At 44.4% G+C, this 115343-nt stretch carries 76 protein-coding genes and 6 pseudogenes (2 of these 82 cut by a window edge); 75 read left to right on the forward strand and 7 right to left on the reverse strand.

The genetic code is table 11. The features are described from left to right. The 26 genes and pseudogenes from MKZ16_RS07045 to sigK (MKZ16_RS07170) form a co-directional block, all read left to right on the forward strand. Positions 1-417: the end of a glycoside hydrolase family 66 protein gene (locus MKZ16_RS07045; protein ID WP_052414504.1), read on the forward strand. 1368 nt of this gene lie to the left of the window's left edge; only the last 417 of its 1785 coding nucleotides appear in the window; its start codon lies beyond the left edge, outside the window; its stop codon occupies positions 415-417. Between the two features lie 48 nt (positions 418-465). After that, positions 466-2052: an ABC transporter substrate-binding protein gene (locus tag MKZ16_RS07050; protein ID WP_042125234.1), complete on the forward strand. Its 1587-nt coding sequence runs from the start codon at positions 466-468 to the stop codon at positions 2050-2052. A gap of 97 nt (positions 2053-2149) precedes the next feature. Next, a complete protein-coding gene (locus MKZ16_RS07055; RefSeq protein ID WP_052414505.1) occupies positions 2150-5149 on the forward strand; it encodes an extracellular solute-binding protein in 3000 nt (999 codons plus the stop codon). After that, complete coding sequence (locus tag MKZ16_RS07060) at positions 5139-6083, forward strand: sugar ABC transporter permease (RefSeq protein WP_042125235.1); 945 nt, start codon at positions 5139-5141, stop codon at positions 6081-6083. The genes MKZ16_RS07055 and MKZ16_RS07060 overlap by 11 nt, the downstream gene beginning before the upstream one ends. A 39-nt stretch (positions 6084-6122) precedes the next feature. Then, positions 6123-6983 carry a carbohydrate ABC transporter permease gene (locus MKZ16_RS07065; protein ID WP_042125239.1) on the forward strand — a complete coding sequence of 287 codons (861 nt, stop codon included), beginning with the start codon at positions 6123-6125 and terminating at the stop codon, positions 6981-6983. Between the two features lies 1 nt (position 6984). Further along, positions 6985-9021: a YIP1 family protein gene (locus MKZ16_RS07070; RefSeq protein WP_042125241.1), complete on the forward strand. Its 2037-nt coding sequence runs from the start codon at positions 6985-6987 to the stop codon at positions 9019-9021. Next, positions 9015-11297, forward strand: a complete 2283-nt coding sequence (locus MKZ16_RS07075) for a DUF5696 domain-containing protein (protein ID WP_076107176.1) — start codon at positions 9015-9017, stop codon at positions 11295-11297. Before MKZ16_RS07070 ends, MKZ16_RS07075 begins: the two co-directional genes overlap by 7 nt. Next, complete coding sequence (locus MKZ16_RS07080; protein ID WP_042125245.1) at positions 11294-12163, forward strand: sugar ABC transporter permease; 870 nt, start codon at positions 11294-11296, stop codon at positions 12161-12163. Before MKZ16_RS07075 ends, MKZ16_RS07080 begins: the two co-directional genes overlap by 4 nt. Next, entirely contained in the window at positions 12160-13152 is a 993-nt protein-coding gene (locus tag MKZ16_RS07085) for a carbohydrate ABC transporter permease (RefSeq protein ID WP_081388059.1), read from the forward strand. The genes MKZ16_RS07080 and MKZ16_RS07085 overlap by 4 nt, the downstream gene beginning before the upstream one ends. An 89-nt stretch (positions 13153-13241) precedes the next feature. Continuing rightward, positions 13242-14990, forward strand: a complete 1749-nt coding sequence (locus MKZ16_RS07090) for a sensor histidine kinase (protein WP_076107174.1) — start codon at positions 13242-13244, stop codon at positions 14988-14990. 6 nt (positions 14991-14996) lie between these two features. Next, positions 14997-16619, forward strand: a complete 1623-nt coding sequence (locus MKZ16_RS07095; RefSeq protein WP_076107173.1) for a helix-turn-helix domain-containing protein — start codon at positions 14997-14999, stop codon at positions 16617-16619. 75 nt (positions 16620-16694) lie between these two features. Continuing rightward, entirely contained in the window at positions 16695-17657 is a 963-nt protein-coding gene (locus tag MKZ16_RS07100) for an ABC transporter permease subunit (protein ID WP_081382504.1), read from the forward strand. A gap of 12 nt (positions 17658-17669) precedes the next feature. Further along, the gene (locus MKZ16_RS07105; protein ID WP_042125254.1) at positions 17670-18548 is read left to right on the forward strand and encodes a carbohydrate ABC transporter permease; all 879 of its coding nucleotides are present in this window, start codon (positions 17670-17672) and stop codon (positions 18546-18548) included. An 80-nt stretch (positions 18549-18628) separates the two neighbouring features. Next, positions 18629-20203, forward strand: a complete 1575-nt coding sequence (locus MKZ16_RS07110) for an ABC transporter substrate-binding protein (RefSeq protein ID WP_042125256.1) — start codon at positions 18629-18631, stop codon at positions 20201-20203. Between the two features lie 122 nt (positions 20204-20325). After that, positions 20326-22041: a glycoside hydrolase family 66 protein gene (locus tag MKZ16_RS07115; RefSeq protein WP_081388058.1), complete on the forward strand. Its 1716-nt coding sequence runs from the start codon at positions 20326-20328 to the stop codon at positions 22039-22041. Positions 22042-22052: 11 nt separating this feature from the next. Then, on the forward strand, positions 22053-23684 hold the full coding sequence (locus MKZ16_RS07120) for an alpha-glucosidase (RefSeq protein ID WP_076107171.1): 1632 nt from the start codon (positions 22053-22055) through the stop codon (positions 23682-23684). A 125-nt stretch (positions 23685-23809) separates the two neighbouring features. Beyond that, entirely contained in the window at positions 23810-24859 is a 1050-nt protein-coding gene (locus MKZ16_RS07125) for a Gfo/Idh/MocA family oxidoreductase (protein WP_256715559.1), read from the forward strand. A 15-nt stretch (positions 24860-24874) separates the two neighbouring features. Next, a complete protein-coding gene (locus tag MKZ16_RS07130) occupies positions 24875-25603 on the forward strand; it encodes a ThuA domain-containing protein (protein WP_042125259.1) in 729 nt (242 codons plus the stop codon). A gap of 46 nt (positions 25604-25649) precedes the next feature. Beyond that, on the forward strand, positions 25650-26768 hold the full coding sequence (locus MKZ16_RS07135) for a LacI family DNA-binding transcriptional regulator (protein ID WP_256715553.1): 1119 nt from the start codon (positions 25650-25652) through the stop codon (positions 26766-26768). Between the two features lie 221 nt (positions 26769-26989). Further along, on the forward strand, positions 26990-32110 hold the full coding sequence (locus MKZ16_RS07140) for a glycoside hydrolase family 66 protein (protein WP_076107169.1): 5121 nt from the start codon (positions 26990-26992) through the stop codon (positions 32108-32110). 267 nt (positions 32111-32377) lie between these two features. Then, a complete protein-coding gene (locus tag MKZ16_RS07145; RefSeq protein WP_076107167.1) occupies positions 32378-32860 on the forward strand; it encodes a histidine kinase in 483 nt (160 codons plus the stop codon). Positions 32861-33014: 154 nt separating this feature from the next. Beyond that, on the forward strand, positions 33015-34568 hold the full coding sequence (locus tag MKZ16_RS07150; RefSeq protein ID WP_076107166.1) for a response regulator: 1554 nt from the start codon (positions 33015-33017) through the stop codon (positions 34566-34568). 288 nt (positions 34569-34856) lie between these two features. After that, entirely contained in the window at positions 34857-40865 is a 6009-nt protein-coding gene (locus tag MKZ16_RS07155; protein ID WP_179086362.1) for an S-layer homology domain-containing protein, read from the forward strand. A gap of 280 nt (positions 40866-41145) precedes the next feature. Next, a pseudogene (locus MKZ16_RS07160) lies at positions 41146-41337 on the forward strand (sigma factor-like helix-turn-helix DNA-binding protein); the annotation flags it as partial. Between the two features lie 179 nt (positions 41338-41516). Then, positions 41517-42614, forward strand: a complete 1098-nt coding sequence (locus MKZ16_RS07165) for a serine hydrolase domain-containing protein (RefSeq protein ID WP_076107162.1) — start codon at positions 41517-41519, stop codon at positions 42612-42614. A gap of 18 nt (positions 42615-42632) precedes the next feature. Next, the gene (sigK, locus tag MKZ16_RS07170; protein WP_076107161.1) at positions 42633-43187 is read left to right on the forward strand and encodes an RNA polymerase sporulation sigma factor SigK; all 555 of its coding nucleotides are present in this window, start codon (positions 42633-42635) and stop codon (positions 43185-43187) included. A gap of 1215 nt (positions 43188-44402) precedes the next feature. Here the strand turns inward: sigK (MKZ16_RS07170) and MKZ16_RS07175 are convergent. Further along, complete coding sequence (locus MKZ16_RS07175) at positions 44403-44768, reverse strand: winged helix-turn-helix transcriptional regulator (protein WP_076107158.1); 366 nt, start codon at positions 44766-44768, stop codon at positions 44403-44405. A gap of 130 nt (positions 44769-44898) precedes the next feature. Between MKZ16_RS07175 and MKZ16_RS07180 the strand changes: the two genes are divergently transcribed. The 9 genes from MKZ16_RS07180 (at position 44899) to sigK (MKZ16_RS07220) (ending at position 61873) form a co-directional block, all read left to right on the forward strand. Continuing rightward, entirely contained in the window at positions 44899-45642 is a 744-nt protein-coding gene (locus tag MKZ16_RS07180; RefSeq protein ID WP_076107156.1) for an NAD(P)-binding domain-containing protein, read from the forward strand. A 117-nt stretch (positions 45643-45759) separates the two neighbouring features. Continuing rightward, positions 45760-46728, forward strand: a complete 969-nt coding sequence (locus MKZ16_RS07185) for a LacI family DNA-binding transcriptional regulator (RefSeq protein ID WP_076107154.1) — start codon at positions 45760-45762, stop codon at positions 46726-46728. A 269-nt stretch (positions 46729-46997) separates the two neighbouring features. After that, positions 46998-47915 (forward strand): ABC transporter permease subunit, encoded by a 918-nt coding sequence (locus MKZ16_RS07190; protein WP_143759120.1) that lies wholly within the window; start codon positions 46998-47000, stop codon positions 47913-47915. Positions 47916-47928: 13 nt separating this feature from the next. Then, on the forward strand, positions 47929-48825 hold the full coding sequence (locus MKZ16_RS07195; RefSeq protein ID WP_076107150.1) for a carbohydrate ABC transporter permease: 897 nt from the start codon (positions 47929-47931) through the stop codon (positions 48823-48825). Positions 48826-48932: 107 nt separating this feature from the next. Continuing rightward, entirely contained in the window at positions 48933-50558 is a 1626-nt protein-coding gene (locus MKZ16_RS07200) for an ABC transporter substrate-binding protein (protein WP_076107148.1), read from the forward strand. Between the two features lie 28 nt (positions 50559-50586). Further along, on the forward strand, positions 50587-53043 hold the full coding sequence (locus MKZ16_RS07205; protein ID WP_076107147.1) for a PfkB family carbohydrate kinase: 2457 nt from the start codon (positions 50587-50589) through the stop codon (positions 53041-53043). Positions 53044-53057: 14 nt separating this feature from the next. Then, entirely contained in the window at positions 53058-55337 is a 2280-nt protein-coding gene (locus MKZ16_RS07210; protein ID WP_076107145.1) for a GH32 C-terminal domain-containing protein, read from the forward strand. A 195-nt stretch (positions 55338-55532) separates the two neighbouring features. After that, positions 55533-61208, forward strand: coding sequence for a GH32 C-terminal domain-containing protein (locus MKZ16_RS07215; RefSeq protein ID WP_081393474.1), 5676 nt, complete (start codon positions 55533-55535; stop codon positions 61206-61208). A gap of 134 nt (positions 61209-61342) precedes the next feature. Then, positions 61343-61873, forward strand: coding sequence for an RNA polymerase sporulation sigma factor SigK (sigK, locus tag MKZ16_RS07220; RefSeq protein WP_076107143.1), 531 nt, complete (start codon positions 61343-61345; stop codon positions 61871-61873). Between the two features lie 219 nt (positions 61874-62092). Here the strand turns inward: sigK (MKZ16_RS07220) and MKZ16_RS07225 are convergent, their stop codons facing one another. Then, positions 62093-65251: an amidase family protein gene (locus MKZ16_RS07225; protein WP_081393473.1), complete on the reverse strand. Its 3159-nt coding sequence runs from the start codon at positions 65249-65251 to the stop codon at positions 62093-62095. A gap of 602 nt (positions 65252-65853) precedes the next feature. Here MKZ16_RS07225 and MKZ16_RS07230 point away from each other — a divergent pair. Beyond that, positions 65854-66111: a hypothetical protein gene (locus MKZ16_RS07230; protein ID WP_076287131.1), complete on the forward strand. Its 258-nt coding sequence runs from the start codon at positions 65854-65856 to the stop codon at positions 66109-66111. A gap of 49 nt (positions 66112-66160) precedes the next feature. Beyond that, positions 66161-66673: pseudogene (gene sigK / locus MKZ16_RS07235) on the forward strand (RNA polymerase sporulation sigma factor SigK); the annotation flags it as partial. 392 nt (positions 66674-67065) lie between these two features. Here the strand turns inward: sigK (MKZ16_RS07235) and MKZ16_RS07240 are convergent. Then, positions 67066-68031 (reverse strand): nitronate monooxygenase, encoded by a 966-nt coding sequence (locus MKZ16_RS07240; RefSeq protein WP_076104760.1) that lies wholly within the window; start codon positions 68029-68031, stop codon positions 67066-67068. 308 nt (positions 68032-68339) lie between these two features. On the opposite strand from MKZ16_RS07240, the pseudogene MKZ16_RS07245 reads away from it, so the two are divergent. The 6 genes and pseudogenes from MKZ16_RS07245 to MKZ16_RS07270 form a co-directional block, all read left to right on the forward strand. After that, a pseudogene (locus MKZ16_RS07245) lies at positions 68340-68528 on the forward strand (sigma factor); the annotation flags it as partial. A gap of 204 nt (positions 68529-68732) precedes the next feature. Beyond that, positions 68733-68885: a hypothetical protein gene (locus tag MKZ16_RS07250; RefSeq protein ID WP_179087385.1), complete on the forward strand. Its 153-nt coding sequence runs from the start codon at positions 68733-68735 to the stop codon at positions 68883-68885. 588 nt (positions 68886-69473) lie between these two features. Further along, a pseudogene (locus MKZ16_RS07255) lies at positions 69474-69632 on the forward strand (toxin C-terminal domain-containing protein); the annotation flags it as partial. Next, on the forward strand, positions 69622-70161 hold the full coding sequence (locus MKZ16_RS07260; RefSeq protein ID WP_339815520.1) for a hypothetical protein: 540 nt from the start codon (positions 69622-69624) through the stop codon (positions 70159-70161). The pseudogene MKZ16_RS07255 and the gene MKZ16_RS07260, both read left to right, overlap by 11 nt. 948 nt (positions 70162-71109) lie before the next feature. Further along, positions 71110-71928, forward strand: a complete 819-nt coding sequence (locus tag MKZ16_RS07265) for a DUF5071 domain-containing protein (protein WP_081384105.1) — start codon at positions 71110-71112, stop codon at positions 71926-71928. Positions 71929-72029: 101 nt separating this feature from the next. Continuing rightward, positions 72030-72185, forward strand: a pseudogene (locus MKZ16_RS07270) (sigma factor-like helix-turn-helix DNA-binding protein); the annotation flags it as partial. Between the two features lie 470 nt (positions 72186-72655). Here the strand turns inward: MKZ16_RS07270 and MKZ16_RS07275 are convergent. Continuing rightward, a complete protein-coding gene (locus MKZ16_RS07275) occupies positions 72656-73705 on the reverse strand; it encodes a LacI family DNA-binding transcriptional regulator (RefSeq protein ID WP_036675840.1) in 1050 nt (349 codons plus the stop codon). 200 nt (positions 73706-73905) lie between these two features. On the opposite strand from MKZ16_RS07275, the gene MKZ16_RS07280 reads away from it, so the two are divergent. The 8 genes and pseudogenes from MKZ16_RS07280 to MKZ16_RS07315 all read left to right on the forward strand — a co-directional run bounded on the left by MKZ16_RS07280 (position 73906) and on the right by MKZ16_RS07315 (position 80600). Next, positions 73906-74904, forward strand: coding sequence for an ATP-binding cassette domain-containing protein (locus tag MKZ16_RS07280; protein WP_076104756.1), 999 nt, complete (start codon positions 73906-73908; stop codon positions 74902-74904). Further along, the gene (locus MKZ16_RS07285; protein ID WP_036675839.1) at positions 74904-75566 is read left to right on the forward strand and encodes a methionine ABC transporter permease; all 663 of its coding nucleotides are present in this window, start codon (positions 74904-74906) and stop codon (positions 75564-75566) included. Before MKZ16_RS07280 ends, MKZ16_RS07285 begins: the two co-directional genes overlap by 1 nt. 24 nt (positions 75567-75590) lie before the next feature. After that, a complete protein-coding gene (locus MKZ16_RS07290; protein WP_036675837.1) occupies positions 75591-76445 on the forward strand; it encodes a MetQ/NlpA family ABC transporter substrate-binding protein in 855 nt (284 codons plus the stop codon). An 83-nt stretch (positions 76446-76528) separates the two neighbouring features. After that, entirely contained in the window at positions 76529-76906 is a 378-nt protein-coding gene (locus MKZ16_RS07295; protein WP_036675836.1) for a tautomerase family protein, read from the forward strand. A 20-nt stretch (positions 76907-76926) separates the two neighbouring features. After that, the gene (locus tag MKZ16_RS07300) at positions 76927-77922 is read left to right on the forward strand and encodes an aldo/keto reductase (protein ID WP_076098908.1); all 996 of its coding nucleotides are present in this window, start codon (positions 76927-76929) and stop codon (positions 77920-77922) included. A gap of 21 nt (positions 77923-77943) precedes the next feature. Continuing rightward, entirely contained in the window at positions 77944-79371 is a 1428-nt protein-coding gene (locus tag MKZ16_RS07305) for a Sapep family Mn(2+)-dependent dipeptidase (protein ID WP_036675834.1), read from the forward strand. Between the two features lie 171 nt (positions 79372-79542). After that, positions 79543-79806 (forward strand): annotated as a pseudogene (locus MKZ16_RS07310) (sigma factor); the annotation flags it as partial. Between the two features lie 134 nt (positions 79807-79940). Continuing rightward, positions 79941-80600 carry a hypothetical protein gene (locus MKZ16_RS07315; RefSeq protein ID WP_235219370.1) on the forward strand — a complete coding sequence of 220 codons (660 nt, stop codon included), beginning with the start codon at positions 79941-79943 and terminating at the stop codon, positions 80598-80600. A 55-nt stretch (positions 80601-80655) separates the two neighbouring features. Here MKZ16_RS07315 and MKZ16_RS07320 read toward each other — a convergent pair whose 3' ends face one another. Beyond that, positions 80656-81072, reverse strand: a complete 417-nt coding sequence (locus tag MKZ16_RS07320) for a MerR family transcriptional regulator (RefSeq protein ID WP_036675831.1) — start codon at positions 81070-81072, stop codon at positions 80656-80658. A 120-nt stretch (positions 81073-81192) separates the two neighbouring features. Here MKZ16_RS07320 and MKZ16_RS07325 point away from each other — a divergent pair, with 120 nt between their 5' ends. From MKZ16_RS07325 to MKZ16_RS07350, 6 genes are all read left to right on the forward strand, one after another. Further along, a complete protein-coding gene (locus MKZ16_RS07325; protein ID WP_036675829.1) occupies positions 81193-82242 on the forward strand; it encodes an NAD(P)-dependent alcohol dehydrogenase in 1050 nt (349 codons plus the stop codon). A 567-nt stretch (positions 82243-82809) separates the two neighbouring features. After that, a complete protein-coding gene (locus MKZ16_RS07330) occupies positions 82810-84210 on the forward strand; it encodes a sugar ABC transporter substrate-binding protein (RefSeq protein WP_076098906.1) in 1401 nt (466 codons plus the stop codon). 84 nt (positions 84211-84294) lie between these two features. Further along, positions 84295-85212: a sugar ABC transporter permease gene (locus tag MKZ16_RS07335; protein WP_256715476.1), complete on the forward strand. Its 918-nt coding sequence runs from the start codon at positions 84295-84297 to the stop codon at positions 85210-85212. Further along, positions 85209-86078: a carbohydrate ABC transporter permease gene (locus tag MKZ16_RS07340; protein ID WP_076104755.1), complete on the forward strand. Its 870-nt coding sequence runs from the start codon at positions 85209-85211 to the stop codon at positions 86076-86078. The genes MKZ16_RS07335 and MKZ16_RS07340 overlap by 4 nt, the downstream gene beginning before the upstream one ends. A gap of 280 nt (positions 86079-86358) precedes the next feature. Then, complete coding sequence (locus MKZ16_RS07345; RefSeq protein WP_036675823.1) at positions 86359-87756, forward strand: MATE family efflux transporter; 1398 nt, start codon at positions 86359-86361, stop codon at positions 87754-87756. 322 nt (positions 87757-88078) lie between these two features. Next, positions 88079-88885 (forward strand): ATP-binding protein, encoded by an 807-nt coding sequence (locus MKZ16_RS07350; RefSeq protein WP_178944339.1) that lies wholly within the window; start codon positions 88079-88081, stop codon positions 88883-88885. A 104-nt stretch (positions 88886-88989) separates the two neighbouring features. On the opposite strand, the gene MKZ16_RS07355 is transcribed toward MKZ16_RS07350, so the two are convergent. Then, positions 88990-90027: a LacI family DNA-binding transcriptional regulator gene (locus MKZ16_RS07355; RefSeq protein ID WP_036675820.1), complete on the reverse strand. Its 1038-nt coding sequence runs from the start codon at positions 90025-90027 to the stop codon at positions 88990-88992. A gap of 465 nt (positions 90028-90492) precedes the next feature. Between MKZ16_RS07355 and MKZ16_RS07360 the strand changes: the two genes are divergently transcribed. The 18 genes from MKZ16_RS07360 to MKZ16_RS07445 all read left to right on the forward strand — a co-directional run bounded on the left by MKZ16_RS07360 (position 90493) and on the right by MKZ16_RS07445 (position 113859). Further along, positions 90493-91413, forward strand: a complete 921-nt coding sequence (locus MKZ16_RS07360) for an ABC transporter permease subunit (RefSeq protein WP_051490892.1) — start codon at positions 90493-90495, stop codon at positions 91411-91413. A gap of 17 nt (positions 91414-91430) precedes the next feature. Next, positions 91431-92312: a carbohydrate ABC transporter permease gene (locus MKZ16_RS07365; RefSeq protein ID WP_036675818.1), complete on the forward strand. Its 882-nt coding sequence runs from the start codon at positions 91431-91433 to the stop codon at positions 92310-92312. Positions 92313-92373: 61 nt separating this feature from the next. After that, complete coding sequence (locus MKZ16_RS07370) at positions 92374-93987, forward strand: ABC transporter substrate-binding protein (RefSeq protein ID WP_076104753.1); 1614 nt, start codon at positions 92374-92376, stop codon at positions 93985-93987. 57 nt (positions 93988-94044) lie between these two features. Continuing rightward, a complete protein-coding gene (locus MKZ16_RS07375; protein ID WP_076104752.1) occupies positions 94045-95526 on the forward strand; it encodes a glycoside hydrolase family 32 protein in 1482 nt (493 codons plus the stop codon). Positions 95527-95547: 21 nt separating this feature from the next. Further along, on the forward strand, positions 95548-96441 hold the full coding sequence (locus tag MKZ16_RS07380) for an ROK family protein (RefSeq protein WP_036675814.1): 894 nt from the start codon (positions 95548-95550) through the stop codon (positions 96439-96441). 86 nt (positions 96442-96527) lie between these two features. After that, positions 96528-100331 (forward strand): GH32 C-terminal domain-containing protein, encoded by a 3804-nt coding sequence (locus MKZ16_RS07385; RefSeq protein ID WP_076104751.1) that lies wholly within the window; start codon positions 96528-96530, stop codon positions 100329-100331. A 309-nt stretch (positions 100332-100640) separates the two neighbouring features. After that, on the forward strand, positions 100641-101630 hold the full coding sequence (locus MKZ16_RS07390; protein WP_244886434.1) for a LacI family DNA-binding transcriptional regulator: 990 nt from the start codon (positions 100641-100643) through the stop codon (positions 101628-101630). Between the two features lie 21 nt (positions 101631-101651). Then, entirely contained in the window at positions 101652-102632 is a 981-nt protein-coding gene (locus MKZ16_RS07395; protein ID WP_076104750.1) for a BadF/BadG/BcrA/BcrD ATPase family protein, read from the forward strand. A 43-nt stretch (positions 102633-102675) separates the two neighbouring features. Continuing rightward, on the forward strand, positions 102676-103974 hold the full coding sequence (locus tag MKZ16_RS07400) for a 6-phospho-beta-glucosidase (RefSeq protein ID WP_076104749.1): 1299 nt from the start codon (positions 102676-102678) through the stop codon (positions 103972-103974). 24 nt (positions 103975-103998) lie between these two features. Next, positions 103999-104925 carry an ABC transporter permease subunit gene (locus MKZ16_RS07405; protein WP_076104748.1) on the forward strand — a complete coding sequence of 309 codons (927 nt, stop codon included), beginning with the start codon at positions 103999-104001 and terminating at the stop codon, positions 104923-104925. Between the two features lie 59 nt (positions 104926-104984). Continuing rightward, the gene (locus MKZ16_RS07410) at positions 104985-105875 is read left to right on the forward strand and encodes a carbohydrate ABC transporter permease (protein WP_036675805.1); all 891 of its coding nucleotides are present in this window, start codon (positions 104985-104987) and stop codon (positions 105873-105875) included. Between the two features lie 33 nt (positions 105876-105908). Beyond that, the gene (locus MKZ16_RS07415) at positions 105909-107555 is read left to right on the forward strand and encodes an extracellular solute-binding protein (protein WP_038569391.1); all 1647 of its coding nucleotides are present in this window, start codon (positions 105909-105911) and stop codon (positions 107553-107555) included. 38 nt (positions 107556-107593) lie between these two features. After that, positions 107594-109327: a family 10 glycosylhydrolase gene (locus tag MKZ16_RS07420; RefSeq protein ID WP_076104747.1), complete on the forward strand. Its 1734-nt coding sequence runs from the start codon at positions 107594-107596 to the stop codon at positions 109325-109327. 265 nt (positions 109328-109592) lie between these two features. Then, a complete protein-coding gene (locus MKZ16_RS07425) occupies positions 109593-110876 on the forward strand; it encodes a hypothetical protein (protein WP_076104746.1) in 1284 nt (427 codons plus the stop codon). A 166-nt stretch (positions 110877-111042) separates the two neighbouring features. Further along, the gene (locus tag MKZ16_RS07430; RefSeq protein WP_036675798.1) at positions 111043-111372 is read left to right on the forward strand and encodes a PadR family transcriptional regulator; all 330 of its coding nucleotides are present in this window, start codon (positions 111043-111045) and stop codon (positions 111370-111372) included. A 14-nt stretch (positions 111373-111386) separates the two neighbouring features. Beyond that, positions 111387-112253, forward strand: a complete 867-nt coding sequence (locus tag MKZ16_RS07435) for a pentapeptide repeat-containing protein (RefSeq protein WP_038569394.1) — start codon at positions 111387-111389, stop codon at positions 112251-112253. A 76-nt stretch (positions 112254-112329) separates the two neighbouring features. Then, complete coding sequence (locus tag MKZ16_RS07440; protein WP_339815528.1) at positions 112330-113076, forward strand: ATP-binding cassette domain-containing protein; 747 nt, start codon at positions 112330-112332, stop codon at positions 113074-113076. A gap of 12 nt (positions 113077-113088) precedes the next feature. Continuing rightward, positions 113089-113859: an ABC transporter permease gene (locus MKZ16_RS07445; RefSeq protein ID WP_038569396.1), complete on the forward strand. Its 771-nt coding sequence runs from the start codon at positions 113089-113091 to the stop codon at positions 113857-113859. Positions 113860-113925: 66 nt separating this feature from the next. On the opposite strand, the gene MKZ16_RS07450 is transcribed toward MKZ16_RS07445, so the two are convergent. Beyond that, positions 113926-115343, reverse strand: the 3' portion of a protein-coding gene (locus MKZ16_RS07450; protein ID WP_256715475.1) for an ATP-dependent DNA helicase. The gene runs 514 nt beyond the window's last position; 1418 of the gene's 1932 nt are visible here — the last part of the coding sequence; the start codon falls outside the window, past its right edge; the stop codon is at positions 113926-113928.

Below are 115343 nucleotides of genomic sequence, written 5' to 3' on the forward strand. Positions count from 1 at the left end.
CGTTACTACGACTTCCTCACAGCTTACCAAAACATTTTACGGGACGGCCTGAAGAATTTGGAGCTTAAGGTCTCCGGGTCGGCAGACGTTGAAATTAAACCGCAACCTGAACAAGGGAGAATTTGGTCGTTCACAAAGCACAAGGCTGATACTGATATTATTCATTTCATCAATTTCATCGGTGCGACAACGATGGAGTGGAAGGACAATCAGGCGGAGCAAGCTGAACCGCCCGAGCTTGAAAAGGTAGACGTTGTCTTCCCTGCGAAACGGAAGGTAAGCAAAGTCATGTTTGCTTCCCCTGATTATTATCAGGGCTCCCCAATCATACTGAAATTTGAGCAGAAGGATGGAAACGTATTCCTGCAACTGCCGAAACTAAAATACTGGGATCTAATCACCGTCGAATACGAATGATGGAGCTTAAGCTTCAACGAAATCAATATGCAAATTATGGAGGGTCTTATGAAAAAGAGAATAACTGTTGTTTCTTCAATCATGTTAGTTTTCTCACTTCTGCTATCCGCTTGCTCCGGTAACGCTAACACGAACTCGGCAAATGTAAACAACTCGGAAGTCTATGGTGGAAATAATCAGAATACAGAAGGCCAGGAAGCCGAAACGAACTGGACAGACGAGGATGGAAACGGCGTAGCTGACTGGCAGGAAAAGCAAATTGAACTGGATTATGCCATGCGCTTCTACGGTGAAAATGATGATACGAACCCGATGTTCTTGAACATCCGCAAATTCATGGAGAAGTATCCGAACATCACGGTTGTCCGTGATTCCCAGTTCGCCATTGAGCAGTCAGATACGGATGAACTCGAAATTCTGACGGCGAGAGCGATGGAGGGAACGCTGCCCGATATTTTCTATTCGCCGCTGGCCGCCGAATCCTATGACCGTGAGCTTACGCTAGATTTAACATCCTATCTTGACAAAGACCCGGAGTCCAAATGGATTTCTGAAAATGCGAAAAGTTTTATGACCACGTATGACGGGAAGGGGATTTATGGGATTCCGTTCCAGTCTGTGTCCGAATTCCCTGCAGTAAACCTGAATCTGCTGAAGGAAAATAATATCGCTATACCGCCTTACAACTGGACCTATGCAGATTATGAACATCTGCGTTCGGAGGTCGCCAAACTTACTCCAAATAATCCGGTGTTCCCGGGAGGCATCGGTTTTATCGACCATGGCCCACACTATTTTGACGGTATTCCAAACGGCTGGAAAGGATTTAACTCCGAAACCAAGAGATTTGATTTCGCGAACAGCAAGAAATACGGTATGTGGCTAGACCAGTTCGCAAAGGAAGATAAACAAGGTTTATGGTTCTGGGATTTGCCGGAAGATGTCCGGAAGAAGAAGGTTGGCGAATCTACCAACCCTTGGGCAGACGGTTTGGAAGCGGTCGGAAACTTCTGGCTGTATTCACTGAGTACGGATGTGAATGAAATGATCAAAACCCGGAAAATGGATATCGATATTTACCCGATGCCGACTGCACCTGAGGGGGGCATCACGGATCTGCATGGATATTATGACACATTAAGCTTGTCCAGCGCACTGGATGAAGATCCGGTCAAAGCTGAAGCAGCCTATCAATTGCTTAAATGGCTGACCTACGGTGAAGAGGGGTTGAAATCCCGCTGGGCATTGATCGACGAGTATATGGGTCTTCCCGAAGATGCGCCAATACGGGCGGAGGATCAGCTGATGGACTTCATTCAGGGCTGGCCGGTTACGACCAATCCTGAAGTCTTGAAGAACCACCCCCTGGTTAAGGGCTTCCCGGAAGATAGTGAATTGGCCATCTTTAACTTCCAGGCATTCCAGAATGTCGACTTCCAGCAAATGCTGTCCAATCCGGTGCCTTACCCGAGACAGCTTCCGGGCGTCGTTAAAGCTTATGATACCTTGAACCCGTGGGAAATCAGAAATCAGATCAGAGACAAAGGCAAAAAGTACAGTGATGTCGCAGCGGAATGGGATTCAATGATGAACAAAACGCTTGATGATTACCTGGGCGAGTATAACGCTAAATAAAACAAACACTGCAATACCCATAACTACCGGTTAGGCGGAATCCGATCGGTAGTTATGGTCACTTTAGTAAAACTTGACGATGTAAGGTTGTGATCAAGTGCAAACCAAGGGAAAAATCGGGTATGTAATAGCCGGTTTTGGATTCATTGCAGTGGCTGCCGGAGTACTTGCCGTCAGCTTAACGGATAACGATGCCCGAACCGTGTTGTCGCAAGCCGAATCTCAACGGAGCATAGCGGCTGTCGAGGCCTATATGACCAACAAAAGCGGTGACAGTAACTACTACAATGTTCTCAAACAGTGGACCAAAGACCAGGTTGCTACTCCGATACTGCCTGAGAGCATTCCAATGAAGCTTGTCAAGGGCGGGCAAATCTATAGTTCTTCGCGAAGTGAAGGCTATGGCGGCGATGTCCTTTACGCTGCACCAAAGGATGTTCTGACTTATGAAGTAGAGGTCCAGGACGAGGGTCTGTATGAAATTTGGCTCGACGACTATATTTTAGAGCAGTCTACTTTAAACCCTGAGCTCCAGGTAGAGATCAACGGCAAGAAGCAGTATAACGAAATGAATGAGCTGAAGCTCGCAATAGATTGGAAAACACAGAATACGGAGCACAAGGTTGACCGTTACGGGGACGAACTGACTCCCAAGTCGGTGGTCTCTGCGTCCTGGCGGAATGAAGGACTTTCTGATCCTAACTTCTTTTATACGGAGCCCATGAAATTCCATTTGAACAAAGGCAAAAATCTCATTTCGTTCACGCTGAAGGAGGGATATGTGCTGATCGGGAAGGCGTGGTTGAACAATACGGCCAGTCCCGAGCTTTCTTATAAAGAATATGCGGCGGCACATGGGGCAGAGAAGCCGGTTTCAGAACCTGTTGTGACGATTGAAGCCGAAGATATCGCTGTGAAAAGCAGACAAAGCATTCGGGCCAAATATGTCCGTAATTCGAGCATTACTCCCTATTCATACAAACACCGGCTGTTGAATGTGCTGGATGGTTATTCGTTCGGAGAAAGCGGTGACAAGGTCTCTTATCCGCTTGAGGTTAAGGAAAGCGGCTTCTATCATCTGACCTTCAAGTATTCCCAAGATACCAATAACGGGATGCCGACACACCGGCGTATTGAAATTGACGGAGAAGTTCCCTTCAGTGAACTGAAGTCTTATTCATTTGACTATTCCAGCGGCTGGACGAATGCAACTCTTCAGGATGAACAAGGTGTTCCTTATGAAATATATCTGGAAAAAGGGAAACATATCCTGTCGCTGTCCATTGATAATACTCGGATAAGAGATATTTATCATGAACTGCTCAAAACGGCTGAGATGATTGATTCCACAAGCCAAAGCGTTAACCGCTTGACAGGAGGGCTTATCGATAAAGAGAGGAAATGGAATATACAAAAATATATTCCTGAAATCTCAACCTATCTGGAAGGAATTTCTGCAAAGCTTGAGGAGCAGAAGCTCGCCCTGATCGAAGAGACAGGTAATAGGGATTTACCTGCGCTGTCACAGCTTGAAGTAGCCAAGCAATTGGTGGAGGAATTTATTGGGGATTCGAATGAGCTGCCCCATTACATGGGCAAATTTATGGGCGACCAATCCTCCGCTTACGGACGGATTAAATCGGTCCTGCCTATGCTGGTGTATAATCCGATGCATCTGGACAAGATCTATGTTGGTAACAGCGAGGAATTGCCCAAGGCAGATTCCGGCTTGCTTACAAGCTCTGTCGAGAATATTAAAGCTTTCTTCTATTCCTTTGGCAATCCCCGGTATGCAAAGGCCGGAGAGATAGATGATGACACGGTTGAGATTTGGGTCAATCAGTCCAGATTGTATGTAGAAATTATGCAGCGGATGATCGATGAGGAGTTTACGCCTGCTACTGGAATCAAGATCAATCTGTCCATATTGCCGGACGAAAACAAGATCGTGCTCTCCAATGCGGCTAACAGCACCCCTGATGCAGCGATGGGTGTCAGCTTTGGCAAACCCTTTGAATTGGCCATTCGGGGAATTATTGAGGATTTAAGGGGTTACGACGGTTTTTACAAATTGGCTGAAGAGTTCCATCCTGGAGCGTTTATTCCTTTTATTTACGATGAAGGTGTTTATGCATTTCCGGAAACTCAGGATGTCAAGCTGTTATTCTACCGGAAGGATATCCTAAAATTTCTGGGTGAAGAGCCTCCGCAGACCTGGGAGGATGTAGCGGGCCTTGTCCCAATGCTGCAGAAATATGATATGAACTTCTATACTCCGCTGGGATCAAATAATTCCTTTAAGGGATTCGATACCACGACGCCATTTCTATACCAGTTTGGCGGGCAATTGTACGATGAAACCGGAAGTAAGACCGCCATCAACAAAGAAGGCGCCTACAAGGGTTTTGAATTCATGACAGACCTATTCACGGTCTATAACGTACCGATTACAACCTCAGAATTCTTCCAAAACTTCAGAAACGGGAAGGCACCAGTAGGAATTGGCGATGCTAATACCTACATTCAATTGAAGTATGCTGCACCGGATCTTGCAGGACAATGGGGAGTTCTTCCGATTCCGGGTGTCAGAAATGATGCGGGTGTAATTGAACGCTGGGATCCTACGTACGGCTCCTCCAGCATCATTTTTAAGAACAGTGACAAGAAAAAGTCGGCTTGGGAGTTTATCAGGTGGTGGGAAAGCGCAAATGTGCAAAGTGAGTTCTCTTACAATATCAAATCGACCCTGGGAGAGAAGTTCCTCTATATGACTGCGAATTTGAAGGGCTTTGCCGACAGTGCATGGCCTTCCGATTCGAAGGACGCGATCATGCAGCAGTGGGAATGGATTCAAGCGACCGGGAAGGTCCCGGGCGATTACGTGGTGGAACGTGAGATCAGCAATGCATGGAATGCGGTCGTCTTTAGTAAGCAAAATCCGCGAACGGCTCTGGATAATGCGGTCAAAACCATCAACCGGGAGCTTGAAAGGAAGCTGAAGGAATTTGGGTACATTGCTGACGGGAAATTGGTCAAACCCTATAAGGTTCCGACCATTGATAATGTAGAGAATTGGGTGAGAGAAAATGGAAAGTAGCACCCCGATTAACCGGAAATTGAAGCCTGGCCTGAGCGGAAAAACCGAAAGCCGCTTTAAACGCGTAGCAGATTCTCCTTATCTGTTCATCATGCCTTATGCCATATTGTTTTTGCTGTTGATTGTACTTCCGGTAGTCATTGCCGCGGCGATGTCATTTACGTACTTTAATACAGTTGAATTCCCTAGATTTGTCGGGTTCCGGAATTACATCGACTTGTTTACAGGTGATACGGTGTTTCTCCAGAATGCGGTGCCGAATACGCTGCTGTACGGCATTATCGTAGGGCCCTTCGGATACATGCTGGCTTTTATGCTGGCATGGATGCTGTCCCAGGTGACTCACAGAATGAGAACCCTGTATACCGTTATTATCTATTCTCCTTCCATAACAGGCCCTGTCATGATGGCGGTTGTATGGAAAGTGCTGTTCAGCGGAGATCAGGCCGGCTATCTAAACTACTGGCTGCTGAAGCTGAACATCGTCCAGGAGCCGGTGCAATGGTTGCAGTCTCCGGAGCTGCTGATGCCGATCATGATATTTATCGCGCTTTGGGGAAGCATGGGTGTAGGCTTTCTGGCGATGCTGGCTGGTCTGCTCAATATTGACAGGACAATGTACGAGGCTGCTTATATTGATGGCATCCGCAACCGTTGGCAGGAGATATTCTACATTACGATTCCGTCCATGAAGCCGCAAATGCTGTTCGGTGCAGTGATGGCTATTATTGGCACATTTAATGCAGCGGGCATGGCCGCTACACTTAGCGGAGGGACACCGCCCCCCCAATACGTTGGATGGCTGATCGTTGACCATGCCAACGATTTCGGTTTTGTCCGTTATGAGATGGGCTATGCCTCTGCGGTTACTGTAGCTTTGTTATGCATTGTTATTTTATTCAACAAGGTCAGCTACAAGCTGTTCGGAGAATAAATAAATAGTGTTTATCCTTTCGTTAGTGTGGTGAGAAGAATGGTCAAGTTCAATCCCGATAAACTGCATAAAGACCAGCTGGGCTTTCATATATTTTTGCTTGTGTTGTCCATATTTATGGTCCTTCCGATTGTGTTTATCATTAATAATTCATTCAAACCGTTTACGGAGTTGTTTGCGTATCCGCCTAGGTTTTTCGTAAGCCAGCCGACTTTTGAGAATTTCCGTCTACTGCTTCATTTTTCGGCGGAATCAGGACTTCCGTTATCCAGATACGTATTTAACAGTGTCCTCACGACAACGATTGTTATTCTGTCGACGTTAGCGATTAGTTCCATGGCGGCCTTCGGACTGTCGAAGCTGCATTTCAAAGGCAAGGAAACCTTTAACAAGATTAACACGCTGGCTCTGATGTTTGTGCCGGTCGCTGTAGCGATTCCGCGTTTTCTCATTATTGAGAAAATGGGTGTATTCAATACCTACTTCGCGCACATTATCCCGATGCTGGCGATGCCAATCGGTATTTTCTTGCTCAAGCAATTTATGGATCAGGTTCCGGATGATCTGATTGAAGCCTCCAAAATGGATGGAGGAGGAAACTGGCGAGTATATTGGAGCGTGATGCTGCCGATGGTGAAGCCGGCCCTCGTGACTGTCGCGATATTGACCTTCCAGGCCAGCTGGGGCAATGCTGAGAGCTCTGCCAATTTCATGAACGATGAATCTCTGCGCACACTGCCCTTCTACTTGAACACCTTGGTGGCGCAATCGGGGAACATCGTTGCTGGGGCGGGATTGTCGGCCGTAGCCGGACTAGTCATGTTCCTGCCGAATCTGATACTGTTTATAATTTTACAAAATAAGGTCATGGATTCCATGGCTCATACGGGGATTAAGTGATATGGGAAAGTGGACAATGCAAAGAACGCTGAAATTGGTGACGGTTGCGCTGATCATGGTGTTTCTCAGTACGTCACAGGCTTATGCGGCCTCGGATGCTCCCTACTTCACTTACACCAGTGACAGTGAAGGTTATACGATCCGGACGCAGGACGCCTATACGCCAGTCACGCAGATTGGAGAAATCAACGGGCAAAGACTGGATACGCCCGAGCATGTGTTTGTGGATGAGCAAGACTACGTATATATTACGGACAGCGCATTGAACAAGGTATTTGTTTTGGACGGGAAATTACGCTTCTACAAGGAACTCACAAGTGATAAGTTCTCCGCGGTCCAAAGCACATTTGTAACGAAGGATTCCATCTATGTGGTGGATGCCGGGGCAGGACAGATTTATATCTTTGACAAATCCTCTTTCGCATTCAAAAAGGAAATCAGCAAGCCGGATTCGCCGATTTTTACTGAAGGCTACGATTTTAGCCCGACCCATATCGCGGTTGATTTAAGAGGCAATATTTACGTAAGAAGCGCTGGCTCGGTCAACGGTCTGATCATGTTGAACAGGGATGGAGAATTTATCACTTTCTTTGGAGGGAATCCGTTAAAGGTTCCTTTTCTTGATCAATTGCGGTCCAGTCTTCTGACCAAGACTCAAAAAGACAAACTGGAGAAGGTTCTTCCTGACGTTCCCAGCAATTTAGCGATTGACAAGAAGGGCTTTATTTACACTGTTACATCTTCTGTGGAATCTAACCCGATCAAGAAGTTCAATGTCTCGGGAACGAATTATTATCCAGATGGTATCATCGGGACCTATTCCATGGAAAGTGTATGGGTTGGAGGTCATAACACTGTCTATTCCGTGAGCTCGGATGGCTGGATCTTTGAATATGATGCCAATGGCAATCTGCTCTTTATGTTCGGAGGGAAGGATTTCAACTCCAGCCGCCTCGGGCTTCTGAATCGGCCTGTAAGCATTGCCTCCAATTCGACGGATGAAGTGATCGTAGTCGATCAAGGGATGAAATTGCTCCAAATCTACCGTTCGTCCGAATTCTCAAGTGCGGTACATCAAGCAATGGACGCCTATCAGAACGGGGAGTACGCCAAGAGCCAGAAGCTTTGGGAATATACGTTGAAATACAATTCAACTTTTGACAAGGCGCGAATTGGTCTGGGTGAGGCTTACCTTCGGGATGGAGAGGCTGGTGAGGCCTATGAAGAATTCAAGGATGCCCAGTACAAGGCAGGCGTATCGGAAGCATTCTGGGAAATCCGCCAGTCCTGGCTGCAGAACCATCTGGATGTTATTTTCGCACTGTTACTTAGTTTATTGATTATTGGATATGCCCATAAATTTACGAACCGGAAATATCAATATTGGACCAAGATTAAGGATCGGCTGAAGGTTATCTACAAGGTCAAAGTCATTAGCGATCTGATGTTCATCTTCACCTTTCTGAGGCATCCGCTGGATGGATTCTACCAAATTAAATATCAGAACAGAGTATCCAGAAAATCGGCCACTCTGATCTACATGCTGATATTCGCCGTATTCATTCTGCATCATGATCACACCAGCGGTCTGTTTGTTGAAAAACAAGGGTACTTTCTTCATCAGTTATGGATCATTTTCGGGCTTGCGGTGTTATGGATGGTTTCCAATTATCTCATTTGCTCCATCAGCGATGGGGAAGGTAGATTCAGGGATGTCTATAATGCCACGGCATATGCGCTGAGTCCAATTCTGGTTGTTTTGCCTCCGCTTGTTTTGTTCAGCAACGGCTTGACGCTGGAACAATCGGTCTTCTATCACTTGCCGATTCAGGCCATGATGCTATGGATTGCCTTTCTGATGTTTTTTATGATCAAGGACATTCACAGCTATGAGGTTGGAGAGACGGTTAACGTCGTGTTCAAGAGTACGTTTACGATGCTTATCATCGGATTGTTCCTGTTTGTATTGTACTCGCTGGGCAGTCAATTACTTGATTTCGGGTATGACGTGATTACGGAGGCGAGCAAAAAATGGTAAAGAGATGGTTGAAATACGGAATAGTTCTTCTGATTGCAGCGGCACTCGGTATAAATTATTTAATTGGCGACAGCCAGAAGGTCGAATACGGCATAGCCGCTGCCCAGAATGATTATAAAGATATTATTGTGAACAATGCACAGCAGACTTGCTTCAATAGCGGCGCTGCCGCCGGCAGTGCCGCTCCAATTCCGGCTGCCTTCAGGATGGTGGCCGGCAACGAGAAGCTGGAGCTTTATCTGGAGGAAGAAACGGCAGCCATAGCGGTTAAGGACAAGTGCAACGGCAGCACGTGGTTCTCTTATGATGTCAGTGTGAATACGAAAGGTAACAAGTACAGCAATGAGGTTGCAGCCTATATTAAATCCGGGATTTCCATTGTCACGTATAACAAATTCACCTCCGGCCGAAGAACTATATTGGGAGATAATGCGAAGCTGACTTACCAGTACAGGGACGAGGGCTTTACAGCAACGATAGATTTCACCAAGGCTAAGATCAAGTTTGACCTTGTTGTTGCACTGCAAGAGGGAGATTTAATTATTCATGTCCCGCGCAGAAGTATCGAGGAATATAACCCCAAGCTTGGCAAGCCGGGAAACAACGACATCCGGCTAAGCGAGATTATTCCATATCCGTTTTTTGGCAGTGCTACTCATAAAGAGAACGGTTATATCGTCTTGCCTGATGGGGCCGGGGCTATTGTGAAGCTGAGAGAAATTCCGAAGTATGCGACTGGCTATTCGGCACCTGTCTATGGTCCGGATCCGGGATATGAAGATACTCCGGAGTTCACACCCAGGCGTACCGTTGTGAAGCCGCTTGAACGGATAACGCTGCCGATTTATGGCATTATTCATGAGGAAGGCCGCTCCGGCTTGCTTGTGATTGCCGAGGGCGGTGAGGGGTATACGAATTATAATTATGTATCTCGTGATTTGCAGACGAATTTCTATCAGTCCTATTTTACTTATACCTATCGTACACAGTATGCGCAGGTGCAGAGTCGGACAAATCAGGAACAATCTGTTCTCAGCTTTCAGGAGGAGCCGAATCGGTTTGAGCTGGTGCAGCGCTATGTTTTTCTGGAGGGCGACCAATCGAACTATGTCGGGGTAGCCAAGGGCTTCCGCAGCTTCCTGATCCAGCAAGACGGGCTGCTGAAACAAGATAAGGGGAGGACACACGACCAGGTTCCGATGAAAATTGATTTCGTCAATAATGAATTGGCGATGGGAACACTGGGCGTGGAGAACGTGCCGGCAACAACCTATATACAGGCGCAGGAGCTCGTAAGGAAATTGAAGGAGAAGGGTTACTCAGAGCTGAGTGTTTCATTCAAGATGTTCGTCAAGGATGAGTGGGCTTATCGTTTCACCATGATGAATCAGCTTGGCGGAAGCAAGGCGTTTAAAGAAGCCGTGGATTATTTCTCCGTGAATGATATCAAGTTCAGCCATTATGTGGACTACGCGAGATCCTGGTACGAGAAGACGAAATATACGGCGAGCAAGTTAAACCGCAAGGATATGAGCGTGCTGAATGAAAACAAGGCACAGTATAATTATCTGAATAATCCTAAGTACTATTCCTTCCTCGCTGAACGGGATCTGGAGGCATTCAAGAAATATAAGATCGGCGAACTGGCCCTGGACGGATTCGGGAATAGTCCATTTACTCACTATGATCATGGAACAGTCGGTTATGCGAATGAGGGAATGGCGTACACTGAGAAGACTCTGAAGTATTTGAATGATAATGGAATTAAAACAGGCCTGTATATGCCTGATGCTTATCTGTTCAAATATGCCAGTGATTATTACGACACGTCGATCGTATCCTCCAATCTGATTTTCATTGATGCTACAGTTCCATTGGTGCCGTTAGTCCTGAGCGGTTATATGGATATGTATTCGCCTTACATGAACTTCTCATCCAATGATGCGGAGGCCATTCTTAAGCTGATTGAATTCGGGGTATTCCCTTCGTTTGTACTGACAGGTGAATCGACGTATGAGATCAAACGGACAGGTTCAAGTGATGTCTATGTCTCGCAGCTGAAGACTCTGGAGGACCGTATTGACAATTATTATTCGGTTGTTAGTGAAGCTCTAAATAATGTAATGGGTAGTGAAATGATCAACCATACGATCATTGACGACGGTGTTGTCCTTGTAGAGTACGACAACGGCCGCAAAATAGTGATTAATTACAAGGATACAGAGTATCGCTATCAAGACGTTAGAATTAAATCAAAAGGGTTCGTGATTCTATGAAATTGAGCATAAAAACCAAGCAAGGTTTAATGGGCGTTCTCTTTATAAGTCCCTGGATTCTCGGTTTTCTAGCCTTTGTCGCTTATCCGCTGTACAGAACGATCTATATGAGCTTCTACAAGGTATCCTTCGGATCGAAGTCCGGGTGGAGATACAATTGGGTGGGTATAGAGAACTACAAACGAATCCTGTTAGAGGAGCCAGACTTTGTCGTTGAAGCACAAAATTATTTTATCGGCACATTAGTGTATGTCCCGGTTATTATTGCTCTGTCCATTATTGTGTCGATGCTGCTTAACCAGAAAATAAGGGGAAAGGCAATCTACCGGTTAATGTTCTTCCTGCCAATTATTATTTTGAATGGGAAACTGATTGAGAATATGAGCATATATGGAGGCATGTCCATCACTGCCAATCACTTCATCCTTGAGACGCTGGGGACGATTATTCCATCTAAGGGAGCTTTGCTGCTGATTGTGAATCTGTTTGAGCTGATTCTGCAGTTGATGTGGTATAGTGCAGTGCCAATCCTGATTTTCCTCGCGGCGCTGCAAAAAATCAGCAAGGATATGTACGAAGCGGCATCCATCGACGGGGCATCGCCGTGGACTTCTTTCTGGAAGATTACCTTGCCCACCATTTATCCACTGGTAAGCATATGCGTAATTTATCTGGTGGTTTTCCTGGCAAATTTTGATTTGAATCCGATCAATACCATCATTATGGAGTCCAAATTCGACGGGTCCAGACGTGAAGGCTATGCTTCCGCGCTATCCCTGCTGTATTCCTTAATCCAAATCGCACTCATACTTATCCTATATTTTGCGACCCGCAGCAGAAATTCCAAAGAGGGGGTGGCCAAATGACTCAACAACCGGTCCAAATCAAGCCGTATAAGCAATTGAAGCAGCAAATCGGAAGACACACGCCTCCGCTCAAGAAGTTTCTGTTCGGTATGCAGATCAGCGACGGATTCGTATATAAGGCGGCAACCTATACGATTCTGACTATCTTCGGATTTATATTCCTGTATCCGCTGCTTTATATGTTATCGGCCAGCTTCATGTCAAACGTGGACTTGGTCGACAGCACGGTGAAATGGCTGCCGAGCAGTCTGTATACGTTCAACTATGAAATGACCTGGAAGGCATTGCAGCTGCCCGGCTCATTCCTGACAACGACTATGGTGGCGGGTGCTTCGACAATAAGTGTAATCATTTCTTCCGCTCTAGTGGGCTACGGACTAGCGCGTTTCCAGTTCAAAGGGAAAAATATCGTGTTGCTGCTGCTGTTGTTTACCTATATCGTCCCGAAGACTTTGTTTTTTATTCCGCGGTTTCAGATTTTTATGGAGCTCGGTCTGAAGGGGAATCTGGGTGCGCTTATTATACCGGCATTGACCGGACAGGGAGAGCAGGCGGCTTTGTTTATTTTGATCTTCTTCCAGTTCTTCAAAATGATTCCGAAGGCGTTGGAAGAGGCGGCATTTATCGATGGGGCAGGTGCATTCAGAACGTTCTGGAGAATCGCTATCCCTATGGCGGGGCCGGCCTTTATTATCGTAGGCGTCTATGCCTTCTCGCTCTATTGGAATGAGACCTTTCTGACTTCATTCTATCTGGACGGCAAAATTCGGACGGTTCCGATGCTGCTCGGAGATCTACAGAACACTTACGGCGCTGCGGTCAAAGCCAGTCAAAGCGGAGACTTCAACCAAAATCCGAATTTGAACTTTACGGAGGCGAAGGCCTTTGCGGGAACGTTATTATCCATTATTCCGCTCGTTACCTTATATCTGATTGTTCAAAGATGGTTTGTGGAGAGCATTGACAAGACAGGGATTACCGGGGAGTGACAACAGAAGGAAGAAGGAACAAATCTGTCGGGGTCACAATAGTGGCCCTTTCTTTTTGTTGTGGAACAAACAAACGGAAAGGACGAATTATGAAAAATATGAAAAATTCGCTCGGTGTAAGGCTTATTCAACTGTTTGCTGCTATAACGATTCCGCTTCTTTCCGTTCTTTTTGCAGGGGGATACTATGCCAAGGAAAATGTATTGGCTCAGGTATCCAGATCCTATCAGAATTTGGTCAACTCCAATCTGAAAATGATGGAGAGAAGTCTCGAGGATATAACTATTAATCTGGTAGATATTGTTGATCATGACGAGAATTTCCTTCAATTCAACCGTCCAGGGCTGAAAGATTCCGATTATTATTTTGCCCGTATGGGAATTATGCAAAGAAATCAAGCCTATCAGGCCTATTATCATAGCGTGGATATGTTCTATCTGTACTCCGGCGTCAATGATATGTTGACATTATCCAATGTATTAGGGAACACGGAGGAATATATGGATGAAATCAGAGCCTGGATCACGGGCAAGGTTCACAATGAAGATAAAATGGAACCACTCCGGTACAAATGGACAATAGTTAATATAGCTGGGGATTACTATATAAACCGGACAGTCGGTAATAACCTGAGCAATCCCAGTTATATCGGCGCGCTCATCCGAATCGATTCTATGCGTTCACCGCTGGGCAATCTGAACCTGCAATCAGGCGGTGATGTGCTTATTGTGGATAATGAAGGAAATATCTTAACCAGTTCTTCGAAATCGATGGGCTACGACTTCAAGCTGCCACACGATAAGATGAATCAGAATTCTTCATTTTCTTATATGCATGATGGCCGGAAATGGTTAGTTGTGTCTAGCCAGTCATCCACCCTGGGGATCAATCTATCTGTGGTAATCCCCGATTCCGAGCTACTCCAGGGCTTGAATACATTCCAAATGATTATTAATGTACTGCCCTTCTTTATTTTGATCATTTTACTGGTTTACTTATATTATTTTCGCCGTATAGTCATTCGTCCGATTCTGAATTTGTTGGGCGGCATTCACCGCATCAGAAAAGGGTCTATGGAAGCCCAGCTTCCTTCTTCTAACTTGTTAGAGTTTCAAGCGCTGAATCAGGCCTTCAATACCATGGTTGTAGAAATACAAAATCTGAAAATTGACGTGTATGAGGAACGGCTAAATGCTCAAAAAGCGGAAATGAAGCATTTGCAAATGCAAATTAATCCTCACTTTTTTCTAAATACGCTCAATATCATTTTCCAACTCGCCGATCTGAAACGCTTTGAATTAGTAAAAAAGACAGTACGGCATCTGGTGCAGTATTTCAGATTCATGCTTCAGGTAAAGGATAACAGCATTACTTTGGAACAGGAGCTTGATCATCTCCGCAATTATCTTGAAATTCAAAAGATGCGATACCAGCAGTCTTTTGATTTTCAAATCACAATAGATGAAGACATCATCCTCGCTTCTATACCTTCCTTGATTGTACAACCCTTTGTAGAAAATGCCATGCTTCATGGCATAAGTTTGAAAGCAGAAACATTCTATCTGGAAATTTGTGCAGTCAAGTCAGAAGAGAACACCGATACAATGATTATTGAAATCTCGGATAACGGAAGAGGTAGTACTCAACAAAAACTACAAGAGCTGAATTCACCTGATTATAGGCCAGAAACTGATGACGGCCACATTGGTATCTGGAATGTGAAACAAAGATTGGCTATGCGCTATCAGGGCAAAGCCAACATTCACTTCAGTGAAAATGAGCCGTTCGGATTCCGTGTGCGGCTTAGCCTGCCCATTGAATATATGGAAGGAGAATGATGAGAGATGCGTTTATTGATTGTAGATGATGAACAGTTCGCTGTGGAGGGGCTTCTCTACTGCTGCGAATGGAAAGCGTATGGGATTGAAGAGGTCTTGACGGCGAATAGAGCCGACAAGGCCAGGGAGATTCTGAATGAACACAGAATAGAATTGCTGATTTGCGATATTGAAATGCCGGATGAAGATGGGCTTTCACTGGTTGGCTGGGTTAGGGAATATTCTCCCTGGACGGAATCGATATTTCTGACCTGTCATTCCGAATTTTCCTACGCCAAGAAAGCCGTTAACCTCGGGAGTTTTGATTATTTGCTGAAGCCTGTTGACACAGATGAGCTGTTGACTGTCGTATCAGGTATGATAGCAGCCAACCGTGAGAAGGAAGAGTATGCGTCCTACAACCAAATGTATCATAAGTATCTAAATTTATGGCAAAAAGAAAAGCCGAAGCGTGTGGAACGTTTCTGGCAGGATTTGTTGTCCCGCAGTATCCTGTCTTTTGGGGATTTTGTTGACCGGGAGCTGGCGGAGGCTGGCGTGGGGTTAAATTCTGACGATCTGGTGCTTCCTATTCTGATCAGTATTGAGGAGTGGACTAAACCGCTCAGTCCGCGGGATCAGGAAATCATGGAATATGCCGTGAAGAAAGCGGCGGAGGAATTTTTTACAGAAGAGCATCAAGGGGAGGCCGTCACAGACAAAAACGGGGTTTTGTTCATTCTGCTGTATGCCAAAGGCGCGATGGGAGAACAGGCGACTAGGAAGCTCAGAATTCAGCAGCTCACGGACATAGGTAAACGTTTTATCAAAGCTTGCCGGGAGCTGTTCTACAGCATCGTAACCTGCTATGTCGGCTCATTCAAACCCCTTCAAGAGCTGCCGGGAATGTGCGAAAGCTTAAAAATCATGGAGCGTGACAATATTTCTCGCACACAATCGGTGCTCTTATACATGCCACAGGACCAGATGTTATTATCACCTAATTCGGATGATATCCTGCTCAATGATTTGATCTCTTATATGCTGAATGGCAAGCGTGAGTCCGCTGTGCAGTTTATTCATAATCTGACAGAGAAACTGGAAGCCAATCCTTGCTTTCAGGGAAGAAATCTAGACGCCTTGCATCAGGATACCTTGCAGATTATATATCACTTCTTGCAGGTAAGAGGAATCAATGCGGGAAGCATAGTCCTGTTTACAGACTGGACAACCGCCCGCATACGGGGACTGCTTCAGTACAGGCATTGGGCAGAAGGGATTGTATCGGCGGTCATGGAGGCGGAATTCGAGCGGCAGGAAAAGGGCGGTGTAATTGAGCGGTCCATTCGCTACATCCAGCAGAATATAGAGGAAGAGATCTCCAGGGTCAGCGTCGCTGATTATGTGGGATTGAACCCGGCGTATCTCTCCAGACTGTTCAAAAAAGAGACCGGCCAGAACCTCATTGATTTCCTGATCTCAGTGAAGATGAACCGCACCCGCGAGCTTTTGGATACCACGGATATGTCGGTAAGCGCGATAGCGCAGCAGGTAGGATACAGTAATTTTTCACATTTCACCAAAATGTTCCGCAAGCAGTTCGACGTCAATCCTCAGGAATATCGCAAAGTCACAAAACGATTAGACTGAGGTTATAAAAACGGCAGAGCAGTTGTTGGCATCTCCTTATAATAAAGCCATAACCCAATAAGAAGGTGTGGAACTATGGCTTCGGAAAAAGCAACACTGACACAATCTGGCATCTCGCAGCGCAACTCAAAATGGAAAACCATATGGAAGTACAGAGCCTTGATCGTTCTGGCACTGCCAGGTGTGCTGTTGATGCTGATCAATAATTATCTGCCCATGTTCGGTATTTTCTTGGCTTTCAAGGACTTGAATTATACGGCAGGGATATGGGGAAGCAAATGGATCGGACTGGACAACTTTAAGTTTCTGTTTGCTTCAAACGATGCTTGGCTGATCATTAGGAATACATTGCTGTACAACATTAGCTTTTTGCTTATCAATACGATATTGGCAGTGATGCTGGCCCTTCTCCTCAACGAGGTCAAGAATAAATTTGCCTCTAAATTCTTTCAGAGCACAGTGATCCTGCCTAACTTTATTTCCATGGTCATTGTCGGCTACATCGTTTATGGATTTTTAAATCCGGAACTGGGGTTCATCAATAAATTTATTCTGGAGCCCTTCGGGATAGATCCTAGAAACTGGTATGCGGAAGCGCAGCATTGGCCTTATATTTTGACCATTGTAAACACCTGGAAGGGTGTGGGCTACTCGGCCGTAGTTTACCTCGCAGCCATTGTCGGGATAGACTCTGAATATTATGAAGCAGCCGTCATTGATGGAGCCAGCCGCTGGAAGCAAATGACGAAAATTACGATTCCGCTGATTGCTCCGATCATTATCATCATGACATTGCTGGCGATTGGCCGGATTTTCAACGCCGATTTCGGTCTGTTCTATCAGGCAACCATGGCATCCGGGATGATCAAAGAGACAACTGATGTTATCGATACCTATGTATACAGGGCGTTAATGGTTACCGGCGATACGGGACTCGCCTCCTCGGCAGGGCTGCTGCAGTCTGTTGTTGGTTTTACACTTGTCATTACCGTCAACCTGATTGTCCGTAAATTCAGCAAAGAAAATGCTTTGTTCTAAAAGGAGAAAACCATGGAAAAAAAACGAACTAATCCCTTTATCATTATTTTCCTGTCTTTGTTCAGCCTTGCCTGCTTGATCCCGTTTTGGCTTGTGTTCATGATCTCGGTTGCTGATGAAGACTGGGTAACTGTTAATGGATACAGCTTCTGGCCCGGCAAATTCAGTCTTGTCGCTTATCAGTATTTGTTTGAAGATGCCGAAAAAATATTGCGGGCTTATGGCGTTTCTGCCTCGGTAACGTTGATTGGTGTTGTCATCAGTTTGTTTGTGACTTCGGCAATGGCCTATGCGCTGTCGCGGAAAGAGTTTCCGCTCAGGGGGGCGCTGAGCTTCTACATCCTGATTACGATGTTGTTCTCGGGAGGCTTGCTGCCCTGGTATCTTATCTACACCCGGTTTTTGCATGTTCAGGATACGTTGATGGCCCTTATTATTCCGGGTTTGATCGGCGGCTTCAACGTTATCATCATGCGGACATTCTTCACGAACAGTATACCGCCTTCACTGATTGATTCTTCCCAGATAGATGGTGCAGGTGAATTCCGGACATACTTCAGCATTATTCTGCCGCTGTCCTTGCCTGTAATGGCTACAATTGGACTATTCACCACCGTATCCTACTGGAACGACTGGTTTACAAGCCTGGTCTTCATCCAGAATGAGAAACTGTTCTCTCTGCAATATCTATTGACCAAAACCTTAATGAACGCTTCGTTCCTGCAGACGATTGCGAATAAGGCTTATAGTTCCACCGCACAGGTCACAACACCGCTGGAATCCATTCGGATGGCGATGGCGATGATTGCAATCGGACCGTTGGTGCTGGTATTCCCTTTCCTGCAGAAGTATTTCGTAAAAGGTCTTACCGTAGGCGCTGTGAAAGGCTGATCCCAGCATAATGCTGGATTAGTATATGCAAGTAAAGGATTTAAAGAAAAACAGAAGTATTCCAGGGAGGTCTACTATTTATGAAGTGGTTGAAAAAGAGTTCTGTTGTACTGACATCGTTGGTGCTGACTTCAGTTGTGGCAACCGGCTGTGGCGGAAATAATGCTGCGAATTCTCCGGCGGGCACAGCTCAGCCGGAGGGGACGGCCAGCTCCGAATTGAAGCCTTACGAAGTCGTAATGGTATTCCCCGATGCGCCTCAGAATGACAATCAGCTGGTACAGGATGCAATGAATGATTATCTGAAAAAAACATATCCGGAAATGAACATGACGGTCAAATTGAATCCCATCGACTGGGGCGCATGGAGCGATAAAACAAACCTGATGATGGCCTCCGGAGATAAAATGGATCTGCTGTTTACAGCGGATTGGCTCGGATTCCAGCAACAGGTGACAAAGGGCGGCTTGCTGCCGCTTGATGATTTGCTCGCCAAATACGGCCCGGATATCGAAGCTGTTGAGAAGGATTATCATGATCCAGCTAAACGCGGCGGCAAGCTGTACGGTATCCATACCCACCAAGAGCTGGGCGGCACACAAGGGGTTTATTTGAACAAAGAGTTGGTGGACAAATACAACTTTGATCTCAGTGTCTTGAAGTCCGGAAAGGTCGAAGATCTGGAACCGATGCTGCAGACAATCAAGGAGAACGAACCGGGGATTACGCCTTTGGTAGCGCCAAGCTTCCCGCTTGAAGCTTACTATTCATCTACGAATCTAGATTCCATTGCAAGCATTGCGGTTATTAACACCGTGGGAACAGCAAAAGATGACTATACTGTAATCAACTCGTTCACTACTCCACGTTATATGGAGCTTGCCAAGCTGACCAACAAATGGTACAAGGCGGGGTATATTAACAAGGACGCACTGACACCAGGTCTGGATGCCTGGAAAAAAATTCAAGCAGGTAAAGGATTTGCATTTGTTACTGACATGGATATTATCGCTGATATGGAGATTGGCAAAGCTGCCGTTTCACCGAATGGTTCGATTAAAGCGGGCCGCGAGATGCTGCAGATTCCGCTCAATATTGACCGTCTGCAGACCGGAAAAATGACGGCAACCATGTATGCGATTTCAAAAAGCTCTGAAGATCCGGAACGCGCCATGATGCTGCTTAATCTTTTCTATAAGGACAAGGAGCTTCTGACCCTTTTCAACTTTGGTATTGAAGGAACACATTATGTGCTTAAAGACGGACAAATTGCGCTGCCGGAAGGCAAAACTACAGAAAATGTCGGCTACTACCATGATATTATGTGGCAAGTGGGCAATCAAATGCTTAACTATACACGTGTAGGCGAAGACCCGAATAAATACCAGAACTATGAGAAATTCAACGAACAGATTACCGCAAACCCTTCGCGGATTTTTGGATTTATCTTTGATCCGGAGCCGGTCAAAAATGAACTAATCTCGATCGACAACGCAAATAAAACCTTTGTTGACGGGTTGAAGTCCGGCCAACTCGATCCGGAAGAAGCTCTTCCTAAGATGCTGGAAAAACAAAAAGCAGCGGGATCAGACAAAGTAATTGCGGAAGCGCAAAAGCAGTTGGATGCTTGGCTGGCTGAAAACGGCAAGAAATAAGCAGAGTGTGATCAATAATTTCATTTGTTAAACGGATCTGACGGACAAAAGGGGCATAATGCGTTAGTTATGCCCCTTTTGATTGTAATGGATCATACAGCGAAGAGGAGTGGAGTATTCATATGGAATATTCGATGCTGACTTATATAGATATGTATCCCGATCAAGCCCAGTACAAATCCGGCCAAGCAGGCAGTATTATAGTCGAGCTGGAGACCCAAGAGGATAGGGTTCTGGAACTGGTTGTTGAGTTCTACAAATTAGAAAAGCAGGTTGCTGAAGAAACATTTGAGATCAGCCTGGAAAAAGGATTGAGACAAATTGCGCGCATTCCCCTGTTCACTGAAGATACCGAGTGGGCTGGGTACGGGGTCAAGGCTACAGTTTTTTACGATAAATTTGCAGTGTCAACAGCTTATACTTCGTACGATATTGCCGATCATTGGAGTCGGGCGCCTCGGTATGGATTCTTAAGCGATTTTCGCAAGGAAGAATCCGAAGAATTACGTGACGTCGAAAGTATGAACAAATTCCATTTGAATGTTATACAGTTCTATGATTGGATGTACCGACATGATGATCTTGTACCGCATCAAGATGAATTTCTCGATCCGATGGGTCGAATGATGTCCTATAAAGTTGTTCGTGAAAAATTGGCAGCCTTGCACGATAAAGGGATGGCGGCCTTGGCCTATGGGGCTGTATACGCGAGCCTTAAGGACTTTTTACAAGCACGGCCGGAATGGGGGCTTTATAATCGCCAAGGTGAGCCGTTTCAATTAATAGACTTATTTTATATTATGGACATCACACCAGGGTCCCCTTGGACTGATCATATTGTTGAACAATTCCGTCAAGCAGTAAAGGTAGGATTTGATGGAATTCATATGGATCAATACGGTTTTCCAAAGAAAGGGATACGTAGGGTCGAAGGAAGGGAAGAATTGGTTGATCTGGCGGAATGTTATCCGGCGCTTATTGATCGAACCAGCGCGGCAGTGAAGGAAATAAAAGCAGAGGCTGGGGTCATATTCAATAATGTGGGTAATTACCCCATTAGCAAAACGGCATCTTCAGATCAGGAAGCACTTTATATTGAAGTATGGCCGCCAATAGTCCGATTGCGTGAGCTTAAAGGACTTATCGATAATGCAAGATCATTGGATAAAGACAAGCCGATTATCCTCTCCGCTTATCTTCCCTCTTTTTACCCGAAAGCTGGACATGACAAGGAATGGGCTGAGAACGGGGCGCTACTAACGATGGCATCTATATTTGCTAGTGGTGGATATCATCTCTTATTAGGTGAGGATAATGGAATGCTGACGATGCCTTACTATCCCGATTATGCAGTGATGCGGCCTGAATTTGTCGTTGAGGTGAGACGCTACTATGATTTCATAGTGCGGTTTGGTACTTTGATACACAATACGCAATTGGAAGATGTGTCTTACACCTATACAGCAGGGGTTAATACCGAAATCACCTTCGAAGGCAGAGTGCCATTTGCACCGAATGGAGATATTGGCTCCGTGTGGACCATCATTAAACGGATGCAAGGTTATCACATCTTACAGCTAATTAACCTTGTTGGCCTTGAGGATGATTATTGGGAGCATGGTAAGAAAAAGCGTCCTGAAACTCAAGATGGAGTTGTCTGCACATTGCTGATTGAACAGCCGATTGAGTGCATCTTCACAGCCAGCCCTGATGATCATAACCAAGAAGTATGTTTTTTGGATTATGAAATTGTACCTCATGGACAAGGGCTAGCTGCCAGATTTACTCTACCGTCTCTGGAGGTTTGGTCCATGGTTGTAGTGAAATTAAGCGAATAGGAGTGCGTGATATGAATAATACAAGATGGTGGCAGACAGCTGTTATATATCAGATTTATCCTAGAAGTTTTCAAGACACGAACGGGGATGGAATCGGCGATCTCAGGGGAATTATCAACAGACTTGACTATCTCAAGCAACTCGGCATAACTGCAATATGGCTTAGTCCTGTATACAAATCACCCAATGACGATAACGGCTATGATATCAGCGACTACCAGGATATTATGACCGAATTCGGAACCATGGAGGATATGGATGATTTAATCGAAAGAGCCAAGCTACATAACATTCGAATTATTATGGATTTGGTTGTTAATCACACCTCCGATGAGCATCCCTGGTTCGTTGAAGCAAGTAAGGGAAAGGACAATCCCTATAGAGATTATTATATCTGGCGGGATCCTGTAGATGGCGGCGTTCCCAATTCCCTGCGTTCGACATTTAGCGGATCAGCTTGGGAATTCGACGAAGCGAGCGGTCAATATTATTTGCACTTGTTCAGCCGCAGACAGCCTGATTTGAACTGGGAGAACAGTAAAGTCCGGCAAGAGGTATGGGACATGATGAATTTCTGGCTGGATAAAGGCGTTGGCGGATTCCGCATGGATGTGATTGATCTGGTCGGGAAAATACCGGATCAGGAAATTACAGGAAATGGTCCGAAGCTTCATGAATATCTACAAGAAATGAACCGGGAGACATTCGGAAAGCATGATGTTCTGACTGTAGGAGAGACTTGGGGAGCGACTCCAGAAGTGGCGAAGCTATACTCCAATCCGGACCGTAAAGAGCTGTCGATGGTATTCCAATTTGAACATATTGGTCTGGATCAGCAGGATTGGGGAGAAAAGTGGGATCTAAAGCCCTTAGCTGTAAGCGAATTAAAACGGGTACTGGCGAAATGGCAAACTGAATTGGGAAACGAGGGCTGGAACAGTCTGTTCTGGAACAATCATGATTTGCCGAGAATTGTGTCCCGTTGGGGAGACGACAAGCAATATCGAGTAGAGAGCGCAAAGATGTTCGCGATTCTTCTACATTTGATGAAGGGTACACCTTACATTTATCAAGGTGAAGAGCTCGGGATGACCAATTATCCGATTCAGGATATCAGCGAAGCGCAAGATATTGAGACTATTAATATGTACCATGAACGGATTGCCCAAGGGTACAGCAAAGAAGATATTATTAATTCCATTAATGTGAAGGGAAGAGATAATGGCCGAACCCCGATTCAGTGGGATTGTAGTCCTAACGGAGGATTTACAACAGGAGAGCCATGGTTACATGTGAATCCGAATTATACGGAAATTAATATGGAAGCAAATCTGAAGAATCCAGATTCAGTTTTTCACTGCTACCGTAAATTGATTGAACTAAGGAAGAATAACCCAATCGTTGTATGGGGTGACTTTGAACTAGTGGCGGGCGTGCCGGATCAAGTATTTATGTATCTCCGCAGGTATGAAGAACAGACCTGGTTAATAGCAGCCAATTTTAGTGGAGAAATAACGAAGCTGGAATTACCAGAGCTGGGGCCGGTCAAAGAAATGATTATTTGCAATTATTCTAGAGATAACGTGGAATTTAAGCAACTACAATTACAGCCTTATGAGGCATTTGCTGTCAAACTCGCGTAGGTTAACTTGCCCGGTTTAGGTTTTTGGTATTGCTGCCTTCATAATTAAATTCTTCTATATATAGAAGAATTTCGTTAATAGCATGAAACAGAGGTGGAAGATTTTTTTTGAGAAAGGATAGGGTGGTGAAATTGGCAAAGCTGAAAATTGGTGTAATTGGTTTAGGTGGAATAGCAGACATGCATATTTCCGGTCTGTTGGCGAATGAAGAGGCGATCCTATGGGCGATTTGTGATTGCAAGGAAGAGGTACTAGCGAGAAGGGGAGAACAATTTAATATCCCGGAAGCACGAAGATATTTGAATTACAAAGAAATGTTATCGGACCCAGAACTTGAAGCAGTGACGATCGCTACGCCGAATTATAACCATTTTGAAATAGCCTGTGAGGCAATCAAGCATCGTAAGCCGTTTGCCCTAGAGAAGCCGGTGACTCTCGATGTACAGGAAGCTGCCGCGTTGCGTGATCTGCTGGCTGAGGCTCATCTACCGCATATGATTTGTTTCAGTTATCGGTACAAATCGGCAGTAAGATATGCGAAATGGTTAATCAGTCAGGGCAAAATAGGAGAGATCAAGCATGTCTACGGTCAGTATTTACAAGGCTGGGGGCTTAACGAGCGGCTTCCGCTAGTCTGGAGATTCAGAAAGAAGCTGTCCGGTTCAGGCGCGCTTGGAGATTTAGGTTCGCATTTGCTCGACCTTCAACGTTTTCTTGTGGGCAATGTAGAACGGGTGATGGCAGATGCCGATACGATTATCAAGGATCGCACCCTACTTGAAGGCGATGGCATGGGCGAGGTGGATGTTGATGATTTCTGTCATGTGCTGGCTCGGCTTGAAGGGGGAGCCTCGTCCACGATGGCCATTTCGAGATTCGCATTCGGGCGGGGAAACTTTCAGCAAGTGGAAATTTTCGGCGATCGGGGAGCGATTCTTTATAACCTGGAAGAAGAGGATGTACTATATGTTAAGTCTTCTGAGGATGGCGGCGAGGTCTTCATAAAAGTAGATATTCCTGAAGAATTTCATGTGGATCAAATGACATCTTTTATTAATCTGGTTAATGGACAGGGCGACGGATGCGACGCCAATATGGAAGACGGATATATAAACCAACATGCCATTGATTCAATTATTGTCTCATTAACTGAACAACGGTGGATTTCAATATAACGGGGAGGGCATATCATGTCTAAAATCAAAATTACAGTATGGAACGAGTACCGCCATGAAAGACACAACGAAGAAGTTAAAGCTATATATCCAGATGGTATTCATATGGCACTTGCCAACTATTTGAACACACAAGAAGATATGGAAGCAAAAACAGCGGTTCTGGATGATCCCGAACACGGATTAACTGATGAGGTGCTAGAACAAACAGATGTATTGTTATGGTGGGGGCATTTAGCCCATGATGAGGTTAGTGACGAAATTGTGGAAAAGGTACGTCAAAAGGTGCTAAATGGCATGGGATTAATCGTTCTCCACTCTGGACATAACTCCAAAATATTCCAATCTTTAATGGGTACCAATACTGGTGCTCTGAAATGGCGTGATGAAGGTGAGAAGGAGCGAATCTGGGTCATTGAGCCGGGACACCCGATTGCCAAGGGCCTTGGAGAGTATATTGAAATTAACAAGGAAGAAATGTATGGTGAACGTTTTGAGATTCCGGCGCCGGATGAGCTTATTTTTATTTCCTGGTTCGAAGGCGGAGAGGTGTTCCGTAGCGGATGCTGCTACAAGCGAGGACAAGGCAATATCTTTTACTTCAGACCAGGGCATGAGACTTTCCCGGTATACCACCAGCCTGAGGTACTTCAAGTCATTAGTAACAGCATTCGTTGGGCGGCAAAAGATGAACTTCCTAAAGTTTCTTACGGACGTGTAGCCCCGTTGGAACTTATTCCTTAAAGCGTGAACAATGGTCACCATATCATGATTATTTTGTGTCAAGACTTTGCTCTCCCTTGATAAGGAGGGCGAGTCGTTTGTTATTGAGATTAAGGGCTCAGAGGATGCAAACGTTTATTTTATAGTTAAATGCATTCGCAAGAAGGAGGAAAGTGTCATTACTCCAACAATTAAAGAAGTGGCTAAGGCAGCCAATGTTTCAGTATGTACAGTATCAAGGGTTATTCATAATCTAGAAGGTTACTCCCATAATACTAAGCTCAATGTACTTCAGGCTGTGGAAGAACTGGGTTATTATCCTAACGGAGTAGCTAGAGGACTCATTAATAAACAAACAAGAACTTTAGGAGTGCTTTTCCCCAGCGTAGCAAGTGATTTTTTTTGTGGTATTCTTCATGGGATTGAAAAGGCTGCCTATGATAAGGATTATATGGTCATTGTTTGCAATACTGGTGAGGATGGCAAAAGAACAAAAAACTGTCTGGAGATGCTCCAGGAAAAACAAGTGGACGGAGTAATATTTACAAGCGAAGTTTTGAAGGATGAATATTATCTTCAATTACGACAGAAGAAAACTCCCTTAGTGCTCGTCAATGCATATTCTTCAAAGTACACCATCCCTTTTGTAAAAGTAGATGATAAACTTGCTGCCTATCAAGCTACTTCCTATTTAATCAATAAAGGGCACTATAATATTGCTATGATTGCTGGAACGCCATCTGATATGATAGCGGGAATTCCTCGTGTGGAAGGTTACCGGCAAGCGCTCGAGGAACAAGGGTTTATATTTAACGAGGCCAGAATAGCTTACGGAGATTTTCATATGGAAAGTGGCCGTGTGGCTATGGAAAAACTATTGAGTGAAGCCCCGCCGTTTACTGCAGTATTTGCAGCTAGTGATGAAATGGCAATTGGAGCCATGGGAAAGGCCTTTGAGAAAGGGTTGAAAATACCAGAGGATCTTTCTATGATTGGCTACGATGATTTGATGGTATCAAAAATTATATCTCCTCCTTTAACGACAGTACATCAATCGTTGGATCAAATGGGGCGATTGGCGGTGGAAAAGTTATTATCTCTGATAGAAAAACCTCTGGAATTACCAAACAGCACTCTCATGAATCATTATATTGTTGAGCGGGAAACAGTGCGTACAATAATTTGATTTTTATATTATTTATTGGGTAAACGTTTACATTCATTTCAGAGACATTCAGACGATGTGACATAAAGTTGTTTTCTAAATATAAATCTCGTCAAAATATAGTTTTTTATACTACGGTTGATCTAATTGCTGACGGAAAGACTCTTGCTTCATAAACAATATAGAAGTAGGACTGGGCAATGTGTCCTATTCTAAATAAATCACAAGATGGAGGAAATATAATGGTGAACAAGAAGAAGCCTTACATTGCATTACTCACACTTATCCTTTCGGCGCAGTTAGCACTCCCTCTGTCTGCGGGTCCGCTGGGACCATCAACGGTGCATGCAGACAATGAGAGTGGGAGCTCATTAAGCAATCAGTCAATTTTGAAAGCGATTACATACCTTGGGGTCAGTAAAGCTCGTTATTCCCCAGGTGAAGAGGCCGAACTTATCCTCAAATTGAAGGATGACGAACAGTGGCAGGGAAAGCTGAACGTTGAGATCTACAACCTGAATACGCTGATCGCCAAAGGGAGTAAACCGATTACCGTCTTGAAAGGACAAGGTGACTTGTCGATTAAATGGAAGACCCCTGATGATGATTTTACCGGTTATCTGGTAAAAGCGTGGGTAAGCGGAGCAGCTGATCATGATTATGTTACGGCGGCTATAGATGTTTCAAGTGACTGGAAGAGATACCCGAGATACGGGTACACAAGTGAATTCAGCAGTGAGACTGCAGCGCAGAGTGATGCCAAACTAAAACAGTTGTCACAAGATTATTATCTTAATGGTTATCAATTTTATGACTGGATGTGGAGACACGATGTGTCCGTTTACTCCAAAACTGATGCAGATGGTAAACCGCTAAAGGACAGTGAAGGAAATTTTGTCGATGAGGAGATCAACGCTGATACTCATTATCTGGATCTGTTAAACCGGGAATTGTATCCGCTTACGATTAAACAGCAGGTAGAGGCTGCCCAGAAATACGGCTCAGCGGCAATGGCTTATGAGATGAACTATGCGGCTCGGGAAAATTATGAAGACTATGGCGTTAGTCCGGAGTGGGGGCTTTATGGCAGTGAAAATATTGATAAAACCAATCCGCAGCAGAGCCAAAACGGTTATCACTTCGATTTCAACGGTAAAGAAACAGCCCTCTATCTTCAGGATCCTGGGAATGTAGAGTGGCAGAATTATATTACCAAACAGTTTGACCGTGCTGTAAATGTCTTTGGATTTGACGGCATCCATCTGGACCAATGGGGAGCCAATGATAATAGTCATCTCTATGATTACAATGGAAATAAACGCTATTATTCCCTGGATTATGACAAGCTGATAAACTCGGTTAAAAAATCACTGGTAGAAAATAATCCGGCAAAAAGTGATGTCACATTCAACATGGTGGGAGGGAATTTAGATTACAGTGCTGTGCCAGATCCGGATACAAAGACAGACTTTGATTACAGCGAAATATGGCATGACCGTAATCAGTACAGTGATCTTCAGAAGGTAGTGGAGGATACACGGGCGAAAAACGGCGGCAAGGCAATGGTAATTGCGGGTTATATGAATATGAAAGAGGCTACAGGTGTGAAAACACGTGGAACGGAAGCCGAGGATGTTCCTGCTGCTGTAAATTATCAATCCCGGATCTCCAAAGTTCAGGACAGCTGGGTAGGGAATTTCGGTCGCAAGGATACGGATGCGGTTACATTTACGGTTAATGCGCCTGCCACCGGTATGTATAAGCTTCTTCTCCATTATGGACAGGGTAACGGCTCAGGTTACCCTGAAGGAAAGCTTACTGTTAACAATGAAATTGCGGCTGCTGCAATTCCATTCAGTGCTAACACCGGTTGGGGGAATCCTTCGGCGACAGCCGAAGTGACGGCAACGCTGAAGGAAGGTAACAATACGGTTAAGCTTACACTGAATACGAACAGTTTGTGGCTTAATCTGCATAGTCTCGAGGTACAAGGACAAGACATTAAGCAATCTTACGATGCAGTGGATGCAAAACTCGATACCGTAAAGGTGGACCAGTACAGCCATGTTTACTATTTTGATACCAAAAATGATTATGTGACATTCCATGTACAGGTTCCTACTGAGGGTAACTACCCGCTCGGATTTAGTTACGCTTCCGATTGGCAGGAAGTCAGCCGTACACTCATGGTCAACAATTTATCCCAAGGCGAAGTTTCTTTCCTTGGACAGGGAGACTGGACAAAGTTTGCCCGCAAGGAGAATATGGCAAGCGTCTATCTGAATGCAGGCGTCAACACGATTACACTGAAGGCTCCCAAAGATGACTTGGGTATTAAGTTACGCTATATGACCCTTAATGGACAGCGATATGAAGCAGCTGAAGCTGAACTGCCGCAGACCAACAGCGTTACTTTCACGGAGAGCAAAACTGACAATTTCGGCCAAAGCGGCCAGACGGTAACATACTCGGTGTATGCCGAACAGCAGCTGAACACGTTGACGGTTATGTACCGTGGAGGCAACAGTCCGGTTATGTCGGTGCTTGTTGATGGAGAGCCTGCTCCGGATGCCCAGAATATAACTTTTGCTAAGACGCCGGGAGAATGGGATGGTCCTATGCAAGCAAAAGAGTTGTTCGTAAACATTCCACCCGGGAAGCACAAGATTACACTGAAGATGGAATCCTCCGGAAAGTATATTAATGTTGGCGGGATTGTCGCCGGTGATTATGAATACAGTACAGGCGACGCAGAAATGAAGAATGGTGTAGTTGCGGTTGTCGGTTATGTCTCGGAGTTCAACAATGAGAATGACCGGATTGTATTCAATGTAAATGCGGTTGAAGCTGGACTGTATACACTCGGTTGGGTCTATCAAAATAATGGAGCAGCAACAGTCAGCCGCAGCGTGTATTCAGGCGATCCTGCAGGAACTTTGGCATCTTTTGCACCAACGTCAGGCAGCCAATGGGGGGAAACAGTCCAAACCGGAATTTCCCTGGTTCAAGGGTGGAATCAGATTGTGATTCAAATGACGGAAGGGACAGACAGCGGTATCAAAGTGGACAAACTGAAAGTAACCGGTGATGGGCCGGAAGCAATAACCAGAATGTACGAAGCGGAATCCACTCAGGAGAAAAATGATTCGGCCTTCTTCCTTTATAAGGATACGGTACTCAACTTCAGCGAGGTAGGGCAGCAGGTTACTTATCCGGTATCCATTCCTCAATCGGGAGAACAAAGCCTGATCTTTACGTACTCCAATGCCGGAGAGTATACAAACCGTTCCCTTTATATTGATGGCGTACGGGCGAAGGACAGCAATGGCAATGATCTTGATGTTGCATTTAACGGCACAGGCAGTCTGGACGATTATTCTGAAGAGGCCTATGTGATTGTACCGTATATGGAAGAAGGCAACCACAAGATCACGCTGAAAATGGAAGAGGATGACACTCCAGGCATGATCCAGCTCCGAGGTGTGACTACAGGCTATTTCAACGAGCCGTCCGTTCGGTTAATGGACGCTGCGCTCTCAGTTATGGGGGCAACTCATATTGAACTCGGGACGGCCGATCATATCGCTGAAGGGCCCAATATGCTTGCCAACGAGTATTATCCGAACCGTAGTAAAAAGATGAATCAGAGCACCAAGACAATAATGAAGGATTATTACAAATTCTTTGCCGCATATGAAAATCTCTTGTATGACAGCCAGGCAGTCAATGATAGAGAGATTGCTGTCAAAGATGCCGCGGGACAGCAGGTCGAGCTGAGCCGAGACGGTTCAGAAAATACGCTATGGTACACCGTTCGATCTGACAATAAGAACGAGCGTTATCAATCCTATGATGTAGTCCATCTGGTGAACCTGCTGAACAATGACTCTAACTGGAGAAACTCAGCCAATGAGCCGGATGTGCAGCACAATTTGCAAGTGACTTTTCCGGTTCGACTATCTGCTCAAGATGCTTCTGGACTCAAGGTTTTTACGGCAACCCCTGATCAAAACGGGGGAACGATGCAGGAATTGGATTACACTTGGGATGGAGATCAGATTGTGTTGAATGTTCCAAGCGTCGAATACTGGACGATGCTTGTGGTGGATTATCAACCGCGGCAGTCAGAGGTTCAGAAGCTGTTCCCAGATACAGGGAACGAACCTTCACCATCTCCAGAACCTTCACCAACGCCAACAAATCCGGCAAAGCCAGGAACTTCTGCAGATGTAGCGCCGGTAGCGACTGCGGTGCAGATGGGTGAAACACGGATGATCACCGAGCAGGAGCTGAAATCCGCTCAAGGAGAAACTGTTAATATTGTGTTGAATGAGCAGGTCAAATCCATACTACTACCGCTAAATGCTGGAGAATTAATTGGCTCACGCAATTTGGTCATCCAAACAGATGGACTCTCAATGATTTGGAATGCAGACAAGCTGAAGGAGATTGCCGCGGCAGATTCTAGCGGTAAGGGGGCTTATCTTGAGCTGAGAATAGGCAATGCGGGGGCTCCGTCTAACGGTGTTTTGAGCCCTTCTCAAGAGTATACTCTGAAAAGCAAGGTGTACACACTCGTGTTAGGAATCAAAGATAAAAACGGAAAAAGCTTAGCGACGCCGGGATTAAGTCTGCAAGCAACTGTGAAACTAGAGGTAACGAATGCTAAGCTTAAGGGGAAGTTGTTGGGGCTCTACATCAAAGAACAGGGAGATGGGCTATACCGTTACGCAGGGGGAGTATTTGATTCTTCTGCCGGCACCCTGCAGGCCCAACTGAACAATCAAGGTGAGTTCGCTGTTTATGAGAGGTTGAAGACATTCTCCGATGTACCTAGTACCCATTGGGCTTACGAAGCAATATCTTCACTGGTGGCCAAACACGTCGTTACTGGCAGGACAGCGAATCATTATTCTCCATCCGTAAGCATTACACGGGCGGAAGTTACAGTTATGCTGGTGCGTGCGCTGGGTCTTCAGACTAGCGGAGACAAGGCTGTATTTGCAGACGTGCCTGACTCCTCGTGGTACGCGGCGGAGTTATCAGCCGCGTACAGCAACGGACTAATTCATGGTCGGACGGCGGAGAAATTCTCACCTGATGCACCTGTCACACGCCAGGAATTAGCGGTCTTGCTTTTACGGGCGTATCAATATGCCGGAGGACAGGCTGCAGGCAATATTACTGCTGAGTATTCTGATGCTTCAGATATTGCTGAATGGGCTCGGCTGGCGGTACGTCTCGCAACTTCATCTGGATTGTTTGTAGGAAATACAGACGGTCAGTTTTCTCCTCTGAACCCAAGCACCCGTGCAGAGATTGCACAAGCAATTGATCGGATACTGAATCTGATAAACCGATAGATTCTATTAATTTAAAGAAGCGGCAGAAATTGTTACCGCTTCTTTTTTACTAGCTGTTCTGTTTAAAGATTCATTTACTTGTGGTCGCTTTTTACTAGCCCTCAGGTCATACGGACAAGGTATGGAGTATCATAGTGCTGCTGACAATTCAGGTCTAGGAGGCCGCTTTGAAGAAAAGATGCTTGAATTGCAGGCACCTTTTCAGAAGATCAGGGATCGCTTACTCGCCGCGATGATAGGTTTGAATTTATTTTTCGGAAAGCGGAGTTGCAAGCGGTTACTCACCAAATCAATCCTCATTTTATGTTTAACACGCTGAATACGATTCGCTGGCTGGTTAAATTTGGAGATGAAAACAAAGCATATGAAGGGATCACAAACTTTAACCGTCTAATGGAAGCGTATATGGGGAAAACGGGTATGATGGTACCGATAAGAGAAGAATTGGACATTATCGCTAAATATACGGATATCTTACAGCTTCGTTATGATCTCATTTTTACCTTGCGTACCGAAGTCGACCCGGAGGCTCTCGAATTTATGATTCCACGAATGTTTTTTCAACTGATTGTGGAAAATGCTATTTTTCATGGTATTGTACCAAGCGGTCAGAACGGAGAAATCAACATCACGATTACAGATTCCCCTGAAAATATCGTTGTACAGATTAGCAATAATGGGATGGGAATAGGTGATGAGCAGTTGGAATGCTATCCCGGCTACAGCATAGACGCGACTTTTCCGAGGTAGGCATCGGTTTGAAGCATGTAGTGGAATGTATCCATCTTTATTTTCTGCCGGGCTCGGAATTGGAGGTATTCAGTAACGCCGGACAAGGTGTAGTCGTCCAGCTAAAGCTAATAAAAATGGCCATTACTAACACATGAAGAGAGGAGAGAGCGTCATGTACAAAGTGATGATCGTGGATGATGAACTGATTATTCGAGCTGGTATGAAGGCAACTATCAATTGGGAGGATGAGCGGCTGCAGTTTGCCGGTGAATATTCCAATGGGGCGGAGGCGCTTCAAGCCTTGGAGGTCGAGCCGGTTGATATTCTTCTTACAGATATCAAGATGCCATTGGTTGACGGATTGGAGCTAACGAGACAAGCGAAACAAAAGTGGCCTGATATCAAGGTGATCCTTATTAGCAGCTATAGTGACTTTGATTATGTTCGGGAAAGCGTGGTGCTAGGGGCGATTGACTATATACTGAAGTCTACCATTGAGTCAGAGGAGCTTGCAGCGCTGCTGGAGCGTGCCATTCAATTGATCGAGAAAGACCGTTTGCTTCATCAGAGCGTATCTCGGTTTCAACAAAACGTTCAAGAGGTAAAGCGCAGAAAATCCGAGCATGATTTTAAGAAGGTACTTTCACAAGACATGGATGAAGACAAGTTTGCGCAATGTTTATCAGAAGCTTATCAAGATAAAGGCTATTCGATGATCGTTTCCTTACTGAACGGGACCAAAGAATTACAGGAAAAGAAAGGGTTTCTTTACTTAAGTATGCTGAAGGTGGAATTGCAGGAACAGTTTTATTTGCATGATAACGATGGATTGTCCATTGTTATCAATGAATCGCAAATCGTGTTTTTGACGCCGCTGACAACAAACATCGTGAATTTAAAAGAGAATCTGGAGACGAGAACGGGCTTACGGCTTACCTTTGGATATGTCACGGAATCGCAACCGAAGAACTGGTTATCAAATTATCATAAGACTTGCAACGTATATGAACGTCACTTCTTTGATGGGAGCGGAGGCCTATATGATTACAGTCATAGCTGTCCCGATGGTTCTCCACAGCTCGAGGATACATATCATCCCGAACTGCTAATGAAGATCAAGGAGTTTGCACCGGATATGACGATCCGTTTAAACAGTTGGTTACAGCAATGGAAGAAAGAAAGCATCCAGGCTGAACATATTAAAAGGGAAGCATGCGATTTATTCTCAGGCCTTGTGGGTAAACATATCGATTTGCACCTTCTACTTGAATATTGTGGGCAGCTTTTGAAGAGTGAGACCTTTCATGAACTATGGACTAATTTGCTTTCAGGTGTTCACGAATGCTGCAGAGCGATTGAAGCGGATGAGCCGTATAAATCGACGAACAGTGTTATTGATAAAGCAATGAAATTCATCCACGAGCATTACACAGAGGACATTACGCTTCAGACTGTAGCAGATCATGTTCACATCAGCCGGAACTACTTCAGTCTTTTATACAAGAAACATACACAGCTGAATTTTATTGATTATTTGATTCAATTGAGAGTGAAGCGGGCAAAAGAGCTTTTAAGAAACAAAACAACGAAAATATACGAGGTAGCAAGTGAATCGGGTTTTAATGATGTGAAATATTTCAGTAAATTATTTAAAAAGATGACCGGCTTGACACCTGCCGAATACCGAGAACAGTGTCAGGGAATCGAGCATAGGGAGGTTGAATAGCTTACGCAAAATTCTGTTGAGCGCTTTGCTCTTGGTCGGCGGCTGTGGACCGAAAATCCATCGAAAACGAAGGAATCAGCCCTATTGGCTGGGTTCCTTTTTTTGTATACAGTGGGAAGTGGATATTTTTATTGTAAAAACGAAATATAAGACACCTTGCGAAAAAAATGTCTTGAATTTTAGAAATGCAAGGAATATAAGACACCTTTTCAGATATGAAAGCGGTTACCGAATATTTCTATCGCTACTATAATGGAAGTTGATAATAGTAGGAAGGGGCAAATGGAAATGCAGAGTAAAGGAAAGAAGAAACATGCTTCGTTGAAGAAACAGTTGCTAATAATGCTATGTTTCTTGCTAGTTATACAGGGCGGCCTTGCAATGGCTGGCGATTGGTTAGGGTCGGTATCGCGGGTTTCTGCGGAGGAGCTGGGTGCACATTCCATGAAAACGCTGAACGTAAACAAGACCAAGTTTACATCGGGTGAATCCGTCGAGTTTACGATAGAGCTGGATGCAAAGGCAAGTACGCAAAGTAAGCTGGAATTGGAAATATGGCACCTTAACGAGAAAGTTGCGAAGGGCAGCTATCCAACGCAGACCTCATACGGAACGCTGAAGGTGAATTGGACTTCGCCGATAACGGGCAATAATCGAGAGTATACAGCCAAAGCGTATTTGGCAGAATCCCCTAAAAGCTATGTCACGGCCACGTTCGAGGTCGCCGGTGATACGGCGCATCAAGTCGAAGTACTTGACGGAAAATGGAGTATGCCGTTGGATGATCTCGCGCCTGATAGCAATGGCCGAGTTTCGATTGAATGGGCGGACGGAGCTGATCAACTGCTGCTGCCGCTAGGAGCCAGTGAAATAAAAGGAGCGAAAGCTTTTGTCATCCGAGGCAGCGGCGTAACCGTGCAAATTCCTGCATCGGTGCTGCGGCAGGTGGCTGATTTGTTGCCGGCAGAGAAAGCGAAAGGTGCGCATATCGCTTTCATTGCAAAGAAGTTGGACTCAAAGGAGAGGGATTCCTTAGCCAACAAGCTGAATGTGCCGGAAGATTCGAAAGCCTCCTTAGCCAGTGAAATCTACGACTTCGCGTTGAAAGCCATAGATACGGACGGCAACGCTAAAACGTCGGAAGCTTTCGCTGCACCAATCGAATTATCATTTCCGTTGGGTTCGGATGCTAATCCTGAACTAGCGGGAATTTACAATTTGACAAATTTCGGCGACTTTGAATATGTCGGTGGTGAATGGAATAACGGTTCTATGATAGCGGCAGTAACGCATTTCAGTCTTTACGCTGCTATGCAATATAGCCAGGCATTCACTGATGTTCCTGGCAATTACTGGGCTGCCAACGCGATTAAGACTGTCAGCGCGAAACATATCATGAACGGTATCGACTATGGCCAGTTCGCTCCAGATGGGCTCGTAACTCGCGCTCAATTCACGGCTATGCTGGTTCGCTACCTGGGGCTTTCGGCAAATGGGAAGAAGGCGAACTTCTCTGACGTAGCGGAGCAAGACTGGTTTGCCGATGTAGTTGAGGCTGCCTTCGAATCCGGCATCGTTACTGGAACATCGGCAAACACATTCGATCCTAATCGGACGATTACCTCAGAAGAGATCATAGCTATGGTTGTTCGGGCTTATGAGTATAAATTCGGTCCTTACTATACCGATGTGAAAGCTGTGTACACGGATGCAGCCCAAATCAGCGATTGGGCCAAGGTATTCATCGACAAAGCATCTGCTCTCGGTTTGCTGCAAGGGATCGGCAGAGAGCAGATTGCGCCTAAACAAGCTAAAAGTAGAGCGGAAAGCGCGCAAATTATGTACAATTTGATCTCAAATCAGCCGCGGACTTACGATCCAATTTATAAAGCTGAGGGCGGGGAATTGAGTAAAGGAGTATGGATCGGCGATAGTGGCCAGGGTTCCGGTGGCCAAGGCTCTGGTGGCCAGGGTTCCAGCGGCGAAGGTTCTGGTGGTCAGGGTTCCGGCAACCAATATTCTGAATATTATGAAGCTGAGGATGGGGCATTGGGTCAAGGCGTCTGGATCGGCGATACGATACAGGCTTCCGGCGGCCGATTTGTCGGTGGTATTGACTCCACTAACGACATGTCCAGATACGTGGAGTTGACGGTCAATGTTCCGGCAGCCGGCCCTTACAACGTTTATCTTTCCTACGCTAACGGCGGAGGCGATGCCAAGCTGATCTTGCTCGTGAACGGCCAAAATTACGGTGTAGATATCCTCACTCCCCACACTGGAGACTGGTCCATGTTTGGCAGAGGATCTGCGGATTTTACGGTTAATCTCCAGCAAGGGAGCAATAAATTAAAGTTTGCCAATAAAGAACAATATACGCAAATCGATTACATCAAATTGTCCGCACCAGGAGCAAAGAACAAGACTTTACGTGTGGCCGGCGGCTATGAGATTGATATGTCCGATCTCCCGAAAGTGCATTTCGGGGAGCATCCGGAATGGGCAGAACTCTTTGATAAAGCTTGGGACACTCATAAAGGGAATATCAGAAAAGCTAGGAGCGCATTAAATCCCACTCCAAATTCGTATTATGTGGATGAAGCTTATAACGATTACATTTATGCCTGGGACACGATGTTCATGACGATGTTTAATAAATACGGTCTGAATCAGTTCCCGACATTAAGTTCGCTGGATAACTTCTACTATCACCAAGTGGACAGCGCAGGTCCTGATGACGGCTTTATTGATCGCGAAGTCAGCGAGGTGACCGGTGAATTCGCGGCATGGAACGCTGCATATGATGACCCGAAATCGCTAAATCCCCCTCTATGGGCGTGGGCGGAATGGGAGCAGTACCTTGTTCATGGAGATGTCGATCGCTTCACGAAAGTGATCAACGGAAAGACGATCTTCGAAAGACTCATTTCCCACTTTAATTTCGTGGAAAGAACGCGGACGATGAGCAACGGTTTATACGGTAAAACGACCGGTCTCGCCAACGGGCTTGATAATACGCCGAATCAGGATCATGGCGACCTGACGCAAACGTATAATGATCTGAGCATTCAACAGGCGCAAGCGGCATATTACATTTCGCTTATATCCAAAGAATTGGGAGACACGAATAAAGAACTGGCGTTTAAAGCGAAATACGAGGAACTGAAGCAAAAAATTAATGACTTGTTATGGTCTGAAGACGGAAAGTTTTATTTTAACCTGGATCAGAACGGAAACTTCACGAATATCGCTACGCCAACGGGATTGTGGGCAATGGCCGCGAATGTAGCTACCCCCGACCGCGCCGATGCGATGATTAGAAATTACGCCTTGAACTCGGAGAAAATGTTCCGTCCGAACGGCTTATCTACGGTAACCTATGATTATGCGAACCCGAATAACCCCAACAGCAAGTTTTGGCCGATGGGCAACTATTGGGAAGGCGCTGTTTGGGCACCTACGTCTTATCAATATATGAAGGGATTGCATAACTACGGTTACAATGAGTTGGCGTTCCAGGAGGGTATCCGTCATCTTAATATGCTGACCGACGTATATGAGGCTGGCAAAACCGATGACAAGATCGGGCAGGCTACCTTCTGGGAGAATTATTCAAGCGAATATACGTTGATGGGGCAACGACAATTTGACCATGAGTATGCCCGCTCCCATTTTGTCGGTTGGACCGGAGATTTGGTGATAGGCAGCATGATTGAAGATGTGATCGGTGTTAGATTGAATGCGCCGGCCAATAAGGTGAATTGGAATATCAACCTTGTTGAAGAACACGGCATCAGCAATCTTTATATGAAGCATCAAGGTGTAGCGAATCGGATTTCCTTGTCCGCCGCCAAGCGCAAAAGCGCTGCTTCATCGGTGCAGATCACAGTCACCGCAACACACGATTTTACACTGAATGTAACTAGCAATGGTGTGGAAAAAACGTTCCAAGTTGAAGCGGGGACCCATGACTACATCATTGCGGGCCAAGATGAGGAAGAAGCTTATCTGGCTGCTGGCGCTCACAAATTTGATTCGGCACACAGCGATCTGAGCAAAGCACAGTTGGATGCTAACGCGGCTGATTATGTGGTGTTCACCTCACAAACAAATGCGCAGATCAAAGACGGTATCCAGAACAGGCTGCAAAAAGGTAATTTGATCTATAATATCAACACCATTGGCTATCGAGCGAATTCTTCTGAAAATCCGATGAGCTTGGCTGACAATCAAGAAGCGACCGCGCTAGGCTTCAACAATGCGAAGAGTATTGTGAAAGCAGGTTACAGCGAGGGAGAGGAAGGCTTTATGCTCATGGTTCCCGCCGATAACGCCTTGAAAACATTGAAGGTGTTGGTGGGGGTAAAGAATGCTAAAGTAACCATTAAAAGCAGCCTGTCCGATGGCTCCAGAAAACGCCAAAGCCAGGTATTGTATGGAAACGATACAGAACAAACCTACTTGGTTGAAATTCCGTACAGAGCTTCCGCTGACGGCAATTATTTGCAGGTCGAAAATGTGATTGAACACGGAAACCTGAACGGTACCATTTCCTTGAAAGGTATTTTCTTGTACGAAGGCGGCAGTGAGATTCCACAACAAATGGATAAGGTCACAGTAAGCTCTAGCGACCGCCAACTTGTCATTGGGGCACAACCAATGGATTCGATCGACAGCTACCGGATTTACTACGGTACAGACCGGGCCGAATTGAATCAGGTCGTTGAAGCAAATAATCTGCCGTACACCATTACGAATTTGGTTAACTACAAAAAATATTACGTAGCGGTTGCAGGCGTAAAGGCAGGAACAGAAGGTACCCGCAGTGATGTGGTCAGCGGGATACCGGAAGAAAGGCCGATGTCGGACAGCGAACGCGCCACCAAGGATATTGAGGCTGCGTGGGACGTCGTGTTGAATGGAAACCAGAGCTTTGATGCCATTACAGGGAACTTGAACTTCGCGGTGCAAGGCAATCTGTATGGCAGCAATCTCATTGTTGAAAGTACTAATTCTGGCAATGTCTACGGAGTAATGTCAGATGGTACCGTAAAGAATCCAATCCAGCCGCACCTCAACGTAGAGGGCACACTGAAGATATCGTCCACTTATAATGGGACAACGGTACAAATGTCGAAGAATATTACAGTTGTGGCGCTGTCGCCGCAGGAAGTAGCTTCTGTTTCTGGTTCAGTCGTAGATTTCACCGGGAATACGCTGGATCTAACGGCTGAAGGTACCAAGGACTGGACGCAATATTATAGTGGAGACGAGAATGTATTCGCTCGGAAGCAAGGCGCGAATTTCATTACCGGCTTCAAGCGATTGAGTGCCGGAGACGGGAACGCAACCGATTCGCCGATCTCTTTCAGTGCTACGGATGCTGGCGGACATGCGCCAGCGAATCAGAATGTCATTACTCACCGTGCTTCCGGGCAGGTAGGGTTTGAATTTAATTTGCCGACAAGCGAGCAAGTGCAGCAAGTTCATGTATACCCGTTGGCCTATGATTCCGTTGTGCAGTTGGACTTCTTGGTCAATGGCAGAGTCCTTTACAGCGATCAAATCTCGCAAGTGAACGGTTCGAAGATCGGTAAATTTACGATCGATTATAAAGCATTGAATTTGACAGACCAAATCAAAGTACGTCTGCGTATGGTCACGGATTATCACACCAATTCCTGGGGAGGCAGCGCTGGTCTTGCGGCTGTAACGTTGCAAGAAGAGGCTAAACCAACGCCTTATGTTGCTGGTACAGTCGCAGATTTTACAGGGAATACGTTGAATCTAACGGCTGAAGGTACCAAGGATTGGACGCAATATTTTAGTGGAGACGAGAATGTCTTCGCTCGGAAGCAAGGCGCAAATTCCATTGCCGGCTTCAAGCGATTGGGTGCCGGAGACGGGAACGCAACTGATTCGCCAATCTCTTTTAACGCAACGGATGCTGACGGAGCTGCGCCAGAGGATCAGCATGTCATTACTTACCGCGGCTCCGAGTCGGCAGGGTTTGAATTTGATTTGCCGACAAGCGAGGAAGTACAGCAAGTACATGTATATCCGTTGGCCTATGACTCCGTTATGAAGTTGGAATTCTTAATCAATGGCAGGGTCCTTTACAGCGATCAACTCTCGCAAGTAAACGGCTCCACGATCGGTAAATTCACGATCAAGTATAAAGCGTTGAATTTGGCAGACCAAATCAAAGTACGCCTAAGTATGGTCACGGATCATCACACCAATTCTTGGGGAGGAAGCATCGGTCTTGCGGCTGTAACGTTGCAAGAAACGAATTAACTGGTGAAGAACATGGTTCCGATTAAGAGTCCTGTGGATGAGAAACTGAACCGTACCTAAATCGCACAAGTGATATTCAATCTATTCCAGAAATGACAAAAGGGGAATGACTGCTGATGAGTCGCAAATGGCTTGTCTGTGGTCACTCCCCTTTTTAGACTTGAATATCATCTTTCGACTAAAGGAAGGTCACAAAAACGGAAGGGAGATCTAAAATAGGGCGGTATACTAAGATGAAACAAATGAATGTGAGGAGATGATAAATCATGAACACATTTCAAAAGAGGTTGTCGTGGGGCGGTTTGGATTGGATACAGGTGGAGACGAGAGGACACAGCGGGAGATTGCGAAGGAACTGGGGATCTCGCGGAGTTATGTTTCGCGGATAGAGAAGAGGGCGCTGATGAAGTTGTATCATGAGTTTTATAAGGCGAAGCGGTTAGGGAATAGGAACTGTCTCTCCAGCGTGTAGTCCAGAAATATCTACCAAATCGCCCTGTAAGCTTATGCTTGCGAGGCGATTTTTTTTACATAATTGGAACGTGAATTCTAGCATAACGTACGGTATATTAAGGTGAGAGTTGATGGGAACTCGATAGCGGATTGCTTATTAAAAGCTGAAATCAATGTATTTATAGGGGGGGGATTCTTTTGTCAAATTATTTTAAATTCGTTGCTATCTTCGGTTTAGTTTTTGTACTGGTTTCCTGTTCAGACAACAGTGTCAACAGCGCCAACAGTATTAATGATACGCTGCCGCAAGCGAATGAAATAGTCCACAAGGATGCCTTTGAAGAAAAGCTTGATCAGTATATGTCCAAGAACTATTCGGGATCTGTGCTTCTCGTCAAAGATAACAAGGTTATAATTTCCAAGGGATACAATATGGCGGACTATAATAATAACCTGCCTAATGGACGAGATACTATCCATCAAATCGGTTCGCTTACTAAAGCATTTACCGCTGCAGCTATCTTACAGCTTCAAGAGGCCGGTAAGCTGAGTGTCGACGACCCCGTAAATACATATATTAAGGATTACCCTAATGATAGAGTCACACTTTACCACTTGTTGACCCACACATCCGGGATCCCCAATTATACCAATTCTCCGGATTTTCTAAAATCAATAAACATTAAAATTAGCGTTGACGATTTAATTGCCAAATTCAAAGACAAGTCACTAGAGTTTGAACCGGGCAGCCGATTTTCTTACAGTAACTCCGGGTATGTGCTGCTAGGTGCTGTGATTGAGCAAGTTAGCGGACAGTCGTATGGCGACTATCTGAATGAGCATATTTTTACACCTCTCGATATGAAAAGATCAGGTTATTTAACAAAAGACAACAACCATACAGATATTGCTGTTGGGTATTCACTTATTACTCCCGACATCTCTGAGATAGCCCGGCCTATCGATATGACCGTCCCTTATTCAGCTGGCGGTATATATTCCTCCGTACAAGATCTTTATAAATGGCTTCTAGGGCTCGAGAACGGGACAATCATCAGTGATGCATCATGGGAAGCGATGCGCAAACCGAATCTGGATGAATACGCTTTGGGATGGGGGATACCCGATCCAATGGGGATGATGTACGCACATAATGGGGCAATCAATGGTTTCTCTTCTGAGATTTGGAGAGATATGTCTCAGGGGACAGCGGTCATTCTGCTCAGCAATGCAGAGGGAATCAACCTTGGGGATATGAGAGATGTGCTGTTACGCATGCTTGATTCGGAGGAATAGGCCTTACAGTTTGATGATATAACGAGGAATAAGCAATTATTTTTGACATCATATCGTGTCCACAACCTCAAAAAATTCGATAATACCGGCGAAGACATGGAGGATTTAATCTCCATCGGCACCATCGGCCTGATTAAAGCTATCGAGAGCTACCGCCCGAACAAAGGCACAAAGCTGGCCACTTTTGCTGCCCGTTGTATTGAAAACGAAATTCTGATGCACCTAAGATCCTTGAAGAAGACTCGTAAAGATGTATCTCTGCACGACCCAATTGGGACAGACAAGGAAGGTAATGAAATTACACTCATTGATATCCTCGGTTCGGAAGCGGATGATGTTATTAAAGAAGTGGATCTGAAGATCGAGAAGAGCAAGATTTACCGCAACCTCGATATACTGGATGATCGGGAAAAAGAAGTTGTTGTGGGGCGGTTTGGATTGGATACAGGTGGGGAAGAGCGGACGCAGCGGGAGATAGCGAAGGAGCTTGGGATCTCGCGGAGTTATGTTTCGCGGATAGAGAAGAGGGCGCTCATGAAGCTGTATCATGAGTTTTATAAGGCGAAGCGGTAAGTTCAAAATAGTGTAATTTAACTTAAATCGGTAGAAGCTTGATGTTTTGAAAGCAACTTTTCTACGGGAAAGTTGCTTTTTCATTATCATATTAGGAAAGTACTTATATAGTACATAAGAACAAGAGGTTTAATAACTTTCTAGCTATTAGAGGAGTGCTACAATGAGATACAAAGAAATTTATGACCTCCATGTTCAACTGTTACATGTATATGAAAATAATGAGATATATCAAGGTCCATATCAGACACAAATAAATTATTACAAGAGACAATTTTATATAGCTGAAGATATTGTTCAACGTATTTTTGTTTTAAATCAGCTATTGAAAATCCAAGAAAAAAGTAGAGAAATAAAGATAAAGTGGTGTTAAGAAGAATATTTTAAATGATGTCTGGATTTACTGTGAGAAAGATGAGGCTACGAAAATTCTAATCAAAAAACATTAAAGAGAAGTTGGGGGGGGCCAATGCTTACAATTTTGCTAAAGAAATAGATTCAATTCATAAAGCCGTTAACAAAAAAATGATCCATCTGAACCTAATCAGATTGTTATAGGTCATTTGAAAAATCGAATAAAGTCAAATCTGAAATAAGCCTTGAATTAAAAGCTTGAATATGAATAAGTAAGTTATCGCCCTTTTCGTATTAGAGAGGGTAGTTAACATGTTAAAAATACTTAGTACACCCAAGTGGCTTTATAAATGCGACAAGCGATGGCTAGATTACTGGTTATGAAATACAACTGCGTATTCCTTAATACAGAGAAATCCCTGTGTGAGGTGAATTATGTTAACTATGTGATCCAATTGTTCTAAATGAGAATTAGTTTGATTAGGATTTATACGCGCTATACTCAAAATATTTATTTGAAAAATAGTGTTTTTTATACAGCTAATAAATGCTTATTCCATCGCGCTTATTATTATTTGGGATTTCATTATACAATCAAATGCTAATGCTGCAAAAATACGAATAGCCTATTCCGCTTACGTGAACTTAGTGGTGAGGTGTTTTCTATGATTTAGCTTTTTCTCGTTTGTTGAACTAACTGGCAGGATAGTTGACTAAGGTATTAGAAAACCAGATTGGAATGCCGACATGTTGGGAAAAATATATACGTAAAAGAGTCGAATTCTTTGCTTATAAGAATTCGACTCTTTTACGTTACATCAGAAATTTTATGGATACAAGGTCTGCAGTTATATAGGCTTATTATTCTATTTTTTCTCCGTATTTCTTCCCTAAATCCCCCATCAAATCAAGGATAGGAATAAATTCCTTCCCTTTTGATGTTAATGAATATTCAACGCGTGGAGGTACCTCTGGAAACACATTACGTTCAATTAAACCGTCAGCTTCTAGCTCTCGTAGTTGTTTTGTAAGTGAACCTTGTGAAATATCCCATAAAAAAGCTTTAATTTCATTGTAACGATATTCTTTTGATTTTAGAAACCAAAGGATGAGACATTTCCAACGACCCGATAGAATACTTTGAGTATAAGAAATTCCATAGACTTCTCTATTTTCTTTAATAAAATCCTTTTCAAATTCATAGCCATCCTTACAAATTCTAGCCATCATATCACCTTTATGTTCTCTATAGTACGAAAAAGTGTACTACAGCAATTTTTATTGCCTACTTCAAAAATTAGAGTATTGAGCTTAGTATATGATCTATATTTTAAAAACACAATCTGGAGGAATAATAATGAGATTTGGAATTATAGGTGCAGGACCAATAGGAACAACGATAGCTAATAAACTATTTATGAATAGACATGACGTCAAAATTGCGGATGCTCGAGGAATTGAACGTTTAGAAGGAAAAGAGATTGCTGGAACACCTGTGAGTGTAGAAGATGTAATTAAAAATATTGATGTTCTGATCGTATCTATCCCTTTTCATGCAATGCCAAGCATTCGTAGTATTGTAGATAAAGCTGGTGAGGAAGTAATTGTTGTAGACACTTCAAATTATTATCCTTTTAGGGACAATAAAGTTGAAGAAATTGAGGCCGGGAAGGTTGAAAGTGTGTGGGTTGCAAATCAATTAGGTAGACCTATTATCAAAGCTTTCAATAATCAATTAGCTTATACTCTTGAGAATAAAGGAACCCTCGAAGGTACTAGTGATCGCATTGCCATGGCGGTTGCTGGTAATGATCTATCACAAAAACAAATCATTATGGACGTAGTAAACGAGCTAGGCTTCGACGCAATAGATAGTGGTTCTTTAAGTGATTCGTGGAGACAACAGCCAGGAACTCCTGCATACTGTACAGAACTAACAAAAGAGGAGCTAACAGAAGCTTTGAAAAGGGCAAACAAAGAGAAATCCCCGTTCCTACGGGATAAAGTATTAGGAAATTTCTCAGCTGAATTTACACATGAAGATATTGTGAAGCTAAACAGAGAAACATATAACTCCTATCTGAGGGGGAACTCGAACTAGTCAAGAGCAATATAAACATTGATATCTATATCAAGTTGGAAACGTTTCAAAAAAAGATATTGAAACGTTTCCAACTTGATGCTATTATAATTTTTATAGAGAGTTCGGGGGTGTTAAATGACAAGCATTAAAGATGTAGCTAGCTTAGCCGGTGTTGCTGTAGGAACCGTGTCCAGAGTCATTAACAACTCTGGCGCTGTAAAACCCAAGACACGCAAAAAAGTGGAGGACGCCATACAAGAACTGAATTATTTCCCTAATGAAGTGGCCCGGAATTTCAAGATGCAGAAATCTAAGATGGTAGCACTACTGCTTCCGAGCATCTGGAATCCGTTCTTTTCTGAATTGGCTTATTACATCGAGGATGAATTGGACCAGGAAGGCTTCAAGCTTATGTTATGCAACAGCGGCGGCAAACCTGAAAAGGAGCTGTATTATCTAGAAATGCTCCGGCAGAATAAAGTGGCTGGTATTGTTGGCATAACGTACAACGATATCGAGAATAATGTGAGTAATGACATTCCGATTGTAAGCATCGACAGACACTTTAACAAGAAGATTACCTGTGTGACCTCCGATAATTATGAGGGAGGACGTCTTGCTTTAAGGGAGCTTGTGAAAGCGGGAGCCAAGAAACCAGCTTTTATGGGAAGTGTTACTTCTGTTTTTAGCGAAACCATGAACCGGAGACAAGGATTCATTCATGAAGCGGAAGCTTTGGGTATCGATTATGTGATCTACGAGAAACCAGATCCAATTGTGGATGACAGTGCCTATATTAATGAGTTCCTCAACAAGCATGGCGATGTAGATGGTGTTTTTGCCATTACCGATATGCTGGCAGCCAACTATATAGACAGAGCACGCAAGCAGGGCATTCGTATTCCAGAAGATGTGAGGGTCATCGGTTATGATGGTATTCAGGATAATCCTTATTTTCACCCTATTTTATCAACAATCAGGCAGCCGGTGGAAGAGATGGCACGCATGACAATCAGACTGCTCTATAACAAGATCGAAGGCATACCTTTAGATAAGCAAGTGTATCGTATCCCTGTTATATTCAAGCAAGGTGAAACTACATAATCCTATTTGGATCAAAAACGTCAGCGCATCCTGCATAAGTAATCTACTATCTGATGTTTTTCATTCTAAATTGGAAACGTTTCAAAAAATCAAAATACCCAGATCTTCTAGAATATACAGGAAATATCGGCTCATCCAGTTGATTATTGGCATAGACCTACCAACTGGAGTTTTTCTAGAACTAAAATTGGAAACGTTTCAAAAATGATTACTTTTACACGAAAGGGAGAATAAGAGTGAGTTCAACAACTAGCAGGGCGGATCATTACATGATCAAACCAAAGCGTAAATTATGGAGCAGGCTCAAACGCGACTATCAATTGTACCTGTTTTTACTGCCGATCATTATCCTTTACCTTGTATTTAAGTATTATCCGATGTATGGGGTGCAAATTGCATTTAAGGATTTCTCTCCAAGTCAAGGGATCTGGGGAAGTGAGTGGGTAGGGCTTCAGCACTTCAGAGATTTTTTCGATTCCTATAACTTCTGGAACATTATCACGAATACGCTCTCACTCAGTTTCCTTTCGTTGCTATTTGGCTTCCCGGCTCCAATTATTATCGCAATTATGCTAAATCAAATGCTGGGTAAGACCTACAAGAAATTTGTGCAGACAGTGATTTATGCTCCGCACTTTATATCCACCGTTGTGCTGGTTGGTATGCTGAATGTTTTTTTGTCTCCAAATAGCGGAATTGTGAATCACGTGATCACCTTCTTCGGAGGGGACCCAATTCTATTTATGGCCGATTCAGGCTGGTTCCGCCCTCTGTATATATTGTCGGGAATATGGCAAGAAACAGGATTTGCCACGATTATTTATTTAGCTGCTCTTGCCGGGGTTAATCCCGAACTTCATGAAGCTGCAATTATGGATGGAGCGAGTAAATGGAAGCGTGTATGGTACGTGGATATTCCTAGCATTTTGCCGACGATCGTCATTCTGTTAATTCTCGCACTTGGAAATATAATGAGCATCGGTTTTGAAAAAGCGTTTCTGATGCAGAGTGATCTGAATTATGCTACCTCCAATATCATTCCTACCTATGTGTATGAAATGGGGATTCAGAAGGCCCAATATAGCTTTTCTACGGCAGTCGGTCTGTTCAATTCCCTGATCAATATTATCTTGATTTTCACCGTTAACCGAATCGCTAAAAAAATGACAGAAACCAGTCTGTGGTAAGGAGGAATTTATTTTGAACAAATTAATGAAGCGAAAGAGCAGTGGGGATGCATGGTTTGACATTATCAACTACTTTTTGTTGACCATCATTATGCTGCTTGTATTATACCCGTTGTATTTTGTGCTGGTAGCATCATTCAGTGACCCTAATTATATCTACTCAGGTGAGGTCTGGTTGTTTCCAAAAGGCTTCACTTTGGATGGTTATGAGCGAATATTCAGTGATTCCTCCATATGGATCGGATACGCAAATTCAATACTTTATGCAACAGTGGGAACATTAATTGGCGTAGCTGTGACGGTATTCGCTGCTTATCCGTTAGCCCGTAAGGATCTGGCCGGAAAGTCTGTGATTATGTGGTTTTTGTTGGTCACGATGTTCTTTAGTGGCGGGCTAATTCCAACCTATTTGCTGATTAAGGATCTACATATGCTGAATACGATGTGGGCATTGGTTATTCCAGGAGCTGGTGGTGTATTTAACGTCATCATTGTAAGAACCTTCTTTCAATCCTCCATCCCGGATGAGATGTGGGAAGCGGCTTCAATTGACGGATGTTCCAACACTAGATTCTTCTGGAGCATCGTACTGCCTTTATCAAAATCGATTCTAGCGGTTATGGTGCTGTACCATGTGGTCGGCTTCTGGAACGGATTCTTCGACGCATTGATTTACCTGAATGATGGAACCAAATATCCGCTGCAATTGGTGCTTCGAAATATTCTTGTTCAGAATCAGGTCAGTTCAGGCATGATGATCGATGTGGAATCCTATGCTGCCAAGATGCGTGTTACAGAACTGATTAAATATGGTGTCATCATGGTATCCAGTCTGCCGTTACTGATTTTGTATCCGTTCCTGCAGAAGTACTTTGTTAAAGGCGTGATGATTGGCTCAATTAAGGGATGAGATAGACAGGGTCTTGAAAGGGGGGATGTACAGGATCAGATGATTTATGCAGAAAAGAAATATTTGATTTTTGAATGTGGAACGATATAAGGGGAGGTTATGTATTAGTGAAATCTTTATTCAAAGGTGCTGGAATTGTAATGCTGGCTGGAGCGTTTGCGGTAAGCGGATGTTCTGGAAATGGGAACGGGGCAAATAAAGCGGTTGGTAATCAGAATAAGGAAGCGAAATTCAATCAAACTGGTCTTCCGATTGTTAACAATGAAGTGACTTTAAAAATGGTATCCCCGAAGTCTGCATTGGCACCGGAATACTCGGAGCTAGAAATTTTTAAACGTCTTCAAAAAGACACCAATGTAAAAATTAACTGGACCAATATTCCTGATACCGATTATACAGAAAAGAAAAATTTGCTACTTGCGAGTGGTGATTTGCCGGACGCCTTTTATGCAGCCGGATTCACTGATTACGAGTTAATCAATTATGGTAAGGATGGAACCCTTATTCCCCTAGAGAATTTAATTGAACAATATGCACCTAATTTGAAAGCGCTTCTTGATCGTCGACCTGATATCAAATCCTCGATCACAGCACCGGATGGGCACATCTACGGGCTACCGTCCTTTGAAGAAAATAACCTGGGGACCAATCCCTTCTTCCACGTCATCAATAAAGCTTGGCTAGATAAGCTGGGGCTTAAGGTACCACAAACACTAGATGAATACACGGAAGCTCTGTTGGCCTTTAAAACACAAGATCCGAACGGCAATGGAAAGCAGGATGAAATCCCGTTAAGCTTCATGCACATGCAGTGGTGTATGGATATTGCTGGACTATTCGGGGCTTTTGGCCTTCCAGATAATCTGGAGCACCGGGTCGTCCGTGATGGGAAAGTTATTTTTACCGCGACTCAGCCTGAATATAAAGAAGCTCTAAATTATTTCCATGAAAAATGGTATAAGACGGGTCTGATAGATCCGGAATCTTTCACCCAAGATGCCGCACAATATCTGGCTAAGGGTAAAACAACCGATGAAACGCTAGGATCTTATGTTTGGTGGGAAATCGAAGAAGTTGTCGGAACCGAGCGAGGCAAGGATTATGTTCTTCTGTCTCCGCTCAAAGGACCGGATGGGAATCAAACCATCGGACGTGCCAATGGCGGTGGCCCAGGACGCGGATCTTTTGTAATCACCAAAGCGAACAGCAATCCGGAAATAACCATGCGCTGGATCGATCAGCAGTTTGAACCTTATATGGCTGCTCAAATCCACTGGGGTCCGCTGGATATCGTGTACAAGAAGGACGAAAACGGGAAACTGGTAAATCTACCTCTTCCTGATGGAGCCTCTGCAGGTGAATTCCGCCAAAAAGTTGCTCCGGGATCGGGCGCACCTGGTGTCATTACTTTTGATGAATTCGGAAAAATTGTAGATATGGAGCCTCGGGCCCAGCAGCGCGCTAAAGATTTGGAGCAATATTACAATCCATATATGGAAAAGGAAAACTATCCGAGTATCTTCTTTGAACCGGAGGAATTGGATAGAATCAATAAAATTGAGCCCGAACTGCTTAAGTATGTAAATACCCAAAGAGGAAGATTCATTGTTGATGGCGGCGCAGATGCAGAGTGGGACAAGTATCTGAAGACACTGGACAAAATGGGTCTGAAAGAACTGATGGAAATTTATCAAACCGGTCTGGATCGATATAACGAAAATCTAAAAAAATAAATAAATAGATGATAGGTGGAGAGAAACTGTGCTTGATGTTATCGCCATAGGAGAACTATTGATAGACTTTACTCCGGCAGGGCGTTCAGCTGGGGGGAATGAGCAGTTTGAATGCAATCCGGGAGGAGCTCCCGCTAACGTAGCCGCTGCACTATCCCGATTAGGATCCCGAACAGCATTGATAAGTAAGGTCGGTGAGGATCAATTCGGTTCCATACTGCACCGAACACTGCTAAGCAGTGGTGTTGATATATCTGAAGTATCTTTCACAAATGAAGCGAATACAACACTGGCTTTTGTCCATCTGGATGACCAGGGAGATAGAACGTTCAGCTTCTTCCGAAAGCCGGGAGCAGATACCTTCCTGCACTCGAAGGATATCCCGCTGAGCCGGATTGAAACCTGCAAGACTCTGCATTTTGGCTCATTGTCCATGACCCATGAACCATCCCGTACCGCAACAAGGACAGCAGTTCTCAAAGCCAAAGAGGCAGGAGTTTTGCTCTCGTTCGATCCGAATATCCGGTTTGCATTATGGGAGAGTAAAGAGGAAGCCAGGCAAAATATTTATTGGGGCATGAATTATGCCGATATCCTGAAAATTTCGGAAGAAGAGCTTTCTTTTATAACTGGTACCAGCGACGTTGAAAAAGGCACGCTGGAGCTCCAGCAACAATTTGAAGTCGCGTTAATTGTCGTGACTTTAGCGGAAAAGGGCTGCTATTACCGTGTAGCTGATCATGATGGATATGTACCGGGGTTTAAGGTCAAAACCATCGACACGACAGGTGCCGGCGACGCTTTTCTAGGATGTCTGTTATATAAGATCCTGGAAAACAGAAGTTCTTTGCATGATCTAACCAGCCAGCAAATGAGCAACATGCTGACCTTTGCCAATGCCGGTGGAGCGTTAGTTACAACACGGAAAGGGGCTCTTGGGTCTATGCCAACAATAGAAGAGATTAACCAGATCATTGAGTCTGAGTCCAATACACAGTTTAATGCCGATCGTTTCAGACCGGGGTTTCATTTCTCACCTCCCACGAGCTGGGCGAATGATCCGAACGGATTAGTCTATTATGAGGGAAGCTATCATCTTTTCTATCAATATCATCCTTACAGTAATAAATGGGGTCCGATGCATTGGGGCCATGCTATAAGTGAAGACCTGATTCACTGGCAGCATGCGCCGATTGCATTGTTCCCAGATGAGCATGGGGCAATATTCTCCGGCTGCTGTGTAGTTGACTGGAATAATAGCAGTGGTTTATTCAAAGATTCCCATGGACTCGTCGCAATCTTTACGCATGCGGATATCCATCCGGAGACGGGGCAACCGCGCCAGCGTCAGAGCCTGGCTTACAGCAGTGATAAAGGCCAAACCTGGCAAAAGTATAACGGGAATCCGGTGCTCGCCGAGAATGATTTGATAGACTTCCGGGATCCGAAGGTTTTCTGGCATGCCCAAAGTAAGCGGTGGATTATGGCTATTGTCGCGGGAGACCATGTACGTTTCTATGCATCCGACAATTTGCGTGAATGGTCACTGACTGGTAAATTCGGCAGAGAAGAAGGCTCACATGACGGCGTTTGGGAATGTCCAGATTTGTTTCAGCTACCGGTGGATGACACCGGGCGATCCAAATGGGTTCTTATCATCAGCATCGGTGATAATCCCAATTGTCCAGAAGGCTCGCGTACGCAATATTTCATAGGAGAGTTCGATGGAAAGACGTTCATTAATGACAATCCGTCCGATCATATCCTGTGGCTGGATTATGGTAGAGACAACTATGCGGGAGTTACCTGGTCAGATATTCCTGAACAGGATGGACGTCGCGTAATCATTGGATGGATGAGTAACTGGAAGTATGCAAATGAGACGCCTACCGGTTCCTGGAGGGGGGCTATGACCCTCCCCCGCACCTTGTCCCTGACCAGCAAGGACGGAAGTGTCGTGCTTACCCAGATGCCTGTCCGGGAAATAGAGCAGCTGCGTAAAGAATCAATGGTTTGGAATGGAATCACCGTTACTCCTGCATCCCCTTTCCTGCAGAAAATGAATGAGGATCTGCTGGAAATTGAAGCAGATATCGATATCCGGTTCGGTGAAGAGGTTCATATAGTGCTGAAATCCTCTGGGTTGAGTGAGCTTGTTATCGGATATGATCCTGTTCAGCAATGGCTGTTCATCGACCGTTCGAAATCAGGTGTGACTGATTTCCATCCTACATTCGAAAACAAGCATGGTGCAAGATTAGTCTCGAATGGCGGGAAGATCAAGCTACAAATCTGGCTGGATCGCAATGCGGTTGAAGTGTATGCAGATCATGGCTTGGTTACATTGACAGATCAAATCTTCCCTGATGCTCCAATGGATAGAGTTGAAGTAAGTACTCCATCTGGGCAAGTTGTATTGGATTCGCTGCAGATCCATACGCTTAAATCCATTCATATACCGGATGCTGTCTCAGAACAGAAATAAGGGAGGAATGCTGCATGCGTCTCATAAACAGCGAACAAGGACTGATGATGCACTGGGCCTTTGATGAAGGCACCGGAGCAAGTGCTCTGGAGAGTGTATCCAAGATCCGTGATGATATTGAGTCCGTATTTAATCAAGCGGAATTTACCAAACGGATGGGTCCGCAGTGGAGAGAGGGCGTAATGGGAAGCGGACTTCTGTTCGATGGTTACTCTACTTCTATTACCCATTCTTTTAAAGAAGAAGACACAAACTGTGATCAAAAATTCTTGTCAGCACTAAGTATTGGGGTATGGGTGGCACCGCGTTCCTATGACTTAGGTCATGAAGGTAAGCTGACTGCTATTGTAAACCGTCACAATATGGACCGCAAGCAGGGTTATCTGCTAGGTATGTTCCGGCACGGCTCTTGGTCCTTCCAGATTGGGCTAGAAGGAGGAACCTGGCAGGAGCTTTGGTCTCCTGAAGGCTATGAATTGCCCAAGAATGAATGGTCATACGTGAACGCTGTATTTGATGGAACCCAAGGGAAAATTAAACTGTTTCTCAACGGCACTGAAATCGCCTCGACTGACGTGCCGAGCGGTTCCCGTCTCGCTGAGGCAGCAGAGACGGATCTACTCATTGGCAAGAATAATCACAGTAGCTTGCTGATCGAAGTGTTCAGCCTTCAGATGTTCAGTGGGATTATTGATGATTTGAAGATTTATAACCGGGCCTTAAGTGCTGAGGAAGTAGCCGCTTCTTATCAGCATGTGCTAGATTCTACGCACGGAGGCGTCAAGCCACAACTGCATGTTGACGAAATCAAGCTGGACCGGACACCTCTGCTGAGAGATCGACACAGACCGCAGTACCATGTTACTCCACCCGCACATTGGATGAATGAACCTCATGCGCCGATCTATTTTGAGGGCCAGTATCATCTGTTCTACCAGCATAACCCGTTAGGACCATTCTTTTATCATATTCATTGGGGCCATTGGGTGAGTGAGGATTTGGTCCATTGGCGTGATCTTCCCGTAGCCCTGGCACCTGAAAAAGATCAGCTGGCACCGGACGGAATCTGGTCGGGAAGCGCTACTTATGATGCAGACGGATTGCCTGTCTTATTCTTTACAGCGGGAAATGACTGTGCTTCACCAAATCAGAGTGTTGCTCTTGCCCGGAGCACTTATTCTCAGGATAAAGACCCGGATCTGATTCAGTGGGTCAAACATCCGGAGCCGCTCATTGTACAGAAGAAGGGCATGGGTGCATTCGGAGATTTTCGTGATCCTTTTGTCTGGAAGGAAGGTGACAGCTGGTTTGCACTGGTCGGGTCGGGGATCGAAGGTGAAGGTGGAGCAGCGCTAGGGTTTGCGTCACCCGATATGCTGAACTGGACGTATAAAGGGCCATTCTTTCAAGCGGATATTCAAAAGTTCCCTTATCTTGGACCTATTTGGGAGCTTCCTGTGCTTCTCCCTCTGGGAACAGACAAAGCGGGCCAACATAAACATATCCTATTGGTCAGTCCAGTAGGAAAGGGAGCAGATGTCGAGGTATTCTATTGGATTGGGCAGCTCGATAAACTCAATCTTTCATTTATTCCAGATCAAGAGGAGCCGGAACTGATTGACGTAGGTGATTTCCATTTTACCGGCCCGAGTGGAATGGTGGATCCGAAGACTGGACGAAAGATCATATTTACCATAGCTCAAGGCGACCGGACGGCTGAACTCGAATATCAATCGGGTTGGGCTCATAATGGTGGTTTGCCTCTAAGTGTCTATCTGAGGGAAGACGGACGACTGGGAATTGAGCCGATTCAGGAACTTCAGTCCCTGCGAGGTACGAAACTGCTGTCGATTCGGGATAAGTCTTTGGCTGAAGCTAATCTATCACTAAGTGATATCCAAGGGGACATGCTTGAGATTCAAGTGGAGCTAGAACCCTGCAATGCTACACAACTAGGAATCAAAGTTCGGTGTACACCGGATAGAGAAGAAGAAACACTTCTGTATTATGATTTTAATGAAGCCAATCTCTTAGTAGACCGTACGAAAACGACACTGCACCCTGGTGAAAAGTGTAGCGGAATTCAAGGTGGTAAGCTGGAGCTGCAAGGAGAGAATCTGAAGCTACACATCTATTTAGACCGCTCCATGGTCGAGGCCTATGCCAACGGGTTGAAAAGCCTGACGACCCGGGTGTATCCAAGCCGTAAGGATGCTTTGGGGTTAGAGATATGGGGAGATGGAGAACCCTTTGTCAAAAATTTAGAAATATGGGAGATGCAATCCATATGGTAACAGAAGCGCCTTGGCGCTTCTTGTCATTTGGCTCAAAGAATGAATGATTAATAAGATTTGCAATCCTCTGACTGAAAGCGCTTTAATTAATTCCTCTCCCTTCATCATCATTGACTATTCATCCTTGCACAAGGGAACATCGCGAAAATAGGTATCGAAGCGGCATGAATAAAAAATTATGAAGGAGGTTTTTGAATGAGAGAAGTTAAAGACAGAAAACCTTGGATATACAGGTTGCTGATAGGGGTTATGGCACTTCAGCTTGTTGCTCCTAGTATCTCGGCTGCAGCTGAGCCAGGTCCTACTGTGGTAGAAGAAACTATTTCAAAAGCAAACATAGAATCGTCCGTTACGGATGCAGTCTATCAAATTCAGAACCCGGGATTTGAAAATGGGGATATGTCAGGCTGGACAGTTGTCAGAGGTCAAGCGTTTGGTGAGAACAGCGTATCGGACGAGACCACCTGGTGGGCAGAACAAATCCCATATAATCAAGAAGGCGGTTATCATCTAAATGGTTGGAAGTATGACGAGGCTACTACAGGAGTGCTCCGGTCCAGCACTTTTGAGCTGGGCGGCAGCGGCTGGATAAGTTTTAAGCTTGGCGGCGCAAAAAATCCTGACAAAGTGTATATAAATATCGTGGAAGCGGATACAGGTCAAGTGATTGCTAGATATGGCAATAAAGTATTTGCAGACGTAGGTTTTCCGAATCCCGCTCAGGGTATGCGGCTTGCCAATATGGAGCAGTACAAGGCGAATCTATCCAATTATTTAGGTAAGAAGCTGTATGTGGAGATCGTAGATAATGCGACCTCGGACTGGGGATTGATTTTTGCAGATGCTTTCTTTATGTATCATGAATCCGAACCTGCCCAAGGCATCAATGCCACCGATATCAAACCGGATTTCCACCGATATCAAATCGAGAATCCAAGCTTTGAAACTGGGGATCTGAACGGGTGGACCGTTGTGGATGGCGAGGCGTTTGGGCCAGACAGCATATCAGATGAAAGTACCTGGTGGGCGGAACAAATTCCGTATAACCAGGAAGGCGCTTACCATCTAAATGGCTGGAAATACAACGAAGCGGCGACAGGAGTGCTTCGTTCCAGCACATTTGAGTTAGGAGGAACCGGCTGGATAACCTTTAGGCTAGGCGGAGGCAAGCATACAGATCAGGCATTTATCAGCATCAGTGATGCGGATACGGGAAACTTGATTGCCAGATATGGAAACAGCGAATTTAACGATTCTGGTTTCCCTGATCCTGCACAGGGCTTGAGACTCGCGAATATGGAGCAGTATAAAGCCGACCTGTCCAAGTATATCGGTAAGAGGCTATATATAGAGGTCGTCGATCATGCGCTATCGGATTGGGGGGTGATTTTTGCGGACGCCTTCAACACCTTCAATGAAATTGTACCAGAAGAGGGTATTATGGCCGATAACATTATCCCAACCGAAATTGCGAATCGCGGCTTTGAGACCGGAAACTTTGAGGGGTGGACGGTTGAGGGAGATGCTTTTCAAGTGACCGATGAAGGTGGTTCTGGTAAAGAAGGCAGCTTCTATGCCAAGTCTAGCAAGGAAGGGGAGGGCTCATTAACTTCCAGTGCCTTCACACTTCAAGGGAATGGGACGATAACTTTCACCGTTATAGATATCGTTCATCCGGAGGATGCCTATGTCGCGCTATATGATGCTACCACCAACGCCCAACTTGCAAAAACTGGGGCTGTCGGTTCCAATAAGATTATTTCTTGGGAAATGCAAAAATATTATAATAAGGGGCTTTATATCAAGGTTGTCGATCAATCTGATCAGGCAAGTATCTCCGTTGATGCTTTTCAAGCCAACGGTACGGGTAACATTTTTGTTATGAAATTCAATGAAGGTGTCGGAAAGAAAGCGCTTGAAGAAATGCAAAATCTTCAACATGATGTGAATTATGTGTTTAACAATGCAAGATATATGTCTTCCAAGGATCCGAGATGGACTCAGCGCGGTGTAAAAGGTGGTGCACTTCTGTTTGATGGATACTCAAATTATATTGAAGTCAATCCAAAGGATACGATTCCAGTAAGCGATGCGCTAACGATCGAAGCTTGGGTTGCTCCTCGCAGCTATGAATGGGGAGACGGCAATAAGCTGTCTGCAATTGTGAATCAGTCTGATCAGGATAAGGCTGAAGGCTTCTCCCTTGGGATGTACCGGCACGGCACGTGGTCCATGCAGGTAGGGATTGGTGGCCAGTGGATTCAGGTATGGGTTAATGATCATCCGCTCGAGAAATACAAATGGAATTATATAGCTGCTACCTTCGACAAGAAGGTTGGACAGATTAAATTGTACCTAAACGGTGAAGAAGTAGCTTCTCAGGCAACCCCCCTCAATGTTCCAATCACATCATCTACAGCGAGTCTGGTTATCGGAAAAAATAATAAACCAGTAGAGCTGGCAGGTCTGTTTTCTTACAATATGTTCAGTGGACTTATTGATGAAGTTAAACTGCAGAATAAAGCACTCACAGGACAAGAAATCCTTACTGAATATGAGAGTGTAAAGACGCTTCACGGTGGCACAGTTCCGTTAATTCCGAATGAGGATATTGATGAGGACCCTAGTGTGTTTGAGGGTGATCAGCACCGTCCGCAATATCATGCAATGCCTCCGCAAAACTGGATGAATGAGGCTCACGCACCGATTTATTATAACGGTCAATATCATTTATTTTATCAGCATAATCCGCAAGGCCCATACTGGCATCAAATTCATTGGGGACATTGGGTGAGTGATGATATGGTGCATTGGGAAAATGTGAGACCTGCGCTTGCGCCAGAAGCGGGTATCCTTGATCCGGATGGTGCTTGGTCAGGCAGTGCAGCATATGATCGTAACGGAAACCCTGTTCTTTTCTATACCGCCGGTAACGATTCTTTGTCGCCGAATCAAAGAACGGGGCTGGCAACTCCAGCTGATTTGTCAGACCCTAACTTGGAAAAGTGGGAGAAATATCCTGAACCTGTAACTGAGCAGAACGGAAACGGTATTCATAACGAGTTCAGGGACCCGTTTGTTTGGTATGACAAAGAAACGGACAAATGGTATCAGCTTGTAACATCCGGTCTTAAAGACTTTAGCAGTGGTACAGCTTTGGTATATGTATCTGACGATATGTACAACTGGGAGTATAAAGGACCTTTATACGTAAGTGACAGAAGCTTATACCCGGAATTAGGCACGGTATGGGAACTGCCGGTACTCCTACCGTTAGGCAAGGATAGCTTGGGCAAACAAAAGTATATCTTCATGATCAATCCACATGAAAAGCCAGAGCAAGTACCGCCGACAAACGATGTACAAAGAGATGTTGAAGTCTTTTACTGGATTGGAACCTGGGACCGGGATAACTATAAATTTATACCTGATCAGAACGCACCTTCCAAAATTGATGTAGGTGACGGCTACTTAACTGCAGAGAGCGGTATGGTCACCCCCGACGGAAGAACGGTTGTTTATTCCATGGTGCAGAATGTAAGAACGCCTCAAGCTGAATATCAAGCTGGATGGGCTCATAATCTGGCTCTGCCGATATCCCTAAGCCTGGATGATCATGATGAATTACGCATTGAGCCGATTCAAGAATTGCAGAGTTTACGAGGCGCTAAATTGGTTGATTTTGCAGACAAAAATTTGCAGACTGCCAATCAATTGATCCAGAATGTCAAAGGTGACATGCTGGAGATTGTGATGGAAATTAATCCTGGTGAAGCCCAGAAATTCGGTCTTAAGGTGCGACGCTCCGATGACGGCCAGGAGGAAACACTGATTTACTATGATAAGACGGACGGGACCTTCAATGTGGACCGGACTAAGAGCAGCATTGATCCGGATGTTCGCGTGGATGGCATCCAAGGCGGATATGTGGATCTGGACGGAGAGAACCTGAAGCTGCATATCTTCCTGGACCGTTCAGTGGTCGAAGCCTTTGCTAATAACAAGAAAAAACTGACCACACGTGTCTACGTAGGAAGATACGATTCCTTGGGGTTGCAGGTCTGGGCCGACAACAATATTACGGTCAAGTCGATGGAAGTATGGAATATGAATGCCTTGACGGGTGAACTGGCTGCTCCGGTCGATGTACCTGACAATTGGGATAACTCCGTGTATACCGATATTACGGAACTGACTAACCATGACTTTGCCACAGGCGATTTAACAGGCTGGACTGCAGAAGGAGACGCTTTCCAGGATGTTCATGTGACCGATGCCCAATTTTTCTGGGAAACGATCTACTTCAATCCGTCGCATAAAATTCCAGGCGGCTATCATTTGTGGGGCTTCAACGAGCAAGCTGGCGGTGAAAGCTTAACTGGAACGCTGAAATCGCAGAATTTTATTCTTGGCGGGAATGGAAAGATCAACTTCTTAGTCAGCGGAGGGCGTGATATCGATAAACTGTATGTTGCGCTGGTCCGGGCATCAGACGGAAAAGAACTATTTAAAGAAACTGCAACTAATTATGAAGAGTATCAACGGAAGATCTGGGATGCATCACAGTATATTGGTCAGGAGCTTTATATCAAGGTGGTTGACCAATCTACAGGCGGCTTCGGACATATTAATGTTGATGATTTTAATGTGCCGGTTAAGATGCAGAATCCGACGAATCCGACGAATCCGACGAATCCGACGAATCCAACGAATCCAACGAATCCAACGAATCCAACGAATCCAACGAATCCAATCGATCCTCCAAGTCAACCTGTGATTCCTGCAAGCAAACCGGATAGTCAGCGCAGCTTGTCATTCGAGTTGGCAAAGGGAGAATGGAAGGTGCTCTTTCCGGTAACCTTGGCAGCAAATGACGGCAAGAATGCTCTTAAGGTTAAAAACGCAGATGTGGAAATTGAAGTTTCCGCAGAGATTTTAAAGGAATTACAGGCACTAGTTACAGCCAAAGAGCTTGAACAGGCGAAAATTTCTTATGAAATGAAAGCTTTATCTTCAGAGCAAAGCAAAGAACTGCTCGAACGAGCTGGACGCAAGAATCACGCAAACATTTCTTTAACCGGAGAGATCTACGGTTTTAAATTATCTATTGTTAAGGCCGATGGAACGGTGTTTACGCTTGAAAAATTGTCAAAGCCTGTCACCATTAAGATGAAAGCAAAGAAGAATTCTCGCCAGGATCTGACGAGTATTTATTACATCACTGATGACGACAGACTAGAATTTTTGGGTGGAATCTTCTCAGGCGATCAATGGACGGCGAATGTGAGCCACTTCAGTAATTTTGCCGTTCTTACTTACGACAAATCGTTTGAAGATGTTAATGCCTCTTACTGGGCCAGTGATGTAATTAAAAGGATGGCTGCGAAGCAAATTGTTTTAGGTGTAAGTGAGACTTTATTTGCACCGAAGCAAAATGTGAGTAGAGCTGAATTCTCTACCTTGATCACTCGTGCACTCGGAATAAAAGCATCGGGTACAGCTACATTCAAGGATGTGAAATCCACGAAATGGTACGCTTCTTCCATCGCTGCTGCATATGAAGCAGGAATTGTTACCGGAAGAAGTATAGATACTTTTGCGCCAGAGGAAACCATAAGCCGTGAAGAAATGGCGGCAATGATTTACAAAGCGTATCTGTTTCATACAGGACAGAATGTTGCAATTAACCGCTTGAGTAATTTTAAGGATGCCGATACGATCAGCGTCTGGGCTGCAAATGCAGTCGCTGCCGTACAGGAGCTTGGCCTAATCAACGGACGTGGGAACCAATTATTCATGCCGCATGAAAATGTAAACCGTGCAGAAAGTGCTCAGGTCATCTCGCTATTCCTTGATATAGTAAATAAATAACTACTAAAGAAAAGCCGGGGAAGCAAAGTGATGTCAGCCTTCGCCATGACTCCGGCTTTCTTTGATGTAATATGAATTAATATTTTTATTTTTCTCAATCGCCTAAGAAGTTGCCGTCACAACTCTTTAGCTAAATGACATCATATCGTGTCCATAACGTCAAAAAATTCGATAACACCGGAGAAGACATGGAGGATCTGATCTCCATCGGCACCATCGGCCTGATTAAAGCTATTGAGAGTTATCGTCCGAACAAAGGGACAAAGCTAGCCACATTTGCAGCACGTTGTATTGAAAACGAAATTCTGATGCACCTGCGTTCGCTCAAGAAAACACGTAAAGACGTATCCCTGCATGATCCAATTGGGACGGACAAAGAAGGTAATGAAATTACTCTCATCGATATCCTTGGTTCGGAAGCGGATGATGTTATTAAAGAAGTGGATTTGAAGATCGAGAAGAGTAAGATTTATCGTAATCTTGATATTCTGGATGACCGGGAAAAAGAAGTTGTGGTTGGGCGGTTTGGATTGGATACAGGCGGGGAAGAGAGGACGCAGCGGGAGATTGCTAAGGAGCTTGGCATTTCGCGGAGTTATGTTTCGAGGATAGAAAAAAGGGCGCTCATGAAGTTGTATCATGAGTTTTATAAGGCTAAGCGGTAAGACTGATGACAATTACACAGTAATAATCTATTAATAATAAAACTTAAAAAACGACTTGTCTACGGATGAGTCGTTTTTTGTGTGGATAGGGTTCGCCCTACTTATGATACGGTTCATCGCACCATCTGTAACGGCAAGTTATAGGGCCATCCCTTTCGGGATGGCCCTTCCTGTAAACATGGTTACTCAAGTACTCTGTCATTTATAATTGAACTTATTTTAATTATTAGTTTCTAGTAATCTGGATACAATAGTTGCAAACTCAGCTCTAGTAATATCTTTTTCAGGCTTAAATGTACTGTCTGCGTACCCTGTAATAATATTATTGGATGCGAGTGCGTCGATGGAATCATAATACCATGCATTTCTTGTAACATCTTTGAATGATGTGTTTCCAGTACCAGTTAGCTTAAAGGCTCGAGTGATTAGTGCCGCTAATTCACTACGGCTAATCTTCTCATCTGGACGGAAGCTTCCGTCGCTATATCCGTTCATCAAGCCTGATCCGGCTGCTGCACCGATAAACTTATTCGCCCAATGAGTTGAAGCTACATCTGTAAAGTTACTTTCATGTCCTTCAAGTCCCATGTGCGTTGCAATTACCTTGATGGCTTCCGCACGAGTCAAACCTGAATTTGGGCGGAATGTTCCATCGGAATATCCCGTCAATAATCCCTTAGCAATTAGTGCGTCAATGCTTGTTTTTGCCCAATGATTCATTGTATCTACAAAACTAACAACTTTCGGCTTATCTGCTGGTGTTATTGTTTCTGCAGGTGACGGTGTTTCTATAGGCGTTGTTATTGCTGGAGGTGTCACTGTACCTCCTCCAGTATTTGGATGGGTTGGTCCATTATCTGTGTTTGGATCAGGATTAGTAGAGTTTGAAACGTATTGAAGTGCTGGAGCAAATGTTGTAAGTAGTCTAGCTTGACTTTGTTGCTCAAGAGCGTAGCTCATGCCTAAAACTTTTGCATCGTCCCATGCTCTACCAACCAGTTGCATAGAGATAGAATATCCGCTGTCATTCGTTCCTACAGGAACAACTACCGTAGGTAGACCCATAGTAGAGGTTAATACGCCTGTGTTACGGTCTGAACTTAATTGAGAAGCTGCTGCGTCATTGTTATATACGTCGCTAATAAAACCTGCATAAACAACAGCATCAACACCATTCGCGTCCATCCAGCCTTTGATAACTTCCTTATAGTTAGTTCTATACTTAATGTAATCTTGTACAGCCTGTTCAGTCATACGAGTTGGGGTACTATATCCTCTTTGATTATAGATAAGCACTTTATCTGAAGCTAGTACACTTGCTCCATCAATATAAGGGAAGTCCTTATGAAGCTCAATATAACGTGCCCAACCTTCAGTAGATCCATTAATACCTGAAGGACGACTAGGGCCTGATGGTACAGCTGACATTTCAACCATTGTCGCCCCCGCTGCTTGAAGCTCTGAGAACTTATCCATCACTGCCTGTCCAGTATCATCATCAGCATATGCAGATACAAAGGATGCAGGAATATATCCAATTTTCTTTCCTTTCAATGCATTAGCATCCAGAGATTCCTTCCAATCCACTGGACGCTTATGATCTGCATCAGCAGTGACTGTGAAAATATCCTGTGGGTCCGTACCCGTTGTAGCATTCAATATAATAGCTAGGTCAGTTACTGTTTTAGCAATGGGACCTGCATAATCTTGTCCCCAAGTGAGTGGCAGTACACCTGTAGTACTTGCCATACCGTCTGTACCCCGGAAGCTTTTTAAGCTAGCGCCTGTAGTTGGTGCATAGAGAGATACCCCTGTTTGCGATCCCATTGCTGCTGCTGCAAAATCAGCTGCAACAGATACTGCAGACCCGCCGCTTGAGCCAAAAGATGTTTTCGATGGATAGAGTGCATTCCATGTTTGCTGCCAGCCGCTTTCACTAAAGCTTCCGCTGTTAGCAAACTCAGAAGTGTTTACTTTACCAATAATTACAGCTCCAGCTTCCCGCAGTTTTTTCACTTGGAATGCATCAGAATCAGGCTGCCAGCCTTCAAGAGCTTTACTGCCACCGGTAGTAGGCATATCCTTTGTATCATAAATATCTTTTATCGCAATTGGAATACCCAATAAATCACCTTTTACACCTTGTGCACGGGCATCGTCAGCAGCTTTTGCTTGGTTAAGCGCAGTTTCAGATACATGCAGGAATGCATGGAATCCCAATTGTCCCTCATCGTATACCTTGATTCTATCTAAATAGGCTTGAGTAATTTGTACAGAAGTAGTTTTGCCATTAATCATATCCTGCTGCATTTCTGCAATGGATTTATTCTTAACATCATACGGCGATGAAGTTACTAATTCTTTAGGTGCAGGAGCATTTGGAATAACCAGATGATCTCCAGTATCAAGTCCCTCTATAGCAGATATATCCCAGTTGCTAATTGAACGAATTTGTGCGTTTGTTAATCCGGTTACGTCTAGCAGACTATTAAGTCCATCTAGACTAGCAACCAGATTTTTTAATCCTTCTTCACCAGCTTCTCCAACTTGTACATAATTTACTAGGGACTTCGACTCACCCGGCCTAATATTTAATGTGTTAATGAACCCATAGAAATTCGCTTCATTTCCATGCTCAGCTAAGGGTATTGTGAATGGATCCTGTTGCTGATTACCTAGACCGGTTAATCCATTATCAAACGGCTTTGGAGATCCCACTGCAACGCCTAGCGGCTTATTGTTTTTGGCGCTACTATCTACAACAATCCATGAATCATCTGTAGTTACCTTTAGATCGCCTGAATAGGTTGCCTTAACTACTGAAGCATTTGTTGTTGTACCATATCCTAAAGAGCCACCGAATGATACATCAACTTTTATTGCCACATCATTTTTATTAGTGAAAGTATCAAAGAATCTCGTTCGATTATGAATAGTATCCACATACACCTCACGTGTTACAGTTACATTTCCTAGATTTACAGATTGAGCCGAAGTAAACTTATTAACGCCGTCATATTTCAAGTCAAACCCACGCATCATTTGACCATTCATCAGTGGAGCTGAAGGCGAGGACACTTTAACAAAGATATTGCCGAAACCTTGTACTTGTGTAGCACCAACTGTACGTAAACTTCCTGTGTCTAAGCTAGGAGCAAAAACATCGTGAATCTCCCATACTGTACCACTTTCTGAAGTAACTCTAGTTAAAGCGTCAGCTGTTTGGAAAGGAATTACACTCGTAGCAATAACAGATAACACAATTGAAGTAGCTATAAATTGCTTTTTACTCCAATTTTCTTTTGCTGGTGAAAATTCAGATCGGGTGGAACCAGAATGCTCTCTTTTAGTTTCACGTAGACGTTTGAACTTATTCATGTGCGTAATCTCCTTTTCCTGTATGTATTTTATTATTTAATGTTAGGAAATATAACACTAGTATTTGTTTCAGTCAATGAATATTATGAATTTAATATATTTTGAGTTTGAAAAAAAGGGAAAAACGGCTCTTTTAATTATTTCGTGTAACATATATGTAAACTATTTCGTTAAATAAATTACAATTTATGATAGGTTTGAAGAATCTATAGGATATTGAGTATCATCATCCGGCTGCATCACCAAAAACCTTGAATTTCACTTATCTCTATGTGAATTTGATGAAATCAAAAAGAAAAGGAATAGCTAAAAATTAACGGAGAATATTATGTTTTTCATTTCATGAAAGTGGAAGATTGAAGATTCTATATCGGAGCATGGCATAAGGCAGAATCACTGATGATTCCAGATGCATAGCCGCAAGATCACTAATGGGCATCCTGAAAAGAGTAAAGTATCTGCTGGGAAAGAAGCCATAAGAATAGCCAGGTAGTGTATCTGGAATAAGTGAGATTTCATTGTGGAAACCCTTTAGCGGGTGGTAACGTTATAAGGCAGATGAGGATGCAAAGGAACAAGGCTTTGAAATTATTGTGTTTTATATGGGACTAGCAGATGTTCGGCTAAATATTGAATGTATTGCTCTACGTGTGAAAAACGGTGGCTATCATATTGAAACCGAGGATATTGTTAGACGCAATTTAACAAGTATGAATATTCTGATATCTCACTTAGAGTTGATTGATCAAGTAAAGCGTTATTTAAATGGATTACCAGGATGTACACAAGAAATCAATCGGAAACTACAAATTAAATATAATATGCAAAAGGAAACCAATTCGAATCAGAATCGATCGTAATTGGTTTATTTTTTTGACCTCACATCGTTGTCCATAACCTTAAGAAATCGATAATACTGTGGAAGACATGGAGGATTTGATCTCCATCGGCACTATCTGTCAAATTAAAGCTATTGAGAGCTATCGTCCAAACAAAGGAAGCAAACTAGCCACATTTGCAGCACGTTGTATTGAAAACGAAATTCTGATGCACCTGCGTTCGCTCAAGAAAACACGTAAAGACGTATCCCTGCATGATCCAATTGGGACGGACAAAGAAGGTAATGAAATTACACTTATCGATATCCTTGGCTCCGAAGCTGATGATGTCATTAAAGAAGTCGATCTGAAGATCGAAAAGAGTAAGATATATCGTAACCTTGATATTCTGGATGACCGGGAAAAAGAAGTTGTGGTTGGGCGGTTTGGATTGGATACAGGTGGGGAAGAGCGGGCGCAGCGGGAGATTGCCAAAGAGCTGGGGATCTCGCGGAGTTATGTTTCGAGGATAGAGAAGAGGGCGCTCATGAAGCTTTATCATGAGTTTTATAGGCTAAGCGGTAAACTCATAATCACAAGGTAGTATCCGTTAACCGGCATACATAGAAAGCTTCAAGGACCATATTAGAATTTTTTAGAGAAGATATAGTTCAGCGAATTTTTGTATTAAACCAACTCATAAAAATACATGAGAAAGGGAGAGGGCGAATTGTTAAGTGGTGCTTTGAAGAGTACATATATCCAGTCATCTTTTGCGATTATCCTGGGTATTGGGCATATTGCATTTTGGCTGTGAAGATATTTAGCTGTTGTTGCAATTAAAAAGAAAGGTACGGAAATCTTTAGTTAAATACAACACAAAAGCTTATTAAATATAACTAAATTTGAGTATCAAGCGAAATGAAAAACCACTTATGCTCGGAAATCCCAAGCTTGCTTAAGTGGTTAATCGTGCTTTTGAATCTTATAACAACCTTAAGTTGTCGGGTTCAGTGCCCCTTGATACTCATCCATTAAATTGTCGATAATCTGCTGTACGGACAAAATCTCTTTAATCTCATGAACTCTGGACCCAGCAAAAACCAATCCGTTCTTAACATCTCCTCTAAGGGAAGTGAGCAGGGATTCCATTGTACAGAAGCGATGTGAACAAACCTTTAGACAATTATAGCATTTGACTATCTTTAATTTGGCATCATTACTGATCCGGTCCGTAAATTCATTCCGAATCGCTCTACCTTCTAGACCCACAGTAGACTTGATTAGGACAGTATCTCCTTGCTGAGCATCTACGTACTTTTGCTTGAAGGCTAAGGGAGCATCACACTCAAGGCTAGCCACAAAACGGGTACCCATTTGAACACCAGATGCGCCGATCCGAAGGGCTTTTGCGATATCATCCCCTGTTAGAATTCCACCCGCAGCAATAACAGGAATCGAAACGGCCTCTAAGACTTCAGGAAGGATATCAAACATGGATCTGTCTGTACCTAAATGGCCTCCAGCTTCGAACCCTTCCACAACGACTGCGGAGGCACCAAGTCTTTCGGAAATTCGGGCTAATTTGGCGGATGAAACAATAGTTACGACAGGAGTACCATATTCTTTACCCCAAGCATAAATATCTCTAGAAATTCCGGCTCCGGAAATAATAAAGTCAACCTTTTCCTCCAAAGCAATCTTCATTTTTTCGGCAAAGTCCTTCACTGCGAATAGTACATTCACACCGATGTAGCCATTCCCTTTAGAGAGTTCTCTTGTTTTGCGAATATGTATTCTCAGCTCATCAGGAGTGATCCCTGTACCAGAGATGGTGCCGATCCCGCCTGCATTGGCTACAGCAGCGGCTAGTCCACTTAAGGATATGCCTACACCCATTCCACCTTGAATAACAGGAACTCTCGATTTAATATGTCCGAATTGGATTGTTGGAAGTTTCAATTACACACCTCTTTTGCAAGTTGTTGACATTATTAATACTCCTCTAGAGTAATAAGATATATCGTAACACAGCTAATTCTTTCCCGGATGTGACTGTAAACATGTTCAAACTATGTTAAATATCATGTCTTTCAACTGTTTTCTTTAAGTTGTTGATATCAAGTGAAAATTTAAGAAAACGAAGTGACTATTAAAAAAAGGACAATGAATAACAAAAAAGAGCCATCCATCCGGTAAAACCTTCATACTTCTATCAACGCTTTTCTATCAAGAAAGTGGATTTTGACATCGTATCGTGTCCACAACCTCAAAAATTCGATAATGCCGGAGAAGACATGGAGGACTTAATCTCCATCGGAACCATTGGCTTGATTAAAGCCATCGAGAGCTATCGTCCGAACAAAGGAACCAAACTAGCCACATTTGCAGCACGTTGTATTGAAAACGAAATCCTAATGCACCTTAGATCCTTAAAGAAAACGCGGAAAGACGTATCCCGCGGCTGTCCTCGCAGTGGGCGCCATCCAGTTTTCCGCTGGCGAGAGGCTTGGCGTATTTCACTGTTCAGCGAATACGGGTCAGAATACTGGCTTGCAAGCAAGCTTGTTGCTGTTAGTCTGGCAATAGTGCTTGGTGTTATTACAAGTATTTTGCTGTGCCATCGGCATTATTACAAGCAATATGGATAGGAGGGAAGAGTGGTGCGAGGAGCTGAGTTAAAACTTACCGCGGTTGAACTTCTTGCAGATAATGGTCACCTGCTGCTAGGGAATGTGAATCTGGCTTTGCCGCCAGGCTGGTATGGTCTGGAGGGAGCCAATGGCAGCGGAGAACAGCATTGCTCAAAGCGATAGCTGGCCTCGGCCTCTAACTGGCGGGCAATGGAGACTTTTCTACCCTTATTATTTGCAAAATAATGTATAGGGCGGTTTTTAAATGAGGATACGTATGAAGGGCAGATTGATAATCCGCTGACACTGAATTTGTATACGTATGTGGAGAACAATCCGTTAACTCATGTCGATCCAACAGGACACTATACTGAGAACCAAGTGGATTTGATGCTTACAACAGCTTGAATTTCTGGGAGTAAATCACAACTCTATTGGGATATTCGTAGCGATCTTGGTTCATCAAAACCTATTCAATATTTAGATGAAAAGGGCAGAAAGCAATGGCTGAATCTCTTTAATATGGCTACATCAGCTGAAAGTAGCAAGGAACAGGTTACATCGGCAAAGAATCAATTAATGAGAGATTATGGAAGAGTCCAAGCTATGGACGATGCTATGCTTGGCGCTGCTTTAAGTCTATTTGCCGGTGGAAGTAAAGATAAAGTTCTAAAAACTCAAGTAAGCGGTAAAGCCTTAAGATTAATAAATAAAGAAACAGATATGTTAGCGGAATATTTGGGTTTTACAAAGACGAAATTAAAAATTAAGGATAAACCAGTGTATAAAAATGGTAAACTCTATATTGTCCAAGATCTTGATTCGCATATCGGAGGTATATGGAAAATGGCTACAAAACCAGAATATTTAGCTAGTAAAGATACTCGTTTGGGTACTTATGATGCGTTATTAAATAGGATTGGAGATTGAAATGTACAAATTCTTTTGGAGGATTACTAAATTTGACCCAACTAATCGTATAAAAGGAGTGTATAAAAATGAAGAATGGACTTCAATAAGTGAAGTGGGAAGAGTATTTTCAGCTGAGAAATTCCTGTTAGAACATTATTTGGAAACTGAATCATTATATATAACGGCTATAAATTTAATAATGAATGAGAATAACTTAAACACAATTCAAGTAGTAGATCTAGAAAAATATTATTTTGACGTGGAGAAAGCTGAATTCCGTGACATCTACACTGACGAGATGAAAAGTGTTTATAACAGTGTGAAAAACGGCGACTATATCTCTGTGTATGAATTGAAATTACTTTCTCAATTAATTTTAAGAGAAAAGATTTGGTGTAAATTTCAAAGTAGGGAGATGTTTGTTCACTTTGGTTTTGATTATTACATGTATATTGGGAGTGTGAAGGAATGTAAAGATTCTTTAATAAAGATCAGTAGTTCAGGTTTATTTGTTGAGAGTTTTGAATCACCTTATTTGGAAGAATAGTAGTGCTTTAGCCACATACGAGTGTAATAACTCTATGTGGCTTATTTTTTGTAATTTAGCATTTGACATTCTGAGTATGGCGGTTGTTGAGATTATAGTTATGATGCTCTAAATCGTCTAACCTCCGTCTACGATGCATTAAAGCACACACGCTTTACGTACGATGGGAATGGTCAACTTGCGAAAGTCACAGTGCAAGATAAAGGTGGAACGGAGTTTTGGAAATACAGTTAATAAAATTATTAGAGAGACAGCAAAAGCGCAGCGTGCAGCTGAAAGATCAAGGAATGTAGCAATTCGTGAGCAATAAAGGAATTTAAGGCTGCAACGTCAATATGAATGTGAGAATGAGAGCATGCCATTAAACAGTCGATACGTGAATAAAAGGCATATGAAAAAGAAGAAAAAGCGCTATACATAGAAGGACGTAAAGAAGAAACTAAAGATAATAATGAAGAAGTTCATTACCGATTAAATGAATTTAAATCCATTATTAGTGAAACGCTCAGCCTTGATGACAAAATTTCTTTCGAATCACTGTACAAGAAGGATGATTATCCCGAGTTTGTTGAACCTTACGTTAAGCCACTTCCGGCTAATCCCTTACCAGTGAGAGAAGGCTTCTTTGCAGGAGTTGCTATGGAAGCCTCTTATGTGGAAAAGGTACTTGGCCTCGGGAAAAGAAGCGCTTCTAAGATCTATTGAAGCAGCGAAGAATGCATACCACTATGCCCTTAATAATCATGAGTCTATTCAAAATAAAATAAATGATTTAATTACGGGAAATACCTTATTTCCGCAAAATATCCATATAAAAACAAATGCTAATAAAGTCCATACTATTTAACAGAAATACTTATGAAAATATCAGTTCCAGTCCAAGTTCAAAAATAGTTTTAAATTTGATTGAAAAAATAAATTTTTTACCAAAAAGGGAGGGAATCAATTATGGGGAATTTACCTCTAAGTAAAATGGATTATGAGAGTATTAAAAAATTAAAGCAATTAAATAAAAATGATCTTTTAGATCTGATTGAAGGGTTATCGATATATTTAAAGGATAGGAATTTTCCTATATTTGAAGATGTTGTGGATTTATTACTTAATTTTAATAAGGAACTTATTCCACTCATCAATAGAATATTCGAAGGGGAGGAAAGTGATTGGAAATTAAATGTTTTAGAATATTTATTGCCTCAGTTTCCTATTGGAGTTCTTATTGAACTAGAAGTCAGTTTAATCAAGCTTGTTGAAACCCCAACTACATTAGATAGGGAATTAGAAGTTGATATGGCTGCTAAGGAAGTGTTAAAAAAACTCAGGCTTAAGGATGGAGCCGACCCTATCAATATGATTTTAGGTAGGAGGATAAAGATGGAGATCAAAAGATTAATCCCGAAAGATAAAATGGATATCGAGTCAGTAAATAAATTAAAAGCATTGGATATAAATTTAATTAAACCGATTATTCCTGATTTATTAGAGTGGACCGCAGATGCAAATTGGCCTACTTCAAAAGAAATTGGGAAGTTGCTGCTTCCGTTAGGCAGGGAATTAATTCCTCATCTCAGGAAAATTCTCGCTTCTGATGACGACTGTTGGAAATATTCAATACTTGTAAAGTTGGTTATAAATCTACCGAAAACTGTATTATCGGAGATGGAAGCTGACCTTAAAAGATTAGCCTTTAACCCAACTGAACGTGAAAAACAAGAATTAGTCGACGAAGAAGCAGCCGATATTTTATCACTTCTATATCAAATATGAAGAGTACTGAGGAGTGTTTTCCTATATTTCAATATGCAAGGGCACGTTTATTGTTTTATCAATAAATGATACTCTTGTATTTTGAAAATATTTTAGATAATATTGTCTTTGGCCAATTTGGATTGGATACAGGTGGGGAAGAGCGGACGCAGCGGGAGATTGCTAAGGAGTTGGGGATCTCGCGGAGTTATGTTTCGAGGATAGAAAAAAGGGCGCTGATGAAGCTGTATCATGAGTTTTATAAGGCTAAGCGGTAGGGTCTTAGATAATAACTAAATAATCACTATTGAGTGTTTTAGAAGCGACTTGCCAATAAGGGAGTTGCTTTTTTGTTAAGAAAAGTAAAGAGCAGTGAAAGTGATGATATTTCAATGTAGAGACGGACTAATGGGTTTAATAATCAAAGTTTAACAGTCGAACCGAAGGAGATATTAAAGCTCAAAAAGAATGGGGATTAGGCAACTTGTTGATGAGATCTCTAAGAGGATTGTTTAACATAAAAATGGACAGCATGTACTTGCTTTATCAATAATGTGAAATTAACTAGATATATATGTAAAAATAATTAATTTCTTTTATAATGTTCATTTGAGGTAAGAGGTTCGCTTGAGAAGAAATTCAGAAGACCGGTAAGAACAAAGACCAAAAGTATTAATAAAGAATTTATTAGTATTGGAGTTCCCGGAAAAACAACACAAGTCCGGAGAATGAATCCGGATTGTGTCGATTATAAAGGGCTGGATGAATGGAAGCCGCTATAGCTGGTGGAAGACTCACGTATAATCAGCTGAGGCGGAATAATAATTCTGGTAGGTTCTGACTGATCGCCGTTGATTCGTTTGAGCAGCAGCTTGGCAGCCTCGCTTCCCCATTTATCCTGGAATACGGAAACGCTGCTTAGACCAGGCTTGGCAGTCTCCGTTTCCTGTACATTGTCAAAGCCAACGATGGCCATATGTTTCCCAGGCGTACGTCCTTGCAACTGCAGGCCGATCATGGCGCCCAGGGCAATGACATCATTGTTGCAAAAGCAGGCGGTTGGCGGATTGTTTAACTGCATCGCCTCTTGCACAGCGCGGGTGCCGCCGTCACGGTTGATCGGGCTTGTAATGATTAGAGCGGGATCGATCTCCAATCCAAATTGCTGCAGGGCTTGGCAGTAACCGGCAAAACGCTCCTTGTAGGATGTGTTTCCCTGAGGGCTGCCGCCCAGATAAGCGATGCGCCGGTGCCCTTGCTCGATGAGATGGCGCACGGCCATTTCGGCTCCCAGCCGATAATCTGTCCCGACATAGTCGGTATTCACGGTATCAACCTCACGTCCAATCAGCAGCGTGGGGATGTTTAGATTTTGCAATTTGGTGAACAGGGCGGGCGATGTAGAGGCGACAGGAGTCATAATAATGCCGCACACACGGTGCTCAAGCATTGTTTCCAGCACACGCTCCTGCTTTTCGGTTGATTCAAAGCTCATGCCCAGCAGCACATTGAACCGCTGTTCGTATAGAACATGCTCAATATGCGTCAATATATGTGGATAAAACGGATTTTCGATATCAGTGACAATAACGCCTATCGTTGAGGAACGCTGTAATCTAAAGCTGGCGGCTACGCGATCATATACATAGCCGAGCTTTTCCATGGAGTCCAGCACCTTTTTGTGTGTACTAGGTTTAATGGATTTGCTGCCGCGAACGACAAGAGAGGCGGTTGCTCTCGAAACGCCGGCATCATCGGCAACATCTTGTAGTGTAACTCTTTTTTCTCTAGAAACCACAAACTTTTCCTCCTCTCAACTACCTTCCAGTATATCATAATTCATTTGACAGAAAGGTTTAAAAAATAGTGTTGACAGGCTACTGTAGAGCTGATAACATAAATCAAAGTAAACTGATAGGAATTGTTTTAGGTTAAAATTAGATCGATCTAATTTATTTAGAAAAAGCATTTTCTGGGTGCATGAAAGGAGTGGATAGGATGGTCGGACAACTGGAGGGCAAACCTACGGAGCTTGTCGGTTCAGGCATAGAAATTCGTGATTTATTTAAATCATTTGGAGGTAGGGAGGTTTTGTCTGGTATTAATGTCAACATTACGGACGGGGATATTTTCGGACTTGTTGGGGTGAGCGGCGCAGGCAAGTCAACGCTTTTGCGCTGTATCAACGGTCTGGAGACCTTTGACCGCGGCAGCTTGCATGTCAACGGAGTTGAAATCCGCAGCATGCGGGGAGCAACACTACGCAAGTTTCGCAGCAATATCGGCATGATCTTTCAGCATTTCTCTCTGCTGGAGCGAAAAAATGTGTATGACAACATTATGTTTCCAATGAAATGCTTTGGCTACAATAAAGCGGTGGCTGATGCGCGCGTGAAAGAGCTGCTGCAGCTCGTGGAATTGACAGACAAGGAAAAGGCACTGCCGCGCGAGCTTTCCGGCGGACAGAAGCAGCGGGTTGCCATCGCCCGGGCGCTTGCTATGAACCCACGCATTCTGCTTTGTGATGAAGCGACAAGCGCACTTGATCCCAACATCACCAAATCCATTCTGGGTCTGCTCAAAAAAATTAACAAAGAGCTTGGCATCACCATTGTCATTGTGACGCATCAAATGGAAGTGGTAAAAGAAACTTGCAACAACATCGCGGTGCTCAGCAAGGGTCAGTTGCAGGCTGCCGGAGCGGTGCAAGATATCTTCCTGGAAAACTCCGGTCATCTGAATGATTTCCTGGGCGCACATGAAGTGAAAACTGGCGAGGATAACATTCTGTTTGAGCTTATTCAGCGACCAGGTCAGGAAGACATGCTTTCCCGCTTCGCCTTGTCAACAGGGGTGCCGTTTGAAGTTGTATGGGGCGGACTGGACCGTTATGTGGACAGTATCGCGGGGGCGTTCACCTTATCGGTCAGCAGGCAAGATTTTGACAAGGTCAGGGCCTATCTGGAGCAGAGCGGCATGGAATGGAGGAATTTGTAATGTATCAGTACGATTACCAGACTCTGCTCGATAAAATCATTTTTCCGGGGCTGCGCGATACGCTGATTATGTTGGGCGGCACCGTTGTGACCTGTACCCTGTTCGGTTTCATCTTGGCACTCATTCTCATTACTACAGATGCCAAAGGACTCAGGCCCAACCGAGCAGTCTACGAGACCTTCAGCGCCATCATTAATGTGCTGCGTTCTGTACCCTTTATTATTCTCATTATTACAATAATTCCGTTAACTCGCTTTGTTGTGGGGACGACCATTGGTACAACAGCTGCCATTTTCTCCATTACCATTGTAGGCTCTCCGTTACTGGCGAGATTGCTGGAGGGCTGCTTTAAGGAGGTGAATCCGAGTCTGATCGAGGCTGCTAGGTCATTTGGCGCATCCGATTGGCAAATAACATTTAACGTTATTGTCAGTGAGGCGATTCCATCCATCATTTCAAACTTAACGATTGGTTTTATTTCGTTGCTGGGCTTTACAGCTATGGCAGGGACCGTTGGAGCCGGCGGGCTGGGGGCAGTTGCGCTTTCCTATGGCTACCAGAATTTCAATGACACGATTATGTACACAACCGTTGTTATTTTAATTGTTATTGTTCAATTTATACAACTGGGCGGGAATATGTTGTACCGCAAGTTGAAATAAAACATCAGAAATGAGGAGTTTTACATGAAAAAACAGGCAACTGCCAAGCTGATTCTGATCATGACCACTGTCATTGTGCTGCTGGTCGGATGCTCTCAGTCATCCAGCTCATCCTCCGACGCACAATCGGATGCAAAGTCCCAAAAAATTGTGATTGGCGTGATTGCCAGGGAGCAGCCGGATATTGATTATGTGGCCGAAAAGCTGAAGCCGGAAGGCTATCAAATTGAGACGCAAGTCTTCAATGACAATATTGCTTTGAACAATGCGACTGCAGACGGCAGTATCGATGCCAATTATTTTCAGAATGAAAAATATATGAACAGCTTCAATGAAAGCAACGGTACAGAGTTGGTCGCTTATGGCCCGAATATTTATACAACACCGGTGCTGTTCGTATCCAAGAAATACAAAACTGTGGATGAGCTGCCGCAAGGAGCGAAGATCGGCATTGCCAACGATTCCGCCAACCGGGCGCGAGAACTGCAACTATTGGCGGACAATGGGCTAATCCAATTGCGCGAGGGTATTGACCTGCCAACAGTACTCGATGTTGTCGAGAACAGCAAGAAGCTCGAATTCGTTGAAATTGATCCGCGCAGCCGCGTAGGGGCTTTTGCTGATCTGGACGCCATGACTGCGCCGGCTATTACGGTAGCTCAAATGAATGATCCCCAGGTGACGATTGATACGGCGCTGCTACAGGAAACACCTGAGGTGTACAAACAATATGGCGGTATTTTGCTGGCTATTAAGAAAGGAACTGAAGAGAAGAATAAGGAATGGCTGGATGCTATCGTATCGGTGATGACTTCGAAAGAATATTCGCAATGGCTGCTGGATACGTACAAGGGAGTCAAGAAACCGTATAACGAATAATGCATCCTGAGTAATGGGAATGCGGAAATAAGCAAAGCGTTTGTCTGAAAAAACTAACTATAATGATAAAGGAGTGCTGAACCATGGCAACTGTATTGGCATACGCAACGACATCTCTGAAGGAAGAACAAAAGACAAAATTGGTAAGTGAGTTGGGCACGGCAGTAACAACGGGTCTTCGCCTGCCTCCGGAGCTAAGAACTATCTCCTGGATCGAACTTCCACAGGCATCGACAACACCTAAGGACTTTTATGAAATTACATTTTTTGTATACACCGCACCAGGAAAACCAGTTGAGGCGAAGCGGGACTTGGTTCGTAATCTGCAGGAGACTACGGATCGGGTGCTTTCCGGCTTGCAGGTAAAAACGATTGTCATCATTAAAGAACACGCCGATGAAAATGTGGGTGTGGGTGGGCAGCTCCGGTTGGATATTGTTGCTGCACAGGCGAATCAATAAAGTGGGAGGATACAGTCACGATGAGATATAAGGAGATTGGACAGAGCGGCATACAAGCCTCTGTCGTTACTTTCGGCGCTTTCGGTATTGGTGGAGGATTCCAGTTCCCAGATACCAATGATACGCAATCGATTCGCGCCATTCATGCCGCGCTGGATCTGGGCATCAATATAATTGATACTGCCCCGGTTTACGGCTTTGGGCACAGTGAGGAAATCGTTGGGCAAGCGATCAAAGGCCGGCGGGATAAGGTCATTATTTCGACAAAATGCGGCTTGTGGTGGGGTGACGAGGAAGGCAGTTATCGTTTTACCTGGGACGGGCATCGCGTGAAGCGGAATTTGAGCCCGCGAACGATTCGCATGGAGGTGGAGCAAAGCCTGAAGCGGTTAGGGACGGATTATATCGATATTTACTATACACATAATCCGGCGATGGAGCCTTTTCTAACACCAATTGAAGAAACGATCGAGGTGCTGATGCAACTGAAGCAGGAAGGCAAGATTCGCGCCATAGGCGCGTCCAATTGCGAGCCGCATCACGTGCAGAGCTACATCGATTATGGTGAAATCTCAATCGTGCAAAAAAAATTCAATATGCTGTCCAGAGAACCCGAGCAGGCGATCCTGCCTCTGTGCAACGAGCACCAGATTAGCTTCCATGCGTATTCGCCGCTGGCGCAAGGGTTACTGACAGGACATATTCGGCCTGATCATGTGCTGGAGCCGAACGATCCCCGCCAGAACGATGCCTGGTGGCATGGACGCAACCTGAAGCTGGCCACTGAGTTTGCCGGCGGTCTGGTTGAGATCGGAAGTGAATATGGGGTTAGCGCCAGTTCTATTGCCGTAGCCTATTTGTTGAACAAGCATGCCAATGTCAATGTGATTTGCGGCATTCGCAAGGAAAAGCACCTTCATGAGAATATTGCCGGTGCCGAGGTAGTACTGCCGCCAAATGTCATAGCTGAGCTGGATTTCCGTCTACAAAAGCTGGAACTTGCAGCCGAGCTGTAAACCTGAAAGGGGTGAGCGATTATGACCAGTATGGAGCTGGACAAGCAGGTTGAACAGTTTCTAGCCGATCATCAAGCGGCGATTCTCGAAGATATCAAACGTCTGATTCGTGTGCCGAGCGTGGGCACCACCTTTCATCCGGATAGCCCGGAGCCTTTTGGTGCCGAATGCGCTGCTGTATTGCGTGAGGCGGAGCAGTTGGCCGCGCGGGAAGACTTGTCGGTAACGGCTTTTGCTGGCTATGGCATTAAGGTGCAGCTGGGAGACAGTGAGGAGGGCATCGGCTTGTTCGCCCATCTGGACGTGGTGCCCGCAGGGCGGGGCTGGAGCTTTCCGCCCTTCTCCCCGTTCGAGAAAGATGGGTTTCTATTTGGCCGAGGTGCGATGGATAATAAATCGGCTGCTGTGCTTGCGCTTTATGTACTGAAGTTTTTCAAAGAGACCAACGTGCGGCTGGATCATAATGCTTATGTATTTCTGGGCGTCAACGAAGAGAGCGGCATGCGGGATATCCGCTATTTCCTGTCCCAGCATCAGTCGCCGTCCTTCGGGATTGTTGCTGACGCTTATTATCCGGTATGCTATGCGGAAAAAGGGATTGTGCGAGCCGATGTGACTGGAAGCGCGTCCGACGACAGGTTGCTGTCCTTTCAAGCTGGCGAGGATTACAATATGGTGCCCGCCGTTGCGGAGGCCCGGTTGCGCGGATTAACCTCATACGAAGTGCAAAAGCTGCGGTCGGAGGGGTTTGAAGTCGCGGAGCTAGAGGGGATAGCTGTTGTTCGCGCGCAGGGTAAGGCCGGGCATGCGGCGTTTCCTGCTGGGACGCAAAACGCGGCAAGAAAGCTGGCCGGGGCGGTCCTTGCGCATGAGCTGGTTGAGGATGCTGCGGCGCGTGCTGTGCTCACTTTTTTGTCACAAGCGCTGGGTGACCCTTACGGGGAGGGGCTTGGTATCACCCACAGGGATGAAACGGGTCCTACCACCAGCAATGCCGGCATCGTAGCGTGGGATGAGGGAACCGTTCGGATCGGAATCGATGTCCGTTACGGTCTGTCGCAATCCGCGGATGCGCTGCGGGAGCAGTTGGCAGCCTACTCGCGGCAGCATGGACTGTCACTGACTGAGTGGACGGACAGTCCGCCACACTACATGGACAAGGATGACCTGATCATAGCGGCCTTATGCAGGCTTGCCAACAGTGAGCTGGGCTTGTCGCAAGCGCCCTATGCAATGGGTGGGGCAACGTATGCCAGATGGCTGCCGCGCACAGTAGCCTTCGGCCCGCTTCGCACCGATGTACAGACTCCTTTTCCCGAAGGAAAAGGGAGCAGCCATCAGCCGGACGAGGCCATGCGCATCAGCCAGATCTGGGACGCATTCAAGATTTATATTAAGGCAATTGTGGAAATTGACCAGCTGCTGAGTGACCAAGAAGAGACTGGGTGAGGTGAGCAGCGCGGCGGGTTTCAGATAAGAAAATAAATATACACTTTTTATGCCCACGCAACTTGGCTGCCAAGGTTTTTAGCAGACATTAGAAGCTGGGCCTATTTTCATTTTCTGTGATAATAAAAAGACTTGGTTTCGAACTGGACAACTCTTTCTGTTGGGGTGTGGATTTCCATTGGCACAATCGGCCTGATTAAATCTATTGAGTGCTATCGTCCAATCAAAGGAACAAGGTTAGCCACATTTGCTGCTCGTTGTATTGAAAACGAAATCCTGATGCACCTGCGTTCGCTCAAGAAAACACGTAAAGACGTATCCCTACATGATCCAATTGGGACGGACAAAGAAGGTAATGAAATTACACTTATAGATATCCTTGGCTCCGAGGCTGATGATGTCATTAGAGAAGTAGATCTGAAGATCGAAAAAGCAGTGTTCCCTTCAAAATAATGCTCAGTGCTGACCGATCTGCTTATCCAAATCATTGAATACTATCAATAAAGATAACCGTCAAACAATAGAATATATGATATAATGACGTGGTTGTTGCAAGGTGCAATTTTAATATGAAAAATAGGATGGGCAATATGAAGGGTTATCTTTATAACGTTGATAAAAAACGATTGATTATTATGGTTATCGGCAATGTATTTCTGGGCATGGGAATCAGTATTTTTAAGCTGTCCGGCATGGGGAATGATCCCTTTAGCGGCATGGTAATGGCACTTGCAGAGTGCGTCGGTATAACATATGCAAATTTTCTGATCTTGCTGAACCTGGTATTGTTTGTAATCGAATTCATAACCGGACGAAGGTTTATTGGAGCCGGGACTTTTGTAAACGCAATCTTTTTGGGATATATCGCTACGTTCTTTCATAGTACTTGGCTATCTCTGTTGGGCGAACCTCAGCTGTTATGGCAGAGGGTGGTCGTCGTAGCGATTGGCGTGGTGGTATGCAGTTTTGGGGTATCCTTGTATCAGACATCGGCTGTGGGAGTAGCTCCTTACGACAGCCTGTCCCTGATTATGAGGGATAACTTCCCGAAAATATCTTATTTTTGGCACCGGATGTTTACGGATGCGCTTTGTGCTTTGATTTGCTTCCTGGCAGGAGGCGTTATAGGCTTAGGAACTCTAGTGTCCGCACTTGGTCTGGGACCCATTATTCATTTTTTTGATGTGAATTTTACGGAGAAGCTGCTGGCAAAAAAGCGTCCAAATTAAGAAAGGCGGGGCAGATCAATCTGCCCCGCCTTTACTGTAATTTGAAGGTTCATTTCTAATGAGTAAATGCACTCTTAATGTTATTTTTTTTATGAACATCTTCCGTGCCGCTATCCAAGGCGGTCTTGTAGTAGAAGCATTTATGTTCTATGACTTCCATCGTTTTTCTTAATTCTTCCATCTGTGCTTCTACGGAAGCTTTTCGCTCCAGGAACATGTCATATCTCTGCTGCAAGGTGGAGTCCCCCTCAGAGCACCACTCAATGAAATGTTTTATTTCCTTAATCGGCATCCCGGATGACTTCAGGCATTCAATTACTTTTAAAGCGTCCATATCCGTTTCTTTGAAAACGCGTTTCCCGCTGGGGGTTCTTTCTATAAAAGGCAAAAGCCCCTCCTTGTCATAGTAACGCAGGGTATGTGATGTCATATTAAAGTATTCTGCAACTTCACTTATGGAGTATGTCTTCATCATCTATCTCCAGTCTTAATTATATTTTGTGCTTGACTTAGAGTTAACTTTAAGTAATAACATAGGTTTTGTAAAGTCGGCATTACAGTTTTTTATATTAACTAGAAGAGAGGTTTCACTATGATAAAAGTTAATGCACGCGCTACATTCAGTCAGGAAGGCCCGTTCAAGCTAACTACAATCGAACGCCGGAATCTGCAGCCGCACGATGTTCTTATAGAGATTAAATACGCGGGCATTTGCCACTCGGATATTCATACAGCCCGCGGGGAGTGGGGACCGGTTAAGTATCCACTTGTTCCAGGGCATGAGATCGCCGGTATTGTCAGCCAGGTCGGTTCCGAAGTTACAAAGTACACAGTTGGCGATCGTGTAGGGGTAGGTTGTATGGTTGACTCCTGTGGAGAGTGCAGTAATTGCCAGAAAGGTGAGGAGCAGTATTGCCTGAGTGGAAATACGGGCACCTATGGAGCTATCGACCGGCATGGTCACTATACACAGGGCGGATATTCCACGCACATCGTTGTAACAGAAGACTTCGTGGTCCGGATTCCTGACGCTATTCCGCTTGACGCGGCTGCACCGCTTTTGTGTGCAGGAATCACCACCTATTCACCGCTGCGCCATTGGGGAGCCGCTCCCGGCAAAAAAGTAGCTGTAGTGGGTCTTGGCGGGCTTGGACACATGGCTGTGAAGATTGCTCATGCTATGGGAGCTGAGGTTACTGTGTTATCACAGTCACTGAAGAAGAAGGAAGACGGATTGCAATTAGGAGCGGATCATTATTATGCCACAAGCGATCCGGAGACATTTAAGCAGCTTGCCGGTTCATTCGATCTAATCGTGAATACAGTAAGCGCACAGATTGATATCGATGCCTATCTTTCACTTCTGGCGCTGGATGGTACATTAGTCAATGTCGGTGCGCCTGCTGATCCATTGGCAGTTAACGTATTCTCGCTGATCGGCCACCGCCGTTCGTTTGCCGGATCGATGATTGGCGGAATCCGTGAAACGCAGGAAATGCTTAATTTCTGCGCTGAACATAATATTGCATCTGAAATCGAGGTCATTTCTGCTGACCGGATAGATGAAGCCTGGGAGCGTGTGCTTGCTTCAGATGTCCGTTACCGGTTTGTCATCGACATCAGCACGATGGGGAATGAATAAGAGACGCCTTCTTTCTTGACATCGGTTCGTGTCCACAACCTCAAGAAATTCGATAACATAGCGGGAAATCGCAAGGAGCTGGAAAACTCACGCAGTTGTGTTTCGAGAATAGAAAAACGGCGTTGCTTCATACAGCAGCGTAGTGTATAAATGCTAAATAGGCAGAGCAGTGCTTCTACCATTGGGGTAGGAGGGCGGCTCTGCTTATTGTCGTTACTGCAAGTGAATATTTTGGATCAGCTGATTCTGCTGTTTTATGAAAAAGATGATTCTTTAAAGGTTGGAATTTTTAAAAATCAGGTTGAAAAATGCTATTTTCCCTAATAGAAAATCATGACACAATAACAATAAAGCGCTTACTTCATTAAAACATCCCAAGTTCATGAAGACTCTATACCACTTTTTGAAAATATTTACGATATTAAAAGTCGTATCGGCTGGCCGAAATTTCGGATTCCAAGCAAAGGTTGGAATTATTAAAAAAAGTTGGTACTAAACGTTTAACTCAATAACTTAGGGGGTCAAACGGTTGGACATATCTATGTGATTATGAAGGGGGAGAGGGAAATGAAGGTAGGTAAAGCATTCGGGGTAGGTATTCTTTCAACTGCACTAGCATTAAGTGTCATTGGCTGCGCGAAAGATGAGACAAACACAGCAACCAAGGCAACTGATGGACCCAAAGCATCTGAGAACGCCACCTCCAAGCCTGAGGAGAAGGTCAAAATTATCTATTCGATGTGGGGAAGTGCGGAAGAGGGAAATGTAACCCAGGGAGTGGCGGATAAGTTTAATGCTTCTCAAGACAGAATTGAAGTAGAAGTACAAGCAATTCCTTGGGAAAACTACATGACCAAGCTGAATACAATGGCTACGGCAGAGCAATTACCTGATACAGGGATGCTCAGAGAAGATGGGGTCGTTCAGTGGTCTACCCAAGGCATGCTGAATGATGTAAATACAATGTACGAAGGAAGCGACAGCAAACCACTGGATAGCCTAGCCTACAAATATCAAGGGAAAACCGTAGCCTACGCGGCTGCCAATGAAATCTTACTCCTCTATTACAACAAAGATATGTTCGACAAAGCCAATGTACCCTATCCCCCAGCCGCTCTGGATAAAGCGTGGACATGGGAGGAATTTGTAACAACAGCAAAGAAGCTGACCCTTGATAAAAATGGTAAACATCCTGATGAGAGTGGCTTTAATGAGCAGAGTATCGTTCAGTTTGGCGCATCCGTTGAAAACCTGCCATGGCAGCTTGAGACCTGGGCGCTTGGTAATGGTGGGGGGTTCTATTCGGGTGATGGGACTGAGGTGAGAATTGGAGAAGACGCCAGTATAGAGGGAATTCAGAAGGTTGCAGATCTTTACTTGAAGGATCATGTTGCTCCGTTGTCTGTCGGACAGACTGATGATGGCATTCAACGAACCATTATCGCGGGAACTGTTGCCATGGCTACTAACGGTGCGTGGAACGTGGGAACTAGTCTCAATACGGCTAAGAATGAAGGCCTGAACTATGGCGTTGCAGTATTGCCTTACATGAAGGATAAGGTTACCCTCAACACGGGTGGCGCCAATGTCGTGTTCTCCCAGACTAAGCATCCAAAAGAAGCGATGGAATGGCTGAAATGGTACAACTCAGAAGAAAATAACTGGGGCCTCATTAGCTCGGGAATCTGGATGCCGACACTGGAGAAGTGGTACACGGATGAGACCCTTACCCGTAAATGGGTCGAAAATCCTAACTTCCCTGTTTATGACGAATATAAATCTGCAGTAGTCGATTATGCGCAATCACCTGCTGTGAAGCCCGCAGCGTGGTTCTATACGAATCATACGACGGAGTTTAACACCTTACTCGGGTCGGTTCTAGGGGATGTATGGACGGGAAAGACGACCGCTAAGGATGCTATTTCTAAAAATCTGGATGCGTTGAAAGCAGCCCATTTAGGCAATTAGTAAAATCCGCAAAGAATGGCCGTTGCCAAGCTCACACCCGCGGCGGCCATATTATGATCTTCAGGTGGGGAGATAGAGATGGAAATGATTAATAAATCTCCGAAACGTCGTTCACGTATCCATGCAGGTGAGGCACGAGCCGCGTATATATTATTGATCCCTGCCTTCATTGGCCTGATCTTTCTAACGTATCTACCTCTTATTGGGGTGCTCGGGATCAGCTTAACGAATTGGACGGGACTTTCAGACCCCAAATTTGTTGGCTTCGAGAATTATATTAATCTATTTACCACTGATCCTTATATTAAAGATTCTATTATAGCTACGGTCTACTTTGCCGTCTTATCGGTAGTTGGGGGTATGATTTATTCACTTTTTATTGCGATGCTACTGAATCGTAAAATTCCGGCAAGAGGGTTTTTCCGAGCTGTTTTCTATGTACCGTACGTTTTGCCGGCAGCCGCAATATATGTAGGATGGTCTTGGTTATACGAAGCTAATTTTGGATTTTTTAACTTTATTCTCTCTGAGATTGGTTTGAACAAAGTTTCTTTTATCGCGGATTCCAGCTATGTCATTCCATCTCTATCCTTGATCTCGGTTTGGCTGTCAGGTAACTTAATTGTTATTTTCTTAGCTGGGCTGCAAAATGTTCCGGTCGTCTACCATGAAGCGGCTGAAATGGATGGTGCGAATGGATGGAAACGATTCTTGCATATCACTTTACCGTGCATGTCGCCCATTATCTTTTATAATTTGCTAATGAGCTTGATTGCCAATCTCCAAATTGTTACGCCGGCTCTTTCATTAACGAATGGCGGTCCGGGTAATTCTTCACGATTTTTAACTTATCTGATGTATGATCAAGCTTTTGTAAATTATAAATTGGGGTATGCTTGTGCGACAACGGCCGTTATTTTTGTTATTCTTGCAGGCTTTACTGGTGTATTATTCAAAACCTCCAATCTATGGATCTTTAATGAAGGAGGCGATGACAAATGAGTGTAGCCACATACGGAAGATTAAAGAGTAAAAAACGTAATAATCAATGGATGAACCTGATCTCGTTTGTCGTTGTCATTTTTTTTACTATACTCGTGCTCTTTCCAATCTGGTGGATATTTCGCACGTCGCTCATGTCGAATGCCGAGATATACAAATATCCGCCTTCACTGCTTCCAGGAAATTGGTTGTTTTCAAACTATTCAGAAACGCTAGAGATTTTTAAGTTTTGGAAATATTTATGGAACACCATGATTATTATTGTACCCGCTTGTTTGGCAGGAACCTTTACAGCGACCTTATGCGGTTATGCCTTTGCAAGACTGCGTTTTCGGGGCAAAAAATTGATTTGGGCGCTTTGTGTCGGTTCGATGCTTCTACCTGCCATGGTTACACTCATTCCGCTATATATTGGGTGGACGAGAGGCTTAGGAATTCATGACAGCTATCTGCCGTTGATTTTGCCTTATTTCTGTGGTGGTGGCGCTTTTAATATCTTTTTGATTAGGCAGTTTATCATGTCTATTCCGAGAGAGCTTGATCAAGCAGCAACGATCGATGGTGCTGGATATTACCGCATTTTGTTCAGCATTATTATGCCGGCCATTAAATCTGCTATGATCGTCGTCGCATTATTTATCTTTATCGGTTTATGGAATGATCTACTTCAACAGATGATTTACATAAACTCAAGCGATAAGTATACGATAGCCTTGGGACTAACCGCTTTTAGAGGTCAACTAAAGCAGGACTGGTCGCTGACGATGGCGGCTACGTGTATGTCCTTTGCACCGGGCGTCGTTTTTTATCTGATTGGTCAAAAATATTTCGTAGAAGGAATCACGTTGACAGGACTGAAAAATTAGCTCCAATGGCTAAAGATAGCGCACTGTAATCTGCTCTGAAGTGTTAATGGGGCACCTTTCTGCTAAGGCTTAAGTACAGAGCCTGGCGATATAGGGTGCCCTTTATTTGTGCTGTGAAAATATAATTTTAAAGATAAAATCCTTTATGAGATAGAAACAATCCCTTTTGCGGTAGTTGCTAGCCATCCTGTCTTATAGACTTGTTAATGTAAGGAGTCCCGTAAATCTTTGAACGAGGACTTCGCATATTCAGTCAAAAGAAGGAGAGAAAATCCACATTATGAACACTGTAACACAAATAAACAACAGCAAAGACAAGCAGACGCATTTTATTCTCAACGGTAATCTATGGAATATTATGGTCCAGTTATCATGGCCCGCTATCATCGCAATGGTTCTCTATGGCTTAAATGCGGTTATTGCCGCTGTATTTGTGGGAAGGTTTGTCGGAGAGGAAGCACTGGCTGGGGTTTCGGTAGCTTATCCTTTAACCCAGATCAGCTTGGGACTGGGCTCCTTGATCGGGGTGGGTGCCGGTTCTGCTTTAAGTTTAGCCCTCGGCAGGCAGGACAAAGAAATGCAGAAACGTTTGATGGGGAATGTTAATTATCTGTCCATCCTTGTAACGCTTGTCTATATGGTGTTAGGTTTACTTTTCTCCACACAGCTGGTGCGAATTATGGGAGGAGAAGGGGAAACTCTGGCTCTTGGAGACAGCTATTTTAGAATTACGGTGATCGGTTCATTTTTCTGGATTTATGGACTGGCTGCCAACATGATTGTGCGTGCCGAAGGGAAAATGAAATCGGCAGCCGTGGTAATGGGCATTGGACTGGCAGTTGATGTATTGTCCAATTATATTCTGGTAGCCTGGCTGGATTTTGGAGTAGAGGGTGCTGCCTGGGCTACAAATATCGGGATGCTGGTCTACACCTTGCTGGGATGGATTTATTTTGGCAAAGGATTTGCCTCATTCCGAACGAATGTCTTCGCAATTTATCGGGATGCTGCCACAATCAAATCCATAGTTGGACTGGGAATGTCCTCTTTCATTATGAACTTTATGAATCTGGTACAGGCTGTTGTAGTATTTAATGCACTGTCGAGATACGGGACTACAGCAGATATTGCATTTTATGGTGTGGTTTTCCGTGTATTCACCTTCCTGTTGACGCCGATATTCGGATTAATGCGCGCCTTGCAGCCAGTCATCGGCATTAATTTTGGAGCAGAACAGTATGAGCGCGCCATCAAAGCCTATAAAATATTCACACTCGTCTCCATGCTGCTGACTTTGCCTTTCTGGATAATTTCCATGATCTCGCCGGCTTCCATTCTGGGACTAATGCTGCCGGATCAAATCTTTAAAACCAGCGAAATGTTATATTTCCGGTTGAACATGGCGGTTCTGCCGTTATTGTCGCTCATTTTTATGGCCATGACCTTTTTCCCTGCGATTAATAAAGGGAAGCCGGCGGCCGTTATCGGCATCACCAGACAACTTGTTTTTTATGTGCCAGTGATGCTTGTTTTGCCAAGATGGTTAGGCGTCTCCGGAGTATATTGGGGTTCGCTTGTGATTGATACTGTGGTTGTAGTGTGGACGGTAATCCTGGTAACTAAGGAATTCACCCGGCTCAGAGCTAAGTCCAAGCTAGCCAGGACTTACAATATGTGAAGGTAAGATGCTGGAACTTCTGCTTTGCCTGGATGGACAATTTAATAGATATACCCCAAAAGAGCCTTGGAACTATAAGGCTCTTTTTTGTGCTACTGGTTGACATTATAAACAAAAAGAAAGTATGATATTTTAAATCGTAATAATTACGAATAAATATAATTTGGAAGTTGAATTGATTTGTGGATAATGAATGGTCACAAGCCGGCTCTATCGTTCCTCACGAGGACTTCGAACGGCAATTAGCGCAGGTTGAACTGGATTCAGAAAGGATCTTTTGGATTTCTTGAAAATAACCATTTTAAAGGAGCTTTAATAAATAATGAACAAAAGCAGCAACAATCAACGTCTACCCAGAGCAAAAGGGATTGATATGGGTACCTATTATACACCCAAAGAATGTGCCAAAAAGGTTAGACATCTCGTCCTACCCGATATGAATCGAAAGATTGTCGAAGAATTCATTACGATCTTAGGTATGAGGGGAAGCTTTGAAGAACATCAAGTTCCCATTCCCAATAAAGTGGTTATGTATGGTCCACCGGGCACAGGGAAAACACTTACGGCATTTTATATGGCGCAAATGCTGGAGCTTCCACTTATCCTGGTTAGACTTGATGCAATTATTCACAGCCATTTGGGTGAGACTGGAAGTAATATCCGGAAAATATTTGAGTATGCCAAAGCATCTCCTTGTGTTCTTTTCCTGGATGAGTTTGATGCCATTGCAAGAACACGGGAGAGTAATGACGAGGTTAAAGAAATGGCCCGTGCGGTGAATACACTGCTGCAATGTCTCGATGATTTTGGTGACAATAGCATTTTTGTAGCAGCAACGAACCTAGAAAATGAACTGGATAGAGCTATTTGGAGAAGGTTTGATACAAAAATGATTTATGCTAACCCGGATGAATCAAGTAGGCGTCAATATGTTGAACTGTTAATTAATGACTTTGAAAGTGAAGCTGGGTTGATGGAGGAGGCATGCGAACGTCTTTCCGGTTGCAGTTTTGCTGATATTGAACAAATTGTCCTGAAAGCGAAACGTAAGGCGATCATAGAGCATTGTCTGCTAAAACGAGAGCATATTGTTCTATCCTATGAAGAATACAATCCTTCCATAAACTAATTGTGGGCGATTATATATACAGGATATTGTAATTGGAACAATTCAACGAAAAAAAAGAACCCCAGCGACGGAATTATTAATCGCTTGGGTTCTTTTTAAATTCATCAACTGATATTAGGTGTAGAGTCTCTTATGATGAGTTTGGTATAAATATGAGAAACCTGATAGGGTTGCTTCGGATCATGAATTCGGGAAAGTAGCATTTCGGCTGCTTTGACACCCATCTGATTACTATAAATATGAACAGTAGTGAGATGGGGTTCAACAATGTTTGATTCAGGACCATTATCAAAACCACAAATGACGATGTCATTAGGAATGGAAAGCATGTTTTTGAGTGACTTCATAAAGGTAACCGCAATATAATCGTTAGCACACACGAAAGCAGAAGGAAGCTCATTGATTTGACTCAGCCTAGTATCTGCCCACTCCGGATTCGAAAAAAATAGTCGATCGTCATCGAGAATACATTGTGAGAGATCAAGCTGGATGCCAGATTCTATCAATGCGCGATTAAAGCCCACCCATCTTTCATTAAAGCTCCTACAGTGATTATAGTCCCCGATGAACCCCAGTGATGTGTAACCGCCATCAATTAACTTTTTTGTAAGTTGATATGTGCTATGTTCGTTTTCCATGAGAAGTACATCCGCTTGGAATTCAGGGTAGCAGATATCTGCAGAACAGTCGATGAAAATAGTTGGAATGCCAAGACTTGTAATCAGCTTACTATATTCCGAATTGAACAACTCAATACAAATAATTCCGTCTACATTGGCGACATCAAAATTATTTGGAAGAGACAGGGACGCCTGATCAATGTCTCTTATAATGTGCATGGATAAATTATATCCTTCTGCACTGATTCGTTTCTCCATGCCACTGATCAGTTTCGATCCAAAGTGGGAAGTGTTAGGTAAGTTTTCTGTTAATAAAGCGATATTTCCAGAGTTTCTTGGTTGAACACTCTCGGTGTCCATAAAAGCAAATTGTTTATATTTTAACTCTATCGCTTTCTTTATAACCTTGTTTCTAGTTTCATCAGGTATACCATTCGTTCCATTTAAGGCTTTGGAAGCTGTATTTCTGGAGATTCCTAAAGCATCCGCGATGTCTTGTATGGTTACTTTTTCCCTGGCCATCTATGTAATTCACCTCTATATTCTTGTTCTTAACCTTCGCCACAAATAGTGTACTATTTGGCATGATTCCAACTCTCTTTAATGTATATTAGTTTACTCAAAATAGCAATATGATATTTACAAATGCACAATTTAGTTTACATTTTATCGGCGTATAAGTGTGCGAAAAAGGTATTATTCTTTTCATATTCATGAGAATATGTTGACTTTAAAGTATATAATCCTATTTAAATTGGCTGTATTTGTAATTATGTAAAATTATATGCATCATTTATGAACATAATGCTTTGTCATATGCACATAAATATTTTTACAAAATGTATTGACGAACGATTAAGTGTTTGGTAAATTGTAAAAGCAGCAGGACATAAGCCAATTGAAAGCCCTTACTGCATCAAGATATAAACATTGATAAGAACGGAGGTAAAGGCATTGCAAAACCTAATAGAAGCTGAACACAGAACAATGGTGACCAAACATAAGAGCTCCTTACTAGACTATCTAAAGAAGTACTACTTTCTTTATATTTTGCTCGCACCAGCTGTGATCCTGACCCTGATTTTTAAATACGGTCCTATGTATGGTGCGATTATCGCCTTTAAAGATTTCAGCCCAATCAAAGGGATTATGGGAAGTGAATGGGTAGGCTTGTACAACTTCGAGAAATTCCTGTCATCCCCCAACTTCGAAGTTATCTTTATGAATACGCTTAAATTAAGTTTCTTCGGATTAATTCTGAGTTTTCCAATTCCTATCCTGCTTGCGTTGATGTTAAATCAAATTCGCCGTGCAGGCGTCAAAAAGAACATTCAGTTGTTCTTGTATGCACCTAACTTTATTTCTGTTGTCGTTGTGGTCGGGATGTTGTTTATCTTCTTGTCCCCAACGGGACCGATTAACCAGTTTTTTACCTGGCTTACAGGTGAACCAATCATGTTCATGTCTCGTCCGGAGTACTTCCGTTCGATCTACATTCTGTCCGATATTTGGACCGGAGCCGGTTGGGCATCCATTATTTATGTAGCAGCGCTTGCTAATGTCGATCCTGAGTTACATAATGCAGCCAATCTTGACGGCGCTAATCTTCTACAAAGAATCCGCCATATCGATTTGCCAACCATTCGTCCAATTATGGCTATTGTATTTATCCTTGCAGCTGGTGGGATTATGTCCATTGGCTTCGAAAAAGCCTATCTCATGCAAACGGCGATGAACTTGCCAACCTCAGAAATCATTCCGACTTACGTTTATAAAATTGGTTTGCAGTCGGGCGATTATGCCTATTCAGCCGCAGTAGGATTGTTTAACTCTATCATCAACATCGTCCTGCTCATCACCGTTAACTTCACCGTGAAGAAACTGAATGAGGGCGAAGGTCTTTACTAAGAAAGGAGCAACAAGCTATGCCCATTAAACATTCCGGATTAGATCGCTTTATCGTCGTGCTTAACGCGATCTTCCTGACACTGGCCGTACTTATCATTGTACTTCCTTTGATTTATGTAGTGATTGCATCTTTTATGGATCCATCAGTTCTGCTCAGTAAAGGATTATCATTCAACCTTTCGGATTGGTCATTAGAAGGGTATATAAAAATTCTTTCTAATCCGGCCATGATCCGAGGTTTTGGAAACTCTGTTTTATACTCTGTTTCATTTGCTATGCTTACCGTTCTCGTCTCTATCTGTGCAGGGTACGCACTGTCTGATGACAGGCTCAAAGGAAAAGGATTCTTCATGACCTTGTTTATTATCACCATGTTCTTTGGGGGTGGGCTTATACCAACCTATCTGCTCGTTAAGAATCTTGGTCTGCTTGATACAGTCTGGGCGGTGATTATTCCAGGGGCAGTTAATGTATGGAACATCATTCTCTCTAGAACTTTCTTCAAAGGAGTACCGAATGAAATGAAGGAAGCCGCTAATGTAGACGGAGCTTCGGAGATGCGGATCTTCTTCAGTGTCGTATTACCGCTCTCCAAACCGATTGTTTTCGTGCTCGCTCTTTATGCCTTTGTGGGCCAATGGAATTCCTATTTTGACGCGATGATCTATTTAGATAATCCGAATCTTCATCCACTGCAGCTCGTGTTGCGTTCCATCTTGATCCAGAATCAGGTAGATCCGGGCATGATCAGCGATCAACTCGCCATGGCGGAAATGAAACGATTGTCTGAAATCATCAAGTACGCTGCCATCGTTGTTTCCAGTTTGCCACTTATTGTTATGTATCCGTTCTTCCAGAAGTACTTTGAAAAAGGTGTTATGGTCGGTTCCCTTAAGTAGGAAACAGGCTGCACATAGATAAAGATTAATTCATTCATATCTAATTTGGAGGTCATACCCTATGAAAAGAATTAAGAAATCAAGAGTATCAACGAAAGTAGCTTCTGCATCTGTACTTGCTTCGTTTATGTTCCTTACTGCATGCGGTGGCGGAGGAGGAGGGGGAAGTGCGGCTAGTAAAGAACAGGACGCCAGCGGTAAAGTAACTTTGAACTTTATTACGCAAAGCTCTCCACTTGCACCAGTTGATCCAAATGAAAAACTGATTAATAAGCGTCTTGAAGAAAAGACGAATGTTCATATTAATTGGAAGAATTTCACGAAAGACGTATTTGTTGAAAAAAGAAACTTGGCTGTGGCAAGCGGTGATCTTCCTGATGCGATTTTTAATGCGGACTATAGCGACTATGAGCTGCTCAAGCTTGCTAAAGACGGTGCCATTATTGCGCTGAATGATCTCATCGAGAACAATATGCCCAACTTCAAAAAGGTGCTGGAAGAAGCCCCGGAATACAAGAGTATGATTACGGCACCAGACGGTAATATTTATGCCTTTCCGTGGATCGAAGAGCTGGGCAATGGCAAGGAAAGAATCCAGGCGGTAGACAGTATGCCTTGGATCAATGTGGAATGGCTTGAGAAGCTGGGCCTTGATATGCCTACGACAACAGAAGAATTAAAAGAAGTATTAATTGCATTCAAGACAAAAGATCCAAATGGCAACGGTAAGGCTGACGAAATTCCTCTGTCCTTTATTAACAAGCCTGGAGCAGAAGATCTGGTTTTCCTATTTGCTTCGTTCGGATTGGGTGAGAACCCTGACCATGCGGTTGTGAGCAATGATGGAAAGGTAATATTTACGGCGTCACAAGATGACTACAAAGAAGCCGTTTCTTTTATTAACGAGCTGTATAAAGAAGGACTCATTGATATTGAAGCCTATACACAGGACTGGAGTACTTACCTTGCAAAAGGGAAGGATCAGAGATACGGACTTTACTTCTCATGGGATAAAGCCAACATCACTGGAGCAAATGATACTTACGAGGTTATGCCTCCGCTTGCTGGACCAGATGGTGAAGTTAACGTAACAAGAACGAACGCGCTTGGTTTGGGCAGAGGCAAGATGGTTGTTACTAGCGCCAATAAGAACTTAGAAACGACAGCGAAATGGGTTGATCAACTCTACGATCCGATTCAATCTGTACAGAACAACTGGGGAACGTATGGAGACGATAAACAGCAAAATATCTTCGAATTTGATAAAGAAAAAGAAATGCTGAAGCATTTGCCGCTGGAGGGTGCAGCTCCTGTAGAACTACGTGAGAAAACAAGTGTCGGTGGACCATTAGCTATCCTTGATTCCTATTATGGAAAATTCACAACCATGCCGGATGATGCCAAAGGCAGAATGGATATTATCAAGAACATCATGGCGCCAAAAATGAAAGCAGAAAACGTAATGCCGAGTGTATTCCACTCCATTCAAGAGCTTGATCGCCTAACGACAATTGAGACGGATCTTTTTGCCTACGTGCTTAGAATGCGTACTGAATGGTACCAAAACGGTAAAGTTGAAGCGCAGTGGGATGAATACCTGAAAGAATTGGACCGTCTGGGCTTGCAAGAATGGCTTGAAATTAAACAAGGCGGCTATGACAGAGCAAGCAAATAATAAACTATAAATAATATACGGTAAAGACCGTGTTCGGGAGTAAAGGAGAAAACAATAATGTCTACGATTGCGAAACAAAATTACCGCGGAGTGTATCATTTTTCGCCTAAGGAAAAGTGGATGAATGATCCAAACGGAATGGTTTATTTTGAGGATGAATATCATTTGTTTTTTCAGCACCATCCAGGTGGAATGACTATGGGCGCTATGCACTGGGGCCATGCGGTCAGCAAGGATCTTGTTACATGGGAGGAGCTGCCTATCGCTCTTGCTCCAGATGAATTAGGTATGATTTTTTCCGGCAGTGCCGTAGTCGACTGGAACAATACGACTGGATTTTTTGAAGATAAACCAGGTCTAGTAGCAATTTTTACACACCATTTGGATATGCCGGAAGGCAAGCCAGCCATTCAGCGTCAAAGCTTGGCCTATAGTAAAGATAACGGAAGAACCTGGACGAAATATGATGGGAATCCGGTACTTGAACATGATACATTCATTGATTTCCGTGACCCGAAAGTATTTTGGAATAAAGATACTAATAAATGGGTGATGATTGTAGCTTGTGGCCAAACGGTGTGTCTATATCATTCTTCTGATCTGATGAACTGGACATTTGCCAGTGAATTCGGAGAAGGAATCGGTTCTCATGACGGGGTATGGGAATGCCCGGACTTGTTCCCGCTGGCCATTGATGGCGATCCTTCGAACACGAAATGGGTGATGCTAGTGAGCATCGGTGCGGATCCCGCTTTTGTGGAAGGATCAAGAACACAGTATTTTACAGGGGATTTTGATGGAGAAGTGTTCACGCCAGATGAAGATTCGATAAAAGTTCGCTGGCTTGATTATGGAAGAGATAACTATGCAGGTGTAAGCTGGTCCGATATACCGGCTGAGGATGGAAGAAGACTATTTATCGGCTGGATGAGCAACTGGATGTATGCTAACAAGACGCCAGCAGAAGAATTCCGTGGTGCGATGACAATTGCAAGAGAACTTCAGCTCGAATCAAGACAAGGGGGAACTTTTCTTGTGCAGAAGCCGGTACAAGAGTTGGAATCAGCTCGTGTACAAGTCCTTTCTATAAAAAATGCAACGGTGCAAGAAATCAATACTCTTCTTAAAGAGATTCGCTTGGAATCTCATGAGATTATAGCTGAGTTCACTCGGGGTAAATCTGTAGGTTTCAAAGTAAGAATTGGTGCGGATGAACAAACAGTGATCGGTATCAACGGTGACACAGAGGAACTTTATGTAGACCGGAAGGCTTCGGGCCAGCATGATTTCCATGAACATTTCGTAGGACATCATTCAGCCAAACTCGCAGCGCTTGATGAGTCAAATGATCTCCGTATTTATGTGGATCGCTCTTCCGTTGAGGTGTTTAGTAATGGAGGTCAGGCAGTGATTACGGATCTTATATTCCCTGGACTAGAATCTAAAGGTATTGCTGTGTTTGCAGAAAATGAGAATGACTTGCTGATTTCCCTGGATATCTATGAGCTTACTCTCTCTGCTAAGCAAGACAAGAATTAGTCACCGAGAGGAGTCTTGTATATGCGTATAGGAGCGATAGAAGCTGGCGGGACGAAGTTTATATGTGGCATCGGGAATGAAAATGGGATCATTGAAGATCAGATCAGTTTCCCGACAGAACATCCTGAGTTGACGTTGCCAAAAGTTATTCAATATTTTCAAGACAAACCAGTAGAAGCTATCGGAATTGGATCGTTTGGTCCAATCGATATACGCCCAGATAGCCCGACGTATGGTTACGTTACAACAACACCAAAACCAGGTTGGGGAAATTACGATATGCTGGGCACTTTAAAAAGATACTTTTCGGTTCCCTTTGGCTGGGACACGGACGTCAATGCAGCGGCATTTGGTGAAGCCAAATGGGGCGCTGCCCAAGGGTTATCCAGCTGTTTATACTATACAGTTGGCACGGGTGTTGGTGTGGGAGTGTATTCAGAGGGCAAACTTATTCATGGTCTTGTGCATCCTGAAGGGGGTCACGTTCTTACAAGACGCCATCCTGAAGATGAATTCCCAGGGGGATGTCCCTATCATGGGGACTGCCTAGAAGGGATGGCGGCAGGTCCTGCTATTGAAGCAAGGTGGGGGAAGAAGGGACATGAACTTCCTATAGATCACCTTGCATGGGAAATGGAAGCATTTTATATTGCGCAGTCGATTACGGGTGCTATATTGCTTAACTCTCCTCAGAAAATCATTCTGGGTGGTGGTGTTATGCAGCAATCACAATTGTTTCCACTTATTCGGCAGGCCGTGCTTCAGAACCTGAACGGTTATGTTAGCTCAAGTACTATTTTAGAACACATAGATGAGTATATCGTTCCACCAGGTCTAGGCCAACAGGCGGGATTATGTGGTGCTCTGGCTCTTGGACTCACAGCACTGGAAATTCAGATTTCTGCTCAATTGTAAAAGAATATAGAGAGGAGGTCAGTGCAGTAATGAATTGGCCTCCTTCTTGTTTTTCAATATTAATGATAGAAAAGAGGCTGAAGAAGATGAAAAATAAAGGAAAATTAGTTTTGTCCTTTCTCATGGTAACAGGATTTGTTATGACTTCAGCAGGCATTTATGTAGCAAATCCCGGTACTGGGTGGGCTACGCCCGCTGATCAGGAGGTAAGTAAACAAGCTAAGGAGGGGCTTTCCATTTTTGAAAGCGTAACCAAAACAAACACAAACTTGACAGGTTGGCAAATAAAAGGAAAAGGTAAGTTGGCGGATACTGTTGAAGGGATTTTACTGACTTCTGATCCACAAGAAAATGTAATGGCAATCTCCGAAACGGTATCAGAGGATTTTATCTATGAAGCTGATGTCATGATCAAGGATATGCAAGCTGACGCGACCTTATTGTTCCGTTCTAATGAAGATGGCTGGGGTTCCTACATGCTCCAAATTGTTCCGAATGCAGGTATGATCCGCTTACGAGACGCAAGTGATGGTGAAGGGAAATTAAAAGAGGAGCGGAAGGTTACTGTTAAGGCAGGAGAGATCTATCATCTCAAGGTAAAAGCAGAGGGTTCATCACTGAAAGTATATTGGGACAACGAATATAAATCTGTGATTGAGGTTCAGGATCATGCGTATCGTACTGGTAAGCTAGGGCTCAATGTATGGAATGGTTCTGTTTTGTTCCAAAATATTATCGTAAGCGACCTGAAAGGAAATCTGGGTGCTGTGGTTACAAATAAAGGACAATGGCAGCCTAATATCAACGGCAAAAAAGGAATGGCAGTAAACCAGATGAAGTCACAGCAAATTTATAATAAACAAGCTGCTGATTTTGTATATGAAGGAAATATATCTCTTCGTCCTGATTCTGTTGCAGCGCTCGCATTTCGTTCATCGGCTGATGGAACAAAGGGATATGAAGCATCCCTGACAAAGGAAGGAAATCAGGTTCGTGTAAGTTTGACGAAAGCTAACGGAGCAACAATTGCAAGTTCACAGCAAACCTATCCAAGTCAGACCGGAGCAAAACATCATGTAGAGATAAAGGCGAAGGGAAACAGAATTCAGGTCTTCCTAGACGGATACACCCCGGCTGCGATCGATCTAACAGATAAAACCTATACCGATGGATATGCAGGAATCGTCGTTAAACAGGGAACGGCTTACTTCCAGGATACCTATGTGACGGATGCCAGCAGTTATTATAATGAAAAATATCGTCCTCAATACCACTATACGCCAATTCGTGGTTCTGCCAGTGATCCTAACGGACTTGTCTACTTCGATGGAGAATATCATCTATTCCATCAGGACGGAGGCACATGGGCACATTCTGTCAGTAAAGATATGCTGAACTGGAAGCGCCTTCCGATTGCGCTGCCGTGGAATGATCATGGGCATGTCTGGTCTGGATCAGCTGTGGCAGATTTGACGAATGCATCAGGTTTGTTCGGGGATTCAGGAGGCAAGGGGCTGATTGCCTACTACACTTCCTATAATCCCGATGGCCCGAATGGGAATCAGCGTATCGGTCTTGCATACAGCAAGGACCAAGGTCGTACTTGGGAATATTCCAAGACGCGTCCTATGGTTATCGGAAATCCAGGCGATAATGGAGGGGAGCCCGGAGGTTGGGATTTCCGTGATCCGAAAGTGATTCGTGATAACGACAATAACAGATGGGTAATGGTTGTATCCGGTGGAGATCATATTCGTTTCTTTACTTCAACAAATCTACTTGATTGGACCCTAACAGATAGCTGGGGATACGGGGAATATGTTCGCGGCGGTGTATGGGAATGTCCGGATTTGCTTCAGCTTTCGGTAGACGGAACATCACAGAAAAAATGGGTTTTGATGATTAGTACAGGAGCGAATTCAAAAACAGGCGGATCAGATGCTGAATATTTTGTGGGTCATTTAACAGCGGAAGGTAAATTCGTTAATGTTAATCCGGCAGGGAAAGTTTTGCGAACAGATTTTGGAAAAGAATTCTACGCTTCAATGTCTTTTTCGAACATGCCAGATCATCGCAGCGTAATGATGGCGTGGATGACAAACTGGGACTATCCGTTTGCTTTTCCAACAACCCATTGGAAAGGCGTACTGTCAATCCCAAGAGAAGTCTCATTAGTAACGACAAAAGATGGGATTCAGCTCGCTCAAAGTCCGATCAAGGAGTTGGAATCGCTGCGTAATCAGCTGTATTCTACTGCTAACAAAGAGGTGAGTCCTTCTTCTCAGAATCTATTGAAAGGGGTTACCTCTGGTGCATACGAAATTGAAGCTGAAGTAGAAATTCCAGCAGGTAGTCAGGTTAGTGAGTTTGGCTTTAACGTTCGTGTAGGGGGAAGTCAGCAAACGGTTGTTGGATATAAACCTAGTGAGGGTCGGATTTTCGTGGATCGGTCTGCATCTGGTTTGACGGATTTTTCGAATCTATTTAGTACAAGACATGAAGCGGCAATGCAAACGGAGAACAAGCGAGTTAAGCTGCGTATCCTTGTAGATGAGTCTTCTGTTGAGGTTTTTGGCAACAACGGTAAAGTTGTTTTCTCTGACGTCATTTTTCCGGATCCAGCCAGCAGAGCTTTGAGTTTTTACACCAAAGGAGGCAACGTAAAAGTCGTATCTCTGAAGGTGAATCAGTTAGGCTCTGTATGGAATCAGGAGACGGGCTCAGCTACCAAGATAATGATGGATACAAGTGATCGCGAACTGAGCAAGGGGCAAAGCGACATACTTTTGGCGATGGTAGAGAATGGTACCGGTAATGGGGCACAGCCGCTTAAATGGAATTCCAGTAACAAGGATGTAGTTGAACTAAACGTGGTGGATAAATCCCAGGCAACCCTTGTAGCTAAAAAAGAAGGCGAGTCTATCATTACCGTCTCTACTCCAAATGGGAAGACATCAGCTAGCTTATTAGTTAAGGTATCTGGGGGTGAATTTCATACGAACTTAAGCGGGTGGACTAAAGATCTATCTGCAGCCTCCTGGGTCATTGGTGAAAATGGGATTCGTGGAAATTATTTGAGTGACGCGAATTATATCGCAGAGAAGCAGGCAGGAGATTTTACTTATGAAGCAGATATGATGTTAGGGAAATCCGGAGGAGCAGGCTCTATGTTGTTCCGTGCCAGCGAAGATGGACGCAGCGGATACTACTTAAATCTGGATCCGAATATGAAGTCCATCCGTCTGTTTTATAAAATCGACGGCCGTATTGAAGAGCGTCAGATTCTAGCAAAAGTTCCGACGTTCATTCAGCCGGGTCAAACCTACAAAGTGAAAATCGAAGCGAAGGGCCCGCATATCGTGGTTTATGTGGATGGGCAGAAAGTCATCGACCTCCAGGACGGCACATTTGCCGAAGGCCGCTTTGGACTACATGTATTTGGCGGAAATGCTTCATATCAAAACGTTAACGTGAGCGGAGAAACACCTGCCAATTTAACCACTTCCAGTCTAGTAAATGCAGAACTACAGAAATCCCTTTATACAGCAAATCTCGCAAATGGTGAAGCTGTTACACTGAAGGATGCAAATGATTCTACGGATCAGAAGTGGGTATTCGTGCCGACGGGGGACGATGCAGGTACTTATTCTATTCGTACAACAGCCGGTCAGGCGCTTGATCTAGACACAGGGCAAAATAAAATTCAGTTATACCCATATCTCGGATATAACAATCAGCGTTGGATTTTTCACAAGAATGATGATGGTACCGTAAGTATTATTTCTGCTCATCATAAGAAAGCGCTAGAAGTATCAGCGGATGGGACGACACTGTCTCTAAGCGAGCTTGATCCTACTCTTGATCGACAAAAATGGGTAATTACCAATTAACCTGAGGAAGATAGAAGCAAGGGAAGGGGGAATAGCGTGTCTAAAAAGCAACTTGTCTGCGGATGAGTTGCTTTTTGTTTTGGCTGCATTTTATGTATTGACGGATATTGGAAATGTAAGTAGAATGTAAATTAGTTAAAACCTTAAAACTTTTGTAAAGAATTTTGGTGTTCTTGATAAAGGCAAAGCTGACATTCAGTGTGCAATTTTCAATCAGAACATAGAAATATCACGAAAGGTAAGGTTTTTTTATTTACCTAAAAAGTTTAATCGTTTAAACTTTCGGGTGACGGAGGTATGGAAGCTAAGATGAATATACATGATGTAGCCAAAAAGTCGGGACTCTCTGTAGTGACCGTATCCAGGGTGCTTAACAATTTACCCTCTGTACGGGAAGCTAATAGACAGAAAGTGCTGAAAGCTATGGAGGAATTGAATTATCAGCCCAATTCAGCAGCGCGGAGTCTTGTGAGGGGCAAAACGGGAGTCATCGGGATGTCGATTACCAACTTTAACGACTCTTTCTATGACCGGGTTATTCGCGTGGTGAACCGGAAGCTGGCAGCGCAAGGGTATTTTTTAGCCCTATCGATCGCCGAGAATGAGGATGAGGGCGACAATTTCCTGTTTCAGAAGGATCGCGTTGACGGAATTATCCTGTTGTCCCCACTTGAAGAAAAGGCATATGTAGAGGAACTGAAAAGAAAAAACATTCCGTTTGTATTGCTGGATAACCAGTTTCAGCATGAGGATGTGCCTAGCGTCGTGGTCGATAACTATCAAGGCGGGTATGAGGCTACAAAGCACTTGATCGATCTTGGGCACACTCAAATTGCCTATATTGGCGGCCCTTCGGTATTTCTAAGTGTAGCGGAGCGAAAGCGAGGTTATGTCCAAGCGCTCGAGGATGCCGGGTTAACGCCATTCGGAACGGAATACTGCAGCTTTACAGTAAGCGGCGGCTATGAGGTGGCCAAGAGATGGATCCGCGAAGATAAGCTGCCGACAGCTTTTTTTTCGGGGGACGATTTTATTGCTCTTGGAATGGTTCAGGCTCTCCGGGAAGAGGGAATTCGAGTACCCCACGATATCTCAATTGTTGGATTTGATGATCAGCAGTTCGTAGGTGAATTTTACCCGCGGTTAACGACGGTCAGACAACCTGAGGCACAAATGGGCAATATAGGCGTTGATTTACTACTAAAAATGATCAATGGGGAGGTGATGCCGCCCGCTGTAACGAAGCTCGCTCCGCAGCTACTCATTCGTGAATCCACCGCATCTGTTAGATTACCTTGAATTTTAGGAGTGAAATCATCCGTGAAGTATTTTTTGGGAGTTGATGCAGGAGGCAGTAAAACCCACGCAATGATTGCAGATGAACAAGGGAAGGTCATCGGAGTTGGCAAGGGTGGGATCGGAAATCATCAAATAAATCGTGAGCAGGCGGTGAACAGTTTGCAGCAGGCCCTATCGGAAGCAATTATGGCGTCAGGGCTGACCAAGGATCAGCTGGATTACTCCTGGTTCGGCTTAGCGGGAGCGGACAGAGAGGCTGATTTCCGGATTTTGCGACCGGTCATCAGCAGCTTTGATCTTCCCCAAACTGAGATTTCCTGCGATACATGGATAGCCTTGCGGTCAGGTACAGAGAAGAACTACGGGATCGTGCTGATTTGCGGATCGGGCGTGAACTGTAGTGGTAAAAATCCGTTGGGTGCTACATACCAATGTGGTGGATTCGGCTACCGGTTCGGGGATTATGGCGGTGGCTATGATTTAAGTATTGAGGTATTCCGTAGCGTCCTTCGGGCGGATGAGGGAAGAGAGAAGGAGACGGTCCTAACCGAACGCTTAACGCAATTGTTGGGCTATTCCAATGTGTCGGAATTAAGAGAGGATTACCTGGATCATTTCAGAGACCTGCCTCCCCATATTGCTGAACTATTATTTCAAGCGGCAGAGGAAGGGGACCAGGTTGCCACCGAGCTGCTGGTCAAGCAAGGGGATGAGCTGGGTTTGGCCGCGGTATCGGCCATCCGTCGCTTGGGCATGGAGGAGGACTTCTTCGACATCGTACTTGCAGGCAGCCTGCTGACAAAGGGAGACCGCTCAGGCATCATCCGGCGGGCCATTGAGAGAAGAGTGAAGTTGTCGGCTCCGAATGGCACTTTAAGGATTTTGACCCGGGAGCCGGTTGTAGGATCGGTCGTTCTGGCTATGGAAAGCAGCGGTATGCGTGTAGATCAGAAGGTTCTAGATAATCTATCACAGGGGAAAGTACCGAACACAATAGGCTAGTTTTTATAAGACCAAAATGAAAAAGATGAAGGAAGGGTCTATCATGGAGGAAACATTGAAGCTGGTTGTCATCGGAGCGGGATCATCGTATACGCCTGAGCTTATTGAAGGCATCATCCTGCATCACCAAGAGCTTCCCATCCGCGAAGTATGGCTGGTGGATATTGAGGTGGGAAGGGAGAAGCTGCATACGATTGCAGAACTGAGCAAACGCATGATCGCTGAGTCCGGACTGCCGATTACCGTGGTCCAGACGTTGGAACGCAGGGAAGCCATTGCCGGAGCGGACTTTGTATGCACGCAAATCCGGGTAGGCATGCTGGAAGCGCGCAAATGGGACGAATTAATTCCGCTTCAATACAATGTCATCGGCCAGGAGACGACAGGTCCCGGAGGGATGATGAAAGGCCTACGGACCATCCCGGTCATTCTGGATATTTGCAAAGACATTGAGGAGCTGGCTCCGGATGCCTGGTTGCTGAATTTTACGAATCCGGCTGGTATGGTGACTGAAGCTGTTCACAAATACTCATCGGTAAAAAGCGTAGGATTGTGCAACTCACCGATTGGTTTTCAAAAGTGGCTCTCCGAGTTCTTCGGACTTCCTATGGAGAAGATCTACGCGGAGTTTGTCGGCATCAACCATCTGCACTGGGTATCCGATATCGTGATTGACGGTAAAAGCAAGCTGCAGGAGCTCATTGATTACCCGCAGAGTTACAAGGCGAGCAATGTGCCGTTTGATTCCTGGGACTACCGGTTTCTGAATGCTTTGAAAGCGATTCCCTCTTATTACCTGAGCTATTACTATATGACGGACGCGATGCTTGCGGAACAGAAGGAAGCAGCAGCAACGACTGGATCGCGCGCTGAGGTAGTGAAGAAGGTGGAGGAAGAGCTGTTTGAACTGTACCGGAACGTAGAGCTGAAGGAAAAGCCCAAGCAGTTGGAACAGCGCGGCGGAGCCTACTACTCGGAGGCGGCAGTGCTGCTGATGCGCTCCATTTATAATGATTCCCGCGATATCCAGACGTTGAATGTAAGGAATAACGGAATGATTGACTTCTTGCCGGACGATGCCTCCATTGAGGTGAATTGTATGGTCACCAAGCAAGGTCCGCTGCCGATTCCGCTGCGCATAATTCCTCAGCCCGTAAAAGGCTTGCTGGCTGCAGTCAAACAATACGAGAGCCTCACCATCGAAGCGGCTGTGCATGGAGACCGGGATATAGCCCTGCAGGCTATGGTTCATCATCCGCTCGTGCCTTCGGTCACCGTAGCTGAACAACTGCTGGATGAAATGCTGGAGAAGAACAAATCGTTGTTGCCGTTGTTTCACTAGAATCGTCCAGAGGAGGAAAAGCGGATGAACACGGCCGAGAAACCGCGTAGATGGAAGAAATTTATCAGTCAATTGGATTTGCAGTCCATGGTTTGGCCGGGAATTATCTTTGTATTCATTTTTAGCTACATTCCGATGTATGGCGTGGTTATGGCATTCCAGCAATACGATATTTTTGGCGGCATTATGAAGAGCCCCTGGGTTGGATTTATGCATTTCAGAATGTTCTTCGAGGCGCCGGAGTTCTGGAATGTGATGCGAAATACCCTTGTGATCAGCTTGCTTAAATTGATTATCTCTTTTCCTGCCCCGATTCTTCTTGCGCTGATGCTGAATGAAATCGGGAATATGGGCTTTAAACGCATTATCCAGACCGTCAGTTATTTACCTTATTTCCTGTCCTGGGTTATAGTATCCGGTTTTGTATTTTCGCTGTTATCCGTTGACAACGGGACGGTGAACTATGTGCTGGAGCGATTCAATCTGGTAGGGGAACCAGTTAACTTCCTGGCGTTACCCAAATACTTCTGGTCGATTCTAGTAAGCGTAAATGTGTGGAAAGAGGTCGGATTCGGGAGCATTGTCTACATGGCCGCGATTGCAGGCATTGATCCAACCCTATATGAGGCCGCTTCTATAGATGGAGCAAGCCGGTTTAAGCAAATTCACTTGATTACACTCCCCAGCATTACCCCCATTATCATCATCTTTATGATTCTTGCCATCGGCAGTCTGCTCAGTGCGGGCTTCGAGGACATTTTGCTGCTGGCAACCAATCCAATTCTGCGACCCTACTCCGATGTTATCGACACCTATGTGTACCGTGTTGGGATTTTAAATGCCAGATTCTCTTATGCGACAGCGGTAGGGCTATTCAAGGCGGTGATCAGTGTCATTCTGCTAGTGACGGCCAACAAAATCGCTCGCCGGGCAGATGTTAGTCTCTGGTAGTACTACTACTCATAGCGAATGCTTTCGATGCTCCATAAACCTTTTAGGAGGGGTGAACAATGAGACTAAGCCTAGGCGACAAAATCATGCAGCGGAGTATGTATATCCTTTTGACGCTGCTGGCGTTACTCATGCTATACCCGTTTTGGAATGCGCTGGTCATTTCCTTTAATCTAGGGAGCGATACGGCGCTCGGTGGTGTAACCTTGTTACCGAGAGCTTTTACTCTGGAAAATTATTATATTGTGTTTCAGGATCAACGCCTGCTGAATTCTTTTCTGATCACCATTCTTAGAACGTTATGCGGCACGGCATTGTCTGTCTTTTTCACGGCACTGTTAGCCTACGGAATGTCCAAGAAGACATTGCTATTTCGAAAACAATATATGGTGTTCTTCATGATTACGATGTTCTTCAGTGGAGGGCTCATCCCTAGTTATTTACTAGTTCGCTCTTTGGGTATGCTGGACACCTTTTGGGTGCTGATTATCCCCGGCATCATAAGTGTCTGGAACATGATTGTCATCCGCACCTTCTTCCACGCTCTGCCGGAGGGGTTGGAGGAATCGGCCAAAATCGACGGCAGCAGCAACTACGGCATTTTTTTTCGAATCGTCATTCCCGTCTCCGGTCCGGTGCTGGCCACGATTGCCTTATTCACCGCAGTAGGTTACTGGAATGACTGGTTTACGGGAGCGATCTATATTACAAAGGATCACTTGCTTCCTATACAGACCCTGCTGCGCCAGATTATGAACTCCAACATCATGACCCAAATAGGCTCATCGAATGCTATCGCGCTGGATCATATGAACCGAAATCGGACGATTACCACGAAGTCACTGACTATGGCTACGATGATGATCGCTACCATTCCAATTATCCTGACGTATCCTTTTCTCCAAAAGTACTTTGTTAAGGGCGTAATGATCGGTTCGATGAAAGAATAGCAGTCTCCATATTATGTAGAAAGAAGGGAAAAGATGCGCAATCGTATGAAATGGGTATCTCTTTTGCTGACTTCACTGGTGCTTCTTCTCGCTGCCTGTAGCGGAGGAGGAAATTCTAACACTTCACCAACCACAAGCGAGAAAAATCTGAATACTGAGGCCGCCACAGATGACGGCAGCGGGATCAAGCCCGTCACCTTCAGCTTCTATGGAAACTATGACTGGCTTACGACATCACCATGGGGGGATAATGAGGCGACAAAATGGATTCAGGAGAACCGTAAGGTTACTGTTGAACCCATACAATCCGGAGGAGCGGCCGGAGAAAAGCTCAACACGATGATCGTCGGCGGTGATTTACCGGATGTCATTTTTACTGACCGGGGATCGTCAGTGGAACGGCTGGTGCAGGCAGGACAACTCGTTGCGCTGGATGATTACTATGAGAAGTATCCGAACTTCAAGAAATATGTGAAGGAATCCACCCTGAATTTGCTCCGTTCAGAAGACGGGAAAATCTATCAAATTCCGAACTGGTATACATCCGGGCAATTCGGCAACGGCGGATGGATGGTGAATAAAGATATTTATAACGAACTCGGCAGACCGTTGCTGGAGACCTTTGATGATTTGTATCAATATTTGCTTAAGGTGCAAGAAAAGTATCCGGATGTAGTACCTCTGGAGGTTGGGGAGAAGGGGGCAGGTCTGGAAATTATGTATGGTGGTTTTAAGGAGAACTCCACCAGTAAGTTCATTTCACTCATGGGATATCCGGATGGCGACAAGCTGTCATCTATCTTGGACGATCCCGCTTACGAGGAGATGGTGCTGTATATTAATAAGCTGTATCGTGAACGGCTGATTACGCAGGATGCTCTGCAGCAAACCCAGGATGCGGTCAAAGAAAAGGTCAATACCAACCGGGTAGCAGTCATGGTCGAATCCAATATCACTACGTATGGAGCCGAGGGACACCGGGCACTGACAGCGAATAATCCGGACAGCGGTTATGAGATTATATGGCCGATTCATAAAGCCGGTCTAGACAAAACACAAGTGTTTGTAAGCGGCTTTGAGACGCTGGGTTGGAACGTTAATGTCATTACGAAAAAGGCCAAGGATCCAGAGGCCATCTTCGCTTATTTTGACTGGATTACGGGTCCGGAGGGACAGAAGGTGCTTTTCTTCGGTCCTAAAGGCTTGTACTGGGATGAAGAGGATGCGGACGGAGCGCCAATCCCGAACGAGAAATACAAGACGACTCCTGCTAACGAGCGCACGGAAACGATGCGGAAATTCGAGGACTTTAACTGGGCGGGAAATACAACCTTTATTGATACGGCGAAAATGAGCCTCGAGGCGCTGCTTTCCGCGAACCAGAAATCCTGGGAGACCGTGGCACAGTCCACGGTGACCTGGAAAACCGCGTTGGATATCACGGAGTTTGTAAATACCGATCCGATTCCGGATACGGAGATCGGCATCATCGCACAGAATATCGGGGATATTTATACCCTTGCTTACGCCCAGATGGTACAGGCGAAGTCGGATGAAGCGGTGCTGTCGGCGCTGGAGACAGCTAAAAAGAACACCGAAAAAGCGGGGCTGGCTAAGCTGCTTGAATTCAGAACCGAAAAATGGCAGGAAAATGTTAAGAAAATCAACGCGACGAAATAAGACTATTTATAAAATCTTATACTAGTGGAGGCGAGATTATGGCATTTGCGTTGAGATCGAGGTTCATAGCACTGTTAAGCATCGTGTTGGTTTCTTCGATAGCCGGTGGTTCCGTTCCTGTTATGGCCGAGGAGGAGAGTAACCCCCCTTTCGAAACGGAAGTTATTGTACGGACCGTAAACCAGTTTAAGAACATGGCGGATGTCCAGAATTTCATCGCGCTGTCTACAAGCTATGGCGTCGATGTTATTAGCATGAACGTGAAGCAGGATGAAGATGATGAGGTTCCGTCTGGAAGTGTATTTTATCAGAGTGATATCGCACCAATTGCCCAAGGCTACCAGAATTTCGACGCCCTGCAGGCTGTCATTACGGCAGCCCATGCTGCAGGAATCAAGGTTCATGCCTGGATTCCACAGTTCCATGATCAGCAGGCCTTCCTGGAGCACGATGAATGGCAGATGCAGGCGCTGGTTGACGGGGTTCAGACTCCGTTTACAGGTTCTAACGGCAACGAATACTTCGTCAATCCAATTCACCATGAAGTGCAGCAGTATGAGCGTTCCATCATTCAGGAAGTGATCGAGAATTATGATGTGGATGGCGTTGTGCTGGATTGGATCCGCTTCGATAATTACAACATGGACGTCAGTGATTACACGGTTACGAAGTATCAGGCGCAGTTCGGGTATTCACCGCTCAGTATTGACTTCGAGACGGATTCGCCTCAGAGAGAGCAGTGGAATGAATGGAGGACCGATCAAATTGGACAGTATGTGGGCGATATCCGTCAGGATATCACCCAGTCCTCGAAGCCGGATGTGCAGCTCGGTGTGTATATTTTGCCGCCAGAATTCATTGAAGTTGGGCAGAATGTAGCGAAATTCAAGGATGATATCGACTTTGTTGCACCAATGGCGTACTTTGATGACTGGGAGTTCAACAGTGATTGGGTATACAGCACTTCCTACGGAATCCTGAAGGATACGAGCGACCGGATTAGCGGCAGTGACGTGGAAATTGTTGCGACGCTGGATAATGACTGGACAGATGATCAATATCAGGAGATTTACAAGGGAATCCGCGAGAATTATCCAGGTGTGAAGCGTCTGTCGTTCTTTGCTTACGGGGCCTGGCCAGAAGATGAGCTGGCCAATATCAAAGAACGTGAAACCTGGCCTACGCCAGGCTGGACGCCTCCGGTAGAACAAGACTATCCGGCTCAATTACCAACAGGATGGAAGGCGCGGAATATCGGTTCCATGCCAGGGAACGTTACCTACAATTCTTCCAATAAGCAATTTACACTCAGCAGCAGCTCTACGGATATTTGGGGAAATGGAGATCAACTAAATTATATATACCAATCCGTGCGAGGCAATGCGGAGATTATTGTTAAAGTGCAGTCCACTAGCCGATTGGACGGCTGGGCCAAGGCCGGCATTATGATTCGGGAGTCGCTGGGTCATAATTCGAAGCATGCAGATATGATGCTTACCCCCGAAAATGGGGCAGCCTTCCAGTATCGTGCAGAGACTGCCGGCAATATGGTTGATCAGACTGCGGCTGCCTCGGCTCCAAGATGGCTAAAGCTGACCCGAAGTGGAAATACCTTCAAAGGGGCTATTTCGACGAACGGGAATAACTGGAAAACGGTCGGAACTGTTCAGATTCCGATGAACCGCAAGGTGTATATTGGCATAGCACTTAGCAATCCCGGGGATGACTCGAGGAATAAGGCTGTGTTTGGAAATGTGAAGATTACGGATTAAGCTTAATACAAGGGCACCGGTTCTTCTTTATCCGGGGGAGTTTTCGTTTATCAGGTTAACCAGAAATATCTGGTTAACCTTTTTTATTTCGGTATAAGGTGATGGTGGGGGATAAATCCAATTGAAATCTGAAATGAATATAAAGCTGCTAAATCTGGTGGTATATTTAATGCAGCTAATTTTATAATATAGCTAATTCTATAATGCAGTTTAGCTTATTAATAATAGTCTTTGAGAATAACTTATACAGAATAGGAGAGATACGATGAGCGAGCGTATACCCTGCCAAACCTCAGACTGCAAGGGAAGCATACTTCCTGCAACTGCTTTAAAGACAGGTGGAATCTGCATGCCCTGTCATCAAAGGAAGCTTACGCTGGAGCAAAAGGCTTATATTGAACAAAATCGAAAAGACATTGATTTGTACGCAGGTGTGAATGATCCGGTTGAAATTCTTAAAATCATGCACAAACCGCGGAGGTTGAGCCCGCTTGAACACGTAATTCCCTATCACAAAACCGCGCAAGAGTTATATCGTCAACTGACTGAAAGCGAAAGGGAGCGATTGGAAACCTACGCCATTAAATTGATGGAAGAAGATGATTTTGACCAGGCTGAGACTATTTTACTGTCGCTTATATGTTTTTCAAGTGCTTCCATTGAACGGGGGCTGGAGGCTTTTTTTCTTAACGGGAAGTATTATCCCGGTATTCTCTATAAAGAAGCGGGTCAGGAGATCCGTGATAAGATCATTCATCAGTTAGAGCATGACTCGGAAAACCGTAATCATTTGCTGCTTGCAATGGCCTGGATTGGTGATGAAGAGGTTGTTCGGCAGTTCGAGACATGGCGGCAGAATCCGCCTCGATGGACATCGGAGTTAAATGTGCCTCCGGAAACCTATGCTCACGAAGCAGGATGGGAATTAGATCCCGATGGTGGGAAAAGGCTGCTTTTTTACCCCGAGAGTTATCATTTTGAAGTAAACAGGGACGGAAAAAATGGGATGGATCGGGATCATACGGCGGTAGCGGCGCTACAGGCGGGTGAGCATTCCTGCCCTTGGTGTGGCGGTAAGTTGACAGTGCTGTTTGATTACGATTTGCAGAATCCACTGGTTCAATTTATGAAGCTTTCCGGCCAGCGGTTAAGGATTGCAGCTTGCATGCATTGTAATTGTTATGGCACCGTGTTTATGAAAGCGGAGCTGGATGGCCAATATTCGTGGAGTGAATATAATACCGTTCCTGATTTTTTGCCTGCAAATGAAGACAGGGAAGAAATAGCATGGCATGCCATGCAGCTATCGGAACGGCAGATGGGAACCTATGAAAATTCATATTGGATGCTTGAGGCGCCTGCGTCGCAGATTGGAGGACATCCGGCTTGGATTCAGGATGCGGAATATCCTGTGTGCCCTTGCTGTTCGACGACGATGAAGTTTATTGCCCAAATGGACATGGAACAGGCCGAGGACAGCGAGGGGATTTATTATGCATTTTTGTGTGAGGGTTGCCTGCAGGTAGCTGTGAATTACCAGCAGACGTAAATCAACTTATTTCTGGTTAGCGTAGATTGGAACTTCAGACTTAAAAGAGAAAAATGCTGCCTTAGACAACTAAGGACGGCATTTTTTTATTTTGTATAAACATGATGATCAAAGTACCTTGACTGTCACAGTAGTATGATATACAATGCGATTATGAGGTGATGAAATGAGTGAGAACAAAATCACATCCGATCTGCTGCGAGGACATACCGATACGATGGTATTACGGCTCTTGTCCGAAGCCGATCGTTATGGATATGAAATCGTCAAATTAATTGCTGAGCGTTCCGGAGGCGAATATGAATTAAAAGAAGCTACGATGTACTCCAGCGTCCGGCGGCTTGAGGCAGACGGTGACATTGAATGGTATTGGGGGGATGAGTCTCAGGGGGGACGACGGAAGTATTTTCGGATTACCGAGAAGGGGAAAGCTGTTTACGCCAATAACAAGACTAATTGGGAGTACGCAAAGCGTGTGCTTGAAAACTTATTATAAGGAGACTTGATAATATGAATGAGAAATTAAACATGTATTTAAATGGCGTATTCGCACCCTATGACGGGATAAAAAGCGTTGCTGAATTAAAGAGTGACCTCCTTTCCGATTTGCAGGAGCGGTTCAGTGAACTCAAGGCTGAAGGCAAGGATGATGAAACGGCGTTTAAGATGACGATAGACAGCATTGGCGACATTGAACAGACGGTGCAGGAGGTTGCCAATCTCTCCCGTTCACTTGAGCGGCAGGTGGTGACGAGCTTTAGGGCGAGCAACTTATCGAAGAGCGATTTTGCAGGCGTTACCGCCCATAAAGGGGATTTTAAAGTGAGCGCGTTGCGGGGTTCCGATTTTACAGGCGCTGACTTGACTGGCAGTTCTTTCGCGGGCAGTGACGTAGGCGAGGCCAAGTTCGACAGCGCTAATCTGACCGACTGCAATCTGTCCGGCATTGAACTGGCAAATGCGAGCTTTCACAAATCTATTCTTGTTCGCACCAACTTTAGCTCATCAGGACTTACAGGGGCGAAATTTATCAGTGCAAGACTGACCGACGTCAAGCTGTGTACGACTGATCTTACGAAAACAATCTTTGAGAGCTGTATCTTTGACGGTGTGGAATTTAAAACCTCAGATCTGCGGGGATTATGTTTTGACGGCCAGACCTTTATCGGGGTCAAGTTTGAAAAGTCGGCGCTGAACGATATTTCGTTTAGAGGTGCGACGTTAAAAAATGTGTCATTCCTCTCCGGGTTTTCGTTATCCAAGAAGTTTTATCGTGCAATTAAAACGATCAACTTTGACGGTGCAATGATGGATAAGTTGACCTTCGCTGCGCTCAAAGGCATGGAAGCTGATTTGACAAAGGTTACAGTCCTATAAGCCTGAGCTTCCGAAGTGAGTTTTGCGGGGAAAATTCCATGAAGATATGCTAACAAAACCTTAGGGAGGGAATGCAATGAACAAGTCCATTAAAGTGGTTGGGTTGGAAAAGTCCTACAGACAGCTTCAAGTTTTAAAGGGGGTGGATTTTGAAGTGGAGCAGGGCAGCGTTTTTGCCCTGCTTGGCTCCAATGGCGCAGGCAAGACCACCATTGTCAAAATCCTCACCACTTTGCTAAATCAAGATGGCGGGACTGCTGCAGTGAACGGATTCGATGTCGCCACAAAGCCTGATTATGTACGCCAGTCCATCAGCCTGACGGGTCAATTTGCCGCCGTGGATGAGATTCTGACCGGCCGGGAAAATCTGATCATGATTGCGAGGCTCCGCCATGAGAAGCATCCGCGTCAAGTTGCGGACGATCTGCTGGAACTCTTCACTTTGACCGATGCCGCGGATCGCAAGGTATCCACTTATTCAGGCGGGATGCGCCGGAGATTAGATCTCGCGATGAGCCTTGTTGGAAAACCGCAGATTATTTTCCTCGACGAACCAACCACTGGACTTGATCCTGAGGCAAGGATTGATGTATGGAAGATGGTTAAGGAGCTTGCCGACGGCGGTACGACTGTCTTTTTGACGACGCAGTATTTGGAAGAAGCAGAGCAGCTTGCTGATCAAATTGCCATTCTACATGAAGGTAAAATTATTGCGAGCGGTACACTCGAAGAACTAAAAAAGCGTTTCCCGCCCGCAAAAGTTGAGTACATTGAAAAGCAGCCGACGCTGGAGGAAATATTCCTCGCAATCATCGGCAAATAGGAGGGGAAGTAAATGGAAATGATTAAGAAGCACTTTTTCAGTGACATGAGTGTAATGCTTGGACGCTCTATGCGCCATATTCTCCGCAGTATGGATACCATCATCACGGTAACTATCATGCCAATTGCATTTATGCTGTTGTTTGTTTACGTGTTCGGTGGGGCCATCCAGGCGGGTACGGATAACTATGTGAATTATTTGTTGCCCGGGATCATACTGATCGCTATTGCAAGTGGTGTAACTTATACGGCTTACCGCCTGTTTAACGATGTGCAAAAAGGGATTTTTCAGAGATTCCATTCTATGCCGATTGCACGTTCTACCATGCTGTGGGGACATGTGCTGACCTCCCTGATATCCAATGCGATTTCAGTTAGCGTCATCATTCTTGTTGCATTGATTATGGGGTTTCGTTCATCGGCAGGAGTGCTCTCATGGCTGGCGGTTGCTGGCATCCTCATATTGTTTACGCTGGCTCTAACTTGGGTCGCGGCAATTGCTGGACTATCCGCAAAATCGGTGGACGGCGCGACTGCTTTTTCCTATCCGATTATTTTCCTTCCTTTCATCAGCTCGGCCTTTGTGCCTACCGAATCGATGCCGCCAGTCGTTCGCGCCTTTGCTGAAAACCAGCCCGTTACATCTATAGTAGAGGCGGTTCGCTCCCTCCTGATGGGGCAGCCTGTCGGCAATGATATTTGGGGAGCCATCATATGGTGCATAGCCATTCTAGTAGTTGCGTATTTATTAGCGATGCGGGTATACAAACATAAAGTTGTTTAATTGCCAGATAACGTTACAGGATTTAGAAGCGACTTGTCTGCGGATGGGTTGCTTTTTTTCATTTCTCTACGTATCACTAAGCTGTATCCCTTTTTCTTTCACAAACTTCTCCAGAACCTTGAAATCCTCAGTAACCTTTTTAAAAGGTAAGGCTTCCAGTACCTGATCCCGGTAATCCTTTTTGGCGGCAATGGATAGGCGGGAATCGAGTATGCTGAGTACACCAAGGTCAGTTTCACTGCGGATCAGGCGCCCGGTTCCTTGTCTTAACCGAAGCAGCATGTCCGGTACAAAAACCTCCTTCAAGGGATTCTTTGCCATCGAAGTCTTATATTCATAGACAGGATCGGCAGGAACAGGGAAAGGCAGACGGAAAATGATTAACTGTGACAAATCGGAACCTTCGATATTCACACCTTCCCAGAATACACCGGTACTAAGTAGAACGCCTTTACTGCCCCGAAAGTCAGCGATCACCCCGTCCTGGGACGAGCCTTCCCTTTGAACATGTAATGCCCATGCAAGCTTCTCAGAGTTTAACTTCTTATGAATATACTTCATATCCTCTTTAGCTGAAAAAAGAACTAATGTCCGCCCGTCTGTTAAATTACAGAGCCTCATCATTTCCTTGTATGCCGCTTCAAGATAATCTTCCCGCCGCTGATGGTTATAGTAGGGGATGTCCTTGGCAATATACAGCATGGTGTGGTTGTCATAATCAAACGGTGAAGCTTGGCGCTCCATATAATCTCCCCTGTAACCGAGGGACTCAGTGAGATAAGCGTATTGTTCCTCCAGCGTTTCTCCGCTTTGACACATGGTTGCTGACGTTAAAATAACTGAGGTTTTCCCGTTAAATAAGGTATATTTCAGAAACTGGCTTATCCCTTTAGGGCAGATACTAAGGGTACTCTCCCGCTGGGTATTACTTGCCCAGATCAGATAGTTATCCTCTACTCCGGCGAGTACATCAAAGAGGTCGATAAGTCCGTTCATGGATTCAAAAATATTGTCAATCTCCCGTTCATGCCGTGAAGTTAAGACGGAAAGGCTGAGATTAAAATCTTTTAAAACCTGTGCCGCTCGTCTTAAGGGGATTCCTGTGATCTGCGATATTTTTATACGGTCATTGTCCTGCTTGGCTGTTTGCAGTAAGTCTGCCTCTACTTGTTTAAAAATATGGCCAACGCATCTTTTTATAAATTTAAATTGCGGCATAAGCTCCGTATCGGCAGATTGCTTGAAGAGAATCTGTAAGGCGTCATCCAGAATACGGCAGGTTCCCCGGTAAGTAAATTCGAGCGTTCTTGCATCTCTAACCTTCGCTTCCAGATTATGAGCTTCATCAATTACGATCAGAGCCGGCCGTTCGGTGATTAACCCCTTCGTTCCTTCCTTTTTCTTGATTAAATCACGGATGAGCAGATCCTGGTTTACGATAATAAAATCCATGTCACTCGCGTTGGCATTAATTTTAGCTCTCA

Source organism: Paenibacillus sp. FSL R5-0928, assembly GCF_037970385.1.
GTDB classification, from domain to species: Bacteria; Bacillota; Bacilli; order Paenibacillales; family Paenibacillaceae; genus Paenibacillus_AQ; species Paenibacillus_AQ odorifer.

Excerpts from the sequence above, each read along its gene's own strand:
- MKZ16_RS07365 (WP_036675818.1), top strand. The coding sequence starts at position 91,431 with ATGCCCATTAAACATTCCGGATTAGATCGCTTTATCGTCGTGCTTAAC.
- MKZ16_RS07335 (WP_256715476.1), top strand. The coding sequence starts at position 84,295 with ATGATTAATAAATCTCCGAAACGTCGTTCACGTATCCATGCAGGTGAG.
- MKZ16_RS07415 (WP_038569391.1), top strand. The coding sequence starts at position 105,909 with ATGCGCAATCGTATGAAATGGGTATCTCTTTTGCTGACTTCACTGGTG.
- MKZ16_RS07305 (WP_036675834.1), top strand. The coding sequence starts at position 77,944 with ATGACCAGTATGGAGCTGGACAAGCAGGTTGAACAGTTTCTAGCCGAT.
- MKZ16_RS07410 (WP_036675805.1), top strand. The coding sequence starts at position 104,985 with ATGAGACTAAGCCTAGGCGACAAAATCATGCAGCGGAGTATGTATATC.
- MKZ16_RS07280 (WP_076104756.1), top strand. The coding sequence starts at position 73,906 with ATGGTCGGACAACTGGAGGGCAAACCTACGGAGCTTGTCGGTTCAGGC.
- MKZ16_RS07345 (WP_036675823.1), top strand. The coding sequence starts at position 86,359 with ATGAACACTGTAACACAAATAAACAACAGCAAAGACAAGCAGACGCAT.
- MKZ16_RS07350 (WP_178944339.1), top strand. The coding sequence starts at position 88,079 with ATGAACAAAAGCAGCAACAATCAACGTCTACCCAGAGCAAAAGGGATT.
- MKZ16_RS07435 (WP_038569394.1), top strand. The coding sequence starts at position 111,387 with ATGAATGAGAAATTAAACATGTATTTAAATGGCGTATTCGCACCCTAT.
- MKZ16_RS07430 (WP_036675798.1), top strand. The coding sequence starts at position 111,043 with ATGAGTGAGAACAAAATCACATCCGATCTGCTGCGAGGACATACCGAT.
- MKZ16_RS07090 (WP_076107174.1), top strand. The coding sequence starts at position 13,242 with ATGAAAAATATGAAAAATTCGCTCGGTGTAAGGCTTATTCAACTGTTT.
- MKZ16_RS07320 (WP_036675831.1), bottom strand. The coding sequence starts at position 81,072 with ATGAAGACATACTCCATAAGTGAAGTTGCAGAATACTTTAATATGACA.
- MKZ16_RS07105 (WP_042125254.1), top strand. The coding sequence starts at position 17,670 with ATGGAAAAAAAACGAACTAATCCCTTTATCATTATTTTCCTGTCTTTG.
- MKZ16_RS07420 (WP_076104747.1), top strand. The coding sequence starts at position 107,594 with ATGGCATTTGCGTTGAGATCGAGGTTCATAGCACTGTTAAGCATCGTG.
- MKZ16_RS07360 (WP_051490892.1), top strand. The coding sequence starts at position 90,493 with ATGGTGACCAAACATAAGAGCTCCTTACTAGACTATCTAAAGAAGTAC.
- MKZ16_RS07325 (WP_036675829.1), top strand. The coding sequence starts at position 81,193 with ATGATAAAAGTTAATGCACGCGCTACATTCAGTCAGGAAGGCCCGTTC.
- MKZ16_RS07300 (WP_076098908.1), top strand. The coding sequence starts at position 76,927 with ATGAGATATAAGGAGATTGGACAGAGCGGCATACAAGCCTCTGTCGTT.
- MKZ16_RS07155 (WP_179086362.1), top strand. The coding sequence starts at position 34,857 with ATGCAGAGTAAAGGAAAGAAGAAACATGCTTCGTTGAAGAAACAGTTG.
- MKZ16_RS07210 (WP_076107145.1), top strand. The coding sequence starts at position 53,058 with ATGCGTCTCATAAACAGCGAACAAGGACTGATGATGCACTGGGCCTTT.
- MKZ16_RS07400 (WP_076104749.1), top strand. The coding sequence starts at position 102,676 with ATGGAGGAAACATTGAAGCTGGTTGTCATCGGAGCGGGATCATCGTAT.
- MKZ16_RS07405 (WP_076104748.1), top strand. The coding sequence starts at position 103,999 with ATGAACACGGCCGAGAAACCGCGTAGATGGAAGAAATTTATCAGTCAA.
- MKZ16_RS07225 (WP_081393473.1), bottom strand. The coding sequence starts at position 65,251 with ATGAATAAGTTCAAACGTCTACGTGAAACTAAAAGAGAGCATTCTGGT.
- MKZ16_RS07265 (WP_081384105.1), top strand. The coding sequence starts at position 71,110 with ATGGGGAATTTACCTCTAAGTAAAATGGATTATGAGAGTATTAAAAAA.
- MKZ16_RS07180 (WP_076107156.1), top strand. The coding sequence starts at position 44,899 with ATGAGATTTGGAATTATAGGTGCAGGACCAATAGGAACAACGATAGCT.
- MKZ16_RS07370 (WP_076104753.1), top strand. The coding sequence starts at position 92,374 with ATGAAAAGAATTAAGAAATCAAGAGTATCAACGAAAGTAGCTTCTGCA.
- MKZ16_RS07315 (WP_235219370.1), top strand. The coding sequence starts at position 79,941 with ATGAAAAATAGGATGGGCAATATGAAGGGTTATCTTTATAACGTTGAT.
- MKZ16_RS07115 (WP_081388058.1), top strand. The coding sequence starts at position 20,326 with ATGGAATATTCGATGCTGACTTATATAGATATGTATCCCGATCAAGCC.
- MKZ16_RS07425 (WP_076104746.1), top strand. The coding sequence starts at position 109,593 with ATGAGCGAGCGTATACCCTGCCAAACCTCAGACTGCAAGGGAAGCATA.
- MKZ16_RS07100 (WP_081382504.1), top strand. The coding sequence starts at position 16,695 with ATGGCTTCGGAAAAAGCAACACTGACACAATCTGGCATCTCGCAGCGC.
- MKZ16_RS07085 (WP_081388059.1), top strand. The coding sequence starts at position 12,160 with ATGACTCAACAACCGGTCCAAATCAAGCCGTATAAGCAATTGAAGCAG.
- MKZ16_RS07075 (WP_076107176.1), top strand. The coding sequence starts at position 9,015 with ATGGTAAAGAGATGGTTGAAATACGGAATAGTTCTTCTGATTGCAGCG.
- MKZ16_RS07230 (WP_076287131.1), top strand. The coding sequence starts at position 65,854 with ATGGGACTAGCAGATGTTCGGCTAAATATTGAATGTATTGCTCTACGT.
- MKZ16_RS07215 (WP_081393474.1), top strand. The coding sequence starts at position 55,533 with ATGAGAGAAGTTAAAGACAGAAAACCTTGGATATACAGGTTGCTGATA.
- MKZ16_RS07445 (WP_038569396.1), top strand. The coding sequence starts at position 113,089 with ATGGAAATGATTAAGAAGCACTTTTTCAGTGACATGAGTGTAATGCTT.
- MKZ16_RS07140 (WP_076107169.1), top strand. The coding sequence starts at position 26,990 with ATGGTGAACAAGAAGAAGCCTTACATTGCATTACTCACACTTATCCTT.
- MKZ16_RS07340 (WP_076104755.1), top strand. The coding sequence starts at position 85,209 with ATGAGTGTAGCCACATACGGAAGATTAAAGAGTAAAAAACGTAATAAT.
- MKZ16_RS07120 (WP_076107171.1), top strand. The coding sequence starts at position 22,053 with ATGAATAATACAAGATGGTGGCAGACAGCTGTTATATATCAGATTTAT.
- MKZ16_RS07190 (WP_143759120.1), top strand. The coding sequence starts at position 46,998 with ATGATCAAACCAAAGCGTAAATTATGGAGCAGGCTCAAACGCGACTAT.
- MKZ16_RS07185 (WP_076107154.1), top strand. The coding sequence starts at position 45,760 with ATGACAAGCATTAAAGATGTAGCTAGCTTAGCCGGTGTTGCTGTAGGA.
- MKZ16_RS07380 (WP_036675814.1), top strand. The coding sequence starts at position 95,548 with ATGCGTATAGGAGCGATAGAAGCTGGCGGGACGAAGTTTATATGTGGC.
- MKZ16_RS07385 (WP_076104751.1), top strand. The coding sequence starts at position 96,528 with ATGAAAAATAAAGGAAAATTAGTTTTGTCCTTTCTCATGGTAACAGGA.
- MKZ16_RS07050 (WP_042125234.1), top strand. The coding sequence starts at position 466 with ATGAAAAAGAGAATAACTGTTGTTTCTTCAATCATGTTAGTTTTCTCA.
- MKZ16_RS07440 (WP_339815528.1), top strand. The coding sequence starts at position 112,330 with ATGAACAAGTCCATTAAAGTGGTTGGGTTGGAAAAGTCCTACAGACAG.
- MKZ16_RS07060 (WP_042125235.1), top strand. The coding sequence starts at position 5,139 with ATGGAAAGTAGCACCCCGATTAACCGGAAATTGAAGCCTGGCCTGAGC.
- MKZ16_RS07130 (WP_042125259.1), top strand. The coding sequence starts at position 24,875 with ATGTCTAAAATCAAAATTACAGTATGGAACGAGTACCGCCATGAAAGA.
- MKZ16_RS07175 (WP_076107158.1), bottom strand. The coding sequence starts at position 44,768 with ATGGCTAGAATTTGTAAGGATGGCTATGAATTTGAAAAGGATTTTATT.
- MKZ16_RS07095 (WP_076107173.1), top strand. The coding sequence starts at position 14,997 with ATGCGTTTATTGATTGTAGATGATGAACAGTTCGCTGTGGAGGGGCTT.
- MKZ16_RS07290 (WP_036675837.1), top strand. The coding sequence starts at position 75,591 with ATGAAAAAACAGGCAACTGCCAAGCTGATTCTGATCATGACCACTGTC.
- MKZ16_RS07110 (WP_042125256.1), top strand. The coding sequence starts at position 18,629 with ATGAAGTGGTTGAAAAAGAGTTCTGTTGTACTGACATCGTTGGTGCTG.
- sigK (WP_076107143.1), top strand. The coding sequence starts at position 61,343 with ATGACATCATATCGTGTCCATAACGTCAAAAAATTCGATAACACCGGA.
- MKZ16_RS07150 (WP_076107166.1), top strand. The coding sequence starts at position 33,015 with ATGTACAAAGTGATGATCGTGGATGATGAACTGATTATTCGAGCTGGT.
- MKZ16_RS07080 (WP_042125245.1), top strand. The coding sequence starts at position 11,294 with ATGAAATTGAGCATAAAAACCAAGCAAGGTTTAATGGGCGTTCTCTTT.
- MKZ16_RS07355 (WP_036675820.1), bottom strand. The coding sequence starts at position 90,027 with ATGGCCAGGGAAAAAGTAACCATACAAGACATCGCGGATGCTTTAGGA.
- MKZ16_RS07330 (WP_076098906.1), top strand. The coding sequence starts at position 82,810 with ATGAAGGTAGGTAAAGCATTCGGGGTAGGTATTCTTTCAACTGCACTA.
- MKZ16_RS07295 (WP_036675836.1), top strand. The coding sequence starts at position 76,529 with ATGGCAACTGTATTGGCATACGCAACGACATCTCTGAAGGAAGAACAA.
- MKZ16_RS07065 (WP_042125239.1), top strand. The coding sequence starts at position 6,123 with ATGGTCAAGTTCAATCCCGATAAACTGCATAAAGACCAGCTGGGCTTT.
- MKZ16_RS07285 (WP_036675839.1), top strand. The coding sequence starts at position 74,904 with ATGTATCAGTACGATTACCAGACTCTGCTCGATAAAATCATTTTTCCG.
- MKZ16_RS07070 (WP_042125241.1), top strand. The coding sequence starts at position 6,985 with ATGGGAAAGTGGACAATGCAAAGAACGCTGAAATTGGTGACGGTTGCG.
- MKZ16_RS07375 (WP_076104752.1), top strand. The coding sequence starts at position 94,045 with ATGTCTACGATTGCGAAACAAAATTACCGCGGAGTGTATCATTTTTCG.
- MKZ16_RS07390 (WP_244886434.1), top strand. The coding sequence starts at position 100,641 with ATGAATATACATGATGTAGCCAAAAAGTCGGGACTCTCTGTAGTGACC.